Origin of the sequence: Vibrio sp. V04_P4A5T148, assembly GCF_963875605.1 — a bacterium.
Classification (GTDB): domain Bacteria; phylum Pseudomonadota; class Gammaproteobacteria; order Enterobacterales; family Vibrionaceae; genus Vibrio; species Vibrio anguillarum.
This window is the reverse complement of the sequence record NZ_CAWNMS010000047.1, coordinates 57,672-154,320: the sequence shown is the minus strand read 5'-3', so window position 1 is coordinate 154,320 and position 96,649 is coordinate 57,672. Positions and strand designations below refer to the sequence as shown.

The following is a 96,649-nucleotide window of genomic DNA, read 5'->3' as shown; positions in this document are numbered from 1 at the left end:
GCAATATCCTTGGTGATGGATGAATTCCATGATTAAACTATGAGATTCACTGAGCGAGGTTTCAAATGCAGCAGTCTGACAAGCGGTACAACATTTTTACGCCCCAAGATGTGGACGTCATTTCAAAAGAAACACTGTTCCAAGGTTTTTTCCGCATGGTGAAATACCGCTTTAAACACAAGTTGTTTGAAGGTGGATGGAGTGAGGAGATTGAAAGAGAAATGTTTGAAAGAGGTCATGCTGCGGCTATGCTTCCTTATGATCCTGCGCGTGATGAAGTCGTGATTATAGAGCAAATTCGAGTTGGAGCCCTAGAGCACGCCCATCCTTGGCAACTGGAGATTGTTGCTGGAGTCATCGACCCTAATGAAACGTCCGAGCAGGTTATTCGTCGAGAGGCGATGGAAGAGGCGGGAATTGAAGTGAACCGAATCGAAAAAATTAGCTCTTATTATCCATCATCTGGTGGATGCTCTGAATTACTCGACGTCTTTGTTGGTGAAATCGATGCAACGCAAGCTAAAGGCGTACATGGGCTTGACTATGAAGGTGAAGACATCAAAGTTCATGTCATGAGCCGTGAAGAGGCTTACCGCTTAGTGAAAAATGGCCAAATTGAGAATGGTGCCTCAATTATCGCTTTACAATGGTTAGAGCTAAACTATCAACAGTTACAATTGCAATGGCAGAATTAGCATTGAAAAAACCGTATCACGTTGATTTATCGGAATTAATGCGTGTGTACGAAACTAACTACGCGAAATTGAACGCTTTGTTACCAAGTCAGCCGAGCGTAGGTGACTTACGCTGTTATCAGGCTGCTCAAATGACCTATCAATTACAAGTGCTAGAGGTCACAAAGTACACAACTTTAGTGGAGATTTGTCAGAGTGATGACGTTTCAGTATTTCCATTACCGTCGATGTCTGTCAGGCTTTACCACGATGCACGTGTTTCCGAAGTGTGTGCAAGTGCGCGGATAAATCAGATCAAAGCTCGCTATGATTACCCGAATGAACAAATGATGCAAAAAGATGAGAAAGCGCAAATCAATCGCTTTTTAGGCGATTGGCTTACTTTTTGTTTAAAGCACGGGATTAGCCGAGCTCCAATTTAGTCTTCGTCATAGATGAAAATTAGTCATTCAATTTGGATTAATAAATTTTGAACGTGTCGCCAACTCTAGACAATTCAGACAGCATCAAGCTGCTACAAATTACCGATACGCATCTGTTTGCGCCGGATGATGGCAGCCTGTTGAGTGTTAATACGGTAGATAGCTTTCATGCTGTTGTGGCAGAGATTTGCGCGCAACATGTTGAATTTGATGCAATTCTGGCTACGGGCGACATCTCGCAAGATCATAGTGCTGAGTCTTATCTTCGTTTCTCTCGTGGTATTTCTTCATTAGAAAAAACTTGTTTTTGGCTTCCCGGTAATCACGACTTTAAACCCAATATGGGCGCCGTATTCCCGTCAGAGCAGATTCAACAGTCGGAGCATGTATTACTCGGTGAACACTGGCAGATGGTGATGCTCGATTCTCAAGTGGTGGGCGTACCGCACGGACGGCTGAGCGATCAACAATTGGCTTTACTTGACGAAAAATTATCGACGCACCATCAGCGACACACCTTGATTGTGCTGCATCATCATCCTCTATTGGTGGGGAGTGCCTGGCTCGATCAACATAGCCTTAAAGACAGCGATGCTTTTTGGAATATCGTCACGCAACATCGCAATGTGAAAGCCGTCCTGTGTGGTCATGTTCATCAAAATATGGATAAACTCCATCACGGTGTCCGAGTGATGGCTACTCCCTCGACCTGTGTACAATTTAAGCCCAATTCAGATGATTTTGCTTTGGATCGCACTTCCCCAGGATGGCGTGAATTGACGCTATCTGCTGATGGTCAAATAGAAACTCAAGTCAAACGTTTAGCTAACGGCGCATTCCAACCGGATTTTAACGCTAATGGATACTGAGATGCCTACTCGTCAACCTATGCTGCTTTATATTCATGGCTTTAATAGCTCGCCGCTGTCGCACAAAGCACAAGTGATGGTGAAGTATTGCCAAATGCAGCGTCCTGATATCAAAGTGATGGTGCCTAAGTTACCCAGTTTTCCCGCGCAAGCTGCGGAATATCTACTTGATCTCATTCATCAACATCAAGATCAATATCGTATTGCGCTGGTGGGGAGCTCATTAGGCGGGTATTTGTCTATTTGGTTAAACCATTTGTTTGGTTTTCGTGCCGTGGTGATAAACCCAGCAATCAAACCGTATGAATTATTGGTCAATTTTTTAGGCGAACAAGTCAACCCCTACACGCAAGAGCACTATCGGTTAGAAGCGAAACATATTGAAGAGCTCAAAGCATTAGAGGTTAAAATTAATGACGTCACGTCATTTTGGTTGTTGCAACAAATGGGCGATGAAGTCTTAGATTACCGTCAAGCCGTCGCTAAATTGACGGGAGCAAAACAGACGGTTGAATTTGGCGGCGATCATAGTTTTGTTAACTTTGAGCGATATCCGCGACAAATCATCGAATTCCTAGATCTCTGACCGATTCATTGAGGGGGGAGTCATAATTTTACCTGTAACTTACTTATCTCGCTTGACATAAGCAAGGCTCTTCCAGACTATGTTCTATCTATACTTTTGCAGTTTGTAATGCTGAAAAAATCAGCGTTGTTGTCGTTAATTAATCACAAGTACATCATTGATAAACTGCCGAAAAAGTAACGAATCATTTATCTATAAAAGCATTCCGTATTATGACTGAACAATATAATGCTGGGGCCATTGAAGTTCTTAATGGCTTAGAACCAGTACGTCGCCGACCTGGGATGTATACGGACACCGCGCGACCTAACCATTTAGGCCAAGAAGTTATCGATAACAGTGTCGATGAAGCGCTAGCCGGATATGCCTCCAAGGTACAAGTTATTCTCCACGCAGATCAATCACTTGAAGTGATCGATGATGGGCGTGGTATGCCCGTTGATATTCACCCTGAAGAGAAAATATCAGGCGTTGAGCTTATCTTCTGTAAATTGCATGCGGGTGGTAAGTTTTCAAACAAAAGCTACCAGTTCTCCGGTGGTTTACATGGGGTAGGTATTTCCGTAGTGAATGCCCTATCCAAGCGTGTGGAAGTGACCGTTCGCCGTGATGGGCAAATCTATGAAATGGCGTTTGAGCACGGTAATAAAGTCGAGGAATTGACAGTAACTGGCACCTGTGGTCGTCGCAATAAAGGGACGAGTGTCCACTTTTGGCCCGATACCAGCTACTTTGATTCGCCTAACTTTTCAGTGACTCGCCTAATCAATAATTTGCGCGCTAAAGCGGTACTTTGCCCGGGGCTCGAGATCACCTTTAGTGATAAGGTTAACAATCTTGAGCACCGTTGGTACTACGAAGACGGCCTAAAAGATTATCTCGCAGAAGGCGTAAAGGGTTACACCTTATTGCCCGAAGAGCCATTTACGGGTGAGTTTGTCGCTGAAACTGAAGCGGCCAACTGGGCAGTGATTTGGCTACCTGAAGGTGGTGAGATGATCACTGAAAGCTATGTTAACTTAATCCCGACCGCACAAGGTGGTACGCACGTTAACGGCTTACGCCAAGGGTTGCTCGATGCGATGCGTGAATTCTGTGAATTCCGCAACCTGTTGCCGCGTGGCGTTAAGTTAACTGGTGAAGATGTCTTTGACCGCTGTTCTTATGTGTTGTCGGTTAAGATGCAAGACCCACAGTTTGCAGGGCAAACTAAAGAGCGCCTTTCTTCACGTCAAACCGCGGCTTTTGTTTCAGGTGTGATAAAAGACTCCTTCAGTTTATGGCTGAATGAAAAACCACAACTCGCTGAATTACTTGCCGAAGTGTGCATAGCCAATGCGCATCGCCGCATGCGAGCCAGCAAAAAAGTGGTACGGAAAAAAATCGCATCAGGCCCCGCGCTCCCCGGTAAATTGACCGACTGTTCAGTGCAAGACCTGAGCCGCACGGAAATCTTCTTTGTCGAAGGGGATTCAGCAGGCGGCAGTGCTAAGCAAGCGCGCGATCGTGAATTTCAAGCGGTTATGCCACTGCGTGGGAAAATTTTAAATACGTGGGAAGTGTCGGCAGACCAAGTGCTGGCTTCACAAGAAGTGCATGATATCTCTGTTGCGCTTGGGATTGATCCTGATAACGACGATCTCGATGGATTGCGTTACGGTAAAATCTGTATTCTCGCAGATGCTGACTCTGATGGTTTACATATTGCCACCTTGCTCTGTGCCTTATTTACCAAACATTTCCGAGCACTAGTCAAAGCGGGCCACATTTTTGTTGCTATGCCGCCTTTGTATCGGATCGACTGCGGCAAAGAGGTCTTTTATGCACTCGATGATGCTGAAAAAGAGGGCATTTTAGAGCGACTTAGCCAGAAAAAAGCCAAAATCAACGTCCAGCGATTTAAAGGTTTGGGTGAAATGAATCCGCTTCAATTGCGTGAAACAACGATGGATCCAAACACGCGCCGCTTGGTGCAACTGACCATTGATGATGCTGAAGCAACGGATGAAATGATGGACATGTTGCTAGGTAAAAAGCGTGCAGATGACCGCCGCGCATGGTTGCAACGTTATGGCGATATGGCAGAGGTGCAATAAATGTCAACTGAAATAACCTTTGATGGTGTTGAGAAACTGCCACTGCGTAAGTTCACTGAAGACGCCTATCTCAATTATTCGATGTACGTCATCATGGACCGCGCACTGCCTTATATTGGCGATGGTTTAAAACCGGTACAGCGACGTATTATTTATGCGATGTCGGAGCTTGGACTCTCGGCGTCAGCCAAGTACAAAAAATCAGCGCGTACCGTTGGTGACGTGCTCGGTAAATACCACCCGCACGGTGATTCGGCCTGTTACGAAGCGATGGTATTAATGGCACAACCCTTTTCTTACCGCTATCCATTGGTGGATGGTCAAGGTAACTGGGGTGCTCCGGACGATCCAAAATCCTTCGCGGCGATGCGTTATACCGAAGCGAAACTGTCTAAATTCGCTGAAGTTTTACTGGGTGAGCTTGGACAAGGCAACGTTGATTGGCAGCCTAACTTTGATGGCACAATGCAAGAACCACAAATGCTGCCGGCGCGTTTACCTCATATTTTGCTCAATGGCGTCACGGGAATTGCGGTGGGTATGGCGACCGATATCCCGCCACACAATGTGCGTGAAATTGCCGATGCGACGATTCACCTGATCGATAACCCGGAAGCGCAACTGCATGATGTGATGCAGTACGTGCAAGGGCCAGATTATCCGACCGAAGCGGAAATTATTTCACCCAGAATTGAAATTGAGAAAATATATCGCTCAGGTCGCGGCAGTATCAAAATGCGCGCGGTTTGGCATAAAGAGGGGAGTGATGTTGTGATCACAGCATTACCTCATCAAGTCTCAGGCGCTAAATTGCTCGAACAAATCGCTAACCAAATGCGCGCGAAGAAATTGCCAATGGTTGAAGATTTACGCGATGAATCGGATCACGAGAACCCTACGCGTATTGTTATTGTGCCGCGTTCTAACCGCGTAGATTGTGACTTGTTGATGAGCCACTTGTTCGCATCAACCGATCTAGAGAAAAGCTTCCGTGTTAACTTGAACATGATTGGCTTAAACAATCGTCCTGAAGTGAAAGGTTTAGTGACCATTCTTTCTGAGTGGATTGAGTTTCGTCGCACCACGGTTCGCCGCCGCTTACAGTACCGTCTTGATAAAGTCATGGCGCGTTTGCACATCTTGGAAGGTTTGCTCATTGCTTATCTGAATATTGATGAAGTGATTGAAATCATTCGTACTGAAGATGAACCTAAAGCGGTACTGATGGCCCGTTTTGGTATTAGTGCTATTCAAGCCGATGCGATTTTAGATACCAAACTTCGCCACTTAGCCAAACTTGAAGAGATGAAGATTCGTGGTGAGCAAGATGAGCTTGCCAAAGAGCGGGAAAAATTAGAGCAGTTGCTTGGTTCTGAGCGTCGCTTGAACACATTGTTGAAGAAAGAGATCAAAGCGGATGCTGAGAAGTACGGTGATGACCGCCGTTCACCACTGATTGAGCGAGCTGAATCTAAAGCGTTGACTGAGCGTGACCTTGTGCCAAGTGAAGCGATCACCGTTGTGCTTTCGGAAAAAGGCTGGGTACGTCATGCCAAAGGGCATGATGTGGATTGCCAAAGTTTGAGCTATAAATCCGGCGATCAGTATTTGGCTCATGCTTGTGGTAAGAGCAATCAACAGGTCGTATTCTTGGGTAGCGATGGTCGAAGTTATTCGCTTGAAGCTCACTCGCTACCTTCGGCGCGCAGTCAAGGTGAGCCGATTACGGGTCGTCTCAACATCACAGAGGGCTCGTCTATTCGCCAAGTAGTGATGGGAGAAGAGGATCAACTCTGGTTAGTGGGCTCGGATGCCGGTTATGGTTTTGTGTGTAAAGGTGGTGAACTGCTGTCGAAAAACCGTAGTGGTAAAGCCTTAGTTAATTTGCCTGAGAACTCAGAGGTAATGACGCCGCAGGCCATCGGTAATTTGGAGTCTGATGACATTTTAGCGATCACGAATCAGGGCCGAATGTTGCTATTCCCAATCAAAGATTTACCACAGCTAACCAAAGGCAAAGGCAACAAAATAATCAATATTCCTGCGGCTAAGTCCAAAGAGCGTGAAGAGTTTGTGTCACACTTAATCTCCTTGCCTCAAGGAGCGGCTATTACGCTCTATGCTGGCAAACGCAAACTTGGTTTAAAAGCCAGCGATCTAGAGAACTTCCGTGGTGAGCGTGGACGTCGAGGTAGCTTACTGCCGAGAGGGTTACAACGTGTTACTGCGATTGAGATTGAATCAGAACTTAGTGATTCAGATCTTGAGCAAGAGTAAAAATCTATAAATAAAAGCCCCCTTCGTGAGTTGGGGGCTTTTTTATGTCTCTTTGTGTTTTTGGTGCTTAGTTTTATTCGCGTAGGTCTTCAACAATTGTCACGGGAAGTGTCATCTCTTCACCTTTACGTAAGATAAGCACATCGACAACGGTACCTGGCCGCAAGTCAGTGACAATTTCCATCACACTCTTGCGACCATTAATTTTTTTACCGCCAATTTTTAGAATAATGTCTCGCTCTTTAAAACCAGCCGTTTCCGCAGGGCCATTGGGGTCAATGCCCAACACAACTATGCCGCCAATATGTTCACTGCCAAGTAAGCGAGATGTTACTGGAGTAATATCTTGCCCATCAATACCGATATAGCCGCGAATCACGCGTCCATCAGCAATGATTTTTTCCATAATGGTATTGGCTAATTTGTAGGGAATCGCGAATGATATACCATCGGTTTTCATTTCAGTTGCTTGTTGAAACGAAGCCGTGTTAATACCTACGAGCTCTCCTTGAGTGTTGACCAAAGCTCCACCTGAATTGCCTTCATTAATGGCCGCATCAGTTTGGATGAAAGCTTGACGTCCATCGGTACTGACTGATGAACGTTCAGTGGCAGAAATGATACCAAAAGTAGTGGTTTGTCCAAGGTTGTATGGATTGCCAATGGCCAGTACCACATCGCCAACTTTCACCGAGTAATTGGGATTTTGTGGAATAACGGGAAGGTTCGTTCCTTCGATTCGCAAAATTGCGATATCCGTGCGTCGATCTTTGCCTACTAATTGCGCTGCTGCGAGACGGCCATCTTGTAAGGCCGCTACGATTTGGTCGGCTTGGGCTACTACGTGATAGTTAGTAATGATGTACCCTTTCTCGCTCACAATTACACCAGAGCCTAACCCTTGAATCGACAGTTTACTGCGATCGCTTTCGGTGTATTTTTGGTTGTAAATATTGACTACAGCAGGTGCGGCGCGGCGAACGGCTTGGTTAAACGAAATTTGCAAAGAGAGCGCATTGGGAGACTCTTCGGCCGCGATTTGCGGGAGAACATTTGAACGTAGCGAGGGAACCGCTAGTAAAATAACAACAGCAGCGAGAAGCCCAAGCCCCACTGAACGAAGTAAAAAGTTAAGCATATCTTCCCCAAACAAAACCCGCTATATACTCAGCTTATTTTACACCTGAGCTTGAGAGAGGAAGAATAGCACTACATGATTGAATAAGAAAAGGGCAGCATTCAAATGCTGCCCTGATCGCTCCACAAGCGATTCTCACTAATTAGCGAATAACCAAGTAAATGGTTCTATCACCTCGTTGGATATTCAGCGCAAGTATGCTCGGCTTTTTCTCCAAAATTTCGCGTAATTGTGCGAGGTTTTTCACTCGTTGGCGGTTAACACCAATGATGATGTCCTCTTTTTGTAGTTGATACGCTTCTGCCGCTGACCCTTTCTCTATAGCAGTCACTTTAACGCCAGCGATTGGGTCTTGATCCGTCGTATTGGTCAGTGCCGCACCAGTCAACCCCGAGTGCAGTTGCTCTGCTTTGGTTGTGGTGTTGTTTTCACTCAAGGTTACGTCGAAGGTTTTGCTTTTACCATCGCGGATAACATCGATTGTGATTTTTTTACCTGCACCTAATGTTGCCACTTTGGCTCTTAATTCGTTGAAGGTAGAAACGTTTTTTCCATTAATAGCTGTGATGACATCACCCGCTTTGATCCCTGCTTTATCGGCGGCGCTATCTTTGATAACTTGGCTAACAAACGCCCCTTTACTTGACTCATAGCCTAGCGCTTCAGCCAGTTCAGAGGTTATTTCACCCCCTTGAACACCGAGCACGCCACGTTTTACCTCACCAAATTCTAAGATCTGTTCGGTCAAGTTTTTCATCATATTTGATGGTATTGCAAAACCTATCCCAACGTTGCCACCATTCGGCCCAAGAATCGCGGTATTAATCCCAATCAATTCACCATTGAGATTGACTAAGGCACCACCAGAGTTGCCACTGTTAATCGCGGCATCGGTCTGAATAAAGTTCTCAAAGTTTTCAAGATTAAGTCCACTTCGTCCTAGCGCAGAAACAATGCCGGAAGTCACCGTTTGACCAAGACCAAACGGGTTCCCGATCGCGACAGTGAAATCACCTACACGTAGTTTGTCTGAATCTGCGATACGAATTTGGGTTAAATTTTTTGCTTTTTTGAGTTTGATCAGCGCGACATCGGACATTTTATCGCCACCGACGAGCTCCGCATCGTATTCTCGGCCGTCGTATAGTTTGACGCGAATCTTATCAGCGCCATCGATGACGTGATAATTAGTCACAACATAACCTTTGTCTGCGTCAGTAATGACACCAGAGCCTAATGCTCTAAATGGCCGCTCTTGCGATTGGTCGATTGGGAAGTCAGGACCAAAGAAAAATCGAAACTGCTCGGGTAAACGTTGATGGGAGACTTGAGTTCCCTCAACTGAGATACTCACAACCGCTGGTGTCACTTGCTCTAGCATCGGTGCTAAGCTCGGCAGTGGCTCACCACTGACAGAAAAGGGTAGCGCTGCCATTGCGGGTAGTGGGGTGATGATTGAACTTAAACTTAACGATAGAGCGGTTAAAAGAAGTAAAGGTTTTTTCATCATAAGCTCCTTTGGAATAACTGTGTTCGAAGTTTAATATTTGTACGAAAGACAAAACTTCAACACTCTCGTGAGGTTTATGACTCAAAAACCTTTATAAAGTTCATGAATTCAGATTAAACGGCTTTCACCTTAACCACGTCTGCAGAATGAATGATCTCTTTTTTAGGGGTATTAAAAAGCCCTGTTGCGCCATTGGCATAATCTTTCGGTGGCTGTTCCAAAATGTCATCGTTGCTTTTCTCTGTATCATTATGCAGAGCGATTTTTTTGATAAATGGGTTATCTTGCTCTGGCATATTCGGCAGAATTTCGGACGATGTTTTGGCCATGTGTTGATACAGTTTTGTATAATCTTTACCTAGGGTATCGAGTATTTCTGCCGCTTGAGCAAAGTGATCCGACAATTCTTGGCGTTGTTGTTCCAAACTAAATTTCGCGTTATCTAATTCTTTTTGTAGAGACTTTTGGTTTTTATATTGAGGCGTAGTCAATCGTGAAATGACCATTCCCAACACGGCCCCTACTAGCAAGCCTACAATGGCATATATCCAAGGCATAACAGCTCCTTATTGTTGTTATTTAACATGTTTTTTACCTATTGGTTACACACGTCGCTTGGACATGTTACTATGACTGCTCTAGCCAATAAAGCGAAATACACGAAATAGCAGTTTCCAGTTTCTTTAGTGCAGTAGGCGGTCATGACACCAAAACAGCGATATGAACACGATGTAAAAAAACTCGGTTTTCAACGAGACTCTGCTCAAGAAAGCGCCGTCGATGCGCTGGATTTACTCTACCATCAGTTTCAGGATTATCTTAACCAACCAGTTAAGCCCTCCGCGGTTTGGACCAAATGGCTTGGTCGCCAACCTGAACAGCCTAACTTACCTAAAGGGCTCTATTTTTGGGGCGGTGTCGGGCGAGGAAAAACCTATCTAATGGATACGTTTTTTGAGGCTCTGCCAACCACTTGCAAAATGCGAGTGCATTTCCACCGTTTTATGTACCGAGTTCATGATGAGTTGAAGGCGCTGGCTGGAGTTGAAGAGCCTTTAGAAAAGGTTGCCGATATTTTTAAGTCTGAAACGGAAATTATCTGTTTTGATGAATTTTTTGTATCAGATATTACCGATGCGATGATTTTGGGTACCTTGTTTCAAGCACTGTTTAAGCGCGGTATTATCTTAGTGGCGACATCGAACATTCCACCGCACGACTTATACCGCAACGGCTTGCAGCGAGCACGCTTTCTCCCTGCAATTGCTTTGATTGAATCACACTGTCATGTGTTGAACGTCGATAGTGGCATTGATTATCGCTTAAGAACATTAGAGCAAGCGGAAATTTACCACTATCCATTGGATGAAGCAGCAAGCCACAATTTACAACATTACTATCGGCAATTGGTTGGTGACGAGAAAAAAGAAGCACGCAGTGAGATTGAAATCAATCATCGCACCCTCGCTGTTGTAAAGGCTAGTGATGGTATTTTACATGCGACATTTGAACAGTTATGCCAAACGGCGAGAAGCCAAAACGATTACATTGAGTTGTCCAAAATTTACCACACAGTACTGCTGGCCGATGTGAAGCAAATGGATCGCGCCATCGATGATGCAGCGCGGCGTTTTATTGCGTTGATTGATGAATTTTACGAACGACATGTAAAAGTAATTATCTCCGCCGAAGTGGCGCTGGACGATCTGTATCTGCATGGGCAACTGGAGTTTGAATTCAAACGTTGTCAGTCGCGGTTAATTGAAATGCAAAGTCATGAGTATTTATCAAGGGAACATCTGGCCTAGCTCAATCCGAACACTTTTAAAGCAAAATAAAAAATTCGTGATTTTGTTCAAAAAGAGGTGATTTTTTCTACTGACTTCCCTATAATCCTGCGACCCACCGTTACTGCAGGCCTGTTTCTGTGAAACGAGAGGCCGAGAGAAACCAAACGCTCGAAGGGGCAACTTTGGACTCTTAGACAGTGGGGGCATTTTAATGCTCCTTTTAGTGTAAATTTTATTTAACGGGTTATTATTAGCATGAAAACTTTCGTTGCTAAACCAGAAACTGTAAAACGCGACTGGTATATCGTAGACGCTGAGGGTAAAACTCTAGGTCGTCTAGCAAGTGAAATTGCATCTCGCCTACGTGGCAAACATAAAGCTGAATACACTCCTCACGTAGACACTGGTGATTACATCATCGTTGTAAACGCTGAGAAAGTTACTGTAACTGGTAACAAAGCAGCAGCTAAAACTTACTACCGTCACACTGAATTTCCAGGCGGCTTAAAATCAATCACTTTCGACAAGCTGATTATTCGTAAGCCAGAGATGGTTATTGAGCTAGCGGTTAAAGGTATGCTACCACGTGGTCCTCTAGGCCGTGCTATGTACCGTAAGCTGAAAGTTTACGCTGGCGCTGAGCACAACCATGCTGCTCAACAACCAAAAGTACTAGACATCTAATTGGGGATTTCGAAAATGGCAGAGAATCAATACTACGGCACTGGCCGTCGCAAAAGCTCAGCTGCACGCGTTTTTATTAAACCAGGCAGCGGCAACATTGTAATCAACAAGCGTAGCCTTGATGTTTACTTTGGTCGTCCAACTTCTCGCATGGTTGTTAAACAACCTCTTGAGCTAGTTGAACTAACTGAGAAACTAGATCTATACATCACTGTTAAAGGTGGTGGTATTTCTGGTCAAGCTGGTGCTATCCGTCACGGTATCACTCGCGCTCTAATGGAATACGACGAATCACTACGTCCTGTTCTACGTGCAGCTGGCTACGTTACTCGCGACGCTCGTTGCGTTGAACGTAAGAAAGTTGGTCTGCGTAAAGCACGTCGTAAACCACAATTCTCTAAGCGTTAATCTTTTTTCAAAAGATTCGCTTCCAGTGTTACTGGATTGTGGTTCAAAAGCCCGGTATTTATACCGGGCTTTTTGTTTTTTGGTGTTAGCAAACACTCATTTTTTTAATCACATCATTTGGTTGTTGCTCTTTAATCTTCCTTTTGTGACCTCACGTGCGATTTACTTCACGAATGTTACGAAAAGGTAGCTTTATCTTGTCAAAAAGTAGGGTTTTATTTATGATTTGCCATCAAATAAATACAACTAGATTCGTATTTTGTTAGCCATGCTCTTGATAAGCGGAATAATAATAATCCACAGGGAGCAAATGGGAGAATGTTTGGATGAGCAATGCGCCTTTAAATAACGGTCGCAGACGTTTCTTAACCGCGACAACAGCCGTTGTCGGAGGGTTAGGAGCCGCTGCTGTCGCCGTTCCTTTTATTAAATCTTGGAACCCAAGTGCCAAAGCCAAAGCGGCTGGAGCCCCCGTTGAAGTTGAAATCGGTAAACTTGAAGAGGGGCAAATGGTTCGTGTTGAGTGGCGAGGAAAACCTGTTTGGGTTGTTCGTCGTTCTCAATCAGTGGTCGATGGGCTAAAAGATATCGAAAACCAACTTCGAGATCCTCAATCGGATGAGCAGCAGCAGCCTAATTATGCGCAAAATGCTTATCGATCGATTAAACCTGAATATTTCGTTGCTGTGGGTATTTGTACTCACCTTGGCTGTTCACCTACTTATTTGCCTGATTCTTTTAGTGAACAAGTTCAAGGGGTTAAATCTGGTTTTTTCTGTCCTTGCCATGGTTCGAAATTTGATATGGCGGGTCGAGTTTTTCAAGGTGTTCCGGCACCACTAAACTTGGTTATCCCTCAATATATGTATCTTAGCGATACTCGTATTGTCATAGGATTAGATGAGACCGGGGAGGCTGCATAATGCAAGTTTTACTTGATTGGGTAGAAAAGCGTTTACCTGCAATGAACGCTTACAAAAAACACCTATCTGAATATCCAATGCCGAAAAACTTTAACTTTTGGTACTTGTTTGGATCGTTAGCCATGTTGGTTCTTGTTAACCAACTGCTCACTGGTGTGTGGCTAACCATGAACTATGTGCCATCAGGTGAAGGGGCTTTTGCATCTGTTGAATACATAATGCGTGATGTTGAGTATGGTTGGTTACTGCGCTATATGCACTCCACTGGCGCTTCAGCTTTCTTTGTGGTGATTTATCTACATATGTTCCGTGGCTTAATTTACGGTTCCTATCAGAAGCCTCGTGAACTGCTATGGCTATTTGGCATGCTGATCTTCTTAGTGTTGATGGCCGAAGCCTTTATGGGATACTTGCTACCATGGGGACAAATGTCCTACTGGGGAGCGCAAGTTATTATCTCTTTGTTCGGTGCAATCCCCGTTATCGGTGATGATTTAACTCTATGGATACGTGGTGACTACGTTATTTCAGGTGCCACTCTGAACCGTTTCTTTGCACTGCATGTGATTGCTTTACCTATTGTTTTATTGTTGCTAATTGTTCTCCATATATTAGCACTGCATGAAGTCGGCTCTAATAACCCTGACGGTATCGAAACCAAAGTACCAAAAGGGTCGATGGGCGATGATTATAAAACGCAGTTTAAATTTCACGACTACTACACCAAGAAATACGACATCATTGATTCGATTCCATTCCATCCTTACGGGACAGTGAAAGATCTTATTGGTGTAGCCGGTTTCTTAATCCTGTTCTGTTATGTGTTGTTCTTTAACCCAGAGATGGGGGGCTACTTCCTTGAGCCGCCTAACTTTGAAGCGGCAAACCCACTAAAAACGCCAGCACACATCGCACCTGTTTGGTATTTCACGCCTTTCTATGCAATTTTACGTGCTGTTCCTGATAAGTTAATTGGTGTGGCTGCGATGGGTGCATCGATTGTGGTGTTGTTCTTATTGCCATGGCTGGATCGTTGTAAGGTTCGTTCTTACCGTTATCGTAGTAAGTTCCACTTAATCAATATTATTCAGTTCACTATCTGCTTTATTGCGTTAGGTGTTTTAGGTGCGTTACCTGCGACAGCCACTTACACAATGCTTGCACGTATATTTAGCGTTGGTTACTTCATGTTCTTTGTTTTGTTGTTCTTCTACAGCAAAAATGAAGCAACGAAACCATTACCAGAGAGGGTGACATTTAAATGAAAAAGTGGATTGTAATTTTGTTTGCAATGCTGCCATCTCTTGCTTTGGCAGCTGGCGCAAATGTACATTTAGATAAAGCAAATAATGATTTAACAGATCAAGCATCACTGCAGCATGGTGCAAAGCTATTCATGAACTACTGTTTTGGTTGCCACTCAACTCAGTACCAGCGTTATGAGCGTGTAGCGAATGATTTGAATATTCCCTCGGATTTGATGAAAGAGAATTTGATCTTTGATCCGAATGCCAAAATTGGTCAACTGATGGAGAATGCGATTCCAGATAAGTCGGCAGCGAAATGGTTTGGTGCACCACCACCAGATTTAACGCTTGTGGCTCGTGTTCGAGGAACAGATTGGTTGTATACTTACCTTCGCTCATTTTATGCCGATCCTAGCCGGCCCTTTGGCGTAAACAACATCGTATTCCCAAGTGTCGGTATGCCCCATGTGCTTGAAGAGCTACAAGGGATCCCACAACCAGTTTATGGTACTCATCTTGTCAATGGCGAGGAAGTCAAGGCTGTTATTGGTGCCGAGTCTGATGGAACGGGTGAGCTGAGCCAAAGTGAGTATGATCAAGCGGTCCGTGACATTGTTAACTTCCTTGAATATTCAGCAGAACCAGTCAAGCTTGAGCGTCAAACTTTAGGTTGGTGGGTAATGGCATTCCTTGTGCTATTTACTATCGTGGTCGTTCTATTGAAGAAAGAATATTGGCGTGATGTGCATTAATTGTGCTACCATGCGGCGTTAATTTCTAATTTTTAGAATCTTCAATGGAGGCTTGGCCTCCATTGTTTTTATATCTGTAAGTGTGCTGGAGGGCTCCATGGCTGTAGCTGCCAATAAACGTTCTGTGATGACGCTATTTTCGAGTGCATCTGATATGTATAGTCATCAGGTACGTATTGTTCTAGCGGAAAAAGGTGTCAGTGTTGAAGTAGAATTAGTTGATGAAACCAATCTGCCAGCTGACCTTATTGAGCTAAACCCATATAAGACAGTACCAACGTTAGTTGATCGTGAGCTTGCTCTTTATGACTCAAAGATCATCATGGAATACCTAGATGAGCGTTTCCCTCATCCACCGCTGATGCCTGTTTATCCTGTGGCTCGTGGTAATAGCCGTTTGATGATTTACCGTATTGAGAAAAACTGGTACTCACTGGCTGAGAAAGTCGTGAAGGGTAATGCGGAAGAGTCAGAAGCTGCTCGTAATAAATTACGCAATGATCTGCTTACTCTTGGTCCTGTGTTCGCGGAATACGAATATTTCATGAGTGAAGAGTTTAGCCTAATTGACTGTTATTTAGCTCCATTACTATGGCGCTTACCTATTTTGGGTATTGATCTGATTGGTCCTGGCTCTAAAGAGCTTAAAGTATATATGAATCGTGTTTTTGAGCGTGATTCATTCTTGGCTTCTTTAACAGAAGCTGAACGTGAGATGCGTTTAGTTCGTTAAGGTAGTTTGATGGATATCTCTCAAATGACTCCTCGCCGACCTTATATGCTTAGAGCATTTTATGATTGGCTATTAGAAAATGAATTGACTCCTCATGTTGTTGTGGATGCTACTCTTACAGGTGTACGAGTGCCGATGGAGTTTGTGCAAGATGGACAAATTATCCTTAATCTTGCCCCAAGAGCGATAGGTAACCTTGAGCTTGGCAATGAAGCGATTACGTTCAATGCTCGCTTTGGTGGACGTCCTCATTCGGTCATAGTGCCCTTGTACGCAGTGCAAGCTATCTATGCACGTGAAAACGGTGCAGGTACTATGTTCGAACCTGAAGAGGCCTATATCCCTTATCTAGAAGCGGGCATAACAGAGGAATCTGAACAAGAGCCGATGTTAAGCGCTGCTTCTCAAGAAGATGAGGAATTATTAGAGACTCGAGCACAAGAAACCTCTCGGCCGAAGGGAAAACCAAGCTTAAGAGTTATTAAGTAACTCACTTTCACACATTAAGCAGTCATGATCGAAAAAGCAGCGAATATCGCTGCTTTTTTTCTAAAAAACAAAGGATAACCGAGGTTATTCGCTGTATTGAAATGCCTTAATCACCTGTTTTACGCCTGATATGTTTCGGGCAATATCACTGGCTAGATTAGCCTGTTCTGCCGAGACATAGCCAAGTAAAAATACTTCTCTATTTTCTGTGATTACTTTGATTTTGATTGTGTTCAGTTCAGAATTGGCCAACAGCGCTGATTTTACTTTAGTCGTAATCCAACTATCGTTACTGATTTCGCCAATTGATAAAGGCGCTTTTATTCTGACTTGATTATGAATGGTTTTGACCCCTTTTGTCTCACGTGCTTTATTTTCAAACTCATTGAGTAATCCGGAGTTTTCAGCTTGTCCCATCAACACGACAATCCCTTGATAAGAACTGGCCGTAATGCGAGTTTTTCCGTTAAAGGGGGCTTTATTGGCGATACCTGCTACTTCAAATTCGATGTTATTATCATTCCAAATTTCTTGAGTGGTTCGAGGGTCTGTTACTAGGCTCGCTGTTGTTGCCGCGCCAGCAAGGATAACTCCTGCACAACCTGATACAGCAAAGCTCAACAGTAGAATGAGTGAAAGTTTTAATCTATTCATTGTCTATTCTTCATGAGAAGGGAAAAGGACTTGATCAATTAAGTCACATAAGCAGTGTAGGGTGACCATATGAACTTCATGGATTCGAGCCGTCCGCTGCGAGGGGATGCGGATCTCCACATCATTTTCACCTAGAAGACCAGCCATTTCTCCACCGTCTTTGCCTGTGAGAGCGATAATCGTCATATCACGAGTCACAGCCGCTTCCATCGCTTTAATGATGTTTTTGCTGTTACCACTGGTTGAAATAGCCAACAAAACATCACCAGGTTGACCAAATGCACGTACCTGTTTCGAGAATATTTCTTGGTAGTGATAGTCGTTAGCAACTGCGGTTAACGTGGTATTGTCTGCGGTTAATGCAATGGCGGGTAAACTCGGACGTTCAGTTTCAAAACGGTTCAGTAAGCAAGAAGAAAAAAGCTGGGCATTGGCCGAAGAGCCACCATTACCGCAACAGAGAATTTTATGACCGTTAAGTAGCGTTGCCACCATGGCTTGTGCAGCATGCGTGATCGCATGGGGTAGTGCTTCAGCAGCCGCAATTTGAATTTGGATGCTTTCGGTAAAACTGTCTTTAATGCTGTCGAGCATCGTTTATCCTTGAGTTATTGCGTTTTTAATCCACTCAATGTGGTGCACATCTTGGTGGATGGCGATCACATCGAAACGAAAATCGGTGTCATAGGGCGATAGGCCATGTTTCAGTAGCCATAAAGTTGCGGTTTTCATCAACTTTGCCATTTTTGCAGTAGTAACCATTTCTGCGGCATGCCCATGACATTGGTTTTTCCTGTATTTAACCTCTACGAACACTAAGGTGTTTTTATCTCGCATAATGAGGTCGATTTCACCGACTTTGGTATTGAAGTTTTGTTCAATAAAAGCCAAACCACAACCTAATAAATAGTGTTTGGCTGCGGTTTCATACTGTTGACCAATTGCGCGGCGACTAAAGAGCGCCATGCACCGCCCAACTGATCTCTCTCTGTACCACGCATTGCTCATCAATACTTAATGTGCCTGTTTTGCCATCGATACTATACCCCTCGACGACCTTCATTTGTGGCAACTCAATCATTAACTGATAAGCATCCATACCTAATGCTTGTAAGCGTCGCTCGCTATTGGAGTTCTTTGGCCACAATTGGTTCATTTCATTATCCAGCATTGAATTGGGATGAATGAGTAATGGAATATCGCTATAAGTTACACCAGAGAGGTCTTCATACTGTGTGTTACCACTGTTACTACGAGAGTTTGAGAACAGTTTAGGTGGCTTAGTGTCAGGGTTAATTGCGACCTCGATAAAGGGTTTAATTAAAGTCAATTCTGCGCTGTTAGCCACGATATAAACCGAATCGATATCACGACGACTGCGGGGCAGGCTTTGCAAATCAATACCCATCAACGCATCCATTTGCGCGATATTTTGTTGGCTATCTTGTAGACCAAATACTGAGTTAATGTTGCGTTGCAATTGACGCTTATCACCAAATAGGTTCACCGATACTTTATTCTTGCTGTATTTTTGCCATTCTGCGTTAAACGCTTCTACTACACGCTGGCCGTAATTACCTTGAGGAGCGAGTATTAAAGGGTATTGATAGCCTTGGCTAAACAGATACTTAGCGGCTTGTTCAACCTCTTGCTCTGGCGAAAGTGCAAGATAGCAAGTGTTAGGATGATCTTCAATTTGGTCTGGAATATTCAACGCCAGCGTAGGGATAGAAGCTAAGCGTGCTTGTTGAAGCTTATGTAGATTCTCGATGTTCTCTTTGATGAGTGGCCCAACAATGAAATCAATGTTTTTTTCAATCAATTGCTTGTCTATGAGCGCGGCGTCTTCGGCATTGGTATCAATCACAGTCAAGGTAGCATTGAGGTCACGGTTACGGTCATTCATCATCGCCATGATAAAGCCATCACGGATCAGTTGAGCTTGCGTGGCAAACTTTCCTGAAAGAGGAAGTAACAACGCGGTGTTAGTGGGCTTGATGATCTCCAGCGCTAGAATATCTTGTATCGCTTTAGGCGTATAACGAGCCGCTGGGTGATTGCTGTTTTCCGCAAGCCATTTTTCGAGCGTATTCTTCAACTGCGGAATATTGCTATTGAGCGTTTTCATATATACAGCCAGTTGTAGCCAGCCATCGAGCACGTTTTCGTTAGGCTCTGGATTTAATTGGGTAATTTCACGTTCGCTATAGTGATTGAAATTGAGCCAAATTTGATCGGCAATCGCTTCTTGCTCGGCATCATCAACGTAAGTGCTTAATGCAATAAGCTCCCTACTTGAATCAAAAGGGCGGCTGAGCGCGGTAAAAATATCGGCGCGCATTTGATGGTATTGAGCCCATGTTTCAGGGCTTAGCTTCCACCAAGCCTGAAAATTAAGCTGAGAGAGCGCTTGTGAAAACTGTTCCGCATTACTCAACAACTGCGCCTTAGCCATTTGCCATTCAGCTTGTTGCGCTTCAGAGAGCGACTGTTTGGCTAAGCGCATAATCAACAGTTGCGCTTGTTCGCTGTTGTTTTCGTTAATGGCGGCTTTAAGAGCCATGATCAACCAATCATTTTGCAGTGAACCTTGGCTACTATCTGCTTGCATCAAGTAAGTTTGCGCTGACTTGGTGGGATCTTGCGTAATATCGACTGAGGTGGGCGTCGACGGTGAAGACGAACACGCCGCCAAAGCCATTGCTAATGCAACGGGCGTGAATAAGCGTGGTACACTGAGTCTCGGATGGTTCTTCATAGCCATGAGTTCTTTCGTTATTCCGTGTAAAATTGTCTCTATATTAATCGTTGAAGTGATGGTAAACAAATGACAGATAGCAAAACCTTGCCAGCAGAGATCCCAACTCTCTACATTGTTCCTACGCCAATTGGCAATTTGGGTGATATTACCCAGCGAGCCATTGAAGTACTCTCAAGTGTTGATGTTATCGCTGCGGAAGATACACGCCATACTGGCAGACTTCTCGCTCACTTCAATATCCAGACTAAAACCTTTGCCTTGCATGATCACAACGAACAGCAAAAAGCACAAGTGTTAGTCGATAAATTATTATCAGGGCAATCTATTGCGTTGGTTTCTGATGCAGGAACGCCACTGATCAGTGATCCAGGGTACCATCTTGTCAATCAATGTCGTCAAGCTGGTGTGAGAGTTGTGCCACTTCCGGGCGCCTGTGCTGTGATTACTGCGCTCAGTGCATCAGGCTTGCCTTCTGATCGTTTCAGTTTTGAAGGTTTTTTGCCGCCGAAAAGCAAAGGGCGTAAAGATAAATTCCTAGAGATCGCTAAGGCTGAACGCACCTGTATTTTTTATGAGTCACCACACCGAATTAGCGAATCACTGCAAGATATGTTAGCTATCTTAGGGCCAGATCGTAACGTGGTGCTAGCCCGCGAGCTCACCAAAACCTTCGAGACGATTCAAGGTTTGCCGTTAGGCGAACTGATTAATTGGATTAATGAAGATGAGAACCGCAAGCGTGGTGAAATGGTGTTACTGATCCATGGTTACAGAGAAAGCGTGGACGATAGCTTGCCGGACGAAGCGTTGCGCAGTTTAGCGATTTTGACAAAAGAGCTGCCTCTGAAAAAAGCGGCCGCATTGGCGGCTGAAATTTATAACCTTAAGAAAAATGCCCTTTATAAGTGGGGGCTTGAAAACCTATCTGCTTAATTAGCCAGCGGCATCTTGATGTTTTAAATCGATGGATAATTAAACGCTTAAGCGTGAATTAAACACAGAAGTTGTTTGAGCCTAGACAGTACCTATCTTTCTCTATACAATCCGCCCTCGGAGTTGACTGGGTAGTCGCTGCTTCATTGATGTCCTTTAGCCTTGTGCTGGGGAGACTGATGGAGGGGAGGAAAGTCCGGGCTCCATAGAGCAGGGTGCCAGGTAACGCCTGGGGGGCGAAAGCCTACGACAAGTGCAGCAGAGAGAAGACCGCCGATGGCCCAATTTCTTCGGAATGGGCACAGGTAAGGGTGAAAGGGTGCGGTAAGAGCGCACCGTGCGTCTGGCAACAGTTCGTAGCAAGGTAAACTCCACCCGGAGCAAGACCAAATAGGCTTCCACATTGCGTTGCTCGCGTAAGGAAGCGGGTAGGTTGCTTGAGCCAGTGAGTGATTGCTGGCCTAGACGAATGGCTACTGCCGCGCAAGCGGAACAGAACCCGGCTTATACGTCAACTCCACCTATTGCAGACCCATCATAACTCTTGCGGTTATGATGGGTTTTTTGCTTTTTATTGACGAAAATTATTTCGTAAGCACTAAACTTAGCGCAATATCACGTGATGCCAACGTCAAGTGGTAGCGATGCGGCGTTAAATCAGTAAACTGAATACTTGCGCCGTAGCCGATTGCTATATTTCAGCTTTAGCCCGATGAGAAAACGATGACTGAACCTTTTCAACACATTTCTGTACTACTGAATGAATCCATTGATGGCCTTGCTATCAAACCAGACGGTATTTATATCGACGGCACGTTTGGCCGTGGTGGTCATAGTCGTACAATTCTCTCTAAGTTGGGTGACAATGGTCGTCTGTACAGCATAGATCGCGATCCACAAGCGATTGCTGAAGCTGGAAAAATTAACGACCCGCGTTTTACTATCATCCATGGCCCATTTTCTGGCATGGCACAATACGCTGAGCGCTACGATCTGGTCGGGAAAGTGGATGGAGTACTACTTGATTTAGGCGTTTCCTCGCCGCAGTTGGACGATGCCGAGCGCGGTTTTAGCTTCATGAAAGATGGCCCGCTTGATATGCGTATGGACCCGACGTCAGGGATCCCTGTCTCGCAGTGGCTTGCGCAAGCCGATTTGGACGACATTACTTGGGTGATTCGTGAATTTGGTGAAGACAAGCACGCGCGCCGTATTGCCAAAGCGATTGTCGCTTACCGTGAAGACGATGAAAAAGAGCCTCTGACGCGTACCAGTCAATTGGCTAAACTGATTTCAGAAGCCGCGCCGAAAAGCTTTAAAGAGAAAAAACACCCGGCTACGCGCTCATTTCAAGCATTTCGTATCTATATCAATAGTGAATTAGAAGAGATCGACACTGCATTAAAAGGCGCAGCTAAGATCTTAGCCCCACAAGGGCGCTTATCGGTGATCAGTTTCCATTCGCTTGAAGATCGCATGGTCAAACGCTTTATTCGTAAAGAGAGTAAAGGCCCAGAGGTTCCACATGGTTTGCCGTTAACAGAAATACAAATTCAGGCATTGGGCTCAGCCAACTTAAAACCAGTTGGGAAAGCGATTATGCCAACTAAAGAAGAAGTGGAACTCAATCCCCGCTCACGCAGCTCAGTATTACGAGTTGCTGAAAAACTGTAGTCCATGTCTAAGTCGCCGCCTAACTTAACCAAACTGATTGCACTTGACCTGTTTACGGTGGGTCGAGTGCCGCTTATTTTGTTAATGTTAATTTTTGCCAGTGCGATGGGAGTGGTGTTTATTACCCACCATTCTAGGCAGGCGATTTCAGAAAAAGATCAAACCTTAGTTGAGCGCGAGCGGCTCGATAATGAATGGCGTAACCTCATTCTTGAGGAAACGGCCCTCGCAGAACATAGCCGCGTGCAGAATCTTGCCAAACAAGAGCTGGAAATGAAGCGACCTGATTCTGATAAAGAAGTGGTGATTACGCTCAAATGAAAAAAAACAAAGCCCAAGCCCAAGCGGCACCTCGTCAAGAAAAAGCGACATCTCCTATTTTGATCCGTTGGCGATTCTATCTCATCCTCTTTTTTGTATTCGTTGCTTTTGCTTTATTGGTTGGGCGCGTTGCCTTCATCCAAATTATCGAACCGGATAATTTGATCCGCGAAGGGGATATGCGCTCTATCCGAGCCAAAACCTTGCCATCGGCACGCGGAATCATTTCGGATCGTAATGGTGAACCTCTCGCAGTCAGTGTTCCTGTCGATGCAGTATGGGCTGATCCTGTGGCTATTTTTAAAGCCGGCGGCTTAGTTGAACGTGAACGTTGGTACGCACTGGCTGATGTGTTAGGCATTAAGCGCAGTGAGCTGCTGAAAAAAATTGAAGAGAACCAAACCCGCCGTTTTATCTATTTGCAGCGTCAAGTGAGCCCTGCAATGGCCAATTATATTCGCGAACTTAAATTAGCGGGTGTGGGGCTCAAGGCCGAATCTCGCCGTTACTATCCAGCTGGTGAGGCGAGTGCGCACTTAATTGGTGTGACGGGCATCGATGGCCACGGTTTAGAAGGGGTTGAGCGCAGCTATGATAAATGGCTGACGGGGGAAGCTGGCAAACAGGTGATCCGCAAAGATCGGTATGGCCGAGTGGTGGAAAATATCTCGCTTGAAGAGCGTGAAGAGGGCAAGCCACTGGCGTTGACCATTGACCAACGTTTGCAAGCGATCGCCTTTCGTGCGGTCAAGCAAGCTGTGGCGGACTATCGTGCTACTTCGGCATCGGCCATTTTGCTCGACGTGAAAACGGGTGCAGTATTAGCGATGGTTAACGCCCCTTCATACAACCCCAATAACCGTTCCGATTGGCAAAGTTTTAAAATGCGTAACCGCGTGATCACCGACGCCTTTGAACCGGGCTCAACTGTTAAACCTTTTGTAGTATTGGCCGCGCTTGAAAATGACGTCGCGAATGACAAAACGGTGATTGATACAGGGAATGGCATCATGCAAATCGGCGGCAGTCGAGTGCGTGATACCTCAAAAGTCGGCAAAGCCGATTTAACCTTAATTCTGAAAAAATCGAGTAACATCGGAGTGGCTAAGCTGGCGCTTGAAATGCCTCTCGAAGCCCTATTAGGTATGTATACCTCTGTAGGGCTTGGTGAAATGTCCGGTTTAAACCTCGTCGGTGAGACTTTGGGTATTTTCCCGAATCGCCGCCGTTGGTCACCGTTTGAAATTGCCACCTTGGCATTTGGCTATGGTTTGTCAATTACCCCCATTCAGTTGGCTCATGCTTATGCCACTTTAGGCAATTTAGGTCAGTACCAACCAATCCATATTATTGACAGCAACCAGCAAGATTTATCACGCCAAGTGGTTGATAAAACTAATGCTAAGAAAGTGTTGGAAATGTTAGAAACCGTTACCCAACCCGGTGGCACAGCAACTCAAGCCGCGGTTCCGGGCTATCGTATTGCGGCCAAGTCAGGCACTTCGCGCAAAGCGATTGCCGGCGGTTATGGTGATGAATATTTTGCTTACACGGCAGGAGTGGCTCCAGTGAGCGACCCTCGAGTCTCGTTAGTGGTGATGGTGAATGAACCTCAAGGTGACTTATATTATGGCGGCTCCGTTGCCGGCCCTGTCTTTGCCGAAATAATGAAAGGAGCGTTGCAGATCCTCAATGTCGCTCCTGATGAAAATCGATTCCAAAAATAATTAAGAGAGAAGCACAATGACGCCGAGTATGTGTTTACAAGATCTCATCGCCCCTTGGCTTGACCTCGATGGCCATTCTATTTCAACGTTGTCGGTGACTCGTTTAGTGCTCGATAGCCGTAAAATATCACCCAATGATACCTTTATTGCAGTGGTCGGCCATGCCATCGACGGAAGGCAGTTTATTGATAGCGCCACTCAAGCTGGGGCGAATCTGGTATTGGCTCAAGCGTGTGAGCAGTATCTGCATGGTAGTATGGCTACCGTCAATGGCGTGTTAGTGATTTACCTTGCTGATCTAAACCAACATCTATCTCAACTGGCATCGCGGCTTTACCGCTCGAAGACCAGTACGTTGATTGGGGTTACGGGAACCAACGGTAAAACCACCATTACTCAATTAATCGCGCAGTGGATTGACTTGTTAGGCGAGAAAGCGGCGGTGCTGGGTACGACGGGGAATGGTTTTCTCAACCATTTACAGCCTGCCGCCAATACCACAGGTAATGCCATTGAGGTCCAAGAAACACTCTATCAATTAGCGCAGCAGGGCGCTCGCTATACTGCGCTGGAAGTCTCTTCGCACGGATTAGTTCAAGGGCGAGTTCAAGCACTGAAGTTCGCTGTGGGCGTGTTTTCTAACTTAAGCCGCGATCATCTCGATTATCATGGCACCATGGAAGAGTACGCCAAAGCAAAGCTCTCCTTATTTACCGCTCATCACTGCCAACACGCTGTCATTAATGCCGACGATGCGGTGGGTGCGAGTTGGTTAGCACAGCTGAAAGCACCGATTGCCGTCTCTTTAAAGCAGCAACCGCAATGCGCTAAAGCGCTGTGGGCGAGCTCGGTCTCTTACAGTGATAATGGTATTTCATTAACCTTCGACGGCTACTATGGTCAAGGTGAATTGAGCGTGCCGTTGATTGGCGAATTTAACGCCAGCAATCTTCTACTCGCGTTTGCCACTATGCTGACTTTAGGTTTTGATAAACAAGCCTTGATGACAACGGCTTCTCAGCTGCAGCCAGTCTTAGGGCGAATGGAGCTCTTTCAAGCGCCAAATCGTGCGAAGATCGTCGTCGATTATGCACACACGCCTGATGCTTTGGAAAAAGCACTATTAGCACTTCGCGTTCATTGCCAAGGTCAGCTATGGGCGATTTTTGGTTGTGGTGGCGACCGTGATAAAGGCAAACGCCCGATGATGGCCGAAATTGCAGAGCGCTGCGCCGATAAGGTCATTTTGACCGACGATAACCCTCGTAGCGAAAAACCGGCAGACATTGTGCAAGATATGGTGGCAGGGCTTGAGTTTGCAAGTCATGCACACGTTGAACACAATCGTTACGCTGCCGTGCAATACGCCCTGCAACATGCTGATCAGCAAGACATCATTTTATTGGCAGGCAAAGGGCATGAAGATTATCAAGTGATGGCCCATCAAACTATTCACTATTCGGATCGCGAAACGGCGCAAACTTTACTGGAGATAAGTGCATGATAGAAGTCTCTTTACAGCAATTGACGCACGTTTTGCAGGCACAATTGGTTGGTTGTGATGTCACCGTGTCCGAGGTCTCGACCGACACGCGTCAAATCAAACCCGGTGCGCTCTTTATTGCCTTGGTCGGGGATAAATTTGATGCTCATGAGTTTGCTGCACAAGCGGTTGCGTCTGGTGCAAAGGCGTTATTGGTTCAGCGCCCTTTGGCGGTTTCGGTTCCTCAACTGGTGGTTACCGACACCAAACTGGCGTTAGGCCAGCTTGGCGCTTGGGTTCACCAACAGTGTCAAACACCGACCGCTGCGATTACAGGCAGTTGCGGCAAAACCACAGTCAAAGAGATGGTGGCAAATATTTTATCAGCCAAAGGCCGCGTGCTCTTTACTGCTGGCAATTTTAATAATGATATCGGCGTGCCGCTCACTCTGCTTCGCTCTGGTCTTAGTGATGCGTATGCGGTGATTGAGTTAGGGGCGAACCATATTGGTGAAATTGCTTATACCACCTCTTTAGTGAAGCCGGATGTTGCATTGGTGAACAATGTTGCCGCGGCGCATCTGGAAGGTTTTGGCTCAATTGAGGGCGTAAAACAGGCGAAAGGTGAAATTTATCAAGGCCTTGCTTCAGGTGCGACAGCCATTATTAATTTAGAAAGCCACGGTGGTGAGCGGTGGAGCGCTATTTTAGCGGACAAAACCGTAAAAACCTTTTCCAGCCGTCAAATTGCAGATTTTTACGCCCGTGGTATTAGGCTTAATGAACAAGGTGAAGCCCAGTTTGAAATGATCACACCCGTCGGTCATATTGACATTGGGCTCAATATTGTGGGTGAACATAACGTTTCCAATGCGTTGGCGGCGGCAGCATTAGCCATTGAGCTGGGTGCAAATCTTGAAGAGGTGCAGTACGGACTTGCGAATCTAGCTCAGGTGAAAGGGCGTGTTGATGTCACCCAATTGAGCACGACTGTGAAACTGATTGATGACAGTTACAATGCCAGTGTTCCAGCGATGAAAGCGGCGGTTGATCTACTTAACACTTTCTCTGCAAGGCGTTGGTTAATTTTAGGTAATATGGCTGAGTTGGGCGATGAAAGCCTTGCACTTCATCGTCAAGTCGGTGAACATGCTGCACCATTCCAGTTTGACTATGTCCTTACTTACGGTCGCGATGCAAAAGTGATCAGTGACCTATGCCATGGCCTCCATTTTGAAAGCCATGCGGACATGATTGCTTATATCGAGCAGCAATTATCACAATTCGATCAAGAGTCTCATACCTTACTTGTCAAAGGTGCAAACAGTGCGGGTATGAGTAAAATTGTGGCTGCTCTCAAGGAGAAATACTCATGATTATTTGGCTCGCGGATCTACTCCAGCCATACTTCTCTTTTTTTCGTCTGTTCGAATATCTCTCATTTCGGGCCATCGTCAGTATTTTAACCGCACTTGCTCTGTCGTTATGGATGGGGCCGCGCTTGATTAAACGTTTGCAACTACTGCAAATTGGTCAAGTAGTGCGGAACGACGGTCCAGAATCACATTTTAGTAAGCGCGGTACGCCAACCATGGGCGGAGTGATGATCCTCGCCTCTATCATTATTACCGTACTGCTGTGGACTGATCTCTCAAACCCTTACGTGTGGGCTGTACTCGCGGTGCTGCTTGGTTATGGCGTCGTCGGTTTTGTGGATGATTATCGCAAAGTGGTGCGTAAAAACAGTGATGGATTGATCGCACGCTGGAAATACTTTTGGCAGTCGGCCATTGCGTTGATAGTGGCGTTTGCTCTCTATGCACATGGCAACGATACCGCAGCTACTCAGCTTGTGGTGCCTTTCTTTAAAGATGTGATGCCGCAACTGGGCTTGCTCTACATTGTGCTGACCTATTTTGTCATCGTCGGAACCAGTAACGCGGTGAACTTAACCGATGGTCTGGACGGTTTAGCCATCATGCCGACTGTTTTGGTTGCTGCCGGTTTTGCTGTGATTGCATGGGCAACTGGGAACGTCAATTTCGCCAGTTATCTGCATATTCCTTATGTTCCTTATGCCTCAGAGTTGGTGGTGGTGTGTACTGCAATTGTGGGGGCCGGTTTAGGTTTTCTGTGGTTCAACACTTATCCTGCGCAAGTCTTTATGGGCGATGTGGGTTCACTCGCTCTAGGCGGTGCACTCGGTACAATTGCGGTGTTGGTTCGTCAAGAGTTTGTGTTAGTGATCATGGGCGGCGTGTTTGTGATGGAAACCTTGTCGGTGATTTTACAAGTCGGTTCCTACAAATTGCGTGGTCAACGCATTTTCCGGATGGCCCCTATCCATCACCACTATGAATTGAAAGGTTGGCCAGAACCACGCGTGATCGTCCGTTTTTGGATTATCTCAATTGTGTTGGTGTTAGTGGGTTTGGCTACACTAAAAGTGCGCTAGTGATAGAGCAAAACGGTGTTGAATGGAATGAAGATGGATCGTTGGCAAACTGTTAATAATGTGGTGGTCGTGGGGCTAGGTATGACGGGCCTCTCGGTGGTTAACTACCTTTTGAGCTTAGATCGCTCGCTCACGATTAAGGTGATCGACACGCGGGAAAACCCGCCAGGTCGAGAGCATTTAAACTCGCAAGTTGAGCTACATTGTGGCGGCTGGAACCAAGCTTGGTTATTTGACGCTGACCTGATTGTTACTAATCCGGGTATTGCTTTAGCTACGCCAGAGATTCAACAGGCGTTAGCACAACATATTCCCGTGGTGGGCGATATTGAGCTCTTTGCTTGGCAGGTGGATAAGCCTGTTATCGCTATCACAGGAGCCAACGGCAAGAGCACAGTGACGGATTTAACCGGAGTACTTGCTAAAGCTGCTGGGCTTAAGGTTGCCGTTGGCGGCAATATTGGTGTGCCTGCTTTAGATCTACTTCAGCAAGAGGCCGATCTTTATGTGCTGGAGCTCTCAAGCTTCCAGCTGGAAACGACCTCAAGTTTAAAACTCGTCTCTGCTGCCTTTCTCAATCTGACTGAAGATCATATGGATCGCTACGATGGTATGGAATCGTATCGCCAAGCTAAATTGCGCATTTTTAAGTATGCGCAAGCGGCGGTCGTGAACGCCGATGATAGCCAGACGGAACCTCCCTCATTTTCAGGTCATATCGCACGTTTTTCCGTTGAACATGACGCGGACTATTGCACGCAAATGATTGATGGCAAATCGTTCTTAGTGGCGAAAGGCACGCCATTGTTGGCAAGCGAGGAACTCAGCTTAGTGGGACGACACAATAGTGCTAACGTGCTCACTGTGCTCGCACTGCTCGATTTAGCGGGTGTTGATTACTCATCTGCGCTTGATGCATTGAAATCTTACCGCGGGCTGACACATCGTTGTCAGGTTGTTGCTGATAATCACGGCGTAAAATGGGTCAATGACTCGAAAGCGACCAATGTCGCAAGCACTCAAGCGGCGTTGTCGGGGTTAAATTGCCAAGGGACTTTGTATCTGCTTGTGGGGGGCGTTGGCAAGGGCGCTGATTTCTCGCCATTAGCACCGATACTAAAAACATTGAACGTAAAACTGTGCTGTTTTGGCGTTGACGGTGGGCAATTCATGCCACTGCATCCATCGGCTCAGTTCTATTCATCGATGGAAGAGATTATCGTATCGATCAAACCGCAGCTGCGTCGTGGTGATATGGTGATGCTTTCGCCTGCTTGTGCCAGTTTTGATCAGTTTAAAAACTTTATGGCCAGAGGTGACGCCTTTGCCGAGCTTGCGCAGCGTTACGCTTAATCAACAGGAAATTGCATTTTGTCCTTTTCAAGCCTCATCAAAATGACTCGTCAATGGTTTCAGAACCAAGCGCCTGAAGCCTTGTTTGATCGTCAATTGGTATGGATTGCTTTAGGTTTGATGCTGACTGGGCTTGTGATGGTGACATCGGCTTCGTTTCCTATCAGTTCGCGTTTAACGGATCAACCGTTTCACTTTATGTTTCGTCACGCCATTTTCTTGATGCTGGCCATCGTGACATCGAGTGTGGTGTTGCAAGTGCCAATGAAACGTTGGATGCAATACAGCTCGGTGCTACTTGGCGTCTCTTTTATGCTGCTGATTGTGGTTTTGCTCGCGGGCAAATCGGTCAATGGTGCCTCGCGTTGGATCCCTTTGGGGTTATTTAACCTGCAACCTGCTGAGGTCGCGAAACTGTCACTGTTTATTTTCATGGCTGGTTACTTAGTTCGTAAACAAGATGAAGTGAGGCAAACCTTTTTTGGTGGTTTCATGAAACCGATTATGGTGTTTGGAACCTTGGCTATCTTGCTACTTGGTCAGCCAGATTTGGGAACCGTGGTTGTGATGCTGGTGACTCTGTTTGGTATGCTGTTTATTGCTGGGGCCAAACTGTCACAATTTATTGCGCTCATGGTGGCTGGAATTGTTGCGGTAATCGCACTGATTGCGGCAGAGCCTTACCGTATTCGCCGTGTAACTTCATTTCTTGACCCGTGGGAAGACCCGTTTGGCAGCGGTTATCAATTGACTCAATCTTTGATGGCCTTTGGTCGTGGAGAATGGTTTGGTCAAGGGCTTGGTAACTCGATTCAAAAGCTAGAGTACTTACCTGAAGCGCACACTGATTTCGTATTTGCAGTGCTGGCTGAAGAGCTCGGTTTTGTTGGCGTTGTACTGGTTCTACTGCTGATTTTTAGTCTGGTGCTTAAAGCGGTGTTTATCGGTAAAAAAGCCTTTGAGCATGATCAGCAATTTGGTGGCTATTTGGCCTTTGGTATTGGAATTTGGTTTGCATTCCAAACGCTCGTCAATGTGGGTGCTGCAGCGGGTATGGTGCCGACTAAGGGCCTAACGCTGCCCTTGATCAGTTACGGCGGTTCAAGCTTAATTATTATGTCGGTTGCGGTGTCGATCTTATTGAGAATTGATCATGAATGTCGACTCAAAGATCGCAATCGAGTGTCTATAGAAAAAGAATCCAATGATAAACAATAAACGTTTAATGGTTATGGCTGGTGGCACGGGGGGACATGTTTTTCCCGGTCTCGCTGTGGCTAAACAGCTCCAACAGCAAGGTTGGCAGATCCGCTGGCTAGGGACTGCGGATCGGATGGAAGCAGAATTAGTGCCTAAACATGGTATTGAGATCGACTTTATTCAGGTCAAAGGTTTACGTGGCCAAGGCATAGGGCGTTTGCTGAAAGCGCCTTTTCAAATTGTGAACGCGATTTTTCAAGCGCGTCGTTATTTGAAGCAGTGGCAACCTGATGCGGTGCTCGGCATGGGCGGATACGTCAGTGGCCCCGGTGGCGTGGCAGCGTGGTCTATGGGAATTCCCGTTGTGCTTCACGAGCAAAATGCCGTAGCAGGGTTAACCAACCGTTGGCTTTCGAAAATTGCCAAACGCGTATTTCAAGCCTTCCCCGGTGCCTTTACTGAGGCGCAAGTCGTAGGTAACCCTGTACGTCAAGATGTCGCTACATTACCCGCACCGCAAGTACGCTTTGCTGAGCGAAATGAACCGATCCGCATTCTCGTGATGGGCGGCAGCCAAGGTGCGCAGATTCTCAACCGAACTTTGCCTGACGTACTAGTTATGCTTGGCGATAATTACCAAGTTTGCCATCAAGCAGGCAAGAATAATCAGCAGTCGGTTGAGCAAGCTTATCGCGCGCTTCAGATCAAAAATGCACACGTTACCGAGTTCATTGAGGATGTGGCTGGCGCTTATGCATGGGCTGATTTACTGGTGTGCCGTTCGGGAGCATTAACGGTTTCCGAAGTGGCAGCGGCCGGTGTTGGCGCTATATTTATCCCTTTTATGCATAAAGACCGACAGCAAGCGCTTAACGCGGATCACTTAGTCGCTTGTGGTGCGGCCAAAATGATTGAACAGCCGCAGCTCACAGTAGAAAAACTAGCGCAAGAGATTGCTTCCCTTGAGCGTCATGATCTGCTGTTGATGGCGCAACAAGCGCGTGCAGCCGCACAACTGGATGCTGATAAAGTCGTTGCCGACGCTATCATCGCACTTACCCAATAACGAGAAATTTTTCATGACCATTAAACATACTCAAGATTTAGCTCAAATCCGTGCCATGGTGCCAGAGATGCGCCGCGTCAAGTGTATTCACTTTGTCGGTATTGGTGGGGCGGGAATGAGCGGAATTGCAGAAGTATTGCTCAATGAAGGCTACCAAATTACCGGCTCTGATCTCGCTTCCAACCCTGTGACTGAAAGATTGGCAAGTAAAGGGGCTATCATTTATATCGGTCATCAAGCCACTAATATTGAACTCGCCAGCGTGGTGGTAGTCTCTACTGCAATCGATGAGCTAAATCCTGAACTGAAAGCGGCGCGTGAGCGACGCATTCCTATTGTTCGTCGTGCAGAAATGTTGGCGGAATTAATGCGTTTTCGTCATGGCATTGCGGTGGCTGGTACGCATGGTAAAACAACGACTACGGCATTGGTTACGCAAATTTATTCTGAGGCTGGTTTAGATCCCACGTTTGTTAATGGCGGGTTAGTCAAAAGCGCTGGCACCAATGCGCGTTTGGGTTCAAGTCGGATTTTGATTGCTGAAGCTGACGAAAGTGATGCTTCATTCCTTCATCTTCAGCCTATGGTTAGTATCGTGACCAACATCGAAGCTGATCACATGGATACGTATGGCGGTGATTTTGAAACGCTCAAACAGACCTTCATCGATTTCCTACACAACCTGCCATTTTATGGTCAGGCGATATTATGTATTGATGATCCTGTTGTGCGTGAAATCATTCCACGTATCAGCCGTCAAGTGATCACCTACGGTTTTGCCGATGATGCAGATGTCAGGATTGAGAATTACCATCAGCAGGGGCAACAAGGCCAGTTTACGGTCGTCAGACAGGGACGAGCCAATCTGGATATCACGCTTAATATTCCAGGTCGTCATAATGCGCTTAATGCCTCCGCGGCTATTGCAGTGGCAACGGAAGACGACATCAGCGATGAAGCGATTTTAAAAGCGATGGCTAGCACCCAAGGTACGGGACGTCGTTTTGATCATCTGGGCGAGTTTGATACAGGCAATGGGGTTGCGATGCTCGTTGATGATTATGGTCATCATCCGACCGAGGTGGGCGTGACTATTAAGGCGGCGCGTAGTGGTTGGCAAGAAAAACGGCTAGTGATGATTTTCCAACCTCATCGCTACAGTCGAACTCGCGATCTGTATGATGATTTTGCCAATGTACTGGAGCAAGTCGATGTGCTGATCATGCTCGATGTCTATGCCGCAGGAGAAAAGCCGATTGCGGGAGCCGATGGTCGATCGTTGTGCCGAACGATACGCAGTCGCGGTAAAATTGATCCTATTTTTGTTCCCGACAGCACCATACTGCCTTCGATTCTGGCTAATGTATTACAAGATGGTGACCTCGTGCTGACGCAAGGTGCTGGGGATATCGGCAAGGTAGCGAAACATTTAGCGGGGCTCGAACTGAATATCAGTAAAATGCAACAGGTTTAATTTAAATGGCTTATTTGTGTATCAATATTGAATAACATGGTATCCAGTCCAGATTTATTACTTTCAATGTTTGATACTTTCAGCGACCTCAGTATAATCCGGAGGTTAAAGTCAGTGCTTTTACCTCTATTGTGAACCAAATAGGGCATGCGATTGCGATTTAGAAACAGGAACATCAGGCTTTGTTAATGAATGTGTTCGATGAAAGCCGAGCTGTGTCCCGTTCGCCACTCATAAAAGATCACGCCGCTGGCGCTATTTTTTTATTTGTGGTGTTGTTGCTGATAAGTTCACTCATTTATTCAACACTCAGTTGGATGTGGGACGAACAGAGGCTACCGCTTTCAAAAATTGTTCTACAAGGTGACTTGCAGTACGTATCTTCGCTAGATGTGCAGCGCGCTTTTGCTCAGTTGGATCATATCGGTACTTTCATGTCGCAAGATATTAACGTACTTCAATCGAGTGTACAGGTCATCCCGTGGGTGGCCCATGCATCGATTCGTAAACAATGGCCTGACACAATAAAAGTGTTTCTGACAGAGTATAGAGCGGTAGCGATTTGGAATGGCAACGCTTTGTTAGACGGATATGGCACGGTATTTAATGGTGATATTGGTCAATTGAACGGCGATAGAGTCAAACTTTATGGCCCGCAAGGAACCAGTCACGAAGTACTGGATGTTTGGAATAAAACGAACCCTAAGTTTCAATCATTAAACTTAAATATATCGTCACTGTTACTCAACGATCGTCGAGCGTGGCAAATAATTTTAGATAATGGCATCCGCTTAGAGTTAGGTAAAGAATCACTAGATGAGCGAGTTGCACGTTTTATTTCGCTGTATAAGAATTTAGGTAATAAAGCTGAACAAGTTAGCTATATCGATCTTAGATATGATACAGGAGCCGCAGTAGGTTGGTTCCCTGAACAAGAAGCACAAGAGAGTAAAAATGACTAAGACCGCTGATGACAACATTATTGTTGGTCTTGATATAGGCACAGCCACCGTGTCAGCTTTAGTCGGTGAAATACTGCCTGACGGTCAAATTAATATTATTGGCGCTGGTACGAGCCCATCCCGTGGGATGGATAAAGGGGGAGTTAACGATCTTGAATCGGTCGTTAAGTCTGTCCAAAGAGCGGTTGACCAAGCAGAATTAATGGCGGAATGCCAAATTAGTAATGTGTTTCTCTCTCTATCTGGGCGACATATTGCGAGCCGTATTGAAAAAGGCATGGGAACTATTTCGGATGAAGAAGTTTCTCAAGAGGATATGGATCGAGCGATTCATACCGCCAAATCAATAAAAATTGGGGAAGAGCAAAGAATATTGCACGTCATTCCTCAAGAATTTACGATTGATTACCAAGAGGGAATTAAAAACCCGCTTGGTTTATCAGGTGTGCGCATGGAAGTGAGCGTGCATCTTATTTCTTGTCATAATGATATGGCGAGAAATATTATCAAAGCGGTAGAACGCTGTGGTTTAAAAGTTGAACAACTGGTTTACTCTGGTTTAGCGGCAAGTAATGCAGTTATTACGGAAGATGAGCGAGAGTTAGGTGTGTGCGTGATTGATATAGGCGCAGGCACTATGGATGTTGCTATCTGGACCGGTGGTGCGTTACGACATACTGAAGTGTTTTCTTATGCAGGAAACGCAGTAACCAGTGATATTGCTTTTGCGTTTGGCACACCAGTCAGTGATGCTGAAGAGATTAAAGTAAAATATGGCTGTGCGCTGAGTGAATTGGTAAGCAAGGATGATACCGTTAACGTCCCAAGTGTAGGAGGAAGACCTTCGCGAAGTTTGCAAAGACAAACCTTGTCGGAAGTGATTGAACCTCGCTACACTGAATTAATGGGATTAGTTAACCAAACTATAGATACTGTCCAAGACAAATTGCGCAAAAATGGTATTAAACACCATTTAGCGGCTGGTGTTGTTTTAACTGGCGGCGCTGCGCAAATTGAAGGTTTGGTTGAGTGTGCGGAACGCGTTTTCCGCAATCAAGTTCGCGTAGGCAAGCCTCTAGAGGTGAGTGGCCTTACAGATTACGTAAAAGAGCCGTATCATTCTACGGCGGTTGGTTTACTTCATTATGCGAAAGAGAGCCAAATTAATGACGACACGGAATACAGCGAACCGAAACGCCAATCCATGTCGAGCTTAATTGGTCGTTTGCGTAACTGGATACAAAAAGAGTTTTAACCTGAGTTGCAGGGAAAACGGAGATAACACATGTTTGAACCGATGATGGAAATGTCTGACGATGCTGTAATTAAAGTCGTTGGAGTTGGTGGTGGTGGCGGTAACGCTGTTGAACACATGGTGCGTGAGTCCATCGAAGGCGTGGAATTCATCAGTGTCAATACCGATGCGCAAGCACTTCGTAAAACAAGCGTAAGTAGCGTCATTCAAATTGGTGGTGATATCACTAAAGGTTTGGGTGCTGGTGCAAACCCGCAAGTTGGACGTGATGCAGCTCTAGAAGACAGAGAAAGAATTAAAGAAGTTCTGATGGGTGCCGATATGGTGTTTATCGCAGCTGGTATGGGCGGTGGTACAGGTACAGGTGCTGCTCCTGTTATTGCAGAAGTTGCCAAAGAACTGGGTATCTTAACCGTAGCGGTTGTCACTAAACCTTTCAGTTTTGAAGGAAAAAAGCGTTTGGCATTTGCTGAGCAAGGTATTGAAGAGTTGTCAAAACACGTTGACTCTTTGATTACCATTCCTAATGAAAAACTACTGAAAGTGTTAGGTCGTGGTATTACCTTACTTGAAGCATTTGCGAGTGCGAATGATGTACTTAAAAATGCAGTGCAAGGTATTGCAGAGTTAATTACACGCCCAGGTATGATTAACGTGGACTTTGCTGACGTACGTACTGTGATGTCAGAAATGGGCCACGCGATGATGGGTAGTGGAGTAGCTCGCGGCGAAGATCGTGCAGAAGAAGCGGCAGAGATGGCAATTTCTAGCCCTCTTTTGGAAGATATTGATCTTGCAGGCGCTCGTGGCGTGTTGGTCAATATTACTGCTGGTTTGGATATGCGACTAGACGAATTCGAAACCGTCGGTAATACTGTTAAGGCGTTTGCTTCTGACAATGCGACAGTTGTCATCGGTACTTCGTTAGATCCTGATATGGCAGACGAAATTCGCGTGACTGTCGTTGCAACGGGTATTGGCAATGAGAAAAAGCCAGACATTACTTTAGTTGCAGGCGGTAAAGCCAAAGTCGCACCAGCAGTTCAACCACAAATGGTTCAACAAGCAGCGAAAATCGAAGAAAAAACGGCACAGCCTTTGCAAGAAAGAGCAGAAGTGAAACCGCAATCAGCATCGTCGTCAACTGTTTCATCTTCTTCCGGTGCAAGTCAAAATACGGCACCGAAAGCAGATAAAGAAAATGGATATCTTGATATCCCAGCATTTTTACGTCGTCAGGCTGATTAACAATTAGACATAATTTGACACTGTTCAAAATTATGGTAGCATTCGCGGTCGGTGCTTTACCGACCGTGTTTTGTCGCACTGACATAGAGGCAAGTAGATGATCAGACAACGAACTCTGAAAGAAATAGTGAAAACAACTGGGGTGGGCTTACACTCTGGTCGTAAAGTCACATTAACGCTTCGCCCTGCTGCTGCAAACACTGGGATCATTTACCGCCGTACTGATGTCAATCCTCCAGTAGACTTCCCTGCGGACCCTGAATCTGTTCGCGATACCATGCTATGTACTGCTTTGGTCAACGATGAAGGTATTCGTATCTCTACTGTTGAGCACTTAAATGCAGCATTAGCGGGCATGGGAATCGACAACGTTATCATCGAAGTTGACGCACCTGAAATTCCTATTATGGATGGTAGTGCTAGCCCATTTGTTTACTTGCTACAACAAGCAGGCATTCAAACGCTGAATACACCAAAACGTTTTATTCGAATTAAGAAACCAGTTCGATTTGAAGATGGTGATAAGTGGGCGGAACTTGTACCCCATAACGGTTTTCGTATGGATTTTGAGATTGACTTTCAACATCCTGCTATCGATTCTGATGAACAACGCATGGTGTTTGATTTTTCCTCGCAAGGTTTCGTCAAAGAAATTTCAAGAGCTCGTACTTTTGGTTTCATGCGTGACATTGAGTACCTACAATCGCAAAACCTCTGTTTAGGTGGTAGCTTTGATTGCGCCATCGTATTAGATGAATACCGTATTCTTAATGAAGAAGGTTTGCGTTTTGCCAATGAGTTTGTCACTCATAAAGTATTGGATGCCATTGGTGACTTGTACATGTGTGGTCATTCCATTGTGGGTGAGTTCCGTGCTTATAAATCAGGCCATGGTTTAAATAACCAGCTACTGCGTGCGGTCTTAGCCGACCAAGAGGCGTGGGAATGGGCTACTTTTGAAGAAGAAGTTGGCTCTCCAGTGGCGTTTGCTGAACCAAATATGGTTCTCGCTTAATAGCAATTTTTAAATAAAAAGGCCAGACAACTGTCTGGCCTTTTTATTTGTACTAATTCATTGATGACGCTTATTTGGGCCTAGCCAATTTCGCCAAATTTTCCAAACGTTTTTTGACTTTAGGGGAAGCGCTACTCGCCACCATCAGTAATGCCTGGGCCGTATTTTCAGATAGTGGTGGGCGAGCGACCGTTTCTTTTTCTTCTTTCATACCACGATTACGATAGAGCGCTGGGTTTATCTTGAGCTCAATGCTGATCAATTTGGCAAATCCTTGGTTGCGTAACTGATTCAAAATGTGTAATCGGTCATAATCAAGCTTCATTTTTATTGACGCACTGGCCACTTCAACGATTAAGTGACCACCGCGCACATTAGCGGCTCGGACATGATCGGCCATTCCTTTAGGAAGCAACTTATTGAGCACTTTATTTAAAGCGAGGATCTCGGTGGCATGTTGCTGTATTTTCTTCAGAGATGAATCGCTGATCAGCTCTTTCGTTAACGTGGGACGGTGATCGCGCATGGTGTCTCCCTCTTAAGTTGCCATTCAATTCTATTGTGGTGCCTATGATGCGTATAGTAATAAATCTATTTTATTGCTTAAACAGTGCTCAAAAAGCGTAAAAATATTAAGTGTGCTTCAAACAAATAGTTTTGCTATTGGTTGTTGCCGCAAAAATTCCTTACACTATGCGTTACATAATTATTTAATACCTTGAAAATAAACCTCACCGTCACAATATCTGTGATACATGATTTATCTCAGTATCCTTAGTTCAAAACTGGTAGAGACTGACGGCATTAAGAGTAGATCGAAAACGATCTAATAAAGAGAGATTCCTGACACATGATAACTAAGCTACTGACAAAGGTTATTGGCAGTCGCAATGACAGAACGCTGCGCCGCCTTAAAAAAATTGTCAAAGAGATCAACAGCTACGAGCCTACTTTTGAAGCACTAACTGATGAAGAATTAAAAGCTAAAACGGTTGAGTTTCGTCAACGTTTAGAGCAAGGTGAAACCTTAGACCAATTACTTCCTGAAGCATTTGCCACCGTGCGTGAAGCGTCCAAGCGCGTATATGGTATGCGTCACTTCGACGTACAGTTGATCGGCGGTATGGTTCTCAACGCGGGTCAAATCGCAGAAATGCGCACTGGTGAAGGTAAAACGTTAACCGCGACTTTACCTGCGTATCTCAATGCCTTGCCTGGCAAAGGCGTGCACATTGTTACTGTCAACGATTATCTTGCTAAACGTGACGCAGAAACAAACCGCCCACTGTTTGAATTTTTAGGCATGACGGTCGGTATTAACGTACCCAATATGCCACCACAAGAGAAAAAACTTTCTTATCAAGCCGACATTCTTTACGGAACCAATAACGAGTTTGGTTTCGATTACTTACGCGACAACATGGCTTTCCGTAAAGAAGATCGTGTACAGCGTGAACGTTTCTTTGCCGTAGTCGATGAAGTGGACTCGATTCTTATTGATGAAGCGCGAACGCCGTTGATCATCTCGGGTCCTGCAGAAGATAGTTCTGAGTTGTACATCCGCATTAATACCCTCATTCCACTTCTGCAAAAGCAAGATAAAGAAGATTCTGAAGAGTATCGTGGTGATGGTCACTACACGGTTGACGAAAAATCAAAACAAGTTCATTTGACTGAAACGGGTCAAGAATTTGTTGAAGAGTTAATGGTGAAAAATGGTTTGATGGAAGAGGGCGATACTCTTTATTCACCCACGAACATTAGCTTACTTCACCACGTCAATGCCGCATTGCGTGCGCATGTGTTATTTGAGAAAAACGTTGATTACATCGTGACAGAAGAGGGCGAAGTGGTCATCGTTGATGAGCACACTGGCCGCACCATGCCAGGTCGTCGTTGGTCTGAAGGTTTACACCAAGCTGTCGAGGCGAAAGAAGGTGTTAAAATCCAAAACGAGAACCAGACTCTTGCGTCGATCACCTTCCAAAACTATTTCCGTTTATACGAAAAACTTTCTGGTATGACGGGCACTGCCGATACCGAAGCGTTCGAATTCCAATCGATTTACGGTTTGGAAACCGTGGTGATCCCAACCAATAAACCTATGGTTCGTGATGATATGCCTGATGTGGTGTATCGCACTGAAGCTGAAAAATTTGCGGCGATCATTGAAGACATCAAAGCGCGTGTTGCAAAAGGTCAACCAACCCTAGTCGGTACGGTTTCGATTGAGAAATCTGAACTACTTTCTAATGCGTTGAAGCAAGCTAAAGTGAAACATAACGTGCTTAACGCGAAATTCCATGAAAAAGAAGCCGAAATTGTAGCGCAAGCGGGTATTCCGGGCGCGGTGACGATTGCGACTAACATGGCTGGTCGTGGTACTGATATTGTATTGGGCGGCAGCTGGCAGGCACAAATTGAGCAGCTAGAGAATCCAACACAAGAGCAGATCGATGAGATCAAAGCGAAGTGGAAAGAGGTTCATAACCAAGTGTTAGCCGCTGGTGGTCTGCACATTATTGGTACTGAACGCCACGAATCTCGTCGTATCGATAACCAGTTACGTGGTCGTTCTGGTCGTCAAGGGGATGCGGGTTCTTCACGTTTCTATCTATCGATGGAAGATTCACTGCTGCGTATCTTCACCTCAGATCGTATGGCAAGCCTTATCCAAAGTGGTATGGATGAAGGTGAAGCGATCGAAAGTAAGATGCTTTCTCGCTCGATTGAAAAAGCACAACGTAAAGTCGAAGGACGTAACTTTGATATTCGTAAACAGCTTCTTGAATACGATGATGTTGCTAACGATCAACGTAAAGTAGTTTATGAGCTGCGTGATGAGCTCATGGAAGCAGACGATATCAGCGAAATGATTGAGCAGAATCGTCAAGATGTTCTGACTTCCGTTATTGACGAATACATACCGCCACAATCACTTGAGGATATGTGGGATGTTAAAGGATTGGAAGAGCGTTTGAAAAACGATTTTGATTTAGAGCTGCCATTACAGCAATGGCTAGATGCTGATGATAAATTGTACGAAGAAGCGCTGCGCGAACGTATTCTTGAACAAGCGGTTAGTGTGTATCGTGAAAAAGAGAAAGCGGTTGGGGCTTCTGTTCTGCGTAATTTTGAAAAATCAGTCATGCTACAAACTCTGGATACCTTGTGGAAAGAGCATCTAGCGGCGATGGATCATTTGCGTCAAGGCATCCACCTACGTGGTTACGCGCAGAAAAACCCAAAACAAGAGTATAAGCGTGAGTCGTTTGAGCTGTTTGAAGAACTACTGAATTCTTTAAAAACCGATGTGATTACTATCTTGTCGAAGGTGCGCGTACAGCAGCAAGAAGAAGTTGAACGTATGGAAGCACAGCGTCAAGCGCAGGCGGAAGAAGCCGCGCGTCGCCAACAGTTCCAGCACCAAAGTGCCGATAGTTCGGTTGCAGATGAAGCTTCTGAAGATCAAGGACACCAGCCTATGGTTCGTGAAGAGCGCAAAGTTGGTCGTAATGAGCCTTGCCCTTGTGGTAGCGGTAAAAAGTACAAACAGTGCCACGGACAGATCAACTGATCCCTTGAATGATCACCCCAAGAGTCGCTTAGGCGACTCTTTTTTTAACTCAATATTTCTCATCTTTATTTTCTAGGTTGGGAAGTCGGCGAATCGGAGTCTTTATGAAACGTGTTCATATTGTTGCGGCTATTATCTTCAATAGCGATAAATCAGAAATTTACATTACCAAACGACCAGATCATCTTCACAAAGGCGGTTTTTGGGAGTTCCCTGGCGGCAAAGTTGAAGCGGGAGAAACGATTGAACAAGCCATTTTCCGCGAGCTAGATGAAGAGATTGGTATTCATATTACTGAGCAATCTCCTTACCAATACCTTGAGTTTGACTATTCAGACAAGTCCTTAACTTTTGATTTTATTTGCGTGACACAATTTGATCATCAGCCGTATGGTAAAGAAGGGCAGCAAGGAGAATGGGTAGCGGTTTCTGAGTTGGCAAACTATTCATTTCCTGAAGCCAATGCGCCCATCGTCGAGCGCGTCATGAAAGAGTTTGCCTAAGTCGCTAGCCACCACAAGCAAATGTTGATAGTTTACAGAAACACCTTGAACGAAGAGAAACGATGCAAGCTTAAGCTGATGTCGTCACAATGGAGAATAACGCAATGGTGAGAATTGCGATTGCAGGAGCGGCGGGTCGAATGGGCCGCAATTTGGTGAAAGCCACTTATCAAAATAACCATGCTCGAGTGGGTGCGGGCTCAGAGCGTCCTGAGTCCTCGTTGGTTGGTGTTGATATCGGTGAGTTATGCGGTGAAGGGCGATTTGATATCGCGTTGGTGGATAACCTAGAGAATGCCGTAGATAACTTCGATGTCATCATTGATTTTACAGCTCCTGTGAGCACCTTAGCCAATATTGAGTTATGTAGAAAACACGGTAAGAAGCTAGTGATTGGTACAACGGGCTTTTCTGAAGAAGAAAGAGCACAAATCGATGCTGCCGCACAACAGATTGCGATTGTCATGGCTCCTAACTACAGCGTTGGGGTTAACCTTGTTTTCAAATTGCTTGAAAAAGCGGCTAAAGTGATGGGTGATTACTGTGATATTGAGATCATTGAAGCCCACCATCGTCATAAAGTGGATGCTCCGTCAGGAACCGCAATTGGCATGGGAGAGGCGATAGCTAATGCTATGGGTAACCAACTGAGTGACGTTGCCGTCTATGCGCGAGAAGGTATTACCGGTGAACGTACTAAAAATGAGATTGGTTTTGCTACGATTCGTGCTGGCGATATCGTGGGTGAGCATACCGCGATGTTCGCTGATATCGGTGAACGTGTAGAAATCACCCATAAAGCGACGGATCGTATGACTTTTGCCAACGGTGCAGTGAGAGCGGCGGTTTGGCTTGCTGATAAACCTGCGGGTTTTTATAGCATGACTGACGTGTTAGGTTTGAACGATCTTTGATTACATAATTATGCGTCAGTATTTGCTGGCGCATCTTTGTTACACCTCTTTTTACCGATTTAATTATCTCTCTTTATTTTCACTTTACTGACTTGCTTTTGTTGTGTTTTTTGGTTGGTATTGCTTTCTTTTTGTTTTAGATGTCTGAAATTGAACTTATTCTCTGCTTGATTAACGTTTGCGTGATTTTGTTTGTTGTTGATTGTTTAAAATGCATCAAAGAGTTTCAGTTTGCTGATTCTAATTCCTCCATTCTCATTTTTTTACTCATCAAACCTATTTTTTTACTGTCTTAGGTTCGCTTTTTATCTCTAATGCTTTAAATGTTGCCTTAATTTATTATGAAATGTTGACAGTAATCATGGTGGTCATTAGAATACCGCCAATTTGTCTAAATCACCCTATGGCGCGACTCTATGGCCTTAAGGAAGACAGATTTGCAGTTTAATTTATATTTTTTGCATTTTTATTCTGGAGGTTGTCTTGAGTAAGTCAGCACTGTTAGTCCTAGAAGATGGGACGGTGTTCCACGGTGTATCCATTGGCGCTGATGGAATATCCGTTGGTGAAGTCGTCTTTAATACCTCGATGACGGGGTACCAAGAAATCCTCACTGATCCTTCCTATTCTCAACAAATCGTTACTCTTACTTACCCCCACATAGGCAATACCGGAACCAATTCCGAAGACGAAGAATCCTCTTCTATCCATGCACAAGGCCTTGTGATTCGCGATCTCCCTCTTATCGCTTCTAACTTCCGTAATCAACTTTCCCTTTCTGACTACCTTAAATCACAAAATATCGTGGGCATTGCCGATATCGATACGCGAAAGCTAACGCGCATTTTGCGTGAAAAAGGAGCTCAGAATGGCTGCATTATGGCAGGTGACCATTTAGATGAAGCATTGGCTCTGGTAAAAGCCAAAGAGTTCCCCGGTTTAAAAGGAATGGATCTTGCGAAAGAAGTTACAACAAAAGAAGCGTACCAATGGAAACAAGGTTCGTGGACGCTCGAAGGTGGACTTCCTGAAGCGAAAGATGACAGCGAGTTGCCCTATCACGTTGTTGCCTACGATTTCGGTGCAAAGCGCAATATCCTCCGTATGTTGGTTGACCGAGGATGCCGCCTAACTGTGGTACCAGCACAAACCTCGGCTGAAGAAGTTCTAGCGCTGAAACCTGATGGTGTCTTTTTATCAAATGGCCCTGGCGACCCAGAACCATGTACTTATGCGATTGAAGCAACCAAAGTGTTCTTAGAGAAAGGACTGCCTATTTTTGGCATCTGTTTAGGACATCAAATTTTGGCATTAGCATCTGGTGCGAAAACAGTAAAAATGAAATTTGGCCACCACGGCGCGAACCATCCAGTGAAAGATTTGGATCGTAATGTGGTGATGATTACGGCACAAAACCACGGTTTTGCTGCTGATGAAGCAACGCTGCCAGTCACACTTCGTGCAACGCACAAATCGCTCTTTGATGGTTCACTACAAGGAATTCACCGCACCGATAAGCCAGCCTTTAGCTTTCAGGGACACCCTGAAGCGAGCCCAGGCCCGCACGATGCCGCCCCTTTGTTTGACCATTTTATTGAACTAATTAAAAAGCACACAGCGTAATTCGGAGTAGTAGACAATGCCAAAACGTACTGACATTAAAAGTATTCTAATTCTAGGTGCTGGCCCGATTGTAATCGGTCAGGCTTGTGAGTTTGACTACTCTGGCGCCCAAGCGTGCAAAGCCCTGCGTGAAGAGGGTTACCGAGTGATTTTGGTCAACTCGAACCCAGCTACTATCATGACTGACCCAGAGATGGCCGATGCGACTTATATTGAGCCTATCCATTGGGAAGTCGTGCGTAAAATCATCGAAAAAGAGCGCCCAGATGCGGTATTACCGACCATGGGTGGCCAAACCGCATTGAACTGTGCACTTGAACTGGAAAAGCATGGTGTTCTGGCTGAGTTTGGCGTTGAGATGATTGGCGCAACGGCTGATGCGATTGATAAAGCGGAAGATCGTTCTCGCTTTGATAAAGCGATGAAGTCAATCGGCTTAGCTTGTCCTCGCGCTGATACGGCAAAAACGATGGAAGAAGCTTACCGCGTTCAAGAGATGGTGGGTTTCCCTTGCATTATTCGCCCTTCATTTACCATGGGTGGAACCGGCGGCGGTATCGCTTACAACAAAGAAGAGTTTGAAGAGATCTGCCGTCGTGGCCTTGATCTTTCGCCAACCAACGAGCTGTTGATTGATGAATCACTCATCGGTTGGAAAGAGTACGAAATGGAAGTGGTTCGCGATAAAGCGGACAACTGCATCATAGTCTGTGCGATTGAAAACTTTGACCCAATGGGCATTCACACGGGTGACTCGATCACGGTAGCTCCTGCGCAAACGCTAACTGACAAAGAATATCAGATCATGCGTAACGCATCGCTAGCCGTACTGCGTGAAATCGGTGTAGAAACGGGGGGTTCGAACGTACAGTTTGGTATCAACCCGAAAGATGGCCGCATGGTGATCATCGAGATGAACCCACGTGTTTCTCGCTCTTCGGCTCTTGCATCGAAAGCGACGGGCTTCCCTATTGCCAAAGTTGCAGCCAAATTGGCGGTAGGTTTCACACTTGACGAGTTAATGAACGACATTACTGGTGGTGCAACCCCAGCGTCGTTTGAGCCAACTATTGATTATGTTGTGACGAAAATCCCTCGCTTTAACTTCGAAAAATTTGCCGGTGCTAACGATCGCTTAACCACGCAAATGAAGTCGGTGGGCGAAGTGATGGCGATTGGTCGTAACCAACAAGAATCGCTGCAAAAAGCACTGCGTGGGCTGGAAATTGGCGTAAACGGCCTAGACGAAATGGTTGATTTAGACGCACCAGATGCACTGACTAAAATTCGCCATGAGCTGAAAGAAACGGGTGCTGAGCGTATTTGGTATATCGCAGATGCTTTCCGCGCTGGTTTGTCTGTGGATGGAGTCTTTAACCTGACTAACGTTGATCGCTGGTTCTTGGTACAAATCGAAGAACTGGTCAAAATGGAACAAGAAGTCAAAGCGGGTGGTTTTGCTGGCTTAAATGCGAATGTTCTACGCAAGATGAAGCGCAAAGGTTTTGCGGATGCGCGTCTCTCTTCACTGCTTGGCGTGGCTGAAAGTGAAATTCGTCGTATGCGTGACCAATATAATATTCATCCGGTTTACAAGCGTGTCGATACTTGCGCGGCGGAGTTTTCGTCTGATACGGCTTACATGTACTCCTCTTATGATGACGAATGTGAAGCACAACCGACCGATAGAGACAAAATCATGGTGCTCGGCGGTGGTCCGAACCGTATTGGTCAAGGTATCGAATTTGATTACTGTTGTGTTCACGCCTCACTCGCGCTACGCGAAGATGGTTATGAAACCATCATGGTTAACTGTAACCCTGAAACTGTTTCAACAGATTATGACACCTCCGATCGCCTCTATTTTGAACCAGTGACACTCGAAGATGTATTGGCGATTGTTCGTGTTGAAAAACCTAAAGGCGTCATCGTGCAATACGGTGGTCAAACACCACTGAAATTGGCTCGTGCACTTGAAGCCGCTGGAGTGCCTATCATTGGTACTAGCCCAGATGCGATTGACCGCGCCGAAGATCGTGAGCGTTTCCAACAAGCGGTTGATCGTTTAGGTCTGCTGCAGCCAGAAAACGCAACAGTGACCACAATGGAACAGGCGATTGAAAAATCGAAAGACATCGGCTTCCCGCTGGTGGTACGCCCGTCTTACGTTCTTGGTGGCCGCGCGATGGAAATCGTCTATGACGAACAAGATCTGCGTCGTTACTTTAACGAAGCGGTCAGTGTGTCTAACGAATCCCCAGTACTGCTTGATCGCTTCCTCGATGATGCAATTGAAGTCGATATCGATGCGATTTGTGATGGTGAGCGTGTCGTCATTGGTGGCATCATGGAGCACATCGAACAAGCGGGTGTTCACTCTGGTGACTCAGCTTGCTCTCTACCGGCTTATACGTTAAGCCAAGAAATCCAAGATGTGATGCGTGAACAAGTTGAGAAGCTGGCGTTTGAATTGGGCGTTCGTGGTTTGATGAACACGCAGTTTGCGGTTAAAGATAATCAAGTTTACCTGATTGAAGTTAACCCTCGTGCCGCTCGTACTGTACCGTTTGTGTCAAAAGCAACGGGCGCACCGCTTGCCAAAATTGCCGCGCGCGTGATGGCAGGGCAGTCTCTAGAGTCACAAGGCTTTACTAAAGAGATCATTCCTCCTTACTACTCAGTGAAAGAAGTGGTTCTGCCATTTAATAAATTCCCTGGTGTTGACCCACTGCTTGGCCCTGAAATGCGTTCAACGGGTGAAGTGATGGGTGTGGGTGCAACGTTTGCTGAAGCTTATGCAAAAGCGGAATTAGGTTGCGGTAATGTTTATCCTGAAGGCGGCCGAGCTCTGCTCTCTGTACGTGAAGGTGATAAACAGCGTGTGGTTGATTTAGCGTCGAAACTGGTGAAATTAGGTTATCAGCTTGATGCTACCCACGGTACAGCTGTAATTTTAGGTGAAGCCGGTATTAACCCACGTTTGGTGAATAAAGTGCATGAAGGTCGCCCTCATATTCTTGACCGTATTAAGAATAATGAATACACCTACATCATTAATACAGCCGAGGGGCGTCAAGCGATTGAAGATTCTAAAGTTCTTCGTCGTGGAGCATTAGCACAAAAAGTCAACTACACCACAACACTGAATGCTGCCTTTGCAACCTGTATGTCTCATACGGCCGATGCGAAGTCATCAGTTACGTCAGTGCAAGAGTTACACGCGCAAGTGAAAGCACACTTAGCATAAGCGTTAAAAAATAATAAATCAGTAGGTCTAAGACCTACATGACAACCTCATTGCCCGCTGAATTAAGCGGGCTTTTTTTATTCGGCCGAATTGAATCGTTTTACCAATGAAGAAGAGATTTGGCCTAGAGGATAGCTTTTTAATTGATGAAAAATGGGAATGGGTTGTTGTCTTGGCTTTCGCTGTTTTCACCTTTTAAGTGGTGCTATTGTTGGTTTTTATTGTTCAATGCGTTGATAAGAAATGGAACTTTCACTGGAAGTATTAGGCCTGTTGTTTTTGGTTGCAGGGATTGCAGGGTTCATTGATGCGATGGCTGGCGGTGGCGGTTTGCTTACTTTGCCGGCTTTGCTGGCAGTAGGCGTGCCACCGACTCAAGCGCTGGCTACCAATAAGCTGCAAAGCTCATTTGGCAGTTTCTCCGCCACTTGGTATTTTGTACGCAATGGCATTGTGAACCTAAAAGAGATGAAGTTGGCGATAGCTTGTACTTTTATCGGCGCTGCGTGTGGGGCTGAACTTGTGCAGCATATGGATGCCAGTTTGTTGACCAGCTTAATCCCGCTGTTGCTGATCGGTATTTCACTCTATTTTCTACTTGCACCCGCGACGAAAACCCACAATGGGCCTGCTCCATTGTCTGAAACGGCTTTTGCTTTTACGGTCGGTTTTGGTATCGGTTTTTATGATGGTTTTTTCGGTCCGGGCACCGGGTCTATTTTTACGGTCTGTTTTGTCGTGTTAGGTCATTTTTCGTTGATTGAAGCGACTGCAAGAACCAAGGTTCTCAACTTCACTTCAAACATTGCTGCGCTGCTTTTTTTTGTTATTGCTGGCTTGCCGATTTGGAAGATAGGGCTGGTGATGGCCGTTGGTGGTTTTTTAGGGGCGAGAATGGGCGCAAAGATAGTGGTGACTAAAGGGCAGAAATGGATCCGCCCATTAGTTATTGTGATGTCGATGTTGATGGCAGTAAAACTTCTTTGGCAACAGCATCAGCAATGGTTGTTATCAATCTTTTGACCCTTGGCGAGCGATAACTATTGCTGCGCAGACAGAGATGAACAGGCCGAACCAAAGGTTGCAGTTCATCAAAATCAAAGTAATAGCGAGGTTCAATGTTCAGCGCTTTAATCACTGAAAGTGGTACTAAAGCAGGCGTCATGCCTCCTAATGCCAATTGCGCTGCGGCCGTATACGAATCCATTTCCATCTGCGGCGTGATGGCGAGTTTCGCCAATATATCGACTTGATAGGCGTTCGCTGGGTTGGATAAATCATTGGTAACGAGCTGTTTAGGTAACGAAGATAAGGGTGTTTGGCTGACAATGTAAAAGGGTTCATCTACCAGATGAAACGTCATTAGCCCATGATTAACGGGTAAGTAGCCTGCGCAAAATCCTAATGTCGCTTTGCCTGATTGAACGTGCTGAACAATCCTCGGAGTATGGTTCGTGGTGATGGTGATGAACTTATCGTGCTTGAGGTACTGCCCCATGGTGGTATTAATATAGCCAGCGACTAACGTTTCTGAGCAGTCTATCCTGATCAGTGTGGCATCCGTAAAAGATTGCTGATCGAAAATTAAACCGCATAACTCACTAAAGCTTGGGCCAATAGTTTCAACCAAGGCCTGTGCATCTGTGGTTAATTTAATCTGTCGGCCATCAGGCTCAATCAGCTTTTTACCGACTCTTTTTTCTAAATTAGCAATCCGCTTACTAACGGCGGACTGGCTAATGTAGAGTAGGCTGCCCGTACGCCCCATGGTTTTTTCTTTGCTCAGCACCAGCAAAGTTTCGATACCTTCTAGCAACATAATTAATGACGATGAGGAATAGATTAGCTCATCTTATCGCAAAGCGACCATAACCCATAGCGTCTGTACATGTTACTGTTTGTGGTTTTGATGAGATCGGCTTTATTTATTCAGTGCAAAAGTGGGCAGTGATAAGTGCCAGCGGATCGCGCCAAGTCGAATGATCAAGGTTGAGGCCACTCCGGCCAGAAAGGCGCTTGAGCTATCGTAGCCCATCGCTAGTGCTGTGGTATGAAACAGACCGCCGATGATACAAGCTGTAGCATAGACTTCGCTGCGTAGCACCATTGGAATTTCACGGGCCAGTACATCACGAATAATACCGCCGCCACAGCCCGTGATAACGCCCATGATTACCGCAACCATGGCCGAGTCTTGATAGTTCATCGCCTTTTCAACACCAATGCCAACAAACACCGCTAAACCGATTGCATCACAAACGGGTAAGATCCACCAAGCAACGCGTTTAGGCCTGCGAACCAGCAGCATGGTGAGTAAACAAGTGATGAAAATGACCCAAAGATAAGTGGTGTCTTTTATCCAGAAGACTGGCGTCGCACCCAATGCCATATCACGAATTGTTCCACCGCCAATTGCAGTAACGCTCGCAAGCACGACCACGCCAAACGGGTCCATTTTTAATCGACCAGCTAATAATACGCCAGAAATGGCAAAGATAGCCGTACCAAATAAGTCAATAAGATAGAGCAGCATGGAGTCCATGTTACTGGGTTCTCTTTAGTCGTTAATGGAACAAAATTCGGGCAGGAATTGTACGAGATTTTATTACGCAAGCGTTAGCGTTTTTGGCGAACGACGGAAAAGTACTCACACACTTCTTCTATCGCTTGCAGTGTTCTGGGCGTTGGTCGATTTAACCAATCTGAGGTCAGTGCCCACACAAACCCGTTTTGTACAGCGGGTAGTTGCTGTTGCCACTTTTGCCACATCGTGCCATTTTTTATCGCATGTTCAGAGGTGAAAATTACATCAGGTTTAGCCAGCAGCACTTGCTCAATCCCAACTTGAGGGTAGGGGGATGCGCTGTTGGCAAAAATATTTTCGCCGCCACAAAATTCAAAGACCTCACTGGGCCAACTGCCTTTGGCCAGTGTGATGATCGGTTTTTCACTGAGTTGATAGAAATAACGAACTTTACTTTGGCTGCCATAACTCTGTTTCAGAGTGATGAGTGATTGACGAAAATCACGCGCCGCTTGCTGGCCGATACTCGGATCATCGGCAAATTGGCTAAGTGCTTCAATATTATTGGCAATGTCATCGAGTTTTTGAGTTTTTGTCGTATAAATCCTCAGCCCTAACTGCTTTAATTTATCGAGCTCCTTCGCCGGATTGCCCGCAGGCCAAGCAATCACTAAATCCGGTTTTAGGGTAAGAATGCGCTCTATATTCAACCCTTGGTAATTGGCCACTTTTTCGAGTTTGAGTGCTTGTGCTGGGTAGTCACTGTACTCGCTGACGGCCACCAATTTATCACCAAGGCCAGCCGCAAAGGCCAATTCCGAGGCATGAGGCGCTAAGCTAATGATGCGTTTAACTTGCGCTTGAACTGGAAAAGCTACGCACAGCGTGACGACAATATTGAGAAACAGTAAACGCATCTAAAATCCTTGATGGACGAGCAGCAGTATCACGCTCTCTAATGCTATCCACGCGAAAATACGCCAAGCTAACAGTTTTTGGATTTGCGCAAGGTGGAAGGCTGATGGGGCGATACGTCCGCCTATTTTTACGCGCAGGGCTTTTTTATCACCGTAGATAGCTGGGCCACCTAAGGCCAGTGATAGTTTATTGCCGACGGCGGTTAACAACCATGCAGTCCCCGGGAGTGGCCATAAGCGGCTTTGTTGTAACATGGCTGAGAAGGTGTTTGATGCGTTGCGACCAATGATAATCAATAGGCTAAATAGGCGCAGTGGCACAAAGTCAAGCACAGCCAGCAAGCGTACCGATGGAATACCAAAAGGATGAAACGCCGCTCGCGAAGGCGCCCAAGCTCTGGCGAGTTCCGCGATGAGACGGTACATCAACGCGCCAATACCGCCAAGACAGGCGTACCAAAATAGCACTGCAATCACGTTGCGCCCATAGCCAACAATGACGGTTTCAGCCCCCGCCTTACCTAACCCCAGCGCTGATAAGCTATCGGTTTCACGATTCACAAAAGGGGCAAGCACGCTGCGAGCGTATTTTTTGTCTTCTTTGCTGAGTGCGCCGATAAGCTGATTGGCTAATAATTCTTGGCTACGCCAATCAAATGCGAGTAATAGTAGCGCTAAATCAAATAGTTGAGGTTGCCATACCAAAGGTTTTAACGCGACTAAGGTGACCCATGCGGGTAGGCACATCAATAGCCAAGCCAGTGTGCCGGAAAGTAGGCTTTGTGAATAACTGCTACTGATATTGACTTTATCCGCTAATATTTCCGCAAATTTTCGCCACAAAGTGACGGGATGAGCGTTACGCGGGATGGGTAAAATAAGATGAAAGGCAACCGCTCCCCACATCACGAGGAGCGTACCGTTGGCATACAAGTAGGTGATTAACTCGTCCATGTTGAGTCTGTCACTGCTTACTTAAGCAGTTCGACCATCTTAATCACCATTTCTGATGAGCTTTGTGCGGCAAGCGGTAAAAATTCATCAAAGGACATCGGAGACGCTTTATCGGCTACATCTGAAATGGCGCGAACGACCACAAAAGGCACTTTGAATTGGTGGCAAGTTTGTGCAATTGCTGAAGCTTCCATCTCAACCGCAATCACGGTTGGGAAGTGTTGGCGAATAAAGCTTTGACGCTCAGCGGTACAAACGAAAGCATCCCCGGTACAAATCAGGCCGCGTACCGCGTGCTTATCTTTGATGTGTGTGAGAGCTTGTTCTGCAACGCGGATCAATGCATCATCCGCTTTGAAAGCGGCTGGTTGACCTGCCATTTGCCCCATTTCATAGCCAAATGCTGTTACATCGGCATCATGGTGACGAACTTCGCTTGAAATGACTACATCACCCATGGTTAAGCTTGAATCGAAACCACCTGCAGAACCGGTGTTAATCACTACATCTGGTTGGTATTCATTAAGTAAAAGAGTGGTGCCAATGGCTGCGGCGACTTTACCAATGCCAGATTGTAGCAGCACCACATCCACCCCATGGATTTGACCTGAAAAATAGGTGCAGCCTGCTTTGCTGACTTCTTGAACATTGTCGATTGCGTCTTTTAATATCGCGACTTCTTGCTCCATCGCGCCAATAATGCCGATTTTCATGAGGTTTCTCTTATTCGGTTAGTAGTAAATATTCGGTTAATATCCCCTTCCTACTTGAAGCTGCAGCGGTGTTGGCTACGTTCGTTCACCCCAATCACATAGTTTGCCTATGCTCATGGGGACTCACTCACTTGCCGCCTACCTGCAACTCCAAGTTGTTTGGGTATAGCTAAATTGGCCGAAGTTTAGCACGAAACTTTCCGCCAGTGCGATATTGAGCAACTATTCAATCAAGCCTGCTTTGGTGAGGTTTTCTCGCAGTGTTTCTGCTCGCTTACGATTGACGCCCATATCTGAATAACCAATGCGCGATTCAGATCGTACGATTAAACGGCCGTTCTCTATCTTAAGTTCAAGATCATCCACAAATCGCCAAATACGACTGGTGCATTCAATGCGGAGATAATTGTCCTCTTTCACCGCCGTTTTAGAGCGAGGAATAGAAAGCGCAACCGCTTCAATTTTATCTAAAGAGACGCCTGTTTTGAGGATAAAGGGAGAGAGCGAGAACGCGTTACGCTCATCTTGAGTCGAAACGCAATTCGGTTTATTTCCGCAAGGGGTCGCAGTGCGATCGGTCATAGTTGTCACTCCTTGGCTGCAAGCGGTTAGTGTGGCAAACATCAGTAAACTTAGTACTACGCGCATGATAGTCCTTATCAAATGAATCCTCATTACCAATCGCCAAAATACAAGCGAGCTGCAGTCGATGGCTTAAGGAAAATGGCTTAAGAAAAATGGCCTAAGAAAAAAGGATTCACGTTACCATGAATCCTTCAAGGATATTAAGCAGTTAAGGCTTAAAGGCCTAAGTAGTCAAGTATTCCTTCTGCGGCTTTGCGCCCTTCGTCAATGGCCGTGACGACCAGATCGGAGCCGCGTACGGCATCCCCACCAGCAAAAATTTTTTCATTACTGGTTTGGTACTGGAACGATTGCTGCGACGCGGCCTTAATGCGTCCCCATTGATCAAGTTCAACACCGAATGGCTCAAGCCATGGCATGGCATGTGGCTGAAAACCAAACGCCATAATGACGGCATCGGCTGCCAACACATGTTCGCTACCCGCAACGGGCTCGGGCTTGCGACGCCCAGCGGCGTCAGGCTCCCCTAAAGCGGTTTGCACCACTTTAACGCCACTCACTTGGCCTTGTTCATTGACCTCAATGGCGAGCGGTTGCAGGTTGAACATAAATTCTACGCCTTCTTCTTTGGCATTTTTCACTTCTCGGCGCGAACCCGGCATGTTCTCTTCATCGCGTCGGTAGGCACAAATCACTTTGGCGGCATGTTGGCGAATGGAAGTACGCACGCAATCCATCGCAGTGTCTCCGCCTCCAAGTACCACGACTTTTTTGCCCGCCATATCAATAAATGGTTGGGGTGATTCCAAACCCATCACTTTATAAGTATTTGACACTAAGAAGGGTAGAGCATCGTAAACACCGTTTGCCTCTTCATTTTCTAGCCCTGCGCGCATGTTTTGGTAAGTCCCGACACCGAGAAAAACGGCATCATATTCATTAAGCAGCGTTTGCAGTGTGATGTCTTTACCTACTTCGATGTTGAGCTGAAATTCGACGCCCATCTCACTGAAAATGCGGCGGCGGTTTTCCATTACGCCTTTTTCAAGTTTGAAAGAGGGAATACCAAAGGTTAGCAAACCACCAATTTCAGGATAGCGATCAAACACCACGGGCTTTACTCCGTTGCGCACTAAAATATCGGCTGCGGCTAGGCCAGCTGGGCCTGAACCAATGATCGCTACTTTCTTATCCGTCCACTCCACGTGCGACATGTCTGGTTTCCAGCCCATCTCAAACGCTTTGTCGTTAATGTATTTTTCGATATTACCTATGGTAACCGCACCAAAGTCATTGTTTAGGGTACAAGAGCCTTCACAGAGGCGATCTTGTGGGCAGACTCGCCCACACACTTCGGGCAAGCTGTTGGTTTGGTGCGATAGTTCAGCGGCTTCAATAATGCGCCCTTCATTGGCCAGTTTTAGCCATTGCGGAATGTAGTTGTGCACTGGGCATTTCCATTCGCAGTAAGGGTTGCCGCAATCTAAGCAGCGATCCGCTTGAGCAGTCGCTTGCTGTTTAGTAAAGGGTTCGTAAATTTCGACGAACTCGATTTTGCGAATAGTGAGCGGCTTTTTTGCCGGATCAACTCGATTCACATCAATAAATTGGTATACGTTCTGGCTCATTAATCTGGCTCCTTCCAATTATTGCGCTTGAACGCGAAGTTCGGCGGCACTGCGGCTTTGATGGCCGAGTAGGGTTTGCAGATCCGCCGCTTGGGGTTTGATGAGATAGAACTTTGGAATCCATTCATCAAAGTTCGCTAAGATCTGTTCAGCATGCACCGACCCCGTCTCTTCCAAATGCTCGGCAATTAAACCACGTAAATGTTCTTGGTGAATGTAGAGATCTTGCAATGAAATAGCCTCTACTGATTCACTGTTGACTCGACCTTGGAAATCACCGTTTTCATCCATCACGTAAGCAAAGCCGCCCGTCATACCCGCGCCAAAGTTAACGCCTGTTGCACCCAAAATGGCGACGATTCCGCCGGTCATGTATTCGCAAGCGTTATCACCAGCGCCTTCGATAACTGTGATAGTGCCAGAGTTACGCACGCCAAAACGCTCTCCCGCTTTGCCAGCCGCAAACAGCTTGCCGCCCGTTGCGCCATATAAACAGGTGTTGCCGATGATCGTAGCGTCGTTGCAGTTAAAAGCGGTACCAAGGTGGGGTTTGATGACTAGCTTTCCGCCTGCCATCCCTTTACCAACATAGTCATTGGCATCGCCAGTAAGGTAAAGCTCAACACCACCCGCGTTCCATACACCAAATGACTGACCTGCTGTGCCATCGAGATAAATTTTAATCGGCGAGGCGGCTACGCCTTGGTTACCATAACGTTTGGCTATTTCACCAGATAGGCGAGCACCGAGCGAGCGGTCAGTATTCTGTACGTTATAATACAAGCTGATCGATTGTTGTGCTTCAACTGCCGCTAAAGCGTCATCGACAAATTGTTGGTTAAGTTGTCCTTTATCAAACGGTGTATTGGGTTGAGTCCAGTAAAGCGGATGACCCTGAGCGGATACTGGCGCTTCCAATAAACCGGATAAGTCCAATTTGCTTTGCTTAGCGGTCATCCCTTCAAGTACTTCTAGTAAATCGGTGCGGCCAATCAGATCGGTGAGCTTTTCAACGCCCAACTGCGCCAAGTAACCACGGACCTCGTCGGCAAGACCGATGAAATAGTTCATCACCATCTCAGGTAAGCCTTTGAAATACTCTTTCCGCAGCGTTTCATCTTGCGTTGCTACGCCCGTCGCACAGTTATTAAGGTGGCAAATCCGTAAGAATTTACAGCCCATCGCGACCATAGGAGCTGTGCCAAAACCGAAGCTTTCGGCACCTAAAATCGCGCCTTTAATCACGTCCAGTCCTGTTTTTAGACCACCGTCAACTTGAAGCCGAATTTTGTGGCGCAGGCCGTTTGCGACTAACGCTTGTTGGGTTTCAGCAAGGCCGAGTTCCCAAGGGCTACCAGCGTATTTTACCGAGGTGAGCGGGCTAGCCGCTGTACCGCCGTCATAACCAGAAATAGTGATAAGATCGGCGTAGGCTTTGGCAACGCCAGTGGCAATGGTGCCAACGCCCGGCTCTGAAACCAATTTGACCGAGACTAACGCCTTTGGGTTAACTTGTTTGAGATCGAAAATTAGCTGGGCTAAATCTTCAATCGAATAAATATCGTGGTGCGGCGGTGGCGAAATTAAGGTCACGCCTTGCACTGAGTAGCGCAATTTGGCAATTTCCGCGGTCACTTTATGGCCGGGAAGTTGGCCACCTTCACCCGGCTTCGCTCCTTGCGCCACTTTAATTTGCAGTACGTCAGCATTGGTGAGGTAATGCGGAGTCACGCCAAAACGCCCTGATGCGACCTGCTTAATACGGGAGTTACGTTCAGTGCCAAAACGGCGTGGATCTTCTCCACCTTCACCAGAGTTGGAGTAGCCGCCTAAGCGGTTCATTGCGGTCGCTAACGCTTCATGAGCTTCTGGGCTTAAGGCGCCAATCGACATCGCCGCAGAATCAAAACGTTTAAATAGCTCCGTACGGGGTTCGATTTTTTCCAGTGCTAGCGGTGTCGCTGATTTTTTTAAGCGCAGTAAATCGCGTAGCATCGCGACGGGGCGTGCGTTGACCTGCTGGGCAAAGCTTTGGTAATCGGCGCTTTCACCTGATTTAACTGCGGCTTGTAAGGTACCAACCACATCTGGGTTATAGGCATGGTATTCACCACCATGCACGTATTTTAATAAGCCACCTTGTTCGAGCGTTTTACGTTTGGTCCACGCTTTGCGCGCTAAATTAAATAGATCTTGTTGGAAGTCTTCGAAGTTAGCACCTTGAATACGCGTGGTGACGCCTTTAAAACACAACTGAACTACGTCGCTATGTAGGCCAACCGCTTCAAACAGCTGCGAGCAGCGATAAGAGGCAACGGTTGAAATGCCCATTTTCGACATGATTTTCAATAAACCTTTGTCGATACCGTAACGGTAATTTTGCATCACCTCGCGATAGCTTTTTTCCAACGTGCCATCATCAATCATTTTGCCGAGCGTTTCGTAGGCCAAGTAAGGGTAGACGGCTGTTGCGCCAAAGCCGATTAAGACTGCAAATTGATGAGGGTCACGTGCGGTGGCGGTTTCGATAATGATGTTTGCATCGCAGCGTAAATTGGCTTCGACTAAGCGAGTGTGTACTGCGCCCACGGCCATTGCCGCTGGGATCGGCAGTTTATCCTTATGCAAAGCGCGGTCAGACAATACGATCAATACCGATCCTTGGCGTACGGCCTCCTCTGCTTGTTGGCAAAGTTCGAGCAAAGCTTGCTTGAGATCCTTATGCTGTGGATCGTAATTGATGTCTAAAATGGTATTGCGATAGTGTTTGTCGCTGAGCTCCAATAGCTGTTGCATGTCGGAATAGAGCAAGATAGGTGAATCAAAGGTAACACGATAAGCGTGACCATCGGTTTCACAGAACACGTTCATCTCTTGGCCGATGCTGGTGGCCAGTGACATCACGTGCTTTTCACGTAGTGGATCGATAGGCGGGTTCGTAACTTGGGCAAATTTTTGGCGGAAATAATCGGTAACCAAACGCTCTTTCGAAGAGAGCACCGCCATCGGCGTATCATCACCCATTGATCCCACCGCTTCTTGGCCTACATCTCCCAGTACGCGCAGTACTTGATCAATCTCTTCGTTGCTCATTGCAAACTGTTTTTGATAGGTTTTCAGCTCGTCATTGTCAAAGCTGCGCTCGCCCACCAAATCGTCACTGAGTTCAGAAAATGGCGTTAATCGGTGGACGTTATTTTTCATCCACTCGCCATAAGGGTGGCGGCTTTTGAGATCGTTATCAATTTCACTAGATTGCCACAATTTCCCATGACGGGTGTCGATCACCAGCAGTTCACCGGGCCCAACGCGGCCTTTTTCAGCCACTTCATCGGGCGCGTAATCCCAAATTCCGACTTCAGAGGCGAGGGTGATGAGTTTATCTTTGGTGATCACATAACGCGCAGGGCGAAGGCCATTGCGATCAAGGTTACAAGCAGCATAACGGCCATCCGATAACACAATGCCAGCTGGGCCATCCCATGGCTCCATGTGTTTTGAGTTAAAGTCGTAAAAGGCACGAAGGTCTGGGTCCATATCAGGGTGATTTTGCCACGCCGGCGGCACTAACATACGCATGGCACGGAAAATATCCATTCCCCCCGCTAAAAACAGATCGAGCATGTTGTCTAAGCTTGATGAATCGGAACCTGTTTCATTGACAAATGGCGCGGCGGTTTGCAGATCCGGTAGTAGGGGAGAGGCAAATTTGTAAGCCCGTGCTCGCGCCCATTGACGGTTCCCTTCGATAGTATTGATTTCACCATTGTGCGCTAAGTAGCGGAACGGCTGTGCTAGTGGCCAACGTGGCTGAGTATTGGTTGAAAAGCGCTGGTGGAACAAGCAAATGGCTGATTCCATCCGTAGATCAGCTAGGTCAAGATAAAAGCGCGGTAGGTCTGCAGGCATGCACAAGCCTTTGTAAACAATGACTTGAGTCGATAGTGAGCAAATATAGAAATCACGATCTTCGGTGATCTGTTTTTCAATGCGACGGCGAGCAATGTAAAGGCGTCGTTCAATGTCTCGTTCACGCCAACCCGCTGGAGCACTAATAAAGACTTGTTGAATATCAGGCACGGATTCGGCAGCAATAGGGCCAAGTACAGCTTGGTTCGTTGGTACGGTTCGCCAACCTGTCACTGTGAGTGTTTCTTGCGCCAGTTCTTTGTTGATAATATCGCGCGCTGATTGCGCTTTGACCGGATCTTGGCTGAAGAAAATCATACCAATTGCATACTGTTTGGCGAGCTTCCAGCCTTTTTCTTCAGCGATGAGTCGTAGGTAACTATCTGGTTTTTGTAGTAATAGACCACAGCCATCACCGGTTTTACCATCGGCTGCGATGCCGCCACGGTGAGTCATGCGATCTAATGCTGAAATCGCGGTTCTGACTAATTTATGGCTGGTTTGGCCTTCCATGTGGGCGATCAAACCAAATCCACAGTTGTCTTTCTCTAAACTTGGATCATATAGAGCCATTGCAATTCTCCCTTTGCTTCTCTGTCATCCAGACAGTAAATGACTAACTATTCTATTTTTGTTGTTTTAAGTGGGTAATTATGCGTTCATTCTCAATTTAAATTTTAACAAAAATGATTATTTTAATTTTCACTGACTTCACAACCTATAGCTTATGGTGCAAAAGGTCAAGTTGTTGGTGAAAAATCATGTTGCAATGGGATTTACCACCTAATCATCTAGATTAATATAATATATTCAATGAGATAGAATTTTTGTTGTTACAGTTTGTTAACGTGGGTAATCTCATGGAATAAGAATTAGCCATAAAAAAGGCCAGCATTAAATGCTGGCCAAAAAGTAGAACGTTGGAAGGAATCATCGCTGCTTAGCGCTCTGGATCACCTTGAACCAGCGCAAAGAGCGCGAGGCACTAGGCTGAAAGCATCAATGAGTCGGCTTTCGCTTCTAAGTTGGTGTTGCCCATCAAGTAAGCGTCGATCTCGCGTGCGCACTCGCGCCCTTCATTGATACAACGTACGACTAACGATTGTCCTGTGCGCATATCACCGGCAGCGAAAACACCTTTTTGGTTGGTCGCAAAACCTTGTGTTGCCACATTACCACGCTCATCTAACTTGATATCAAGCTGAGCAAGTACACCATGTGGTTCTGGATGTAAAAAGCCCATAGCAAGGAAAGCCATATCACACGCAATAATACGTTCACTGCCCGCGACTTCATCAAAGTTCGGGCGCTCACCCGGTTTTGCATCTTGCCAAACGATATCAGCAACACGTAGCCCCGTGACTTGACCTTGCTCGTTGCCGAGGAACTCTTTGGTCAGAATATTCCAATGACGTTCGCAGCCCTCTTCGTGGGAGGTTGAGGTGCGCAAAATCATTGGATACTGCGGCCAAGGCATGTTGGCTGGGCGTTTATTGGCCGGGATCGGCATGATTTCAACTTGCGTGATGCTTGCGGCGCCGTGTCGGTTTGAGGTTCCGACACAGTCAGAACCAGTATCACCACCACCAATTACCACCACATGTTTGCCCTTAGTGTGGATCTCATCAGTTTTAAGATCCATGTTATTCGCGCGGCGGTTATTTTGTGCCAGAAACTCCATCGCAAAATGAACCCCTTTTAACTCGCGCCCCGGAATCGGCAGGTTACGAGGCACGGTAGAGCCACCAGTAAGCAAGATGACATCAAACTCTTGGCGCAGTTGTTGTGCGTTGATATCAACACCGATATGTGCGTTTACTTCAAACTTGACGCCCGCTTCTGCCATCAAATTGATTTTGCGATCAATAACGTCCATACCCAGTTTGAAATCCGGAATGCCAAAACGCAGCAGGCCGCCGACTTTTTCATCACGTTCAAACACAGTAACTGAGTGACCCGCGCTGTTCAACTGCTCAGCTGCGGCCAAACCTGCCGGGCCAGAGCCAATGATAGCGATGGTTTTTCCAGTACGAGAACGCGGCTTTTTCGCTTTGGCATAGCCTTCGCGATAAGCCGTTTCCACGATGGTTTTTTCGATATTACAGATAGTAATGGGATCTTGGTTGATCCCGAGTACGCACGAACTTTCGCAAGGTGCAGGACACACGCGGCCTGTAAACTCGGGGAAGTTATTGGTTGAGCTTAAGATCTTCCAAGCTTCTTCCCAACTATCACGATAAACGGCATCGTTAAATTCAGGAATAATGTTACCGATAGGGCAACCGTTATGGCAAAACGGTACTCCGCAGTCCATGCAACGAGACGCTTGAGTATTAATTTTGCTACCAAACTCTTCGTTGAGGACAAACTCTTGGTTGTTTTGAATGCGAACCGTTGGATCGAGCTTTTTTGGCAGCTCGCGGCCATGTTCTAAAAATCCAGTAGGCTTACCCATTTATACGGCCTCCACTTCTTCCGTTTGTACTTGCGCAGCTGCAGCCTTGCGTTTTTGAAGAACCGCTTTGTAGTCACGCGGCATCACTTTCACCATTTGGGTAAGGTTTGCTTCAAAATTATCAAGGAATAACTGAGCCACTTCACTTCCTGTGAACTGAACATGTTTGTTGAGCATCTCACGTAGCAGATCGGTATCTTCTTGTTGCAGTGGGTCGAGATCAACCAATTCAGCGTTAAGCTTAGTTTCGAAGTCTCCATGCCGATTCCACACGTAGGCTACACCGCCGCTCATGCCAGCCGCAAAGTTACGTCCTGTCGAACCTAGGATCACTGCGACGCCACCTGTCATGTATTCACAGCCGTGATCGCCGATACCTTCTACGACTACTTTAGCTCCTGAGTTACGCACGCAGAAACGTTCTCCAGCAAGGCCGCGAATATAGGATTCACCAGAAGTTGCGCCATAGAAACAGACGTTACCCACCACGATGTTATCTTGCGCAATGATGGTTGAGCGCGTGTCAGGGTAGAGCACTAACGTACCGCCAGATAAGCCTTTGCCCCAATAATCGTTGGCATCACCTTCCACTTCAAACGTCACCCCTTTAGCAAGGAATGCCCCGAATGATTGTCCTGCGGAGCCGTTGAATTTAACTTTCATTGGCTGAGGTAGACCTTGGTCTTTATATACCTTCGATATTTCGTTCGACAGCATAGTACCCGTGCTACGGTCAGTGTTGACGATAGGGAAGACCGCGTTAACCGCTTCGCCTTTCTCAAGCGCGGGGTTGGCTACTTGAATTAGCTGACGATCTAGCACGTTTTCTAGATGATGATTTTGTTTGGTTTGGCAATAAACACCATCTTCTGCACGAGGCTCTTGAATGTACAACACTGGTGACAAATCGAGGTTTTTGTATTTCCAGTGGTTGATGTTGTCACGCACTTTCAGTTTATGCGATTGGCCAACCATTTCATCGATAGTACGGAAACCCAGTTCAGCCATGATTTCACGTAAGCCTTGCGCCATGTATTGGAAGAAGGTGACCACATCGTCTACGCGGCCATCAAAGCGCTCACGCAAGGTTTTGTTTTGTGTCGCAATCCCTACTGGGCAGGTGTTTTTATGACACTTACGCATCATGATACACCCTTCAACCACTAGCGCAGCGGTGGCAATTCCCCACTCTTCCGCGCCTAACAATGTCGCCATTGCAAGGTCACGTGGTGTTTTCATCTGACCGTCACTTTGCACCACAATGCGATTACGCAGGCCATTTTTAAGCAAGGTTTGGTGCGTTTCAGCAAGGCCGAGCTCCCAAGGTAAGCCTGTGTGACGAATCGAAGACATCGGTGATGCACCTGTGCCGCCATCATAGCCAGCAATTAATACCACATCCGCTTTGGCTTTAGCCACACCGGAGGCGATAGTACCAACCCCGGCTTCGGAAACTAATTTCACGTTGACGCGGCCAGTACGGTTCGCATTTTTCAAATCAAAGATCAGTTGCGCCAAATCTTCGATCGAATAGATATCGTGATGTGGTGGTGGTGAAATAAGACCGACTCCCGGAGTCGAGTGGCGTGTCGCACCGATCCAATCATCGACTTTATCACCCGGCAGTTGCCCACCTTCACCTGGTTTCGCGCCTTGAGCCATTTTGATCTGTAGTTCATCGGCATTGGTGAGGTAGTAGGAGGTCACGCCAAAACGACCAGAAGCGACCTGTTTAATTGCAGAGCGTTCCCAATCGCCATTTTCTTTGCGTTCAAAGCGTGCTGGATCTTCACCGCCTTCACCCGAGTTGGATTTCGCGCCAATACGGTTCATCGCCACGGCTAACGTTGAGTGCGCTTCGTAGGAGATTGAACCAAACGACATGGCACCGGTTGCGAAGCGTTTTAAAATACGTTCAATCGGTTCCACTTCCTCAATGGGAATCGAACCGGCTGGATTTTTAACAAAATCAAGCTGGCTACGCAGCGTGGCAGCGTTGTCGCCTTGGTCATCTACCGCTTTCGCGTATTGCTTGAACTGCACATAATCTTTGTTGCGTGTTGATTGTTGCAGCAACGAAATCGTCTCTGGGTTAAACAGGTGTTTTTCGCCACGCTGTTTCCACTGATAAACGCCGCCCACATCCAACACTTGCACTGGAACTTCGCGAGTCGGGTAGCCCACGCGATGGCGAACTAACACCTCTTTTGCGATGTCATCAATGGTCAAACCTTGGATGCGCGATACAGTGCCAGTAAAGTACTTATCTACCACTGATTTGCTGATGCCCAACGCTTCAAAAATTTGCGCACCGTGGTAAGACTGCAATGTGGAGATGCCCATTTTGGAGAAGATCTTCAGCAGCCCGCCGTTGATGCCTTTGCGGTAATTGTCAAACAGATCTTTCGCTGCAATGGTCGGGTCGAGTTTTTTGACTCGTTGTAAATCGATAATGGTTTCAATGACTAAATACGGGTTAACCGCATTTGCGCCATAGCCAATCAATGTCGCAAAGTGGTGCGTTTCACGCGCGTCGCCGGTTTCTACCACTATGTCACATTTAGCTCGTAAGCCTTTGCGGATCAGGTGGTGATGAACTGCACCGACAGCGAGCATTGCAGGGATCGCCGCATGGTTTGAGTTTACCGCGCGGTCAGTCAATAAAATAATCGAGTAACCATCGATAACCGCATCTTCTGCATATTGGCAAATGCGTTTCAGCGCGCGTTCCAATTTGCCTTGATCTTCACTGGCTTGAAATACGATATCTAAGGTTTTCGCTTGCAGATGTTCGTTATCAATAGCGCGCAGTTTCTCAAGCTCAGAGTTGGAAAGAACCGGAGATTCCAATTCGACTTTTAAGCAGTGCAGGGGGGTCTCTGTCAGTAAGTTCTGATCTTTACCGAGGTAAGTATTGAGCGACATCACCATTCTTTCACGGATCGGGTCGATCGGTGGGTTGGTGACTTGAGCAAACAGTTGCTTAAAGTAGTTGGAGAGATGCTGTGATTGATGCGAAAGCACTGCCAGAGGCCAGTCTGCCCCCATGGCCGAAAGCGGTTCATAACCGGTTTTTGCCAAAGGAAGAATGATTTCATTCACCTCTTCTGAGCTGACGCCAAACGACTGTTGGCGGGACATTAGACGCTCAGGAGCAGGTTGGCTGTACTGGTTGCTCGCTTCAGGCAGTTTTTTCAAGCTGAGGAGGTTCTCTTCAACCCATTTGGCGTAGGGCTGAGCATTCGCAATGCTGTCTTTCACTTCCTCATCAGAAATGATGCGTCCTTGCTCTAAATCAGCGACAAAGATACGTCCGGGCTGTAAACGGCCGCGGTATTCCACGTTCTCTGGTGCAATTTCAACCACGCCAGATTCTGAAGCCATGATCAGAAAATCATCTTTAGTCACGGTATAACGTGATGGGCGCAGGCCGTTACGGTCCAGTGTTGCGCCAACTTGTACACCATCAGTAAAACATACTGATGCTGGGCCATCCCACGGTTCCATGACGTTAGCATGGTATTGGTAAAATGCGCGGCGGGTTGGATCCATATTTTTATTTTCTTGCCACGCTTCAGGGATCATCATCATCAGGGCGTGTGGCAGGCTGCGGCCAGACAGAACCAGTAACTCTAATGCCATATCGAAGTTGGCGGAATCTGAACTGCCTTCTTGGCAAATTGGCAGCAGCATGTCGATTTCAGCTTGTGTAAACAAATCTGATTCGAGGATCGCTTCGCGCGCTTTCATCCAGTTTAAATTGCCGCGAACTGTGTTGATTTCGCCGTTGTGCGCAATGTAACGGAAAGGCTGAGCTAAGCGCCATTTAGGGAATGTATTGGTCGAAAAACGAGAATGCACCAGCGCCAGCGCGGTCACCATGGTCGGATTTTGTAGATCAAGGAAGTACTGTGGTACTTGCTCTGTGGTGAGCTGACCTTTATACACCAAGGTTTTGTAAGACATGGAGTTGATGTAAAAATCATCACCAATGTTGGACACACTTTCTAAGCAGACTCGAACGGTGTAATTACGCAGAACGTACAATTTACGCTCTAATTCTGCGGGGGTGGTACTTGGGCCACCGGAGATGAAAACGTGCTCAAATTGAGGCTCAGTGCTAAGTGGGTCTGCGCCAATCATGGAGTTATCGGTTGGCAAAACGCGATAACCCAGTACTTCTAAATCGAGTCTCTTGGCGTTGCGTTCTAAAATATCACGACACTGGGCGCGTTTGTGCTCATCTCTTGGAAACAGCACCACGCCGACGCCGTACTTTTCAAACGAAGGCAGTTTTAAGCCAAGTTTAACGGTCTCTTCAAGTAAAAACTCATGGGGTTTTTGTAATAAGATACCTGCGCCATCACCAGAACATGGGTCACAGCCTTGGCCACCACGGTGTTCCATACGAGCAAGCATGTCTAAAGCTTGAGTCACAACTTGGTGAGACTTACGGTTTTTCAGGTGGGCAACAAAACCGATACCACAAGCGTCATGCTCCAATTCAGGAGTATATAGACCTCGTGAATCCTGCTCTCTATCTACCATAGATACATCCTTCCAGTTCAATTTAGACGCACGTGTGCTAAGGCATACTTAGCGATGCGACTTGTCCTTTAATTGTTATCAATCTAAACCTGCCTGTGTTGGCGGGTTCGAATCCTTTCCGTCTCTCGCCGGAAAAATATGGCGAGAAAAACATTCCTTAGTGATATTCAATTTATTTATGCCACTTGCTAGTGGTTTGTATAGGAGGGGTGCGAATATCACCGATTTTTCCACAACTATTTATGTAAGGAATATCACAAAAAATAGGGTGGATGTGTAAGTATCCTACAATTTTGTTTATAGGAATTCCAACGAAAACTCATTTTAGTCGCCCATTTTTTTCGTTAAAAATGCATGTACCGTTTAACATTGGTGCAACATTAAGCAAATAACGCTGTTTTTATGAATGTTTATTGATTTTTGTTAGGTTGGAGAGTGTTTGATACGGCTACTCTTTGTGAATTTATTTTGCAGGGATGTAATTTAGTTACATAAATCTAACTGAGATTCATTACTATCTATAAGCGGTATTTCTTCAATGCAATTACATCAACTGGTTAACACGATCGGCCAAGATCTGCAGCGCCGTTATGGCGAAAAAGTTCACAAGCTGACCCTGCATGGTGGGTTTAGCTGTCCGAATCGAGATGGCACGATTGGGCGAGGTGGTTGCACCTTCTGTAATGTCGCTTCTTTTGCTGATGAAGAAACACAAGCCCAAAGTATTGAGCAGCAATTGACAGAACGCGCTGGTGAAATCAAACGTGCCAAAAAATATCTCGCGTATTTTCAAGCTTATACCAGTACCTATGCGGAAGTGCAGGTGTTGAAAAATATGTATCAGCAAGCGCTTCAATCGGCTGACATTGTTGGGTTATGCGTCGGCACTCGGCCTGATTGTGTACCCGATGCTGTGCTCGATTTATTGGCCGATTATGTGCGACAAGGTTTTGAAATTTGGCTCGAACTGGGTTTGCAAACCGCCAATAATCAAACACTCAAACGGATCAACCGTGGTCATGATTTTGAATGTTATGCGTTGATCACTGAGCGCGCTCGAGCCTTGGGGATCAAAGTATGCACGCATCTCATTGTGGGGCTACCTAAAGAAACGCGTACCGATAATCTTCAAACCTTAAAGCAAGTCTTAGCGGTAGGCACTGATGGTATCAAGTTGCATGGGCTGCATATTGTTGAAGGCAGTACGATGGCCAAAGCGTGGCGAGCAGGAAAATTACAAGCGCCAACGTTAGAAGAGTATGTTTCCATTGCGAGTGAATTGATTCAAATGACGCCACCTGAGATCATTTATCACCGAGTCTCGTCAGCCGCCCGGCGGCCGACCCTGCTTGCGCCACTGTGGTGTGAAAATCGTTGGCTTGCGATGACCGAAATAGGTCGAGCACTTAATCAAGGTGGCGCGCAAGGCTCACGCTTAAGTCGAGCGTTTGTCTATACGCTTCCAAACAGCTAAAGATTCAAGCAATTTCGCAAATCCTTGTGATTAACTTGGCTGACGAATCGACGTTAAACGCGTTAGACTAGTGGCACTGTTATTACATGGAAGTGTTTAATGAAACCCATGAAAAACCTTGCCCAGTACTATGTCGACCTATTGGTCAAACTGGGCATTCTCCGTTTCTCCATTCTTCTTGCGCTCGCTTTAGTGGCCTTGGCAGTGGTGGTGCAAGTTGGTATCACGTTGGTGCTCAATGGTTATGTTGATGATATCGACATTGTTCGTTCTGTCTTTTTTGGTTTATTGATCACGCCTTGGGCGGTCTATTTTCTTTCAGTGGTGGTCGATCAGTTAGAAGAGTCACGTCAACGCCTCTCGAAGTTGGTTTCTAAGCTCAAAGACATGCGCTCACGCGATCAAGAGCTCAATTATAAGCTTCAGCAAAATATCGAAAAACTCAACCAAGAAATTGAAGAGCGAATTAAGGCAGAGGAAGCGCGTGAAGAGGCGATGGCCGATTTAGAAAATGAGGTCTATCAACGCGAAAAAACGCAGCTTGAATTGGCAGAAAGAACCGCCTTATTGCGCTCTTTTATCGATGCCTCTCCTGATCTGATTTACTACCGTAATGCGAACGGCGTTTTTTCTGGCTGCAACCGAGCGATGGAAGAGCTAACGGGCAAGCGTGAGCATCAGTTGGTTGGGTTAACTCCGTGGGATGTCTATAGCAAAGAAGTCGCGCAACAGATCGTTGAAACTGACGAAAAAGTGTTTGCTGACAATCAAGCCATCACTTATGAGCAGTGGCTTGAATACCCTGATGGTCGCAAAAACTATTTTGAACTGCGCAAAGTCCCTTTTTATAGCAAAGATGGTCGCCACTTAGGGTTGGTGGGCTTTGGGCGAGACATTACCGAACGTAAACGCAATCAAGAGTCTTTGGAAAAAGCGAGCCGGGATAAAACCACTTTTATTTCGACCATCAGCCACGAATTGCGCACACCACTCAACGGTATCGTTGGTTTGAGCCGCATGTTGCTCGATAGCCCCATGACCCCAGAACAGCGTAAGTACATGCAGACCATTAATGTCAGTGCCATTACGTTAGGTAATATCTTCAACGATATCATTGATATGGATAAGTTTGACCGCCGGAAACTAGAACTACTGCCAGCGCCGTTGAATTTTGAAGAATTTGTTGCTGAAATTGAAAGCATCTCGGCGTTGATGGCTGAGCAAAAAGGGCTTAGGTTTGATCTCGAGCGGCTCAGTGATTTACCTGTTGCGATTGAAGTGGATGCTACGCGCCTGCGTCAGGTATTGTGGAACCTGATAAGTAATGCGATGAAATTTACCAAAGAAGGTGGCGTCGTCATGACGGTCTGCGCTGATATTGAGGATAAGTTTGCGCACATTACCATGGAAGTTGAAGACACAGGCATTGGTATACCAGAGGCTGAACTCGATAAAATCTTCGCCATGTATTACCAAGTTAAATCGGGTAAGGACAATTTGCACGCTGTTGGCACGGGGATTGGCTTAGCGGTATCTCGCCAGTTAATCAACTTAATGGATGGTGATATTTCTGTGAGCAGTGAAGAAGGTTTTGGTAGCACCTTCACCGTTTCAATTCGTGTGCCTTTGGCACAAGATGCCCAATTCAAACCAACGTTACCCGTTCCTCAAAAAAGTTTAGCCATTTTTATGGTTGAAGATATTGAGCTCAATATTACAGTTGCTCGTTCTTTGCTAGAAAGTTTAGGACACACGGTTACCGTCGCTATGACAGGTGAAGAAGCCAAACAAAAATTTGTGCCGCAAGAGTACGATCTGGTTTTCCTCGACATTCAACTGCCAGACATGACCGGGTTTGATGTCGCTGCGTTTTATCGAGAAACTTATGATAACCTTCCGCCACTTGTTGCATTGACCGCCAACGTATTGAAAAATAAAGCTGAATATCTAGAGAAAGGGATGGATGACGCGATCAGTAAACCATTGTCAGTACTGGCGATTCAAGAGGTGATTGCAAAATTCACCCATAGTGAGGCGACTCAACTTGCCGACGCTAAGGTTAAGGCTGCCTCAGTAGAACACAGTGAGTTGAACACGCATTTGCTCGATCTTGAAATGCTTGAGTCTTATATCGATATTGTTGGCCCGAAACCTGTGCTGGAAAGTATCCAAATGTTCGAGCAGATGATGCCCAGTTACGTTGAAGTGCTAGACTCCAATATGGTAGCAAAAGATCAAGCAGGCATTGTTTCAGAAGCACACAAAATCAAGGGTGCTGCGGGTTCAATTGGTTTGAAACACATCCAAAACGTTGCACAAAAGGCACAGTCACCAGAGCTACCTGCTTGGTGGGAAAATATTGGTGACTGGATAGATGAAATTAAAAATGGGTATCAACACGATATTCAAGTCTTGAAACAATGGTTAACTCAAAGGTAATGGTATGAAAAAAATCGGGTTGGCTTCATTAGTCATGGCGCTACTATCTGGCTGTAGTTCACCGCAAGTGAATTGGCTGCAGGACAGCAGTGCCGTGATATCAAATATCACCATTGGGTTGAAAAGTAACCTTTGGATCAATCAAATGCCTACAGCTAATGAGAGCGAAATACCTCTTGTGCATGGGACATTAAGATTGGATTCGTCGGCAATATTACCTGCCAATTTAACGATTGACGCGTTGATGGTCCAGCAAAGGGATAAAAATTGGCTGGTGGGCAGTGAATCGTTAGATTTACGGACTCAAAGTGAAGATCAATGGGAAGTTGTGTTTGAATGGCCGATGCAGCTTAATGTGGATAAGCCCGTTAATGTAGCTTTGCAATTGAGCGATGGTACAACAGCGCAGTGGCTTATCGAAAAGAGCGTCTTCATCGACAAAGTCTATTAGATTTATAGAACGGCTCCACGCGCAGTAGTCAGCCATGAAAAAAGCCCTTTAACCTGAGGTTAAAGGGCTTCTAACTATCTGGGGGTAGACGTTTAGTCTTCTAGATCACCACAGAAGCGGTAGCCTTCGCCATGAATTGTGGCGATGATCTCTGGCGTACCTGAGACTGATTCAAAGTGTTTACGGATACGACGAATCGTCACATCTACTGTTCTGTCGTGTGGTTTCAATTCACGGCCAGTCATCTTTTTAAGCAAATCTGCGCGAGTTTGGATTTTTCCTGGGTTCTCACAGAAGTGCAGTAAAGCGCGGAATTCTGAGCGAGGAAGCTTGTAGCCTTCACCATCCGGATTCACTAAAGAGCGGCTATTGATATCCAATACCCAACCGTTGAACTCATATTTTTCCACACTGCGTTTCTCTTCTTGAGTCGTATTGGTATTCATTGAACGACCTAGAAGATTACGAGCACGAATCGTCAGTTCACGTGGGTTAAATGGTTTGGTGATGTAGTCATCAGCCCCGATCTCTAAACCGAGGATTTTATCAACTTCATTATCACGACCAGTCAAAAACATCAGTGCAACATTAGCCTGTTCACGAAGCTCACGAGCTAACAGAAGGCCGTTTTTACCTGGTAAATTGATGTCCATAATGACCAAGTTAATGGGGTTATCAGACAGCACATGGTGCATCTCTTCACCGTTACTGGCCTCAAAAACAGCGTATCCCTCTGCTTCAAAAATACTCTTAAGAGTGTTACGAGTTACTTGCTCATCTTCAACGATAAGAATCTGCGGGGTTTGCATTGGCGGTACCTAAACTTGTGAAAAAATTGTGCTAATAGAATTAATTGTAGGCAAAAAATTGCAACATACAGGTAATCTGCTGCCGATAATAAACTAAAGTTTTGAAAAAAACACTTACTTCAGTTGCCCGCCGTCCTTAGGCATATCTTGCATTGAGGTCTCCATACCCTCGGTGTTCTACTAGTCTTTAAGGCGGATTCTATAATGTTAACAGCATGCTAACAACGGCAGAATGTTAATTCCAATCACTTTGTTGATTTACATCAAGAGTTCTAATGTAACAAATATTAATCGTCTTAAGCAGTTGTAAATTTACACCACATTACCCATGCAAATAGCATGCTTTTTGGGGATTTTCGCTGGGGATGGTAGCATTAGGCGTAATGGGCTTTACCTCACATAGAAATTTACCAGCAAAGAACTTGTTAACTCGATACTTGTCAAAAAATGGGAATTGCGTAAAAAATCAACGTTTACAGCGGGGGATATCGCACTATTATGGATGTCACCAATATGAATATTCAGTCTTTTAAATGCAGTTGGCCGCCAAGTTATGCTCATTCTCAGCGGGTTTTTCTTTGCATCGTTTGTATGAATAGGTGAGTAAAGTATCTGGCATTATGGTTGATTGAGCTGTGGTTTTACAGCGCGTCTAATGTGTCAGATGAAAATAATAAACAATAATCAAGGAAGAAGGATGATAGATATCACACCAGATATTTGCGATAAATTTGAATCGCAAATCAATATATTGGATTTGCCTTTGCAAACTTTTGGTTTAAGGAGTGCTTTTTGGGGGCAAATTGTCACCGTGCGTTGCTATCACGATAACTCTAAAGTTCGTGACGTATTAAGCCAAAATGGTAAAGGGAAAGTTTTAGTCGTCGATGGTAACGGTTCGTGTCAAAGAGCGTTATTGGGTGACCAACTGGCGATCATGGCGATTGAAAACGGTTGGGAAGGGGTCATCATTTATGGAGCGATACGCGATGTTGCTGCGTTATCGCAAATGGATTTAGGCGTGAAAGCGTTAGCGAGTTGTCCACTTAAGACCGATAAGAGAGGTGCAGGCGAAATTAATGTGACGCTGACTATCCTCAACCAGATGATTCAGCCGGGTGACTATGTTTATGCCGATTGGAATGGTGTTTTAACGTCAACTCAAGCGCTAGACTGGCACTAGAATCTGAAACCCACCCCAAATTGAACGCCTTGTTGCCACTCTTGATAATCAAGGGTGGCATGTAAATCAACGTTTTCTGACAGTTGAAGTCTGCTAGATAGCTCCGCCGCCATAGCATCGGCACTGCTCGTATCATTCGGATTACTGGCGGCTGACCGTAAGGTGCTTTTTAGTGATAATTTTGGGGTTAGCTGGTAGCTAAGGCCACTTAAAAAACCACTTTCGGATCCGTAGTCGGAATTATTTATCCTCGCTCCAATGTACAGATCTAAATTGTCAAAAAGGTTATAAGAATAACCGCCATCAATAGTCCAACTATCAAATTGTTGACCATCACTTTCGCTTGAAAGAAATAAGCGATGTGGAGATTGGCTCTGTGAAGAAGGAAGTGCAGGTAAGGTATTGGCCATGCTAGATAAAGAGATAAGCAGAAATAAACATAGTGCAACTTTTAGTTTCATCTGCCTCTCCTTATTATTGTTTTGAGTTACTGCGTCCACTGCGGTAACAACAATTAAAGCACAAATTTCACACGATGACAGCGTTATGTATATAGCATTTTGTTATTTGCTTATGTGTAAAATGGTTGCACTTAATGTGCAATGAGTATCTTATTTGTGTTGTGTTTTTTAATTTGATTAATTCGGAATGACTATAAAAAATAGCAGATTTTCGTTGACTAATGATGACGAAGTAAGGTAAACGTAAAGGCAATTAAACACACGAGTATTTAAATTTTTCTATGTTACAGCGCAGCCTAGTAGTAATGACAACCACCATTATTATTACCGACATGACACATGTTGGGGCGGGCCGCTGAGCGAAAAGTTTTTACAAAAAAGGCCTGTATCCCACCAGATACAGGCCTTTTTTTATACCAATTTGAACTGTTTTGGAGGAAGGGATGCGAGTATTAAAGTTTGGAGGTTCATCGTTAGCCGATGCTGATCGTTTTTTAAGGGCGGCAGATATCATCGTTAACAATGTACAGCAAGAAGAAGTCGCCGTTGTGCTCTCTGCACCGGGAAAAACCACCAATAAATTAGTGGCAGTTATTGAGAGTGCTTTGCGTAATGGCGAAGCAGAACGCCAAATAGCGGAGCTTGAATTCTCATTTTTCGATCTACTCGCTGGCATCAAAGCACAATTACCTAATGTGGATTCGGCCGCTTTTGACAATCAAGTAAAAACGTCACTGTCTCAGCTGCGTCAATTTGTACACGGCATTAATTTACTCGGTATGTGCCCAGACAACGTCAATGCGCGCATTATCAGTAAAGGTGAGCGAGTCTCTATCCAACTGATGAAAGCGGTACTTGAAGCAAAAGGACAAGCGGCTGCATTGATTGACCCAGTACAATATCTTTTTGCTAAAGGTGAGTACCTTGAGGCAATGGTCGATGTTGAGATCTCCACGCAAAATTTCAAGCAAAATCCACTTCCGCAAGCGCATGTTAACATTATGCCGGGTTTCACGGCTGGTAATGAAAAGGGTGAATTGGTCTGTCTAGGCCGTAATGGCTCGGATTATTCTGCGGCTGTGCTTGCGGCATGTTTACGTGCAGATTGTTGTGAGATTTGGACCGATGTCGATGGCGTTTATAACTGTGACCCACGTTTGGTTGCGGATGCTCGTTTATTAAAATCACTCAGCTACCAAGAAGCGATGGAGCTTTCGTATTTTGGCGCGTCAGTGTTACATCCCAAAACCATTGCACCGATTGCACAATTTCATATTCCGTGTCTTATCAAAAACAGTTTTAACCCTCAAGGCGCAGGTACGCTGATTGGTCAAGATACAGGTGAAGATAAGCTTGCTATCAAAGGTATTACTACACTCAATAATTTGACTATGGTCAACGTCTCCGGCCCTGGCATGAAAGGCATGGTCGGCATGGCTAGCCGTGTGTTTGGCGCGATGTCTGCCGCAGGCGTTTCTATTGTGCTGATTACGCAATCCTCTTCAGAATACAGCATCAGTTTCTGTATTGAGGCGCAAGATAAAGCCCTTGCCAAAAGAGCATTATCGGAAGCGTTTGAACTGGAATTAAAAGATGGCCTACTTGAGCCTGTCGAGTTTATGGATGACGTTGCGATTGTCACTCTGGTTGGTGACGGCATGCGCACTTCGCGCGGAGTGGCTTCTCAATTTTTCTCATCGCTGGCTGAAGTTCACGTCAATATTGTTGCCATTGCACAAGGCTCTTCCGAGCGAGCTATTTCGGCGGTGATTCCAGAAGATAAAATTTCAGAAGCGATCAAGGCTTGTCATGAAAATCTCTTCAATTCTAAGCATTTCTTGGATGTGTTTGTGGTCGGTGTCGGCGGTGTCGGAGGCGAATTAGTTGATCAAATTCATCGTCAGCAAGCCAAACTAGCCGATAAAGGAATTGTGATTCGAGTGTGTGGCCTTGCGAATAGTAAGGCACTATTGCTGGATAGCGAAGGCTTGCCGCTGGAGCATTGGCGTGATCGAATGCATAGCGCGAGTGAAGAATTTAGCCTCGCAAGGCTTATCTCTCTAGTGCAGCGTAACCATATCATTAACCCTGTCTTAGTTGATTGTACTTCCAGTGAAGTGATCGCCAACCAGTACGCCGAATTTTTGGCTGCGGGTTTTCATGTTGTGACGCCTAATAAAAAAGCCAATACCGCAAGCATGGCCTACTATCACCAGCTGCGTGAAGTGGCGCGCAACTCGCGCCGTAAACTGATGTACGAAACGACGGTTGGTGCTGGTTTACCTGTGATTGAAAACTTGCAAAATCTCATTGCCGCTGGTGATGAGTTGGAAAAATTCAGCGGTATTTTATCTGGCTCTCTTTCGTTTATTTTTGGCAAACTGGATGAAGGTATGACTCTTAGTCAAGCTACGCAGCTAGCTAAAGACAAAGGTTTTACTGAGCCTGACCCTCGTGATGATCTGTCGGGAATGGATGTGGCTCGCAAGCTGTTAATTTTAGCTCGTGAGGCGGGAATGCCTTTAGAGCTGGATGACGTAAAAGTCGATCTTGCTTTGCCGCCGGGTTTCGATATTTCGGGTACAGTTGAAGAGTTTATGGCGCGCTTGCCGCAGGCTGATGCTTATTTCCAAGAGCTATCCACTAAGGCAGCAGCCGAAGGTAAGGTATTACGTTATGTTGGTGAAATATCAGAGGGCCAATGCAAGGTGAAAATTGCAGTGGTCGATGAAAATGACCCAATGTTTAAAGTCAAAGATGGTGAGAATGCACTGGCGTTTTATAGCCGTTATTATCAACCGATTCCATTGGTGTTGCGTGGTTATGGGGCGGGTACAGAAGTAACAGCAGCAGGGGTGTTTTCTGATGTGATGCGCACCTTAGGTTGGAAGTTAGGGGTTTAATTGATGAGTTCAAGTGACATGAGTGTAGTGGTGTATGCCCCAGCTTCAATTGGTAATGTGAGCGTTGGGTTTGATGTTTTAGGGGCGGCCGTGTCGCCAATTGATGGTAGTTTATTGGGGGATCGCGTTGAAGTTAAAGCGGGCAGTGAACCTTTTGTACTCGAAACAGCAGGTCGCTTTGTTGACAAGCTGCCACAAGATCCAAAGCAGAATATTGTTTACGATTGCTGGCTTGTTTTTGCCAGAGAGCTTGAAAAAAAGAGCATTGCAGTAAAGCCGTTGCAAATGACGTTAGAAAAAAATATGCCGATTGGTTCAGGCTTAGGTTCGAGTGCTTGTTCAATTGTTGCAGCTTTAGATGCGTTGAACCGGTTTCACGGTAACCCACTTAATCAAACCGAGCTTTTAGCGCTGATGGGCGAAATGGAAGGCAAAATTTCAGGCGGTATACATTATGATAACGTTGCCCCCTGCTACTTAGGCGGCGTGCAATTGATGCTTGAAGAGCTAGGCATCATCAGCCAAGAAGTGCCTTGTTTTGACGATTGGTATTGGGTGATGGCGTATCCTGGGATTAAAGTTTCCACAGCCGAAGCGCGAGCGATCTTACCTTCACAATATCGTCGACAGGACATCATTGCGCATGGCCGTCATCTCGCAGGTTTCATTCATGCTTGTCACTCAGGTCAGCCTGAGCTAGCGGCTAAACTGATCAAAGACGTGATTGCTGAACCGTATCGTGAGAAACTTCTGCCCGGCTTTTCGGATGCGCGTAAATACGCTGCATCAGCCGGAGCGCTCACCACTGGCATTTCCGGCAGTGGCCCAACACTGTTCAGTATTTGCAAAGAAAAAGAGGTTGCCGAGCGAGTTGCTCGTTGGCTTGAACAACATTATGTACAAAATGAAGAAGGATTCGTCCATATTTGTCGCTTAGACAAAAATGGCTCGACCGTTACAGGAAGTGCTCTATGAAGCTTTACAACATAAAAGAAAATGATGAACAAGTCTCTTTTGGCCAAGCCGTACGCCAAGGATTAGGACGCAATCAAGGGCTATTTTTCCCAGCAGCGTTGCCTCAGTTTGAAGATATTGACGCGTTACTAGCCGAAGATTTTATCTCTCGTAGTACAAAAATTCTCAGCGCCTTAATTGGCGATGAATTACCAGCAGAGCAAGTGAATGCGATGGTTGATGCGGCTTTTCAGTTTCCAGCACCGATTAAGCAAGTGAAAGACGGCATTTATGCTCTAGAGCTTTTCCACGGTCCAACGCTGGCATTTAAAGATTTTGGTGGTCGCTTTATGGCGCAGTCACTGGCCGCCGTTTCAAATGGTGGACAGATCACCATTTTAACCGCGACTTCTGGTGATACTGGCGCTGCGGTGGCTCATGCCTTTTATGGAATGCCAGACATCAAGGTCGTGATACTTTACCCTAAAGGTAAGATCAGCCCGTTACAGGAAAAACTCTTCTGCACTCTGGGCAACAATATTCACACTGTCGCGATAAATGGTGACTTTGATGCTTGCCAAGCGTTAGTTAAGCAGGCTTTTGATGACGCTAAGCTTCGCCAAGAGATCGGTTTAAACTCTGCAAATTCAATCAATATCAGCCGTTTAATGGCACAAATTTGCTACTACTTTGAGGCCGCATCACAATTAAGCAAAGCGCAGCGTGAAAACTTAGTCATCTCCGTACCGAGTGGCAACTTTGGCAACCTAACCGCGGGTCTGTTGGCAAAAGCATTGGGCTTACCTATCAAGCGTTTTATCGCGGCAACCAATGCCAATGATACCGTTCCTCGTTACTTAGAAACGGGTCAATGGGATCCAAAACCCACGGTAGCGACCACATCGAATGCGATGGATGTGAGTCAGCCGAACAACTGGCCGCGCATCGAAGAGCTTTGTCGCTTAAAGGGCTGGGGGCTAGATACCTTAGGTAAAGGTGCGGTATCTGATGCACAAAGTGCGGATTCAGTTCGTGAACTTTACGCGCAAGGTTATTTGTGTGAACCGCATGGTGCCATTGCGTATCGAGTTTTGGATGAGCAGTTACAAGAGGGAGAAACGGGGCTATTTTTGTGTACTGCGCACCCTGCCAAATTTAAAGAAGTCGTTGACGATGTGCTAGGCACTGACATTGAATTACCTGCTCCTCTTGCAAAACATGCAGTGATGGCGTTGCTTTCTGAAGAGTTAGACAATGATTTTGACGCTCTAAAAACGGTGTTAAGACGCGTTCAGCCTTAAAGAGATCCTGATTTAATCTTATTGAAGTCAGGATGATATTCCTCTAACGATAAAAATGGCGCTCATTGAGCGCCATTTTTGGATATGAATATTCTCATCAACGCTATGATTATAGCGTCTCAGTGAAGGTACGTGCGATAACGTCACGTTGCTGTTCTTGAGTCAATGAGTTGAAACGAACAGCGTAACCAGAAACACGAATCGTCAGTTGCGGATACTTCTCAGGGTGTGCAACGGCATCTTCAAGAGTTTCACGCTTAAGAACGTTCACATTTAGGTGCTGACCGCCTTCGATGCGAGGTGCTGTTTCAATCGCAACTTCACGGCTTTCATACTCACCAAGGTCGCTGACCGCGATAACTTGATCTGCTTGGTAGCCTGCGTTAGCGGCAACGCAACGTGCTTCATTCTTTTCGTTATCGAGTAACCAGATAGAATTTAGTAGGTTGTCGTTTGCTGCTTTTGTAATTTGAATGCCTTGAATCATCACTATCTCCTAGTCCACTTAAGTGGCGTTATTGGTGTTTATTTTCTAACTTTGTTGAGTTGGTTATTATATAGCTAATATCCTTAAAAATAATATTGATTTAGGTCAAAAAACAACGATATACATTGATAATGTGGGGTTTATTTTATTGATTTAAATCAATAAAGCATTTAAAAACAATGAGTTCTATTTTTTTTTAATACATAAAATATTTTTTATGTATTGTTTTGTTGTAATTTTACTACATTTTTAGCGCGTGTTTGACCTAAGTAACAGAAAATCAGACAATTGAAGTCCAATGTTGAAAGTACAAAGTGATTTAATGACAAATAGAATTCAGGGCCGTGGAATGAAATTTATTGGTGCTCATGTATCGGCCTCTGGCGGCGTTGACCAAGCCCCATTGAGAGCGAGAGAAATTGGAGCAAATGCATTTGCTTTATTCACTAAAAACCAGCGCCAGTGGGTTGCTAAACCGCTTGAAGAGGCAACCATTCGCGCTTTTAAGGCCAACTGCCACATGCTTGGTTTTAAAAGTGAACACATTTTGCCGCATGATTCATACCTTATTAATCTGGGCGCGCCAGAAGCCGATAAGCTTGCTAAGTCACGCGAAGCTTTTATTGATGAAATGCAACGTTGCCAGCAACTGGGGCTAACGCTTCTGAATTTTCATCCGGGTAGTCACCTTAAACAAGTCTCAGAAAGTGAATGTCTTGCGACAATTGCAGAATCGATAAACCTTGCACATCAAGCCGTGCCTGAGGTCGTTGCTGTGATTGAAAACACCGCAGGGCAGGGGACGAATCTAGGCTGGCGTTTCGAACATTTAGCCGAAATTATCCAGCAAGTTGAGGATAAATCGCGAGTAGGTGTGTGCCTTGACACGTGTCATACTTTTACTGCAGGTTATGATTTGCGCACAGTTGAGGCGTGCGAGGCAACCTTCTCAGAGTTTGATAGCGTGGTTGGAATGCACTACTTACGTGCAATGCACATCAACGACTCAAAGGCAAAGTTTGCCAGCCGTGTTGACCGCCATCATTCTCTAGGGGAAGGCGAAATTGGTTGGCCATGCTTTGAATTTATTGCCAAAGATTCAAGGTTTGATGGTATCCCATTGATTTTAGAAACAATCGATCCAGACATTTGGGCCCAAGAAATTCAAACATTAAGAGATCTACACGCACAATCGGTAGATTCAGTAGCATCTTAAATAAGTTGGCATCTTTCTTTCATAAAGACAAAGGCATAGCCGCGTCAAAATGAAGGAGGATGTCACTATGTTTCATATGATCTCACGTTCACCATCAATAGCTCGACCACCAGTCCGATTGCCTATACCTAACCGACATGTGAATGGTCAAGGGCATACTCGAACGCCACAAAAATCACATTAACTGGCAAAAGCTCTGTGACATTGACTCATGCAGTGGTGGCTTTTTATGGTTACAATGCTGTAATTAGTTAATTTGCAGAGCGTTGTTATGACTCAATCATTGACTTGGCACGATGTTATCGGCCATGAAAAACAGCAGGAGTATTTTCAACAGACGATAGCGTTTGTTGAAAAGGAAAGGCTGGCGGGGAAAGTGATTTATCCACCTGCTGCTGACGTGTTTAATGCGTTTCGTTTTACCGAATTTGGCGATGTTAAGGTTGTGATTTTAGGGCAAGATCCTTATCACGGGCCAAATCAGGCTCATGGGTTATGTTTTTCGGTGTTACCCGGCGTTAAAACCCCACCTTCACTGGTGAATATCTACAAAGAGCTGGTGCAAGATATCCCCGGTTTTGTTACTCCTCAGCACGGTTACCTAAAAAGTTGGGCCGAGCAAGGGGTGCTATTGCTCAATACCGTATTGACCGTTGAACAAGGTATGGCGCATTCGCACGCTAATACTGGTTGGGAAACCTTTACCGACCGGGTGATTGAGGCGGTAAATCAGCAGCGTGAAGGTGTTGTCTTCCTGTTGTGGGGTTCACACGCGCAGAAGAAAGGCAGCATGATTGATCGCAGTAAACATCATGTATTAGTAGCACCGCATCCTTCTCCTCTTTCTGCGCATCGAGGCTTTTTGGGCTGTAAACATTTTTCAAAGACTAATCAATTGCTTATTGAGCAGGGAAAAGCGCCTGTGAATTGGCAACCCGTATTGGATAAGTGATTAATTGATGTTTTTTCGAGCAGGGTCAAAACAAGCACGCTGAAGCTTTTATACACTTATCTAAAATAAGTGTAATGGAGAAGCACAATGATGATTGAAAGGATCCGTAGAGAACACGGGTATATGGCGCGTTTGCTTGCCATTTTGCGAGATAAACAACGGCAATTGAGTAATGAACAAAGTATCAACTACTCTTTAGTGAGAGAGATTATTGACTACTTGGCGACGCATTCAGAGTCAGTACACCACCCCAAAGAAGATATTCTCTATCACTATTATATTGATCATTATGGTCAACATAATGATATTCAAAATTTAGCGAGAGAACATATAGAACTTTCTGAGAAAACTCATGCTTTTCTAGAGATTGTCGATATGATTTTGCAAGATGCAGTTGTACCACAGCACGTGTTCATCGAGCAGCTTGATGCATTTATTTCTTCCCAGAAGCGTCATCTGGAGTTAGAAGAACAATCGGTTTTACCCTTGATCAGCCGCACCTTTAATGTGACTGATTGGCAAGCGGTGGAGGCGAGCTGGCAACAATCCGAAGATGATCCAGTATTTGGTGAGACAATTGCGGAGCAGTACCAACAATTAGCTCACCGAGTTCGACAAACCGCACAAGAGTGCCAGTAATCTCTGCTGATTCAGTTAAACAAAAAAGGCACTGTTGAAGTGCCTTTTTACTCAGAGTTTTATTTGATCAGCCTCGAAGCAGACATCCATCTCCATCAATTCTCTTTGTAACCGTTTTTGATCCTGAATCGCTTCAATTTCTCGCCACATTCTTTTGACTGGTTTAGTGCGACTAGAGCGGAGTTTTGTGATTTCCATTTCCAACATTTCGTCAAATTGCAAGCTTTCCATAAGCAACCTCTTGTTGTTGTTATTACGCCATGTCGTGCTCTCTAGATAGCACAGTTTTCGCTAGCATAGCTATGATTTGTTTCTCATTTGTTTCCTTTTGATGAACCTTTTATTGGATTTTGACCAGAATTTCACAGTTTCAGAGGGATTCTTTAGTACAAAAAGGGAGCGGTTAAGCGACGCAAACGATTTTATTTGCATTTTTAAATGTTAAATAAATGTTGTTTTGAAAATTTACAATTGCCTGGTTGGTTGTTTTATGACCATTCAATAAAAAATTATCATAAATTTATGCAAGATTTAGTGGTGAAACTGATTAGCCCTTTATTCTCAAGGGGTGAGATTAAGTGAGTGCAACTGGGTTTTTATGGTTGTTTTTTATCTTTCAATGTTTCCAGTTTGGGTTGTTTTGGTTGCCAAGTTGTTGCTGTATTGGTTTGTTAAATGTTAATTAAAGGTGATTTTATAGTGAAAAATAACATTTTAACTAAACCTGTTGCATATTGATTTTTGTTCTTTCAGGTTGCATTATCCGCCCGTCAAAAATACGTTGCCCCTTCAAAAGTTGAGGCTCCTCACTTTTTGGACGAATAAAATGCATTGCATAATATCGATAAAAACATGCTGGTTAGAACGTTGACTCGCAGCATGTGCATTTTTTCGTGAAGCTTTTCGCTTAGGTCAGCGCTATCACTCTATGAGAGGTTCTTGTGACAGACTTAATCAATTTAATGAATGATTTACTTTGGGGATCCATCCTTGTTTATCTTTTAGTCGGTGTTGGTGTGTACTTCACCGTTCGCCTAGGATTCATTCAATTTCGCCATTTCGGCCACATGTTTAGTGTGTTGAAAAACAGCCGCAAAGCAGATAAAGCCGGTATTTCTTCTTTCCAAGCACTTTGTACTAGCCTTGCTGCGCGTGTTGGTACGGGAAACATGGCCGGTGTAGCCGTTGCTTTAACGGCGGGTGGTCCAGGCGCGATTTTCTGGATGTGGTTGATTGCTATGCTTGGTATGGCGACTTCATTTGCTGAAAGCACGTTGGCTCAGCTATACAAAACCCGTGACAAAGATGGTAACTACCGCGGTGGCCCTGCGTACTATATGGAAAAAGGCCTTGGTATGCGTTGGATGGGTGTGCTGTTTTCCATCTTCCTGATTATTGCTTTTGGCCTAGTATTCAATGCCGTTCAAGCTAACTCAATTGCAGGAGCTATGAAAAATGCTTTTGGATTTGATCCGCTGTATGTCGGTATCTTCATCGTTGCAATTTCGGCTTTCGTCATTTTTGGTGGTATCCGTAAAATTGCGCGTACCGCTGAGTTGATTGTACCTTTCATGGCATTAGCTTACTTAGCGATTGCGATGTTTGTCATGGTCACTAATATAGAAAAGCTACCAGCCGTATTAAGCCTTATTTTCAAAAGTGCATTTGGCCTTCAAGAAGCGGCCGCAGGCGGTTTAGGTTACGCGATTGCTCAAGCCATGATTAACGGCATCAAACGCGGTCTGTTTTCCAATGAAGCTGGTATGGGTTCAGCACCTAATGCAGCGGCTTCTGCAACGCCTTATCCGCCGCATCCTGCTTCTCAAGGTTACGTGCAAATGTTGGGTGTTTTTATTGATACGATTGTGATCTGTTCAGCAACCGTCGCCATTATTTTGATGTCGGGTGAATATGTACCGCACGGTGAAATTACCGGTATCGAGCTGACTCAGCGCGCATTAAGCTCACAAGTGGGCAGTTGGGGTGGGATTTTTGTTGCTTTTGCGATTTTCTTCTTCGCCTTTACTTCAATTATTGCCAACTACTCTTATGCCGAAACGAACCTGATTTTCTTAGAGCACAACAATAAGAAAGGGTTAACGTTGTTCCGTATTGTTTTCCTTGCCATGGTGATGTTTGGCTCATTGGCGACCTTGCCTACCGTATGGGCAATGGCGGATGTCTCGATGGGGTTAATGGCGATTGTTAACTTGGTGGCGATCATTCTGCTCTCTGGCATTGTGATTAAGCTCGCGAAAGATTATAACCGTCAGCTAGCCGCAGGTAAGGTTCCCACCTTCGATGCTAATGATTACCCTGAGTTAAAATCTCAGTTGGAAGATGGCATTTGGTACAACAACAAATAACCTGTTATCGTTACTGACGATTAAATAGATTGAAAAAGCCATGCAGACACCGCATGGCTTTTTTTGTACTCTGTGAGCCATAAAATAAGAATAGAAAGGAAGGAAAATTATGCTCATTGTTGTTTCCCCAGCCAAGACGTTAGATTACGAATCCCCGTTGGTGACAAGCAAATATACTCAGCCGGAGCTTATTGACCATTCAGCTCAGTTGATCGATGTTTGCCGTCAATTGACTCCTGCCGACATCTCAGCGTTGATGAAAGTGAGCGATAAAATTGCTGGGCTCAACGTGGCTCGCTTTGCGCAGTGGAGCCCAACCTTCACGTTGGATAATGCACGTCCCGCCATTTTGGCGTTTAAAGGGGATGTTTATACAGGATTTGAAGCAGAAACATTATCGGATGCCGGATTTGAACATGCACAACAGCATTTAAGAATGCTCTCTGGCTTGTATGGTGTATTGAAACCACTGGATCTGATGCAACCGTACCGTTTGGAGATGGGCACGAGATTGGGTAACCCGAGGGGGACTAACCTGTACCAGTTTTGGGGGGATATCATTACCGATAAACTCAATCAAGCTCTGAAAGAGCAAGGCGATGATGTGTTGATTAATCTCGCTTCCAACGAGTATTTTAAAGCGGTTAATCCGAAAAAGCTTAAGGGGAGCATCATTACTCCGGTATTTAAGGATTGTAAGAAAGGGCAATACAAAGTCATTAGCTTCTATGCTAAGAAGGCTCGTGGCATGATGGCGCGCTACATTATCGATAAACAAATCTCTTCTGTAGAGCAATTGGCTCAGTTTGACAGTGCTGGCTACTATTTTGTAGAACAGGAGTCATCAGCAACTGAGTTGGTCTTTAAACGCGAAGAGCAGTGATGTAAGAGAGGCGGTTATGTGGCAGTGGTTGAAAAAGCAGGTTGCGCGTTATGATCGCTGGTGTGAGAACATGGGTTTAACACCAGATAAAAAACGTAGCTGTGTTCCTTATCGTCAAGATCCTGTTCAGAGTAAAGAACGTGAGCGAGAATAAGAAGCTGCGTTTATTTGATACGCATTGCCATCTCGATTTTCCTATCTTTGAGCGTGAGTTTGAACACCATTTACATTTAGCTCGCCAGCAAGGGGTTGAGAAAATAGTGATTCCCGCCGTTGGTCCAAGTAACTGGCAGCGAGTAGCCGAGCTTGCTAACGGTTATCCTGAACTCTACTTTGCTCTCGGGTTCCATCCCTGTTTTTTATCAACCTCTTCCCCTGCGGATATCGACGAGCTTGAGCAAAAGTTACTTCAAAAACCAGCTCAATGCGTGGCTCTGGGGGAGTGTGGCTTAGATTTTACGACGGATATTGCTCCTGCTTTGCAAGAAACAATGTTTGAAATGCAACTAGAGCTTGCGAAGCGAGCCAGACTTCCATTGATATTACACAGCCGCAAAGCGCACAACCGCCTTATACAACTGTTAAAAAAACATCAATTTAGCCAAGGTGGAGTGCTGCATGCTTTTTCTGGCAGCGTTCAACAGGCAAACCAGTTTATTGAACTGGGTTTTAAGATTGGCGTGGGTGGTGTTATTACCTATCCAAGAGCCAACAAAACCCGTCTTACTATTGCGGCACTCCCCATCGAAAGTTTAGTGCTAGAAACAGATGCTCCTGATATGCCACTCAATGGTTTTCAAGGGCAAGCGAATCACCCACAAAAACTGCCGATTATCCTGCAAACGCTTGCGTTGCTGAAGAACCAATCAGAGCAAACGGTTGCTGATGTTTTGTGGAAAAACAGCCATTCTCTGTTCTTTCCGGTGTGAATAAATTCGAAATGAAATGTAGGTTTAATGATTCTAGTGTCAGTAAACATTGAACGTGCTCACATAAATGAGTGAATGGGCAGTGAATCTTATAAGAAAGTGTGAGGCTGGCATTACTTTATCTTAGTGGTGATGAGTATAATCACCCCGCTTCATGAGCTCCATTTTATAACACGCCAACAATAACCTAATAAGGAAATCATAAACTATGAGCCTGTTTATGAGCCTAGTCGGTATGGCAGTTCTGCTAGGACTTGCAGTTCTACTGTCTGATAACCGCAAAGCTATCAATCTAAGAACAGTGGGTGGCGCTTTTGCTATCCAATTTATTATCGGTGGTTTCGTTCTTTACGTACCATGGGGTCGTGATCTCCTTGCAGGTTTCTCTGCGGGTGTTCAAAACGTCATCGACTTCGGTAAAGACGGTACTGGTTTTCTATTCGGCAGCCTAGTTAACTTTTCAGTTGACGGTATTGGCTTCATCTTTGCTTTCCAAGTTCTACCTACTCTAATCTTCTTCTCGGCACTTATCTCTGTGCTTTACTACATTGGCGTTATGCAATGGGTAATTAAGATTCTAGGTGGTGGTTTACAAAAAGCACTCGGTACCTCTCGTGCGGAATCGATGTCTGCTGCAGCCAACATTTTCGTAGGTCAAACAGAAGCGCCACTCGTGGTTCGTCCGTTTGTACCTAAAATGACTCAATCTGAGCTGTTTGCAGTAATGTGTGGTGGTTTGGCTTCAGTTGCGGGTGGTGTACTTGCTGGTTACGCATCGATGGGTGTGCCGCTAGAGTACCTTGTTGCGGCCTCTTTCATGGCAGCACCGGGTGGTCTACTGTTTGCAAAAATCATCAAACCAGAAACCGATACTCCAGATGAAGAACTGGGTAGCGATATGGATGGCAATGATAAACCTGCCAACGTAATCGATGCTGCTGCAGGTGGTGCTTCTGTTGGTCTGCAACTTGCGCTGAACGTAGGTGCAATGCTACTTGCCTTCGTTGGTCTAATCGCGTTAGTTAACGGTATGCTTGGTGGTGTGGGTGGTTGGTTCGGTATGCCTGAACTGACTCTAGAACTACTGCTTGGTTGGCTTTTCTCTCCATTAGCATTCCTGATTGGTGTGCCATGGGAAGAAGCAACGCTCGCGGGCTCTTTCATCGGTCAAAAACTGGTTGTAAACGAATTTGTTGCTTATCTAAACTTCGTACCTTACGTGGGTGAGAACGCACAGCTCGTTGCTGCTACTGGTGCGGTGATGTCTGAGAAAACTCAAGCTATCATCTCATTTGCACTGTGTGGCTTCGCCAACCTTTCTTCTGTTGCGATTCTACTCGGTGGTTTAGGTGGTCTTGCTCCTAACCGTCGTCACGATATCGCGAAGATGGGTGTAAAAGCCGTTTGTGCTGGTACACTGTCTAACTTAATGGCAGCAACTATTGCTGGCTTCTTCCTTTCTTTCTAATTAAACAAGAGAAAGAGATATAGACGCCGTTTAACATCGCCCCGTAGCAAGAGATTGCTGCGGGGCTTTTTTGTTTTGGCGAAAGGAATACTTTGATTCACTCTTTAGTCGGGTGGTCAGTGTGTATCACCTCAAGCTCTCTTTTATAAGTTAGCTTTTAATGGATAGATCAGAGTTTATCGGTAAACGAGATTATCGTTGACGCTGATCTTTTTTGAGATACAAACCGTTTGCTCTATGAATGACGCTACAGTTTTGTAGTGAAAATCTATACTGTATCAGTGAGATTCATTTTCAATAGAAGAGTGAAGATATCAGCTAGCGCCAATCAATACATGGAGTATGATTTGACGCAAAGGCAGCCCGTTTTATCATGTCGTGTTGCTTTGATATAAATTAGATACGGGTATAAGTTACACACGGATATACGTTAGACACGGCGATGAGTGCAAATAAGTGGCATATCATGGTTGTGCCATAGGCCAAATTGGTACTGTGCGGTGACAGGGATAGCAATTGAAATGCAAGTGCATTTCGAGTCTTCAAGGAACCAAGTCCGTTCATTTGTGGCTAGCAAGCCATCTCGCTCTCAACACTGAGCGTGGTTTACTAGTGAACTATTTGAATATATTGATCGGAGATAGAAATGAGCGATTTAAAAGCAGCCGCACTACGTGCACTGAAATTGATGGATTTGACTACGCTAAACGATGATGACACGGATGCGAAAGTGATTGCCCTTTGTCATGATGCCAAAACGGCTGTAGGTAATACCGCTGCAATTTGTATTTACCCTCGCTTTATTCCTATTGCGAAGAAGACACTTCGCGAGCAAGGCACGCCAGAGATTCGTATCGCAACCGTTACCAACTTCCCACACGGTAATGATGATATTGAGATTGCCGTTGCGGAAACTAAAGCCGCCGTTGCGTATGGTGCTGATGAAGTCGACGTTGTGTTCCCTTACCGCGCATTAATCGCCGGTAATGAGCAAGTCGGTTTTGATCTTGTTAAGCAATGTAAAGCCGCGTGTGGTGACATTCTGCTTAAAGTGATCATCGAAACTGGTGAGCTAAAAGAAGAAGCATTAATCAAAAAAGCGTCTCAAATCTGTATTGAAGCGGGCGCTGATTTCATCAAAACCTCAACGGGGAAAGTCCCTGTGAATGCAACACCAGAATACGCACGCATTATGCTAGAAGTGATTCGCGATATGGGCGTTGCCAAAACTGTAGGTTTTAAACCTGCGGGCGGTGTACGCACAGCGCAAGATGCTGCATTGTATCTCGCGATGGCTGATGAGCTACTTGGCGCAGATTGGGCCGACAGCATGCACTACCGTTTTGGGGCCTCAAGCCTGCTAACCAATCTTTTGAATACATTAGAAGTAACAGACCAAAAAGCCGATCCAGCTGCGTATTAATTATGCGCTGAAGTAGGACTGATAATAATAAGTCTGACTCGTGGAGCTGAGCCATCAGCTCCCGATTACCTCTTTACCTTACTGACCAAAGCATCATGCTTGGGAGGCAACTCATGTATTCAACTCAAACTTTTTTACCTCAAGAAATCATTCGCAAAAAGCGTGACGGCGAGATCCTCACCACCGAAGAAATTAACTTTTTTATTCAAGGTGTGGCGAATAATACCGTCTCTGAAGGCCAAATTGCGGCCTTTGCCATGACGATTTTCTTCAATGAAATGACTATGCCAGAGCGCATTGCACTGACGTGCGCTATGCGTGATTCTGGGATGGTGATCAACTGGGATGCGATGAACTTCGGTGGTCCTATCGTTGATAAACACTCAACTGGCGGCGTAGGCGATGTCACTTCGTTGATGCTTGGCCCCATGGTTGCAGCCTGCGGCGGTTTTGTTCCTATGATTTCAGGGCGCGGCCTTGGTCATACGGGCGGCACGCTGGATAAATTGGAGTCGATTCCCGGTTATAACATCACGCCAAGTAATGACGTATTTGGTCAAGTAACCAAAGAAGCGGGCGTTGCTATCATCGGCCAAACGGGTGATCTCGCGCCAGCGGATAAACGCGTATACGCCACACGTGACATTACCGCAACGGTCGACAATATTTCACTCATCACCGCTTCGATTCTTTCTAAAAAATTAGCCGCTGGGTTAGATTCCTTGGTAATGGATGTCAAAGTCGGTTCTGGCGCATTTATGCCGACTTACGAAGCTTCTGAAGAGTTAGCTAAATCTATCGTCGCAGTGGCTAACGGCGCCGGTACGAAAACCACGGCTATTTTGACGGATATGAACCAAGTGCTGGCCTCTTCGGCAGGCAATGCCCTTGAAGTGCGTGAAGCGGTACGCTTTTTAACTGGTGAATATCGCAATCCTCGCTTACTGGAAATTACATTGGCCTCTTGCGTTGAAATGTTGTTGTTAGGCAATTTAGCAAAAGACAGCAATGATGCTCGTGCGAAATTGATGGCCGTTCTTAATAACGGAAAAGCGGCTGAATGCTTTGGCAAAATGGTCAAAGGGTTAGGCGGCCCCGCTGATTTTGTTGAAAATCACGATCACTATCTTGAAAAAACCGAGCTGGTTAAGCCCGTTTACGCTCTAGAAAGTGGCGTCGTATCGGCAATGGATACTCGCGCGATTGGCATGGCCGTGGTGGAGATGGGCGGTGGACGCCGCGTCGCAACTGACACTATTGATTACGCGGTTGGGTTTGACCAATTTATTCGCCTAGGTGAAGTTGCCGATAGCAGCAAGCCGTTGGCGGTGATCCATGCGCGTAATGAAGCGCAATGGCAACAAGCGGCCAAAGCATTACAAAGCGCCATTCAAATTGGCGGAGAATACACACCAACACCCGATGTCTACGGCCAAATTCGCGCAGAAGACGTATAAAAATATCGGTTGGAGAGAGCAATGAAAAGAGCATTTATTTTAGTATTAGATTCATTTGGTATCGGCGAAACCGCTGATGCACCACAATTTGGTGATGTTGGCGCTGACACTTTGGGCCACATCGCAGACCAATGTGCTAAAGGCGAAGCGAATAACGCGGATCGCCAGGGCCCATTGACGCTGCCAAACTTATCGAAATTGGGGCTTGCCATGGCGCATAAAGAGTCAACGGGGCGTTTTGCTCCGGGGCTTGATGCCAACGCTGATATTATCGGTGCGTACGGCCACGCCGCTGAGCTTTCATCAGGTAAAGATACTCCTTCGGGTCACTGGGAAATTGCTGGTGTTCCTGTACTGTTTGAATGGGGTTATTTCAGCGATAAGCAAAATAGTTTCCCGAAAGAGCTGACCGATCGCATTATTGAACGCGCAGGTTTGGATGGTTTTCTTGGTAACTGCCATGCATCAGGCACTCAGGTTTTAGATGATTTGGGTGAAGAGCACATGAAAACGGGTAAACCGATTTTCTATACCTCGGCTGATTCAGTGTTCCAAATTGCTTGCCATGAAGAGACGTTTGGTCTTGATCGTTTGTTAGAACTTTGCCAGATCGCACGTGAAGAATTGGCGGATTACAACATTGGCCGCGTGATTGCGCGCCCGTTCATTGGCCCGAAAGCGGGAGAATTTGCTCGTACTGGCAACCGTCGTGATTTATCCGTTGAGCCGCCAGCGGCGACCGTGCTGCAAAAATTGGTTGATGAGAAGCAAGGTAACGTGGTTTCTATTGGTAAAATTGCTGATATTTACGCCTACTGCGGCATCACTCATAAAGTCAAAGCGACGGGTATCCCGGCTTTATTTGATGCAACACTAGAACAAATCAAACAAGCGAAAGATAACACCATCGTCTTCACTAACTTCGTTGATTTTGATTCCGCTTATGGTCATCGCCGTGATGTAGCGGGCTACGCTGCGGCACTGGAGTACTTTGACAAGCGTCTGCCACAAGTGCTTGAGTTAATGGAAGAGGACGATGTGCTTATTCTTACAGCGGACCATGGTTGCGATCCAACTTGGCCGGGTACGGATCATACGCGCGAGCACATTCCAGTCTTGATTTATGGGCATAAAGTGGCCCCCGGTTCATTGGGCCGCCGTGAGACGTTTGCTGATATTGGTCAGTCACTGGCGCACTATTTCGGTACGTCTGCGATGGATTACGGCACCAATTTCTTACAGTAAGCGTAGCGATTCATTTTTTGAGGATGAATAGAGAGATCACTCTCTATTCTTTGGTCAATTTAGATAAAGGATACTTTTAATGGCAACTCCACATATTAATGCTGAAATGGGTGCATTTGCAGACGTCGTTTTAATGCCGGGTGACCCACTTCGCGCAAAATACATCGCAGAAACTTTCCTTGATGATGTGGTTCAAGTGTGTGATGTCCGTAACATGTTTGGTTATACAGGTACATACAAAGGTCGTAAAATTTCGGTAATGGGCCATGGCATGGGGATCCCTTCATGCTCAATTTACGTGACGGAACTTATCAAAGATTTTGGCGTGAAAAAAGTGATCCGTGTCGGAAGCTGTGGTGCGGTCAGCGACGATATCAAAGTGCGTGATGTTGTGATTGGTATGGGGGCTTGTACCGATTCCAAAGTTAACCGCATCCGTTTTAAAGACCATGATTTTGCTGCGATTGCCGATTACAAAATGGTTAAAGCCGCAGAAGAGGCGGCTACGGCGCGTGGTATTAACGTGAAAGTGGGTAACTTGTTCTCCGCAGAGCTTTTCTACACGCCAGATCCAGAGATGTTCGATGTGATGGATAAATACGGCATTGTTGGTGTAGAAATGGAAGCGGCAGGAATCTACGGCGTAGCGGCGGAATATGGCGCAAAAGCACTGACGATTTGCACTGTCTCTGATCACATCAAAACTGGCGAGCAAACGACGTCAGAAGAGCGTCAAAACACTTTCAATGAAATGATTGAAATTGCGTTAGATTCAGTATTGATTGGCGACGCTCAATAATCTTCTTTTATAAAAAACCTCAGTGTCGCAACTGAGGTTTTTTTATTTACAAAGCCTGCTAAGTCATATCATCCACATTCTGTAGCAGCAGGTTCTCACCACCACTCTTTGGCTTTCGGCGCAGCAGTAGCAGTGTGAGCAATACACCGCTGACAAAGCTGGTCAACAGCATGAGATACATGTAGCGATCACTTTTACGATAGTGGTGATCTGAAATCGCGGTGACGCGGCCAGTTTCAAAAGTAATGCGGATAAAACCAATAATACTGCTTTCATGATAGACAGGCTCAACCAGTTGCTGACGGCCAATGCTGGCCGTGCGCAGTGGTGTATCCAATCCTAATACTTCGCGTACGCTTAACGCGTTATCGCTGGCGGCTAATTTGACCCCTTCGGAATCATAAATGGTGGCATCAAACACCAGTTTGTCTTGAGCTAACTGGTTTGTAAGGGCTAGCAGGCGCTCTTGATCTTGCTCTGATATCATGCTGCCCGCAGATAGTGATGCCTGTGAAATCAAAACCTTAGTTAATGTTTCTAGTTGGTTGGCCTGAATTCGTTCGTTACCTTTACTGATCACAACGCTGTTTTTTACGGTAAAGAAGAACATGCCTGCTAATAAAATGACGGTAAGCACACGAATTGCGACGCGAAATGAAAATAAAGAGCCGTCCATAACCCACCTGATTGGATAAATAAAAACTTTACTCATATTGAGACTTGCGTTTTTAAATTGCAATAGGGTAACGTCAGGGGCATACACCCATTTATTGATACTCGAGCATTGAATCGAGTTGCTCCCATTTTGCTTGTGGTGCATTTAAGCAGGCTGAAGGAAAAGGATTGATTAAGGAATGATAAACATGGATGCCCTCAAAACATTGCCGATCAAAAGGCACACAACGCTGCTCAACCGCTTGCCTGAAACTCGTTTCTCTTCACAATTTGACAAAGCAAAAGCAAGTTGGATTGTTTTTGCACCTTATCTCTCCACTCAACATTTTGATGATATTGACTTTTTTACCGGTTACTACAACGCTGTCCTCGATATGTGGAAAGTGGGGCATTATGAAGTGGCGTTGATGTCAGGTGAGCTGACGACAGAGCACGAGAAAATTTTACAAGGGCTCGAAATTGATTATGCCCGTTTGTGTGAAGTACCAGACCTTTCTAAACCGGGTTTGATTGTGATGGATATGGACTCCACGGCGATTCAAATTGAATGCATTGATGAGATAGCTAAGTTAGCGGGTGTCGGAGAGGAGGTAGCCGAAGTCACTGAGCGAGCGATGCAAGGTGAATTGGATTTTGAGCAAAGCTTGCGTCAGCGGGTTGGCAAACTTGCTGGTGCCGATGAGTCGATTCTTGAAGCGGTTCGCTCTACATTACCCATGATGCCCGATTTACGTGAACTGGTGGCGACACTGCATGCATTGGGGTGGAAAACGGCGATTGCATCCGGTGGCTTTACCTATTTTTCAGATTATTTAAAAAGCGAACTGCAACTTGATCATGCGCAATCCAATACGTTAGAAATTGTTGATGGCAAGCTTACTGGTCAAGTGCTAGGTGATGTCGTTTCGGCACAAACCAAAGCCGATATTTTGGTTGAGTTAGCACAACGTTATGAGATTGAATTGCACAATACTGTCGCGGTTGGCGATGGGGCGAATGATTTAGTTATGATGGCTGCCGCGGGGTTAGGCGTTGCTTATCATGCTAAACCTAAAGTTGAAGAAAAAGCACAAGCGGCGGTCCGTTTTACAGGCCTTGGTGGCGTGCTCTGTATTCTCTCTGCCTCATTGGTGAAGCAGCAAAAACTCAGTTGGAAAGTGAAGCCTTAAGTAAAGCTCAACCGCAAGAGATAAGAGAGTGAGCGATGCCCACTCTCTCTTTTACCCACACTCTCTTTTACAAAAGTCAGTCGCTTTTACAAGGTCAGCTCTAAGCGGATCAATACTTCTTCTGTAATATCGATCACCTCTCCATAACCAATGATTGAGGTGATCTCTTTTTCTAGCGTACGAGCGTGATGAAGACTAATTTGTGCCAACTCATTGAGATCACTGCGCAGCAGCGTAGTAATTGGGTCAAAGACGGGTGCACTGCAAATCCTCAAGATGTAAATTTCACCCATGTGCTGCGCTTTTTGAATGAAATTAATACGCTCTTTAGTGTTTTCAAAATCACTTAATAATTTCGATTGGATTGATTGAATACGCGTGCCAAATTTGATTGCCGCAATATAAACGTCGTGATATTGCGGTATCGCTCCTTCAATGCGTCGCATCGGTTTAGCCAGTAGCGTATTGGTGTGACCTTTGAATATTGGCTCTAACGTGATGCGATTTTCTTGGCCTAATTTAGCCAGTAACACAAGATGAGGCGGCAAGGGGTAATTTACGCCAATCACTTTAGGGCGTAAATTTGCACCGTGTTTATCAACGAAAATCGGCGAACTTATCATCTTATCAAGCAAGATGTTGTGCAACCCTTCCAGCAAGTTATGACTTGGTAGAACTTCTTCTTTCTGTAACAACTTATCTTGATTGTTTTCAATAATGCTATTGAAAAAAGCGATTGTTTTGATGGTATGTATATTTTCTTCTATCACCAATTGTAGACGCCGACCTTCGGGCCCAATTCGAATGACATTATAGGGAAGGCTATGCAGTGGCAGCTTTTTGTCGTAAAGCTGTAATTCGTGGTAATTGATGGTGACGTTATCGCCTGCTTTCACTGGTAGTGGTGTATCAACAATAATACTTAAACCACGTTTAGATAAATCAACCGTATGGCCAGTCGCATTTACTCCAGAGTCTGAGGTGATGGTTAGCGGTGTCTTGAATTGGTAACGAGGCTCTTTTCTACGCGAGCGAGCATCAAAATAAATGCCTGTAGGTTGACCAATGATCTGCCTTGGATGACGAAATTTATTGAGTTCGCTATTGGGTAAATTGGGTTTGTCAGTCAATAGGTAATCTTTTGCCGAATCCTCATCGCCAATTTCTTGTAAAACGCCACAGTGCGTTAAGTGGCTTGAGCGATCTGACAATTCATGGGCATGAACCGCAAGTTCTTGACGCTCTTCATCCGAGAGTTCAAAGACAAATAAGCGAAACGCTTTCCAACTTTGTCGACGAGCGCCAACATGCCAAAACATTTTTCTTTGTTCACGGTTGGCCTCGGGCATCATCATTGAAAAAAAGAGCGTTTTTTCCTGGTGTTCATGCTTAAAAGCATAAAGCACATTATTGCTACCCCGCATCCCCGGCTTGGTTAACTGTTCCATCCGCTCTTTATTGAATAACGAACCGAGTGCTTGTTGATTACGCTCGTCGTGCCAGTATTGCCAGATCGGTTGGTTATTTTCAGTCAGCAGCACCAACTTCAATTCACTGCCACTAAAAAACACTGGTAAGTTACAGGTGTGTTTTAAATAGGTGTGCTCGTAACCACGGGTTCGAGCTCGGATGAGTTTATCTTGGTTATCGTGGCGCGCTTTTTGAGTGTTATTTTGCAGCGATTCAGTAATCACTTTTTCGATGATGTTAGTGTCGGAAAGTTTTAGCGTACGCAGAAATTTCACGGCATCGTTATCGTAAGACTCATCAATACCTAAAATACGATATTCAATGGCGTGGTGCAGTCCAACCACTTCTGACGTTTTGTTGAGTTCGGAAAAATAGACTTTGATCACCTCACCGAGCTTGTAGTTAAAAGCGGCGGGAACTTTAAATTTTGCACCCGAAACGGATAGATCAACACTGAGGCCATTGACCAGCTGTTTACTAGGTAGGTGAATCTCAACTTGTGAGGTGACTTTTAAGCGATTTTCTTGACGCTTGAGATCATAACCAAGCTTAATTGGCTCAGCCTCAAAAAACGTACTGCCACCACCATCTTTTTGTGGGTTTTGGGCACCACGTTGTTGCATCACACGGAAGTTGTTTGGCGTATTGTTTAATGCTTCCCATACACCTTCCGTGTACGCACCAAATTTTTTGACCCCTTTGTGATACGCGTTAAAGGCCACATCGTCGAACCAATGTTTGCGGCCATCTAATTCATATTCTCGGCATTCCCCTTGTACCCGACCTCGCAAGTCAATACTTTTAACACAAGGAGCCATGATGCGATTGAGCTCCATTTTGACCAGTAATTTTGCCGACGGTGATTCATCTTCTGTCATTTGTGAAAGAAGGTATTCAAAATCAGGTAAACGGTAAGCTGGGATCAAACGCTCTGCGATTGATAGAATTTCAGATTGCTGCATACTTTTCTGTTAGAGTGTCCGTCTCAAAGATTAATCGGCATCGTTATCATAATCTTTAGTTATCTGTTGCGAAGGTTCACCTTTATTTAAACGTAAATCAACCTATATCACTTCATGATTACTTAACAGTTTAATCTTTAAGCTTGAAAAGTATAGGTTACCAACAAGAAACAGGAATTGTTGAGGAAGCATGGCAAAAGCAAAACGCGCCTATGTATGTAATGATTGCGGCGCAGA

At 45.6% G+C, this 96,649-nt stretch carries 81 protein-coding genes, 1 other RNA gene and 1 other annotated feature (1 of these 83 running past the window's edge); of the genes, 58 read left to right on the top strand and 24 right to left on the bottom strand.

Annotation, left to right across the window (positions count from 1 at the left end):
* Window positions 1–65: 65 nt before the first annotated feature.
* The 6 genes from nudF to parC all read left to right on the top strand — a co-directional run bounded on the left by nudF (window position 66) and on the right by parC (window position 6,945).
* Window positions 66–695, top strand: a complete 630-nt coding sequence (gene nudF / locus AACT18_RS10475; protein ID WP_017046500.1) for an ADP-ribose diphosphatase — start codon at window positions 66–68, stop codon at window positions 693–695.
* Entirely contained in the window at window positions 683–1,117 is a 435-nt protein-coding gene (locus AACT18_RS10470) for a DUF1249 family protein (RefSeq protein ID WP_017042669.1), read from the top strand. The genes nudF and AACT18_RS10470 overlap by 13 nt, the downstream gene beginning before the upstream one ends.
* Before the next feature lie 47 nt (window positions 1,118–1,164).
* The gene (gene cpdA, locus AACT18_RS10465) at window positions 1,165–1,986 is read left to right on the top strand and encodes a 3',5'-cyclic-AMP phosphodiesterase (protein ID WP_013856058.1); all 822 of its coding nucleotides are present in this window, start codon (window positions 1,165–1,167) and stop codon (window positions 1,984–1,986) included.
* Window positions 1,976–2,572 carry an esterase YqiA gene (yqiA, locus tag AACT18_RS10460; protein ID WP_017042667.1) on the top strand — a complete coding sequence of 199 codons (597 nt, stop codon included), beginning with the start codon at window positions 1,976–1,978 and terminating at the stop codon, window positions 2,570–2,572. Before cpdA ends, yqiA begins: the two co-directional genes overlap by 11 nt.
* A gap of 212 nt (window positions 2,573–2,784) precedes the next feature.
* Window positions 2,785–4,668 carry a DNA topoisomerase IV subunit B gene (gene parE / locus AACT18_RS10455; RefSeq protein ID WP_017042666.1) on the top strand — a complete coding sequence of 628 codons (1,884 nt, stop codon included), beginning with the start codon at window positions 2,785–2,787 and terminating at the stop codon, window positions 4,666–4,668.
* Window positions 4,669–6,945, top strand: a complete 2,277-nt coding sequence (gene parC, locus AACT18_RS10450; protein WP_017042665.1) for a DNA topoisomerase IV subunit A — start codon at window positions 4,669–4,671, stop codon at window positions 6,943–6,945.
* 73 nt (window positions 6,946–7,018) lie between these two features.
* Here the strand turns inward: parC and degS are convergent, their stop codons facing one another.
* The 3 genes from degS to zapG all read right to left on the bottom strand — a co-directional run bounded on the left by degS (window position 7,019) and on the right by zapG (window position 10,150).
* Window positions 7,019–8,083 (bottom strand): outer membrane-stress sensor serine endopeptidase DegS, encoded by a 1,065-nt coding sequence (gene degS / locus AACT18_RS10445; RefSeq protein WP_026027274.1) that lies wholly within the window; start codon window positions 8,081–8,083, stop codon window positions 7,019–7,021.
* A gap of 142 nt (window positions 8,084–8,225) precedes the next feature.
* Window positions 8,226–9,590 (bottom strand): Do family serine endopeptidase, encoded by a 1,365-nt coding sequence (locus tag AACT18_RS10440; RefSeq protein ID WP_026027948.1) that lies wholly within the window; start codon window positions 9,588–9,590, stop codon window positions 8,226–8,228.
* Window positions 9,591–9,706: 116 nt separating this feature from the next.
* Entirely contained in the window at window positions 9,707–10,150 is a 444-nt protein-coding gene (zapG, locus tag AACT18_RS10435; RefSeq protein WP_017046504.1) for a Z-ring associated protein ZapG, read from the bottom strand.
* A gap of 144 nt (window positions 10,151–10,294) precedes the next feature.
* Here zapG and zapE point away from each other — a divergent pair, with 144 nt between their 5' ends.
* From zapE to sspB, 8 genes are all read left to right on the top strand, one after another.
* Complete coding sequence (zapE, locus tag AACT18_RS10430) at window positions 10,295–11,401, top strand: cell division protein ZapE (protein ID WP_094125319.1); 1,107 nt, start codon at window positions 10,295–10,297, stop codon at window positions 11,399–11,401.
* A 237-nt stretch (window positions 11,402–11,638) separates the two neighbouring features.
* Complete coding sequence (gene rplM / locus AACT18_RS10425) at window positions 11,639–12,067, top strand: 50S ribosomal protein L13 (RefSeq protein ID WP_013856066.1); 429 nt, start codon at window positions 11,639–11,641, stop codon at window positions 12,065–12,067.
* Between the two features lie 15 nt (window positions 12,068–12,082).
* A complete protein-coding gene (rpsI, locus tag AACT18_RS10420) occupies window positions 12,083–12,475 on the top strand; it encodes a 30S ribosomal protein S9 (protein ID WP_010318040.1) in 393 nt (130 codons plus the stop codon).
* Window positions 12,476–12,801: 326 nt separating this feature from the next.
* Window positions 12,802–13,398, top strand: a complete 597-nt coding sequence (gene petA / locus AACT18_RS10415; RefSeq protein WP_010318038.1) for a ubiquinol-cytochrome c reductase iron-sulfur subunit — start codon at window positions 12,802–12,804, stop codon at window positions 13,396–13,398.
* On the top strand, window positions 13,398–14,663 hold the full coding sequence (locus tag AACT18_RS10410; RefSeq protein ID WP_017046505.1) for a cytochrome b: 1,266 nt from the start codon (window positions 13,398–13,400) through the stop codon (window positions 14,661–14,663). Before petA ends, AACT18_RS10410 begins: the two co-directional genes overlap by 1 nt.
* Entirely contained in the window at window positions 14,660–15,397 is a 738-nt protein-coding gene (locus AACT18_RS10405; RefSeq protein ID WP_017046506.1) for a cytochrome c1, read from the top strand. Before AACT18_RS10410 ends, AACT18_RS10405 begins: the two co-directional genes overlap by 4 nt.
* A 97-nt stretch (window positions 15,398–15,494) precedes the next feature.
* The gene (sspA, locus tag AACT18_RS10400; RefSeq protein ID WP_026027272.1) at window positions 15,495–16,130 is read left to right on the top strand and encodes a stringent starvation protein SspA; all 636 of its coding nucleotides are present in this window, start codon (window positions 15,495–15,497) and stop codon (window positions 16,128–16,130) included.
* Between the two features lie 9 nt (window positions 16,131–16,139).
* Complete coding sequence (gene sspB / locus AACT18_RS10395; RefSeq protein ID WP_176428320.1) at window positions 16,140–16,619, top strand: ClpXP protease specificity-enhancing factor; 480 nt, start codon at window positions 16,140–16,142, stop codon at window positions 16,617–16,619.
* A gap of 84 nt (window positions 16,620–16,703) precedes the next feature.
* On the opposite strand, the gene AACT18_RS10390 is transcribed toward sspB, so the two are convergent.
* Genes AACT18_RS10390 through AACT18_RS10375 form a run of 4 tightly spaced genes read right to left on the bottom strand, consistent with a single transcriptional unit; the run spans window position 16,704 to window position 20,031 of the window.
* The gene (locus AACT18_RS10390) at window positions 16,704–17,273 is read right to left on the bottom strand and encodes a BON domain-containing protein (RefSeq protein ID WP_017042658.1); all 570 of its coding nucleotides are present in this window, start codon (window positions 17,271–17,273) and stop codon (window positions 16,704–16,706) included.
* A 3-nt stretch (window positions 17,274–17,276) separates the two neighbouring features.
* A complete protein-coding gene (locus AACT18_RS10385) occupies window positions 17,277–17,867 on the bottom strand; it encodes a phosphoheptose isomerase (protein WP_010318025.1) in 591 nt (196 codons plus the stop codon).
* 3 nt (window positions 17,868–17,870) lie between these two features.
* Entirely contained in the window at window positions 17,871–18,239 is a 369-nt protein-coding gene (locus tag AACT18_RS10380) for a YraN family protein (RefSeq protein WP_094125317.1), read from the bottom strand.
* Window positions 18,226–20,031, bottom strand: a complete 1,806-nt coding sequence (locus AACT18_RS10375; protein ID WP_029388462.1) for a penicillin-binding protein activator — start codon at window positions 20,029–20,031, stop codon at window positions 18,226–18,228. Before AACT18_RS10375 ends, AACT18_RS10380 begins: the two co-directional genes overlap by 14 nt.
* A 69-nt stretch (window positions 20,032–20,100) precedes the next feature.
* On the opposite strand from AACT18_RS10375, the gene rsmI reads away from it, so the two are divergent.
* From rsmI to lpxC, 16 genes are all read left to right on the top strand, one after another.
* Window positions 20,101–20,967: a 16S rRNA (cytidine(1402)-2'-O)-methyltransferase gene (gene rsmI, locus AACT18_RS10370; RefSeq protein ID WP_013856074.1), complete on the top strand. Its 867-nt coding sequence runs from the start codon at window positions 20,101–20,103 to the stop codon at window positions 20,965–20,967.
* Window positions 20,968–21,086: 119 nt separating this feature from the next.
* Window positions 21,087–21,490: RNase P RNA component class A (rnpB, locus tag AACT18_RS10365), an RNA gene on the top strand.
* 200 nt (window positions 21,491–21,690) lie between these two features.
* Window positions 21,691–22,641: a 16S rRNA (cytosine(1402)-N(4))-methyltransferase RsmH gene (gene rsmH, locus AACT18_RS10360; RefSeq protein WP_010318016.1), complete on the top strand. Its 951-nt coding sequence runs from the start codon at window positions 21,691–21,693 to the stop codon at window positions 22,639–22,641.
* Window positions 22,642–22,644: 3 nt separating this feature from the next.
* On the top strand, window positions 22,645–22,962 hold the full coding sequence (ftsL, locus tag AACT18_RS10355; protein ID WP_010318013.1) for a cell division protein FtsL: 318 nt from the start codon (window positions 22,645–22,647) through the stop codon (window positions 22,960–22,962).
* Window positions 22,959–24,689, top strand: a complete 1,731-nt coding sequence (locus AACT18_RS10350) for a penicillin-binding transpeptidase domain-containing protein (protein ID WP_094125316.1) — start codon at window positions 22,959–22,961, stop codon at window positions 24,687–24,689. The genes ftsL and AACT18_RS10350 overlap by 4 nt, the downstream gene beginning before the upstream one ends.
* A 16-nt stretch (window positions 24,690–24,705) precedes the next feature.
* Complete coding sequence (murE, locus tag AACT18_RS10345) at window positions 24,706–26,193, top strand: UDP-N-acetylmuramoyl-L-alanyl-D-glutamate--2,6-diaminopimelate ligase (protein ID WP_094125315.1); 1,488 nt, start codon at window positions 24,706–24,708, stop codon at window positions 26,191–26,193.
* Window positions 26,190–27,548 (top strand): UDP-N-acetylmuramoyl-tripeptide--D-alanyl-D-alanine ligase, encoded by a 1,359-nt coding sequence (locus tag AACT18_RS10340; RefSeq protein WP_094125314.1) that lies wholly within the window; start codon window positions 26,190–26,192, stop codon window positions 27,546–27,548. Before murE ends, AACT18_RS10340 begins: the two co-directional genes overlap by 4 nt.
* Window positions 27,545–28,627, top strand: a complete 1,083-nt coding sequence (mraY, locus tag AACT18_RS10335) for a phospho-N-acetylmuramoyl-pentapeptide-transferase (RefSeq protein WP_017046513.1) — start codon at window positions 27,545–27,547, stop codon at window positions 28,625–28,627. The genes AACT18_RS10340 and mraY overlap by 4 nt, the downstream gene beginning before the upstream one ends.
* Before the next feature lie 15 nt (window positions 28,628–28,642).
* Window positions 28,643–29,980 carry a UDP-N-acetylmuramoyl-L-alanine--D-glutamate ligase gene (gene murD, locus AACT18_RS10330; RefSeq protein ID WP_094125313.1) on the top strand — a complete coding sequence of 446 codons (1,338 nt, stop codon included), beginning with the start codon at window positions 28,643–28,645 and terminating at the stop codon, window positions 29,978–29,980.
* A gap of 42 nt (window positions 29,981–30,022) precedes the next feature.
* Window positions 30,023–31,198, top strand: coding sequence for a cell division protein FtsW (ftsW, locus tag AACT18_RS10325; RefSeq protein ID WP_094125312.1), 1,176 nt, complete (start codon window positions 30,023–30,025; stop codon window positions 31,196–31,198).
* Window positions 31,185–32,246 (top strand): undecaprenyldiphospho-muramoylpentapeptide beta-N-acetylglucosaminyltransferase, encoded by a 1,062-nt coding sequence (gene murG / locus AACT18_RS10320; RefSeq protein ID WP_094125311.1) that lies wholly within the window; start codon window positions 31,185–31,187, stop codon window positions 32,244–32,246. Before ftsW ends, murG begins: the two co-directional genes overlap by 14 nt.
* A gap of 13 nt (window positions 32,247–32,259) precedes the next feature.
* On the top strand, window positions 32,260–33,720 hold the full coding sequence (gene murC, locus AACT18_RS10315; protein WP_013856083.1) for a UDP-N-acetylmuramate--L-alanine ligase: 1,461 nt from the start codon (window positions 32,260–32,262) through the stop codon (window positions 33,718–33,720).
* Window positions 33,721–33,908: 188 nt separating this feature from the next.
* Complete coding sequence (locus AACT18_RS10310; protein ID WP_088718004.1) at window positions 33,909–34,682, top strand: cell division protein FtsQ/DivIB; 774 nt, start codon at window positions 33,909–33,911, stop codon at window positions 34,680–34,682.
* Window positions 34,675–35,937, top strand: coding sequence for a cell division protein FtsA (ftsA, locus tag AACT18_RS10305; RefSeq protein WP_010317995.1), 1,263 nt, complete (start codon window positions 34,675–34,677; stop codon window positions 35,935–35,937). Before AACT18_RS10310 ends, ftsA begins: the two co-directional genes overlap by 8 nt.
* Before the next feature lie 30 nt (window positions 35,938–35,967).
* On the top strand, window positions 35,968–37,185 hold the full coding sequence (ftsZ, locus tag AACT18_RS10300; protein ID WP_017042647.1) for a cell division protein FtsZ: 1,218 nt from the start codon (window positions 35,968–35,970) through the stop codon (window positions 37,183–37,185).
* A gap of 97 nt (window positions 37,186–37,282) precedes the next feature.
* A complete protein-coding gene (gene lpxC, locus AACT18_RS10295; protein WP_010317993.1) occupies window positions 37,283–38,200 on the top strand; it encodes a UDP-3-O-acyl-N-acetylglucosamine deacetylase in 918 nt (305 codons plus the stop codon).
* Window positions 38,201–38,270: 70 nt separating this feature from the next.
* On the opposite strand, the gene AACT18_RS10290 is transcribed toward lpxC, so the two are convergent.
* Window positions 38,271–38,726 carry a DUF721 domain-containing protein gene (locus AACT18_RS10290; protein WP_094125310.1) on the bottom strand — a complete coding sequence of 152 codons (456 nt, stop codon included), beginning with the start codon at window positions 38,724–38,726 and terminating at the stop codon, window positions 38,271–38,273.
* A 324-nt stretch (window positions 38,727–39,050) separates the two neighbouring features.
* Here AACT18_RS10290 and secA point away from each other — a divergent pair, with 324 nt between their 5' ends.
* The 6 genes from secA (at window position 39,051) to AACT18_RS10260 (ending at window position 49,087) form a co-directional block, all read left to right on the top strand.
* The gene (gene secA, locus AACT18_RS10285; protein WP_094125309.1) at window positions 39,051–41,777 is read left to right on the top strand and encodes a preprotein translocase subunit SecA; all 2,727 of its coding nucleotides are present in this window, start codon (window positions 39,051–39,053) and stop codon (window positions 41,775–41,777) included.
* Between the two features lie 104 nt (window positions 41,778–41,881).
* A complete protein-coding gene (gene mutT / locus AACT18_RS10280) occupies window positions 41,882–42,280 on the top strand; it encodes an 8-oxo-dGTP diphosphatase MutT (RefSeq protein WP_026027953.1) in 399 nt (132 codons plus the stop codon).
* Between the two features lie 104 nt (window positions 42,281–42,384).
* On the top strand, window positions 42,385–43,194 hold the full coding sequence (gene dapB / locus AACT18_RS10275) for a 4-hydroxy-tetrahydrodipicolinate reductase (RefSeq protein ID WP_094125308.1): 810 nt from the start codon (window positions 42,385–42,387) through the stop codon (window positions 43,192–43,194).
* A gap of 483 nt (window positions 43,195–43,677) precedes the next feature.
* Window positions 43,678–44,817: a glutamine-hydrolyzing carbamoyl-phosphate synthase small subunit gene (gene carA / locus AACT18_RS10270; protein ID WP_010317987.1), complete on the top strand. Its 1,140-nt coding sequence runs from the start codon at window positions 43,678–43,680 to the stop codon at window positions 44,815–44,817.
* Window positions 44,818–44,833: 16 nt separating this feature from the next.
* Window positions 44,834–48,064: a carbamoyl-phosphate synthase large subunit gene (gene carB, locus AACT18_RS10265; RefSeq protein ID WP_094125846.1), complete on the top strand. Its 3,231-nt coding sequence runs from the start codon at window positions 44,834–44,836 to the stop codon at window positions 48,062–48,064.
* Window positions 48,065–48,307: 243 nt separating this feature from the next.
* On the top strand, window positions 48,308–49,087 hold the full coding sequence (locus tag AACT18_RS10260; RefSeq protein WP_094125845.1) for a TSUP family transporter: 780 nt from the start codon (window positions 48,308–48,310) through the stop codon (window positions 49,085–49,087).
* On the opposite strand, the gene AACT18_RS10255 is transcribed toward AACT18_RS10260, so the two are convergent.
* The 10 genes from AACT18_RS10255 to gltB (AACT18_RS10210) all read right to left on the bottom strand — a co-directional run bounded on the left by AACT18_RS10255 (window position 49,011) and on the right by gltB (AACT18_RS10210) (window position 66,297).
* Entirely contained in the window at window positions 49,011–49,883 is an 873-nt protein-coding gene (locus AACT18_RS10255) for a LysR family transcriptional regulator (protein ID WP_094125844.1), read from the bottom strand. The genes AACT18_RS10260 and AACT18_RS10255 overlap by 77 nt on opposite strands.
* 102 nt (window positions 49,884–49,985) lie before the next feature.
* Window positions 49,986–50,606 carry a TRIC cation channel family protein gene (locus AACT18_RS10250; RefSeq protein WP_013856095.1) on the bottom strand — a complete coding sequence of 207 codons (621 nt, stop codon included), beginning with the start codon at window positions 50,604–50,606 and terminating at the stop codon, window positions 49,986–49,988.
* 74 nt (window positions 50,607–50,680) lie between these two features.
* A complete protein-coding gene (gene btuF, locus AACT18_RS10245) occupies window positions 50,681–51,505 on the bottom strand; it encodes a vitamin B12 ABC transporter substrate-binding protein BtuF (protein ID WP_094125843.1) in 825 nt (274 codons plus the stop codon).
* Window positions 51,506–52,459, bottom strand: a complete 954-nt coding sequence (locus AACT18_RS10240) for a cobalamin biosynthesis family protein (protein WP_094125842.1) — start codon at window positions 52,457–52,459, stop codon at window positions 51,506–51,508. It abuts the gene before it with no gap.
* Between the two features lie 17 nt (window positions 52,460–52,476).
* A complete protein-coding gene (gene mtnN / locus AACT18_RS10235) occupies window positions 52,477–53,172 on the bottom strand; it encodes a 5'-methylthioadenosine/S-adenosylhomocysteine nucleosidase (RefSeq protein WP_013856098.1) in 696 nt (231 codons plus the stop codon).
* A gap of 222 nt (window positions 53,173–53,394) precedes the next feature.
* Window positions 53,395–53,820, bottom strand: coding sequence for a DUF1499 domain-containing protein (locus AACT18_RS10230; protein WP_081244961.1), 426 nt, complete (start codon window positions 53,818–53,820; stop codon window positions 53,395–53,397).
* Window positions 53,821–53,972: 152 nt separating this feature from the next.
* A complete protein-coding gene (locus AACT18_RS10225) occupies window positions 53,973–55,385 on the bottom strand; it encodes an FAD-dependent oxidoreductase (RefSeq protein WP_094125172.1) in 1,413 nt (470 codons plus the stop codon).
* Window positions 55,386–55,403: 18 nt separating this feature from the next.
* Entirely contained in the window at window positions 55,404–59,867 is a 4,464-nt protein-coding gene (gene gltB, locus AACT18_RS10220) for a glutamate synthase large subunit (RefSeq protein WP_094125171.1), read from the bottom strand.
* 412 nt (window positions 59,868–60,279) lie between these two features.
* A complete protein-coding gene (locus tag AACT18_RS10215) occupies window positions 60,280–61,749 on the bottom strand; it encodes a glutamate synthase subunit beta (RefSeq protein ID WP_094125215.1) in 1,470 nt (489 codons plus the stop codon).
* Window positions 61,750–66,297 (bottom strand): glutamate synthase large subunit, encoded by a 4,548-nt coding sequence (gene gltB / locus AACT18_RS10210; protein WP_029189889.1) that lies wholly within the window; start codon window positions 66,295–66,297, stop codon window positions 61,750–61,752.
* A 538-nt stretch (window positions 66,298–66,835) separates the two neighbouring features.
* Here gltB (AACT18_RS10210) and AACT18_RS10205 point away from each other — a divergent pair.
* The 3 genes from AACT18_RS10205 to AACT18_RS10195 all read left to right on the top strand — a co-directional run bounded on the left by AACT18_RS10205 (window position 66,836) and on the right by AACT18_RS10195 (window position 70,661).
* Window positions 66,836–67,771 carry a TIGR01212 family radical SAM protein gene (locus AACT18_RS10205; RefSeq protein WP_064625857.1) on the top strand — a complete coding sequence of 312 codons (936 nt, stop codon included), beginning with the start codon at window positions 66,836–66,838 and terminating at the stop codon, window positions 67,769–67,771.
* Between the two features lie 99 nt (window positions 67,772–67,870).
* On the top strand, window positions 67,871–70,210 hold the full coding sequence (gene arcB, locus AACT18_RS10200) for an aerobic respiration two-component sensor histidine kinase ArcB (protein ID WP_094125214.1): 2,340 nt from the start codon (window positions 67,871–67,873) through the stop codon (window positions 70,208–70,210).
* 4 nt (window positions 70,211–70,214) lie between these two features.
* Window positions 70,215–70,661 carry a hypothetical protein gene (locus AACT18_RS10195; RefSeq protein ID WP_013856107.1) on the top strand — a complete coding sequence of 149 codons (447 nt, stop codon included), beginning with the start codon at window positions 70,215–70,217 and terminating at the stop codon, window positions 70,659–70,661.
* Between the two features lie 92 nt (window positions 70,662–70,753).
* Here the strand turns inward: AACT18_RS10195 and arcA are convergent, their stop codons facing one another.
* Window positions 70,754–71,470: a two-component system response regulator ArcA gene (gene arcA / locus AACT18_RS10190; protein WP_013856108.1), complete on the bottom strand. Its 717-nt coding sequence runs from the start codon at window positions 71,468–71,470 to the stop codon at window positions 70,754–70,756.
* Between the two features lie 697 nt (window positions 71,471–72,167).
* Between arcA and AACT18_RS10185 the strand changes: the two genes are divergently transcribed.
* Window positions 72,168–72,653: a putative 4-hydroxy-4-methyl-2-oxoglutarate aldolase gene (locus AACT18_RS10185; RefSeq protein ID WP_010318275.1), complete on the top strand. Its 486-nt coding sequence runs from the start codon at window positions 72,168–72,170 to the stop codon at window positions 72,651–72,653.
* Here the strand turns inward: AACT18_RS10185 and AACT18_RS10180 are convergent.
* Window positions 72,650–73,153, bottom strand: coding sequence for a hypothetical protein (locus AACT18_RS10180; protein WP_094125213.1), 504 nt, complete (start codon window positions 73,151–73,153; stop codon window positions 72,650–72,652). The genes AACT18_RS10185 and AACT18_RS10180 overlap by 4 nt on opposite strands.
* 242 nt (window positions 73,154–73,395) lie before the next feature.
* Between AACT18_RS10180 and thrL the strand changes: the two genes are divergently transcribed.
* The 4 genes from thrL (at window position 73,396) to thrC (ending at window position 78,272) form a co-directional block, all read left to right on the top strand.
* Window positions 73,396–73,473 (top strand): thr operon leader peptide, encoded by a 78-nt coding sequence (gene thrL, locus AACT18_RS10175; protein WP_100208354.1) that lies wholly within the window; start codon window positions 73,396–73,398, stop codon window positions 73,471–73,473.
* Window positions 73,411–73,528 (top strand) — a sequence feature (Thr leader region). It overlaps the preceding gene by 63 nt.
* 29 nt (window positions 73,529–73,557) lie before the next feature.
* Window positions 73,558–76,017 (top strand): bifunctional aspartate kinase/homoserine dehydrogenase I, encoded by a 2,460-nt coding sequence (gene thrA / locus AACT18_RS10170; RefSeq protein WP_026027387.1) that lies wholly within the window; start codon window positions 73,558–73,560, stop codon window positions 76,015–76,017.
* An 18-nt stretch (window positions 76,018–76,035) separates the two neighbouring features.
* Window positions 76,036–76,992, top strand: coding sequence for a homoserine kinase (thrB, locus tag AACT18_RS10165; protein ID WP_094125216.1), 957 nt, complete (start codon window positions 76,036–76,038; stop codon window positions 76,990–76,992).
* On the top strand, window positions 76,989–78,272 hold the full coding sequence (gene thrC / locus AACT18_RS10160) for a threonine synthase (protein WP_094125212.1): 1,284 nt from the start codon (window positions 76,989–76,991) through the stop codon (window positions 78,270–78,272). Before thrB ends, thrC begins: the two co-directional genes overlap by 4 nt.
* A gap of 109 nt (window positions 78,273–78,381) precedes the next feature.
* On the opposite strand, the gene grcA is transcribed toward thrC, so the two are convergent.
* Window positions 78,382–78,759 (bottom strand): autonomous glycyl radical cofactor GrcA, encoded by a 378-nt coding sequence (gene grcA, locus AACT18_RS10155; protein WP_026027385.1) that lies wholly within the window; start codon window positions 78,757–78,759, stop codon window positions 78,382–78,384.
* A 298-nt stretch (window positions 78,760–79,057) separates the two neighbouring features.
* On the opposite strand from grcA, the gene nfo reads away from it, so the two are divergent.
* From nfo to AACT18_RS10140, 3 genes are all read left to right on the top strand, one after another.
* Window positions 79,058–79,975 (top strand): deoxyribonuclease IV, encoded by a 918-nt coding sequence (gene nfo, locus AACT18_RS10150; RefSeq protein ID WP_094124644.1) that lies wholly within the window; start codon window positions 79,058–79,060, stop codon window positions 79,973–79,975.
* Between the two features lie 271 nt (window positions 79,976–80,246).
* Window positions 80,247–80,927, top strand: coding sequence for a uracil-DNA glycosylase (ung, locus tag AACT18_RS10145; protein WP_026027958.1), 681 nt, complete (start codon window positions 80,247–80,249; stop codon window positions 80,925–80,927).
* An 87-nt stretch (window positions 80,928–81,014) separates the two neighbouring features.
* Window positions 81,015–81,566, top strand: coding sequence for a hemerythrin domain-containing protein (locus tag AACT18_RS10140; RefSeq protein ID WP_013856117.1), 552 nt, complete (start codon window positions 81,015–81,017; stop codon window positions 81,564–81,566).
* A 51-nt stretch (window positions 81,567–81,617) separates the two neighbouring features.
* On the opposite strand, the gene AACT18_RS10135 is transcribed toward AACT18_RS10140, so the two are convergent.
* On the bottom strand, window positions 81,618–81,797 hold the full coding sequence (locus tag AACT18_RS10135; RefSeq protein ID WP_010318284.1) for a DUF3545 family protein: 180 nt from the start codon (window positions 81,795–81,797) through the stop codon (window positions 81,618–81,620).
* Between the two features lie 710 nt (window positions 81,798–82,507).
* Between AACT18_RS10135 and AACT18_RS10130 the strand changes: the two genes are divergently transcribed.
* The 9 genes from AACT18_RS10130 (at window position 82,508) to deoD (ending at window position 92,136) form a co-directional block, all read left to right on the top strand.
* The gene (locus tag AACT18_RS10130; RefSeq protein ID WP_013856119.1) at window positions 82,508–83,932 is read left to right on the top strand and encodes an alanine/glycine:cation symporter family protein; all 1,425 of its coding nucleotides are present in this window, start codon (window positions 82,508–82,510) and stop codon (window positions 83,930–83,932) included.
* A gap of 109 nt (window positions 83,933–84,041) precedes the next feature.
* Window positions 84,042–84,815, top strand: a complete 774-nt coding sequence (gene yaaA / locus AACT18_RS10125) for a peroxide stress protein YaaA (RefSeq protein ID WP_026027382.1) — start codon at window positions 84,042–84,044, stop codon at window positions 84,813–84,815.
* A gap of 16 nt (window positions 84,816–84,831) precedes the next feature.
* On the top strand, window positions 84,832–84,969 hold the full coding sequence (locus AACT18_RS10120; RefSeq protein WP_013856121.1) for a DUF5363 family protein: 138 nt from the start codon (window positions 84,832–84,834) through the stop codon (window positions 84,967–84,969).
* Complete coding sequence (locus AACT18_RS10115) at window positions 84,956–85,744, top strand: TatD family hydrolase (RefSeq protein ID WP_094125663.1); 789 nt, start codon at window positions 84,956–84,958, stop codon at window positions 85,742–85,744. The genes AACT18_RS10120 and AACT18_RS10115 overlap by 14 nt, the downstream gene beginning before the upstream one ends.
* Before the next feature lie 208 nt (window positions 85,745–85,952).
* Window positions 85,953–87,212, top strand: coding sequence for a NupC/NupG family nucleoside CNT transporter (locus tag AACT18_RS10110; RefSeq protein WP_094125664.1), 1,260 nt, complete (start codon window positions 85,953–85,955; stop codon window positions 87,210–87,212).
* A gap of 646 nt (window positions 87,213–87,858) precedes the next feature.
* Window positions 87,859–88,635 carry a deoxyribose-phosphate aldolase gene (gene deoC, locus AACT18_RS10105; protein WP_094125665.1) on the top strand — a complete coding sequence of 259 codons (777 nt, stop codon included), beginning with the start codon at window positions 87,859–87,861 and terminating at the stop codon, window positions 88,633–88,635.
* A gap of 95 nt (window positions 88,636–88,730) precedes the next feature.
* Entirely contained in the window at window positions 88,731–90,092 is a 1,362-nt protein-coding gene (gene deoA, locus AACT18_RS10100) for a thymidine phosphorylase (protein WP_094125666.1), read from the top strand.
* A 21-nt stretch (window positions 90,093–90,113) separates the two neighbouring features.
* Window positions 90,114–91,337, top strand: coding sequence for a phosphopentomutase (locus AACT18_RS10095; RefSeq protein ID WP_026027379.1), 1,224 nt, complete (start codon window positions 90,114–90,116; stop codon window positions 91,335–91,337).
* A 79-nt stretch (window positions 91,338–91,416) separates the two neighbouring features.
* Window positions 91,417–92,136 carry a purine-nucleoside phosphorylase gene (gene deoD, locus AACT18_RS10090; RefSeq protein ID WP_013856127.1) on the top strand — a complete coding sequence of 240 codons (720 nt, stop codon included), beginning with the start codon at window positions 91,417–91,419 and terminating at the stop codon, window positions 92,134–92,136.
* Between the two features lie 58 nt (window positions 92,137–92,194).
* Here deoD and AACT18_RS10085 read toward each other — a convergent pair whose 3' ends face one another.
* Window positions 92,195–92,812, bottom strand: coding sequence for a YtjB family periplasmic protein (locus AACT18_RS10085; protein ID WP_026027378.1), 618 nt, complete (start codon window positions 92,810–92,812; stop codon window positions 92,195–92,197).
* A 187-nt stretch (window positions 92,813–92,999) separates the two neighbouring features.
* On the opposite strand from AACT18_RS10085, the gene serB reads away from it, so the two are divergent.
* Entirely contained in the window at window positions 93,000–93,980 is a 981-nt protein-coding gene (gene serB, locus AACT18_RS10080) for a phosphoserine phosphatase (RefSeq protein ID WP_094125667.1), read from the top strand.
* An 86-nt stretch (window positions 93,981–94,066) separates the two neighbouring features.
* Here the strand turns inward: serB and AACT18_RS10075 are convergent, their stop codons facing one another.
* Window positions 94,067–96,412: a PilZ domain-containing protein gene (locus tag AACT18_RS10075; RefSeq protein ID WP_094125668.1), complete on the bottom strand. Its 2,346-nt coding sequence runs from the start codon at window positions 96,410–96,412 to the stop codon at window positions 94,067–94,069.
* A 190-nt stretch (window positions 96,413–96,602) separates the two neighbouring features.
* On the opposite strand from AACT18_RS10075, the gene radA reads away from it, so the two are divergent.
* A protein-coding gene (gene radA / locus AACT18_RS10070) for a DNA repair protein RadA (protein WP_013856131.1) crosses the window boundary here: on the top strand, window positions 96,603–96,649 show its start. It continues 1,333 nt past the right edge of the window; 47 of the gene's 1,380 nt are visible here — the first part of the coding sequence; its start codon is at window positions 96,603–96,605; the stop codon falls past the right edge of the window.

What these genes read in the sequence shown, in the direction of transcription:
- sspB (WP_176428320.1), top strand. Translation starts at nt 16,140, where the DNA reads ATGGATATCTCTCAAATGACTCCTCGCCGACCTTATATGCTTAGAGCA.
- ftsW (WP_094125312.1), top strand. Translation starts at nt 30,023, where the DNA reads ATGACTCGTCAATGGTTTCAGAACCAAGCGCCTGAAGCCTTGTTTGAT.
- thrL (WP_100208354.1), top strand. Translation starts at nt 73,396, where the DNA reads ATGTTACAGCGCAGCCTAGTAGTAATGACAACCACCATTATTATTACC.
- deoC (WP_094125665.1), top strand. Translation starts at nt 87,859, where the DNA reads ATGAGCGATTTAAAAGCAGCCGCACTACGTGCACTGAAATTGATGGAT.
- AACT18_RS10110 (WP_094125664.1), top strand. Translation starts at nt 85,953, where the DNA reads ATGAGCCTGTTTATGAGCCTAGTCGGTATGGCAGTTCTGCTAGGACTT.
- gltB (WP_029189889.1), bottom strand. Translation starts at nt 66,297, where the DNA reads ATGGTAGATAGAGAGCAGGATTCACGAGGTCTATATACTCCTGAATTG.
- parC (WP_017042665.1), top strand. Translation starts at nt 4,669, where the DNA reads ATGTCAACTGAAATAACCTTTGATGGTGTTGAGAAACTGCCACTGCGT.
- AACT18_RS10195 (WP_013856107.1), top strand. Translation starts at nt 70,215, where the DNA reads ATGAAAAAAATCGGGTTGGCTTCATTAGTCATGGCGCTACTATCTGGC.
- AACT18_RS10215 (WP_094125215.1), bottom strand. Translation starts at nt 61,749, where the DNA reads ATGGGTAAGCCTACTGGATTTTTAGAACATGGCCGCGAGCTGCCAAAA.
- btuF (WP_094125843.1), bottom strand. Translation starts at nt 51,505, where the DNA reads ATGCGTTTACTGTTTCTCAATATTGTCGTCACGCTGTGCGTAGCTTTT.
- thrB (WP_094125216.1), top strand. Translation starts at nt 76,036, where the DNA reads ATGAGTGTAGTGGTGTATGCCCCAGCTTCAATTGGTAATGTGAGCGTT.
- AACT18_RS10350 (WP_094125316.1), top strand. Translation starts at nt 22,959, where the DNA reads ATGAAAAAAAACAAAGCCCAAGCCCAAGCGGCACCTCGTCAAGAAAAA.
- arcB (WP_094125214.1), top strand. Translation starts at nt 67,871, where the DNA reads ATGAAACCCATGAAAAACCTTGCCCAGTACTATGTCGACCTATTGGTC.
- ftsZ (WP_017042647.1), top strand. Translation starts at nt 35,968, where the DNA reads ATGTTTGAACCGATGATGGAAATGTCTGACGATGCTGTAATTAAAGTC.
- murC (WP_013856083.1), top strand. Translation starts at nt 32,260, where the DNA reads ATGACCATTAAACATACTCAAGATTTAGCTCAAATCCGTGCCATGGTG.
- parE (WP_017042666.1), top strand. Translation starts at nt 2,785, where the DNA reads ATGACTGAACAATATAATGCTGGGGCCATTGAAGTTCTTAATGGCTTA.
- AACT18_RS10260 (WP_094125845.1), top strand. Translation starts at nt 48,308, where the DNA reads ATGGAACTTTCACTGGAAGTATTAGGCCTGTTGTTTTTGGTTGCAGGG.
- mutT (WP_026027953.1), top strand. Translation starts at nt 41,882, where the DNA reads ATGAAACGTGTTCATATTGTTGCGGCTATTATCTTCAATAGCGATAAA.
- ftsA (WP_010317995.1), top strand. Translation starts at nt 34,675, where the DNA reads ATGACTAAGACCGCTGATGACAACATTATTGTTGGTCTTGATATAGGC.
- AACT18_RS10205 (WP_064625857.1), top strand. Translation starts at nt 66,836, where the DNA reads ATGCAATTACATCAACTGGTTAACACGATCGGCCAAGATCTGCAGCGC.
- ung (WP_026027958.1), top strand. Translation starts at nt 80,247, where the DNA reads ATGACTCAATCATTGACTTGGCACGATGTTATCGGCCATGAAAAACAG.
- rplM (WP_013856066.1), top strand. Translation starts at nt 11,639, where the DNA reads ATGAAAACTTTCGTTGCTAAACCAGAAACTGTAAAACGCGACTGGTAT.
- dapB (WP_094125308.1), top strand. Translation starts at nt 42,385, where the DNA reads ATGGTGAGAATTGCGATTGCAGGAGCGGCGGGTCGAATGGGCCGCAAT.
- thrA (WP_026027387.1), top strand. Translation starts at nt 73,558, where the DNA reads ATGCGAGTATTAAAGTTTGGAGGTTCATCGTTAGCCGATGCTGATCGT.
- deoA (WP_094125666.1), top strand. Translation starts at nt 88,731, where the DNA reads ATGCTTGGGAGGCAACTCATGTATTCAACTCAAACTTTTTTACCTCAA.
- thrC (WP_094125212.1), top strand. Translation starts at nt 76,989, where the DNA reads ATGAAGCTTTACAACATAAAAGAAAATGATGAACAAGTCTCTTTTGGC.
- zapE (WP_094125319.1), top strand. Translation starts at nt 10,295, where the DNA reads ATGACACCAAAACAGCGATATGAACACGATGTAAAAAAACTCGGTTTT.
- rpsI (WP_010318040.1), top strand. Translation starts at nt 12,083, where the DNA reads ATGGCAGAGAATCAATACTACGGCACTGGCCGTCGCAAAAGCTCAGCT.
- grcA (WP_026027385.1), bottom strand. Translation starts at nt 78,759, where the DNA reads ATGATTCAAGGCATTCAAATTACAAAAGCAGCAAACGACAACCTACTA.
- AACT18_RS10135 (WP_010318284.1), bottom strand. Translation starts at nt 81,797, where the DNA reads ATGGAAAGCTTGCAATTTGACGAAATGTTGGAAATGGAAATCACAAAA.
- AACT18_RS10380 (WP_094125317.1), bottom strand. Translation starts at nt 18,239, where the DNA reads ATGGCGCTCTTTAGTCGCCGCGCAATTGGTCAACAGTATGAAACCGCA.
- gltB (WP_094125171.1), bottom strand. Translation starts at nt 59,867, where the DNA reads ATGGCTCTATATGATCCAAGTTTAGAGAAAGACAACTGTGGATTTGGT.
- AACT18_RS10375 (WP_029388462.1), bottom strand. Translation starts at nt 20,031, where the DNA reads ATGAAGAACCATCCGAGACTCAGTGTACCACGCTTATTCACGCCCGTT.
- rsmH (WP_010318016.1), top strand. Translation starts at nt 21,691, where the DNA reads ATGACTGAACCTTTTCAACACATTTCTGTACTACTGAATGAATCCATT.
- sspA (WP_026027272.1), top strand. Translation starts at nt 15,495, where the DNA reads ATGGCTGTAGCTGCCAATAAACGTTCTGTGATGACGCTATTTTCGAGT.
- AACT18_RS10120 (WP_013856121.1), top strand. Translation starts at nt 84,832, where the DNA reads ATGTGGCAGTGGTTGAAAAAGCAGGTTGCGCGTTATGATCGCTGGTGT.
- AACT18_RS10240 (WP_094125842.1), bottom strand. Translation starts at nt 52,459, where the DNA reads ATGGACGAGTTAATCACCTACTTGTATGCCAACGGTACGCTCCTCGTG.
- AACT18_RS10310 (WP_088718004.1), top strand. Translation starts at nt 33,909, where the DNA reads ATGAATGTGTTCGATGAAAGCCGAGCTGTGTCCCGTTCGCCACTCATA.
- murG (WP_094125311.1), top strand. Translation starts at nt 31,185, where the DNA reads ATGATAAACAATAAACGTTTAATGGTTATGGCTGGTGGCACGGGGGGA.
- AACT18_RS10075 (WP_094125668.1), bottom strand. Translation starts at nt 96,412, where the DNA reads ATGCAGCAATCTGAAATTCTATCAATCGCAGAGCGTTTGATCCCAGCT.
- secA (WP_094125309.1), top strand. Translation starts at nt 39,051, where the DNA reads ATGATAACTAAGCTACTGACAAAGGTTATTGGCAGTCGCAATGACAGA.
- AACT18_RS10410 (WP_017046505.1), top strand. Translation starts at nt 13,398, where the DNA reads ATGCAAGTTTTACTTGATTGGGTAGAAAAGCGTTTACCTGCAATGAAC.
- AACT18_RS10390 (WP_017042658.1), bottom strand. Translation starts at nt 17,273, where the DNA reads ATGAATAGATTAAAACTTTCACTCATTCTACTGTTGAGCTTTGCTGTA.
- arcA (WP_013856108.1), bottom strand. Translation starts at nt 71,470, where the DNA reads ATGCAAACCCCGCAGATTCTTATCGTTGAAGATGAGCAAGTAACTCGT.
- yaaA (WP_026027382.1), top strand. Translation starts at nt 84,042, where the DNA reads ATGCTCATTGTTGTTTCCCCAGCCAAGACGTTAGATTACGAATCCCCG.
- AACT18_RS10230 (WP_081244961.1), bottom strand. Translation starts at nt 53,820, where the DNA reads ATGCGCGTAGTACTAAGTTTACTGATGTTTGCCACACTAACCGCTTGC.
- AACT18_RS10440 (WP_026027948.1), bottom strand. Translation starts at nt 9,590, where the DNA reads ATGAAAAAACCTTTACTTCTTTTAACCGCTCTATCGTTAAGTTTAAGT.
- yqiA (WP_017042667.1), top strand. Translation starts at nt 1,976, where the DNA reads ATGGATACTGAGATGCCTACTCGTCAACCTATGCTGCTTTATATTCAT.
- AACT18_RS10255 (WP_094125844.1), bottom strand. Translation starts at nt 49,883, where the DNA reads ATGTTGCTAGAAGGTATCGAAACTTTGCTGGTGCTGAGCAAAGAAAAA.
- ftsL (WP_010318013.1), top strand. Translation starts at nt 22,645, where the DNA reads ATGTCTAAGTCGCCGCCTAACTTAACCAAACTGATTGCACTTGACCTG.
- murE (WP_094125315.1), top strand. Translation starts at nt 24,706, where the DNA reads ATGACGCCGAGTATGTGTTTACAAGATCTCATCGCCCCTTGGCTTGAC.
- AACT18_RS10470 (WP_017042669.1), top strand. Translation starts at nt 683, where the DNA reads ATGGCAGAATTAGCATTGAAAAAACCGTATCACGTTGATTTATCGGAA.
- degS (WP_026027274.1), bottom strand. Translation starts at nt 8,083, where the DNA reads ATGCTTAACTTTTTACTTCGTTCAGTGGGGCTTGGGCTTCTCGCTGCT.
- deoD (WP_013856127.1), top strand. Translation starts at nt 91,417, where the DNA reads ATGGCAACTCCACATATTAATGCTGAAATGGGTGCATTTGCAGACGTC.
- AACT18_RS10405 (WP_017046506.1), top strand. Translation starts at nt 14,660, where the DNA reads ATGAAAAAGTGGATTGTAATTTTGTTTGCAATGCTGCCATCTCTTGCT.
- serB (WP_094125667.1), top strand. Translation starts at nt 93,000, where the DNA reads ATGGATGCCCTCAAAACATTGCCGATCAAAAGGCACACAACGCTGCTC.
- mraY (WP_017046513.1), top strand. Translation starts at nt 27,545, where the DNA reads ATGATTATTTGGCTCGCGGATCTACTCCAGCCATACTTCTCTTTTTTT.
- nudF (WP_017046500.1), top strand. Translation starts at nt 66, where the DNA reads ATGCAGCAGTCTGACAAGCGGTACAACATTTTTACGCCCCAAGATGTG.
- rsmI (WP_013856074.1), top strand. Translation starts at nt 20,101, where the DNA reads ATGACAGATAGCAAAACCTTGCCAGCAGAGATCCCAACTCTCTACATT.
- mtnN (WP_013856098.1), bottom strand. Translation starts at nt 53,172, where the DNA reads ATGAAAATCGGCATTATTGGCGCGATGGAGCAAGAAGTCGCGATATTA.
- AACT18_RS10250 (WP_013856095.1), bottom strand. Translation starts at nt 50,606, where the DNA reads ATGGACTCCATGCTGCTCTATCTTATTGACTTATTTGGTACGGCTATC.
- carB (WP_094125846.1), top strand. Translation starts at nt 44,834, where the DNA reads ATGCCAAAACGTACTGACATTAAAAGTATTCTAATTCTAGGTGCTGGC.
- lpxC (WP_010317993.1), top strand. Translation starts at nt 37,283, where the DNA reads ATGATCAGACAACGAACTCTGAAAGAAATAGTGAAAACAACTGGGGTG.
- AACT18_RS10290 (WP_094125310.1), bottom strand. Translation starts at nt 38,726, where the DNA reads ATGCGCGATCACCGTCCCACGTTAACGAAAGAGCTGATCAGCGATTCA.
- AACT18_RS10385 (WP_010318025.1), bottom strand. Translation starts at nt 17,867, where the DNA reads ATGCTCGACAGCATTAAAGACAGTTTTACCGAAAGCATCCAAATTCAA.
- AACT18_RS10085 (WP_026027378.1), bottom strand. Translation starts at nt 92,812, where the DNA reads ATGGACGGCTCTTTATTTTCATTTCGCGTCGCAATTCGTGTGCTTACC.
- AACT18_RS10340 (WP_094125314.1), top strand. Translation starts at nt 26,190, where the DNA reads ATGATAGAAGTCTCTTTACAGCAATTGACGCACGTTTTGCAGGCACAA.
- petA (WP_010318038.1), top strand. Translation starts at nt 12,802, where the DNA reads ATGAGCAATGCGCCTTTAAATAACGGTCGCAGACGTTTCTTAACCGCG.
- nfo (WP_094124644.1), top strand. Translation starts at nt 79,058, where the DNA reads ATGTTGAAAGTACAAAGTGATTTAATGACAAATAGAATTCAGGGCCGT.
- AACT18_RS10095 (WP_026027379.1), top strand. Translation starts at nt 90,114, where the DNA reads ATGAAAAGAGCATTTATTTTAGTATTAGATTCATTTGGTATCGGCGAA.
- zapG (WP_017046504.1), bottom strand. Translation starts at nt 10,150, where the DNA reads ATGCCTTGGATATATGCCATTGTAGGCTTGCTAGTAGGGGCCGTGTTG.
- AACT18_RS10185 (WP_010318275.1), top strand. Translation starts at nt 72,168, where the DNA reads ATGATAGATATCACACCAGATATTTGCGATAAATTTGAATCGCAAATC.
- AACT18_RS10225 (WP_094125172.1), bottom strand. Translation starts at nt 55,385, where the DNA reads ATGAGCCAGAACGTATACCAATTTATTGATGTGAATCGAGTTGATCCG.
- AACT18_RS10140 (WP_013856117.1), top strand. Translation starts at nt 81,015, where the DNA reads ATGATGATTGAAAGGATCCGTAGAGAACACGGGTATATGGCGCGTTTG.